At 37.6% G+C, this 114856-nt stretch carries 123 protein-coding genes and 4 pseudogenes; 65 read left to right on the forward strand and 62 right to left on the reverse strand.

Annotated elements, in window-relative coordinates; all coding sequences use genetic code 11:
• Nucleotides 1-282: 282 nt before the first annotated feature.
• The 4 genes from WIW89_RS10365 to WIW89_RS10380 are packed head-to-tail and all read right to left on the reverse strand — an operon-like array spanning nt 283 to nt 3188.
• Nucleotides 283-1197: a 3-methyl-2-oxobutanoate dehydrogenase subunit beta gene (locus WIW89_RS10365; RefSeq protein ID WP_337720706.1), complete on the reverse strand. Its 915-nt coding sequence runs from the start codon at nt 1195-1197 to the stop codon at nt 283-285.
• Nucleotides 1190-2350, reverse strand: coding sequence for a pyruvate ferredoxin oxidoreductase (locus WIW89_RS10370; RefSeq protein WP_337720707.1), 1161 nt, complete (start codon nt 2348-2350; stop codon nt 1190-1192). The genes WIW89_RS10365 and WIW89_RS10370 overlap by 8 nt, the downstream gene beginning before the upstream one ends.
• Before the next feature lie 2 nt (nt 2351-2352).
• Nucleotides 2353-2613 carry a 4Fe-4S binding protein gene (locus WIW89_RS10375; RefSeq protein ID WP_337702095.1) on the reverse strand — a complete coding sequence of 87 codons (261 nt, stop codon included), beginning with the start codon at nt 2611-2613 and terminating at the stop codon, nt 2353-2355.
• Nucleotides 2610-3188, reverse strand: a complete 579-nt coding sequence (locus tag WIW89_RS10380) for a 2-oxoacid:acceptor oxidoreductase family protein (protein WP_337720708.1) — start codon at nt 3186-3188, stop codon at nt 2610-2612. Before WIW89_RS10380 ends, WIW89_RS10375 begins: the two co-directional genes overlap by 4 nt.
• Nucleotides 3189-4085: 897 nt before the next feature.
• Here WIW89_RS10380 and WIW89_RS10385 point away from each other — a divergent pair.
• Complete coding sequence (locus WIW89_RS10385; RefSeq protein ID WP_337720709.1) at nt 4086-5855, forward strand: chloride channel protein; 1770 nt, start codon at nt 4086-4088, stop codon at nt 5853-5855.
• A 458-nt stretch (nt 5856-6313) separates the two neighbouring features.
• Here the strand turns inward: WIW89_RS10385 and WIW89_RS10390 are convergent, their stop codons facing one another.
• The gene (locus WIW89_RS10390) at nt 6314-6739 is read right to left on the reverse strand and encodes a hypothetical protein (protein WP_337720710.1); all 426 of its coding nucleotides are present in this window, start codon (nt 6737-6739) and stop codon (nt 6314-6316) included.
• A gap of 327 nt (nt 6740-7066) precedes the next feature.
• Between WIW89_RS10390 and WIW89_RS10395 the strand changes: the two genes are divergently transcribed.
• The 5 genes from WIW89_RS10395 to WIW89_RS10415 all read left to right on the forward strand — a co-directional run bounded on the left by WIW89_RS10395 (nt 7067) and on the right by WIW89_RS10415 (nt 8923).
• Nucleotides 7067-7630: an isochorismatase family cysteine hydrolase gene (locus tag WIW89_RS10395; protein ID WP_337707862.1), complete on the forward strand. Its 564-nt coding sequence runs from the start codon at nt 7067-7069 to the stop codon at nt 7628-7630.
• 156 nt (nt 7631-7786) lie between these two features.
• Nucleotides 7787-8212, forward strand: a complete 426-nt coding sequence (locus WIW89_RS10400) for a GNAT family N-acetyltransferase (RefSeq protein WP_337720711.1) — start codon at nt 7787-7789, stop codon at nt 8210-8212.
• Nucleotides 8213-8214: 2 nt separating this feature from the next.
• Nucleotides 8215-8373 carry a hypothetical protein gene (locus WIW89_RS10405; RefSeq protein ID WP_337720712.1) on the forward strand — a complete coding sequence of 53 codons (159 nt, stop codon included), beginning with the start codon at nt 8215-8217 and terminating at the stop codon, nt 8371-8373.
• 154 nt (nt 8374-8527) lie between these two features.
• Entirely contained in the window at nt 8528-8686 is a 159-nt protein-coding gene (locus WIW89_RS10410) for a hypothetical protein (protein ID WP_337720713.1), read from the forward strand.
• An 84-nt stretch (nt 8687-8770) separates the two neighbouring features.
• Nucleotides 8771-8923, forward strand: a complete 153-nt coding sequence (locus WIW89_RS10415) for a hypothetical protein (protein WP_337720714.1) — start codon at nt 8771-8773, stop codon at nt 8921-8923.
• 31 nt (nt 8924-8954) lie between these two features.
• On the opposite strand, the gene WIW89_RS10420 is transcribed toward WIW89_RS10415, so the two are convergent.
• Entirely contained in the window at nt 8955-9611 is a 657-nt protein-coding gene (locus WIW89_RS10420; RefSeq protein WP_337720715.1) for a hypothetical protein, read from the reverse strand.
• A 210-nt stretch (nt 9612-9821) separates the two neighbouring features.
• Here WIW89_RS10420 and WIW89_RS10425 point away from each other — a divergent pair, with 210 nt between their 5' ends.
• The gene (locus tag WIW89_RS10425) at nt 9822-10280 is read left to right on the forward strand and encodes a hypothetical protein (protein WP_337702112.1); all 459 of its coding nucleotides are present in this window, start codon (nt 9822-9824) and stop codon (nt 10278-10280) included.
• A 112-nt stretch (nt 10281-10392) separates the two neighbouring features.
• The gene (locus WIW89_RS10430; RefSeq protein ID WP_337720716.1) at nt 10393-10737 is read left to right on the forward strand and encodes a PaREP1 family protein; all 345 of its coding nucleotides are present in this window, start codon (nt 10393-10395) and stop codon (nt 10735-10737) included.
• A 51-nt stretch (nt 10738-10788) separates the two neighbouring features.
• On the opposite strand, the gene WIW89_RS10435 is transcribed toward WIW89_RS10430, so the two are convergent.
• From WIW89_RS10435 to WIW89_RS10445, 3 genes are all read right to left on the reverse strand, one after another.
• A complete protein-coding gene (locus WIW89_RS10435) occupies nt 10789-11142 on the reverse strand; it encodes a hypothetical protein (RefSeq protein WP_337720717.1) in 354 nt (117 codons plus the stop codon).
• 131 nt (nt 11143-11273) lie between these two features.
• A complete protein-coding gene (hypF, locus tag WIW89_RS10440) occupies nt 11274-13508 on the reverse strand; it encodes a carbamoyltransferase HypF (protein ID WP_337720718.1) in 2235 nt (744 codons plus the stop codon).
• A 19-nt stretch (nt 13509-13527) separates the two neighbouring features.
• Nucleotides 13528-13674, reverse strand: coding sequence for a HypC/HybG/HupF family hydrogenase formation chaperone (locus tag WIW89_RS10445; RefSeq protein ID WP_337720803.1), 147 nt, complete (start codon nt 13672-13674; stop codon nt 13528-13530).
• A 320-nt stretch (nt 13675-13994) separates the two neighbouring features.
• Here WIW89_RS10445 and WIW89_RS10450 point away from each other — a divergent pair, with 320 nt between their 5' ends.
• Complete coding sequence (locus WIW89_RS10450) at nt 13995-14153, forward strand: hypothetical protein (protein ID WP_337720719.1); 159 nt, start codon at nt 13995-13997, stop codon at nt 14151-14153.
• A 102-nt stretch (nt 14154-14255) separates the two neighbouring features.
• Here WIW89_RS10450 and WIW89_RS10455 read toward each other — a convergent pair whose 3' ends face one another.
• From WIW89_RS10455 to WIW89_RS10480, 6 genes and pseudogenes are all read right to left on the reverse strand, one after another.
• Nucleotides 14256-15785, reverse strand: coding sequence for a nickel-dependent hydrogenase large subunit (locus tag WIW89_RS10455; protein WP_337720720.1), 1530 nt, complete (start codon nt 15783-15785; stop codon nt 14256-14258).
• The gene (locus WIW89_RS10460) at nt 15775-16275 is read right to left on the reverse strand and encodes a Ni,Fe-hydrogenase I small subunit (protein ID WP_337720721.1); all 501 of its coding nucleotides are present in this window, start codon (nt 16273-16275) and stop codon (nt 15775-15777) included. The genes WIW89_RS10455 and WIW89_RS10460 overlap by 11 nt, the downstream gene beginning before the upstream one ends.
• 341 nt (nt 16276-16616) lie before the next feature.
• Nucleotides 16617-17306 carry a P-loop NTPase gene (locus WIW89_RS10465; RefSeq protein ID WP_337720722.1) on the reverse strand — a complete coding sequence of 230 codons (690 nt, stop codon included), beginning with the start codon at nt 17304-17306 and terminating at the stop codon, nt 16617-16619.
• Nucleotides 17275-17721 (reverse strand): hydrogenase maturation nickel metallochaperone HypA/HybF, encoded by a 447-nt coding sequence (locus tag WIW89_RS10470; RefSeq protein WP_337720723.1) that lies wholly within the window; start codon nt 17719-17721, stop codon nt 17275-17277. The genes WIW89_RS10465 and WIW89_RS10470 overlap by 32 nt, the downstream gene beginning before the upstream one ends.
• A 138-nt stretch (nt 17722-17859) precedes the next feature.
• Nucleotides 17860-18009: pseudogene (locus WIW89_RS10475) on the reverse strand (succinate dehydrogenase/fumarate reductase iron-sulfur subunit); the annotation flags it as partial.
• 60 nt (nt 18010-18069) lie between these two features.
• Nucleotides 18070-18609, reverse strand: a complete 540-nt coding sequence (locus WIW89_RS10480) for a tetratricopeptide repeat protein (protein ID WP_337720724.1) — start codon at nt 18607-18609, stop codon at nt 18070-18072.
• Nucleotides 18610-18814: 205 nt separating this feature from the next.
• On the opposite strand from WIW89_RS10480, the gene WIW89_RS10485 reads away from it, so the two are divergent.
• From WIW89_RS10485 to WIW89_RS10540, 12 genes are read left to right on the forward strand one after another with little or no spacing between them, the layout of a single operon-like run.
• On the forward strand, nt 18815-20077 hold the full coding sequence (locus WIW89_RS10485) for a hyaluronate lyase (RefSeq protein ID WP_337720725.1): 1263 nt from the start codon (nt 18815-18817) through the stop codon (nt 20075-20077).
• A complete protein-coding gene (locus tag WIW89_RS10490; RefSeq protein WP_337720726.1) occupies nt 20077-20886 on the forward strand; it encodes a hypothetical protein in 810 nt (269 codons plus the stop codon). Before WIW89_RS10485 ends, WIW89_RS10490 begins: the two co-directional genes overlap by 1 nt.
• Nucleotides 20887-22251, forward strand: coding sequence for a (Fe-S)-binding protein (locus WIW89_RS10495; protein WP_337720727.1), 1365 nt, complete (start codon nt 20887-20889; stop codon nt 22249-22251). It abuts the gene before it with no gap.
• 53 nt (nt 22252-22304) lie between these two features.
• Complete coding sequence (locus WIW89_RS10500; protein WP_337720728.1) at nt 22305-24194, forward strand: nickel-dependent hydrogenase large subunit; 1890 nt, start codon at nt 22305-22307, stop codon at nt 24192-24194.
• A gap of 8 nt (nt 24195-24202) precedes the next feature.
• The gene (locus WIW89_RS10505) at nt 24203-24535 is read left to right on the forward strand and encodes a Rieske (2Fe-2S) protein (RefSeq protein ID WP_337720729.1); all 333 of its coding nucleotides are present in this window, start codon (nt 24203-24205) and stop codon (nt 24533-24535) included.
• Nucleotides 24528-25133, forward strand: coding sequence for a hypothetical protein (locus WIW89_RS10510; RefSeq protein WP_337720730.1), 606 nt, complete (start codon nt 24528-24530; stop codon nt 25131-25133). Before WIW89_RS10505 ends, WIW89_RS10510 begins: the two co-directional genes overlap by 8 nt.
• Nucleotides 25134-25135: 2 nt before the next feature.
• Nucleotides 25136-26323 carry a hydrogenase formation protein HypD gene (hypD, locus tag WIW89_RS10515; protein WP_337720731.1) on the forward strand — a complete coding sequence of 396 codons (1188 nt, stop codon included), beginning with the start codon at nt 25136-25138 and terminating at the stop codon, nt 26321-26323.
• Nucleotide 26324: 1 nt separating this feature from the next.
• A complete protein-coding gene (locus WIW89_RS10520; protein ID WP_337702149.1) occupies nt 26325-26630 on the forward strand; it encodes a HypC/HybG/HupF family hydrogenase formation chaperone in 306 nt (101 codons plus the stop codon).
• 6 nt (nt 26631-26636) lie between these two features.
• Nucleotides 26637-27656, forward strand: a complete 1020-nt coding sequence (gene hypE, locus WIW89_RS10525) for a hydrogenase expression/formation protein HypE (protein ID WP_337702152.1) — start codon at nt 26637-26639, stop codon at nt 27654-27656.
• Nucleotides 27657-27665: 9 nt separating this feature from the next.
• Nucleotides 27666-27878 carry a hypothetical protein gene (locus tag WIW89_RS10530; RefSeq protein WP_337702155.1) on the forward strand — a complete coding sequence of 71 codons (213 nt, stop codon included), beginning with the start codon at nt 27666-27668 and terminating at the stop codon, nt 27876-27878.
• Nucleotides 27875-28306, forward strand: a complete 432-nt coding sequence (locus tag WIW89_RS10535; RefSeq protein ID WP_337702157.1) for a hypothetical protein — start codon at nt 27875-27877, stop codon at nt 28304-28306. Before WIW89_RS10530 ends, WIW89_RS10535 begins: the two co-directional genes overlap by 4 nt.
• On the forward strand, nt 28288-28779 hold the full coding sequence (locus WIW89_RS10540) for a hydrogenase maturation protease (protein WP_337702159.1): 492 nt from the start codon (nt 28288-28290) through the stop codon (nt 28777-28779). Before WIW89_RS10535 ends, WIW89_RS10540 begins: the two co-directional genes overlap by 19 nt.
• A 145-nt stretch (nt 28780-28924) precedes the next feature.
• On the opposite strand, the pseudogene WIW89_RS10545 reads toward WIW89_RS10540, so the two are convergent.
• Nucleotides 28925-29059, reverse strand: a pseudogene (locus WIW89_RS10545) (IS6 family transposase); the annotation flags it as partial.
• 386 nt (nt 29060-29445) lie between these two features.
• On the opposite strand from WIW89_RS10545, the gene WIW89_RS10550 reads away from it, so the two are divergent.
• Nucleotides 29446-29613, forward strand: a complete 168-nt coding sequence (locus WIW89_RS10550; protein ID WP_337720732.1) for a hypothetical protein — start codon at nt 29446-29448, stop codon at nt 29611-29613.
• A 79-nt stretch (nt 29614-29692) separates the two neighbouring features.
• The gene (locus WIW89_RS10555) at nt 29693-30118 is read left to right on the forward strand and encodes a conjugal transfer protein (protein ID WP_337702161.1); all 426 of its coding nucleotides are present in this window, start codon (nt 29693-29695) and stop codon (nt 30116-30118) included.
• Here WIW89_RS10555 and WIW89_RS10560 read toward each other — a convergent pair.
• Complete coding sequence (locus WIW89_RS10560; protein WP_337702163.1) at nt 30107-30388, reverse strand: transcriptional regulator, SarA/Rot family; 282 nt, start codon at nt 30386-30388, stop codon at nt 30107-30109. The genes WIW89_RS10555 and WIW89_RS10560 overlap by 12 nt on opposite strands.
• 368 nt (nt 30389-30756) lie before the next feature.
• On the opposite strand from WIW89_RS10560, the pseudogene WIW89_RS10565 reads away from it, so the two are divergent.
• Both WIW89_RS10565 and WIW89_RS10570 read left to right on the forward strand, forming a co-directional pair.
• Nucleotides 30757-31838, forward strand: a pseudogene (locus tag WIW89_RS10565) (IS701 family transposase).
• A 714-nt stretch (nt 31839-32552) separates the two neighbouring features.
• Nucleotides 32553-33023 (forward strand): hypothetical protein, encoded by a 471-nt coding sequence (locus WIW89_RS10570; RefSeq protein WP_337702165.1) that lies wholly within the window; start codon nt 32553-32555, stop codon nt 33021-33023.
• Here WIW89_RS10570 and WIW89_RS10575 read toward each other — a convergent pair.
• The 6 genes from WIW89_RS10575 to WIW89_RS10600 form a co-directional block, all read right to left on the reverse strand.
• The gene (locus WIW89_RS10575) at nt 32967-33368 is read right to left on the reverse strand and encodes a hypothetical protein (protein ID WP_337702167.1); all 402 of its coding nucleotides are present in this window, start codon (nt 33366-33368) and stop codon (nt 32967-32969) included. The genes WIW89_RS10570 and WIW89_RS10575 overlap by 57 nt on opposite strands.
• A gap of 2 nt (nt 33369-33370) precedes the next feature.
• Nucleotides 33371-34624, reverse strand: coding sequence for an AAA family ATPase (locus WIW89_RS10580; protein ID WP_337720733.1), 1254 nt, complete (start codon nt 34622-34624; stop codon nt 33371-33373).
• Between the two features lie 456 nt (nt 34625-35080).
• On the reverse strand, nt 35081-35299 hold the full coding sequence (locus WIW89_RS10585; protein WP_337702250.1) for a hypothetical protein: 219 nt from the start codon (nt 35297-35299) through the stop codon (nt 35081-35083).
• Nucleotides 35300-35427: 128 nt separating this feature from the next.
• On the reverse strand, nt 35428-35817 hold the full coding sequence (locus WIW89_RS10590) for a type II toxin-antitoxin system VapC family toxin (RefSeq protein WP_337720734.1): 390 nt from the start codon (nt 35815-35817) through the stop codon (nt 35428-35430).
• Nucleotides 35814-36074 carry an AbrB/MazE/SpoVT family DNA-binding domain-containing protein gene (locus WIW89_RS10595; protein ID WP_337720804.1) on the reverse strand — a complete coding sequence of 87 codons (261 nt, stop codon included), beginning with the start codon at nt 36072-36074 and terminating at the stop codon, nt 35814-35816. Before WIW89_RS10595 ends, WIW89_RS10590 begins: the two co-directional genes overlap by 4 nt.
• A gap of 172 nt (nt 36075-36246) precedes the next feature.
• On the reverse strand, nt 36247-36900 hold the full coding sequence (locus WIW89_RS10600) for an IS6 family transposase (RefSeq protein WP_337720735.1): 654 nt from the start codon (nt 36898-36900) through the stop codon (nt 36247-36249).
• Nucleotides 36901-37158: 258 nt separating this feature from the next.
• On the opposite strand from WIW89_RS10600, the gene WIW89_RS10605 reads away from it, so the two are divergent.
• Together WIW89_RS10605 and WIW89_RS10610 are read left to right on the forward strand one after the other, a co-directional pair.
• Entirely contained in the window at nt 37159-37398 is a 240-nt protein-coding gene (locus tag WIW89_RS10605; protein ID WP_337720737.1) for a VapB-type antitoxin, read from the forward strand.
• A complete protein-coding gene (locus WIW89_RS10610) occupies nt 37377-37754 on the forward strand; it encodes a type II toxin-antitoxin system VapC family toxin (RefSeq protein WP_012952631.1) in 378 nt (125 codons plus the stop codon). The genes WIW89_RS10605 and WIW89_RS10610 overlap by 22 nt, the downstream gene beginning before the upstream one ends.
• Before the next feature lie 177 nt (nt 37755-37931).
• Here the strand turns inward: WIW89_RS10610 and WIW89_RS10615 are convergent.
• Nucleotides 37932-38662, reverse strand: a protein-coding gene (locus WIW89_RS10615; protein WP_443294849.1) for an IS1/IS1595 family N-terminal zinc-binding domain-containing protein whose coding sequence is annotated in 2 segments — nt 37932-38410 and nt 38410-38662 — 732 coding nt in all. The coding sequence is not laid out codon by codon here.
• Between the two features lie 236 nt (nt 38663-38898).
• Between WIW89_RS10615 and WIW89_RS10620 the strand changes: the two genes are divergently transcribed.
• From WIW89_RS10620 to WIW89_RS10645, 6 genes are all read left to right on the forward strand, one after another.
• A complete protein-coding gene (locus WIW89_RS10620) occupies nt 38899-39360 on the forward strand; it encodes a hypothetical protein (RefSeq protein WP_013776555.1) in 462 nt (153 codons plus the stop codon).
• The gene (locus tag WIW89_RS10625; protein ID WP_337720738.1) at nt 39350-40561 is read left to right on the forward strand and encodes a DNA methyltransferase; all 1212 of its coding nucleotides are present in this window, start codon (nt 39350-39352) and stop codon (nt 40559-40561) included. Before WIW89_RS10620 ends, WIW89_RS10625 begins: the two co-directional genes overlap by 11 nt.
• A gap of 45 nt (nt 40562-40606) precedes the next feature.
• Nucleotides 40607-40762 carry a hypothetical protein gene (locus tag WIW89_RS10630; RefSeq protein ID WP_337720739.1) on the forward strand — a complete coding sequence of 52 codons (156 nt, stop codon included), beginning with the start codon at nt 40607-40609 and terminating at the stop codon, nt 40760-40762.
• Nucleotides 40763-40815: 53 nt separating this feature from the next.
• Nucleotides 40816-42018 carry a hypothetical protein gene (locus WIW89_RS10635; protein ID WP_337720740.1) on the forward strand — a complete coding sequence of 401 codons (1203 nt, stop codon included), beginning with the start codon at nt 40816-40818 and terminating at the stop codon, nt 42016-42018.
• Nucleotides 42019-43191: 1173 nt separating this feature from the next.
• A complete protein-coding gene (locus tag WIW89_RS10640) occupies nt 43192-43650 on the forward strand; it encodes a PaREP1 family protein (protein WP_337720741.1) in 459 nt (152 codons plus the stop codon).
• Between the two features lie 230 nt (nt 43651-43880).
• Nucleotides 43881-45008 (forward strand): MFS transporter, encoded by a 1128-nt coding sequence (locus WIW89_RS10645; RefSeq protein ID WP_337720742.1) that lies wholly within the window; start codon nt 43881-43883, stop codon nt 45006-45008.
• On the opposite strand, the gene WIW89_RS10650 is transcribed toward WIW89_RS10645, so the two are convergent.
• Nucleotides 44987-46306 carry a PQQ-binding-like beta-propeller repeat protein gene (locus WIW89_RS10650; RefSeq protein ID WP_337720743.1) on the reverse strand — a complete coding sequence of 440 codons (1320 nt, stop codon included), beginning with the start codon at nt 46304-46306 and terminating at the stop codon, nt 44987-44989. The genes WIW89_RS10645 and WIW89_RS10650 overlap by 22 nt on opposite strands.
• Nucleotides 46307-46832: 526 nt before the next feature.
• Between WIW89_RS10650 and WIW89_RS10655 the strand changes: the two genes are divergently transcribed.
• A complete protein-coding gene (locus tag WIW89_RS10655) occupies nt 46833-48011 on the forward strand; it encodes an AAA family ATPase (protein WP_337720744.1) in 1179 nt (392 codons plus the stop codon).
• Nucleotides 48012-48670: 659 nt separating this feature from the next.
• Entirely contained in the window at nt 48671-50281 is a 1611-nt protein-coding gene (locus tag WIW89_RS10660) for a serine protease (protein WP_337720745.1), read from the forward strand.
• Between the two features lie 31 nt (nt 50282-50312).
• Here WIW89_RS10660 and WIW89_RS10665 read toward each other — a convergent pair whose 3' ends face one another.
• Both WIW89_RS10665 and crn1 read right to left on the reverse strand, forming a co-directional pair.
• A complete protein-coding gene (locus WIW89_RS10665; RefSeq protein ID WP_337720746.1) occupies nt 50313-50450 on the reverse strand; it encodes a ribbon-helix-helix protein, CopG family in 138 nt (45 codons plus the stop codon).
• Between the two features lie 67 nt (nt 50451-50517).
• The gene (gene crn1, locus WIW89_RS10670) at nt 50518-51066 is read right to left on the reverse strand and encodes a CRISPR-associated ring nuclease Crn1 (RefSeq protein WP_337720747.1); all 549 of its coding nucleotides are present in this window, start codon (nt 51064-51066) and stop codon (nt 50518-50520) included.
• A 121-nt stretch (nt 51067-51187) separates the two neighbouring features.
• Between crn1 and WIW89_RS10675 the strand changes: the two genes are divergently transcribed.
• The 5 genes from WIW89_RS10675 (at nt 51188) to porB (ending at nt 55332) form a co-directional block, all read left to right on the forward strand.
• Nucleotides 51188-52405: a DmsC/YnfH family molybdoenzyme membrane anchor subunit gene (locus WIW89_RS10675; RefSeq protein WP_337720748.1), complete on the forward strand. Its 1218-nt coding sequence runs from the start codon at nt 51188-51190 to the stop codon at nt 52403-52405.
• A 67-nt stretch (nt 52406-52472) separates the two neighbouring features.
• Nucleotides 52473-53024, forward strand: coding sequence for a 2-oxoacid:acceptor oxidoreductase family protein (locus tag WIW89_RS10680; RefSeq protein WP_337702244.1), 552 nt, complete (start codon nt 52473-52475; stop codon nt 53022-53024).
• On the forward strand, nt 53014-53274 hold the full coding sequence (locus WIW89_RS10685; protein WP_337702190.1) for a 4Fe-4S dicluster-binding protein: 261 nt from the start codon (nt 53014-53016) through the stop codon (nt 53272-53274). Before WIW89_RS10680 ends, WIW89_RS10685 begins: the two co-directional genes overlap by 11 nt.
• Nucleotides 53271-54458 (forward strand): pyruvate ferredoxin oxidoreductase, encoded by a 1188-nt coding sequence (locus WIW89_RS10690; protein WP_337720749.1) that lies wholly within the window; start codon nt 53271-53273, stop codon nt 54456-54458. Before WIW89_RS10685 ends, WIW89_RS10690 begins: the two co-directional genes overlap by 4 nt.
• Nucleotides 54427-55332 (forward strand): pyruvate synthase subunit PorB, encoded by a 906-nt coding sequence (gene porB, locus WIW89_RS10695; protein WP_337720750.1) that lies wholly within the window; start codon nt 54427-54429, stop codon nt 55330-55332. Before WIW89_RS10690 ends, porB begins: the two co-directional genes overlap by 32 nt.
• A 258-nt stretch (nt 55333-55590) precedes the next feature.
• On the opposite strand, the gene WIW89_RS10700 is transcribed toward porB, so the two are convergent.
• Together WIW89_RS10700 and WIW89_RS10705 are read right to left on the reverse strand one after the other, a co-directional pair.
• Entirely contained in the window at nt 55591-55866 is a 276-nt protein-coding gene (locus WIW89_RS10700; RefSeq protein WP_337720752.1) for a hypothetical protein, read from the reverse strand.
• A gap of 906 nt (nt 55867-56772) precedes the next feature.
• Nucleotides 56773-58890, reverse strand: coding sequence for a molybdopterin-containing oxidoreductase family protein (locus WIW89_RS10705; RefSeq protein WP_337720754.1), 2118 nt, complete (start codon nt 58888-58890; stop codon nt 56773-56775).
• Between the two features lie 280 nt (nt 58891-59170).
• On the opposite strand from WIW89_RS10705, the gene WIW89_RS10710 reads away from it, so the two are divergent.
• From WIW89_RS10710 to WIW89_RS10730, 5 genes are all read left to right on the forward strand, one after another.
• Nucleotides 59171-59332 (forward strand): hypothetical protein, encoded by a 162-nt coding sequence (locus WIW89_RS10710; protein ID WP_443296536.1) that lies wholly within the window; start codon nt 59171-59173, stop codon nt 59330-59332.
• Nucleotides 59333-59510: 178 nt separating this feature from the next.
• On the forward strand, nt 59511-59801 hold the full coding sequence (locus WIW89_RS10715) for a glycosyl hydrolase-related protein (protein ID WP_337720755.1): 291 nt from the start codon (nt 59511-59513) through the stop codon (nt 59799-59801).
• Between the two features lie 625 nt (nt 59802-60426).
• Nucleotides 60427-60840 carry a nuclear transport factor 2 family protein gene (locus tag WIW89_RS10720; RefSeq protein ID WP_337720756.1) on the forward strand — a complete coding sequence of 138 codons (414 nt, stop codon included), beginning with the start codon at nt 60427-60429 and terminating at the stop codon, nt 60838-60840.
• 5 nt (nt 60841-60845) lie between these two features.
• Nucleotides 60846-62027, forward strand: a complete 1182-nt coding sequence (locus WIW89_RS10725) for an MFS transporter (protein WP_337720757.1) — start codon at nt 60846-60848, stop codon at nt 62025-62027.
• A gap of 273 nt (nt 62028-62300) precedes the next feature.
• Nucleotides 62301-63362, forward strand: coding sequence for an ISH3 family transposase (locus WIW89_RS10730; protein ID WP_337720758.1), 1062 nt, complete (start codon nt 62301-62303; stop codon nt 63360-63362).
• Nucleotides 63363-63579: 217 nt separating this feature from the next.
• Here the strand turns inward: WIW89_RS10730 and WIW89_RS10735 are convergent, their stop codons facing one another.
• From WIW89_RS10735 to vapB, 3 genes are read right to left on the reverse strand one after another with little or no spacing between them, the layout of a single operon-like run.
• Nucleotides 63580-63858, reverse strand: coding sequence for a type II toxin-antitoxin system VapC family toxin (locus WIW89_RS10735; RefSeq protein WP_337720760.1), 279 nt, complete (start codon nt 63856-63858; stop codon nt 63580-63582).
• Nucleotides 63821-63976 carry a hypothetical protein gene (locus WIW89_RS10740; RefSeq protein ID WP_337720761.1) on the reverse strand — a complete coding sequence of 52 codons (156 nt, stop codon included), beginning with the start codon at nt 63974-63976 and terminating at the stop codon, nt 63821-63823. The genes WIW89_RS10735 and WIW89_RS10740 overlap by 38 nt, the downstream gene beginning before the upstream one ends.
• The gene (gene vapB / locus WIW89_RS10745; protein ID WP_337720762.1) at nt 63963-64187 is read right to left on the reverse strand and encodes a type II toxin-antitoxin system VapB family antitoxin; all 225 of its coding nucleotides are present in this window, start codon (nt 64185-64187) and stop codon (nt 63963-63965) included. Before vapB ends, WIW89_RS10740 begins: the two co-directional genes overlap by 14 nt.
• 646 nt (nt 64188-64833) lie before the next feature.
• Here vapB and WIW89_RS10750 point away from each other — a divergent pair.
• Entirely contained in the window at nt 64834-66663 is a 1830-nt protein-coding gene (locus WIW89_RS10750) for a S53 family peptidase (RefSeq protein WP_337720763.1), read from the forward strand.
• 78 nt (nt 66664-66741) lie between these two features.
• Here the strand turns inward: WIW89_RS10750 and WIW89_RS10755 are convergent.
• Nucleotides 66742-67675: pseudogene (locus WIW89_RS10755) on the reverse strand (membrane dipeptidase).
• Between the two features lie 647 nt (nt 67676-68322).
• Between WIW89_RS10755 and WIW89_RS10760 the strand changes: the two are divergent.
• Nucleotides 68323-69030 carry an IS6 family transposase gene (locus WIW89_RS10760; RefSeq protein WP_337720764.1) on the forward strand — a complete coding sequence of 236 codons (708 nt, stop codon included), beginning with the start codon at nt 68323-68325 and terminating at the stop codon, nt 69028-69030.
• Between the two features lie 95 nt (nt 69031-69125).
• Nucleotides 69126-70142: a hypothetical protein gene (locus WIW89_RS10765; RefSeq protein ID WP_337720765.1), complete on the forward strand. Its 1017-nt coding sequence runs from the start codon at nt 69126-69128 to the stop codon at nt 70140-70142.
• A gap of 116 nt (nt 70143-70258) precedes the next feature.
• Here the strand turns inward: WIW89_RS10765 and WIW89_RS10770 are convergent, their stop codons facing one another.
• The 8 genes from WIW89_RS10770 to WIW89_RS10805 all read right to left on the reverse strand — a co-directional run bounded on the left by WIW89_RS10770 (nt 70259) and on the right by WIW89_RS10805 (nt 79863).
• Nucleotides 70259-71218, reverse strand: coding sequence for an MFS transporter (locus tag WIW89_RS10770; RefSeq protein ID WP_337720805.1), 960 nt, complete (start codon nt 71216-71218; stop codon nt 70259-70261).
• 311 nt (nt 71219-71529) lie between these two features.
• The gene (locus WIW89_RS10775) at nt 71530-72081 is read right to left on the reverse strand and encodes a hypothetical protein (protein ID WP_337720766.1); all 552 of its coding nucleotides are present in this window, start codon (nt 72079-72081) and stop codon (nt 71530-71532) included.
• Between the two features lie 729 nt (nt 72082-72810).
• Complete coding sequence (locus WIW89_RS10780; RefSeq protein WP_337709920.1) at nt 72811-73101, reverse strand: antibiotic biosynthesis monooxygenase family protein; 291 nt, start codon at nt 73099-73101, stop codon at nt 72811-72813.
• A 5-nt stretch (nt 73102-73106) separates the two neighbouring features.
• A complete protein-coding gene (soxC, locus tag WIW89_RS10785; RefSeq protein ID WP_337720767.1) occupies nt 73107-74735 on the reverse strand; it encodes a proton pump complex cytochrome B SoxC in 1629 nt (542 codons plus the stop codon).
• 11 nt (nt 74736-74746) lie between these two features.
• Nucleotides 74747-75712, reverse strand: a complete 966-nt coding sequence (locus WIW89_RS10790) for a Rieske iron-sulfur protein SoxL2 (RefSeq protein ID WP_443296554.1) — start codon at nt 75710-75712, stop codon at nt 74747-74749.
• Nucleotides 75713-75718: 6 nt separating this feature from the next.
• Nucleotides 75719-76642, reverse strand: coding sequence for a hypothetical protein (locus WIW89_RS10795; RefSeq protein WP_337720769.1), 924 nt, complete (start codon nt 76640-76642; stop codon nt 75719-75721).
• Nucleotides 76639-78027, reverse strand: a complete 1389-nt coding sequence (gene cbsA, locus WIW89_RS10800) for a cytochrome b558/566 subunit A (protein ID WP_337720770.1) — start codon at nt 78025-78027, stop codon at nt 76639-76641. Before cbsA ends, WIW89_RS10795 begins: the two co-directional genes overlap by 4 nt.
• Nucleotides 78028-78225: 198 nt before the next feature.
• Entirely contained in the window at nt 78226-79863 is a 1638-nt protein-coding gene (locus tag WIW89_RS10805) for an oxidoreductase (protein ID WP_337720771.1), read from the reverse strand.
• A 345-nt stretch (nt 79864-80208) separates the two neighbouring features.
• Here WIW89_RS10805 and WIW89_RS10810 point away from each other — a divergent pair, with 345 nt between their 5' ends.
• Together WIW89_RS10810 and WIW89_RS10815 are read left to right on the forward strand one after the other, a co-directional pair.
• Nucleotides 80209-80622, forward strand: a complete 414-nt coding sequence (locus WIW89_RS10810) for a hypothetical protein (protein WP_337720772.1) — start codon at nt 80209-80211, stop codon at nt 80620-80622.
• Nucleotides 80623-80661: 39 nt separating this feature from the next.
• On the forward strand, nt 80662-81204 hold the full coding sequence (locus WIW89_RS10815; protein ID WP_337702221.1) for a DUF5591 domain-containing protein: 543 nt from the start codon (nt 80662-80664) through the stop codon (nt 81202-81204).
• A 52-nt stretch (nt 81205-81256) separates the two neighbouring features.
• Here WIW89_RS10815 and WIW89_RS10820 read toward each other — a convergent pair whose 3' ends face one another.
• Nucleotides 81257-81445 (reverse strand): hypothetical protein, encoded by a 189-nt coding sequence (locus WIW89_RS10820; RefSeq protein ID WP_337720773.1) that lies wholly within the window; start codon nt 81443-81445, stop codon nt 81257-81259.
• A gap of 245 nt (nt 81446-81690) precedes the next feature.
• On the opposite strand from WIW89_RS10820, the gene WIW89_RS10825 reads away from it, so the two are divergent.
• From WIW89_RS10825 to WIW89_RS10835, 3 genes are read left to right on the forward strand one after another with little or no spacing between them, the layout of a single operon-like run.
• The gene (locus WIW89_RS10825; RefSeq protein ID WP_337720774.1) at nt 81691-82593 is read left to right on the forward strand and encodes a hypothetical protein; all 903 of its coding nucleotides are present in this window, start codon (nt 81691-81693) and stop codon (nt 82591-82593) included.
• Between the two features lie 35 nt (nt 82594-82628).
• Nucleotides 82629-83897 (forward strand): DNA double-strand break repair nuclease NurA, encoded by a 1269-nt coding sequence (locus WIW89_RS10830; RefSeq protein ID WP_337720775.1) that lies wholly within the window; start codon nt 82629-82631, stop codon nt 83895-83897.
• Entirely contained in the window at nt 83894-84133 is a 240-nt protein-coding gene (locus WIW89_RS10835) for a DUF504 domain-containing protein (RefSeq protein ID WP_337720776.1), read from the forward strand. Before WIW89_RS10830 ends, WIW89_RS10835 begins: the two co-directional genes overlap by 4 nt.
• On the opposite strand, the gene WIW89_RS10840 is transcribed toward WIW89_RS10835, so the two are convergent.
• Nucleotides 84121-84924: a M48 family metallopeptidase gene (locus WIW89_RS10840; RefSeq protein WP_337720777.1), complete on the reverse strand. Its 804-nt coding sequence runs from the start codon at nt 84922-84924 to the stop codon at nt 84121-84123. The genes WIW89_RS10835 and WIW89_RS10840 overlap by 13 nt on opposite strands.
• Before the next feature lie 94 nt (nt 84925-85018).
• Between WIW89_RS10840 and WIW89_RS10845 the strand changes: the two genes are divergently transcribed.
• Both WIW89_RS10845 and WIW89_RS10850 read left to right on the forward strand, forming a co-directional pair.
• Nucleotides 85019-86116, forward strand: a complete 1098-nt coding sequence (locus tag WIW89_RS10845) for a hypothetical protein (RefSeq protein WP_337720778.1) — start codon at nt 85019-85021, stop codon at nt 86114-86116.
• Nucleotides 86117-86262: 146 nt separating this feature from the next.
• Complete coding sequence (locus WIW89_RS10850) at nt 86263-87108, forward strand: hypothetical protein (protein WP_337720779.1); 846 nt, start codon at nt 86263-86265, stop codon at nt 87106-87108.
• A 152-nt stretch (nt 87109-87260) separates the two neighbouring features.
• Here the strand turns inward: WIW89_RS10850 and WIW89_RS10855 are convergent, their stop codons facing one another.
• Nucleotides 87261-88418: an acyl-CoA dehydrogenase family protein gene (locus WIW89_RS10855; protein ID WP_337720780.1), complete on the reverse strand. Its 1158-nt coding sequence runs from the start codon at nt 88416-88418 to the stop codon at nt 87261-87263.
• Between the two features lie 147 nt (nt 88419-88565).
• Between WIW89_RS10855 and WIW89_RS10860 the strand changes: the two genes are divergently transcribed.
• Nucleotides 88566-88820, forward strand: a complete 255-nt coding sequence (locus WIW89_RS10860; protein ID WP_337720781.1) for a hypothetical protein — start codon at nt 88566-88568, stop codon at nt 88818-88820.
• On the opposite strand, the gene WIW89_RS10865 is transcribed toward WIW89_RS10860, so the two are convergent.
• Nucleotides 88813-89103 (reverse strand): DUF4898 domain-containing protein, encoded by a 291-nt coding sequence (locus tag WIW89_RS10865; RefSeq protein WP_337720782.1) that lies wholly within the window; start codon nt 89101-89103, stop codon nt 88813-88815. The genes WIW89_RS10860 and WIW89_RS10865 overlap by 8 nt on opposite strands.
• Before the next feature lie 569 nt (nt 89104-89672).
• Here WIW89_RS10865 and WIW89_RS10870 point away from each other — a divergent pair.
• Entirely contained in the window at nt 89673-89981 is a 309-nt protein-coding gene (locus WIW89_RS10870; RefSeq protein ID WP_337720783.1) for a winged helix-turn-helix domain-containing protein, read from the forward strand.
• Between the two features lie 328 nt (nt 89982-90309).
• Here the strand turns inward: WIW89_RS10870 and WIW89_RS10875 are convergent, their stop codons facing one another.
• Nucleotides 90310-92037 carry a DNA polymerase domain-containing protein gene (locus WIW89_RS10875; protein WP_337720784.1) on the reverse strand — a complete coding sequence of 576 codons (1728 nt, stop codon included), beginning with the start codon at nt 92035-92037 and terminating at the stop codon, nt 90310-90312.
• A complete protein-coding gene (locus WIW89_RS10880; protein ID WP_337701687.1) occupies nt 92015-92251 on the reverse strand; it encodes a DNA polymerase II in 237 nt (78 codons plus the stop codon). The genes WIW89_RS10875 and WIW89_RS10880 overlap by 23 nt, the downstream gene beginning before the upstream one ends.
• A gap of 126 nt (nt 92252-92377) precedes the next feature.
• On the opposite strand from WIW89_RS10880, the gene WIW89_RS10885 reads away from it, so the two are divergent.
• Nucleotides 92378-92932 (forward strand): hypothetical protein, encoded by a 555-nt coding sequence (locus WIW89_RS10885; protein WP_337720785.1) that lies wholly within the window; start codon nt 92378-92380, stop codon nt 92930-92932.
• Here WIW89_RS10885 and WIW89_RS10890 read toward each other — a convergent pair.
• The 4 genes from WIW89_RS10890 to WIW89_RS10905 are packed head-to-tail and all read right to left on the reverse strand — an operon-like array spanning nt 92918 to nt 95988.
• Nucleotides 92918-93601, reverse strand: coding sequence for a zinc ribbon domain-containing protein (locus tag WIW89_RS10890; protein ID WP_337720786.1), 684 nt, complete (start codon nt 93599-93601; stop codon nt 92918-92920). The genes WIW89_RS10885 and WIW89_RS10890 overlap by 15 nt on opposite strands.
• Before the next feature lie 2 nt (nt 93602-93603).
• A complete protein-coding gene (locus WIW89_RS10895; RefSeq protein WP_337720787.1) occupies nt 93604-94008 on the reverse strand; it encodes a hypothetical protein in 405 nt (134 codons plus the stop codon).
• Nucleotides 93983-95134, reverse strand: a complete 1152-nt coding sequence (locus tag WIW89_RS10900) for a lactate utilization protein B (RefSeq protein WP_337720788.1) — start codon at nt 95132-95134, stop codon at nt 93983-93985. The genes WIW89_RS10895 and WIW89_RS10900 overlap by 26 nt, the downstream gene beginning before the upstream one ends.
• Nucleotides 95131-95988, reverse strand: a complete 858-nt coding sequence (locus WIW89_RS10905) for a heterodisulfide reductase-related iron-sulfur binding cluster (RefSeq protein WP_443294748.1) — start codon at nt 95986-95988, stop codon at nt 95131-95133. The genes WIW89_RS10900 and WIW89_RS10905 overlap by 4 nt, the downstream gene beginning before the upstream one ends.
• 210 nt (nt 95989-96198) lie before the next feature.
• Between WIW89_RS10905 and WIW89_RS10910 the strand changes: the two genes are divergently transcribed.
• Nucleotides 96199-97974, forward strand: coding sequence for a hypothetical protein (locus tag WIW89_RS10910; protein ID WP_337720789.1), 1776 nt, complete (start codon nt 96199-96201; stop codon nt 97972-97974).
• A 1-nt stretch (nt 97975) separates the two neighbouring features.
• Here the strand turns inward: WIW89_RS10910 and WIW89_RS10915 are convergent, their stop codons facing one another.
• The gene (locus WIW89_RS10915) at nt 97976-98620 is read right to left on the reverse strand and encodes a hypothetical protein (protein ID WP_337720790.1); all 645 of its coding nucleotides are present in this window, start codon (nt 98618-98620) and stop codon (nt 97976-97978) included.
• 227 nt (nt 98621-98847) lie between these two features.
• Here WIW89_RS10915 and hsp14 point away from each other — a divergent pair, with 227 nt between their 5' ends.
• Complete coding sequence (gene hsp14 / locus WIW89_RS10920) at nt 98848-99228, forward strand: archaeal heat shock protein Hsp14 (protein ID WP_337709003.1); 381 nt, start codon at nt 98848-98850, stop codon at nt 99226-99228.
• 64 nt (nt 99229-99292) lie between these two features.
• On the opposite strand, the gene WIW89_RS10925 is transcribed toward hsp14, so the two are convergent.
• Nucleotides 99293-100774, reverse strand: coding sequence for an ABC1 kinase family protein (locus WIW89_RS10925; protein ID WP_337720806.1), 1482 nt, complete (start codon nt 100772-100774; stop codon nt 99293-99295).
• A 97-nt stretch (nt 100775-100871) separates the two neighbouring features.
• Between WIW89_RS10925 and WIW89_RS10930 the strand changes: the two genes are divergently transcribed.
• Complete coding sequence (locus WIW89_RS10930; RefSeq protein WP_337720791.1) at nt 100872-101480, forward strand: class I SAM-dependent methyltransferase; 609 nt, start codon at nt 100872-100874, stop codon at nt 101478-101480.
• On the opposite strand, the gene WIW89_RS10935 is transcribed toward WIW89_RS10930, so the two are convergent.
• The gene (locus WIW89_RS10935) at nt 101470-104892 is read right to left on the reverse strand and encodes an MMPL family transporter (protein ID WP_337720792.1); all 3423 of its coding nucleotides are present in this window, start codon (nt 104890-104892) and stop codon (nt 101470-101472) included. The two genes, WIW89_RS10930 and WIW89_RS10935, sit on opposite strands and share 11 nt — an antisense overlap.
• Before the next feature lie 72 nt (nt 104893-104964).
• Here WIW89_RS10935 and WIW89_RS10940 point away from each other — a divergent pair, with 72 nt between their 5' ends.
• From WIW89_RS10940 to WIW89_RS10950, 3 genes are all read left to right on the forward strand, one after another.
• Entirely contained in the window at nt 104965-106443 is a 1479-nt protein-coding gene (locus WIW89_RS10940; RefSeq protein WP_337720807.1) for a carboxypeptidase M32, read from the forward strand.
• A gap of 117 nt (nt 106444-106560) precedes the next feature.
• Nucleotides 106561-106836, forward strand: coding sequence for an Lrp/AsnC family transcriptional regulator (locus WIW89_RS10945; RefSeq protein ID WP_337720793.1), 276 nt, complete (start codon nt 106561-106563; stop codon nt 106834-106836).
• Nucleotides 106837-106884: 48 nt separating this feature from the next.
• Entirely contained in the window at nt 106885-107349 is a 465-nt protein-coding gene (locus tag WIW89_RS10950) for a winged helix-turn-helix domain-containing protein (protein WP_337720794.1), read from the forward strand.
• Here WIW89_RS10950 and WIW89_RS10955 read toward each other — a convergent pair.
• Both WIW89_RS10955 and WIW89_RS10960 read right to left on the reverse strand, forming a co-directional pair.
• Nucleotides 107344-107880: a hypothetical protein gene (locus WIW89_RS10955; protein ID WP_337720795.1), complete on the reverse strand. Its 537-nt coding sequence runs from the start codon at nt 107878-107880 to the stop codon at nt 107344-107346. The genes WIW89_RS10950 and WIW89_RS10955 overlap by 6 nt on opposite strands.
• Nucleotides 107877-108272, reverse strand: a complete 396-nt coding sequence (locus tag WIW89_RS10960; RefSeq protein WP_337720796.1) for a hypothetical protein — start codon at nt 108270-108272, stop codon at nt 107877-107879. Before WIW89_RS10960 ends, WIW89_RS10955 begins: the two co-directional genes overlap by 4 nt.
• Nucleotides 108273-108308: 36 nt before the next feature.
• Here WIW89_RS10960 and WIW89_RS10965 point away from each other — a divergent pair, with 36 nt between their 5' ends.
• Entirely contained in the window at nt 108309-109124 is an 816-nt protein-coding gene (locus WIW89_RS10965; RefSeq protein ID WP_337701657.1) for a DMT family transporter, read from the forward strand.
• On the opposite strand, the gene WIW89_RS10970 is transcribed toward WIW89_RS10965, so the two are convergent.
• The 6 genes from WIW89_RS10970 to WIW89_RS10995 all read right to left on the reverse strand — a co-directional run.
• Nucleotides 109116-110279 (reverse strand): MFS transporter, encoded by a 1164-nt coding sequence (locus tag WIW89_RS10970; protein ID WP_337720797.1) that lies wholly within the window; start codon nt 110277-110279, stop codon nt 109116-109118. The two genes, WIW89_RS10965 and WIW89_RS10970, sit on opposite strands and share 9 nt — an antisense overlap.
• A 103-nt stretch (nt 110280-110382) precedes the next feature.
• Nucleotides 110383-111231, reverse strand: a complete 849-nt coding sequence (locus WIW89_RS10975) for a hypothetical protein (RefSeq protein WP_337720798.1) — start codon at nt 111229-111231, stop codon at nt 110383-110385.
• A complete protein-coding gene (locus WIW89_RS10980; protein WP_337720799.1) occupies nt 111207-112037 on the reverse strand; it encodes an ABC transporter ATP-binding protein in 831 nt (276 codons plus the stop codon). Before WIW89_RS10980 ends, WIW89_RS10975 begins: the two co-directional genes overlap by 25 nt.
• A 27-nt stretch (nt 112038-112064) precedes the next feature.
• Entirely contained in the window at nt 112065-112832 is a 768-nt protein-coding gene (locus tag WIW89_RS10985) for a peptide ABC transporter permease (RefSeq protein WP_337720800.1), read from the reverse strand.
• Nucleotides 112829-114034 (reverse strand): ABC transporter permease, encoded by a 1206-nt coding sequence (locus WIW89_RS10990; RefSeq protein WP_337720801.1) that lies wholly within the window; start codon nt 114032-114034, stop codon nt 112829-112831. The genes WIW89_RS10985 and WIW89_RS10990 overlap by 4 nt, the downstream gene beginning before the upstream one ends.
• 119 nt (nt 114035-114153) lie before the next feature.
• A partial coding sequence (locus WIW89_RS10995) for a winged helix-turn-helix domain-containing protein (protein ID WP_337720802.1) occupies nt 114154-114856 on the reverse strand: 703 nt, incomplete at its 5' end.

The raw sequence follows: 114856 nt of genomic DNA on the forward strand, positions 1-114856 counted from the left end.
TATTTTCAAATTCAATTATTATTGTAACACTGAGAAAGGTTAAGAAGATGATGTGAAAACTGTAGGACTTATAGCATTTATTGCAAGTTCTAGCAATTGAACTAATTTTTATGAACGCCTTTTAATCATTATGAATTCATCGACATTACTCGGAAGGATGTCAGAGATATTATCTTTTGCTCAAAAAGTGCCATAAAACTATAACTATTCCTTTTATGTTCAGGTTAAGAAAATCTTTCTATAATTAAATTAGTAAAAAGAAATAAACTTCATTAAACTATGTTACCTTTTTACTAATTCCTTTATGTATTCCCACATTAAATCAACGGCTTCTTGGAACACTTTAATCTCCTCTTCACTCATCTTTGCAAATCTTCCCTGCAATTTCAAGTATTCCTCTACCGGTTTCCTCTTAGACTTATCAAGAAAGGTCTTACTTACTCCCGTTAACGAAAACTCGCCATTAACAACCTCAAATAACGGCCACACTCCAGTTTCCACAGCAAGTTTAGCAACTTCGATAGTCAAACTACTGTCGAACCTCCACCCTGGGGGACACGGAGAGAGTAAATGTATGTACCTGAACCCCTGCATGTTCTTTGCTTTTCTCAACTTAGCTTGATAATCAAACGGGTAGGCAATTGAAGCTGTAGCCACGTAAGGTATCTTGTGCTCCATCATAATAAAGGGCACTGGTTTCTTAAACTCCCTCTTACCGGCTGGAGTAGTTGTAGTCCAGGCTCCGAAGGGTGTTAATGATGACCTTTGTATGCCGGTATTCATGAAAGCCTCGTTATCATAACATACGTAAAGTATGTCCTCGTTTCTCTCCGCCGCTCCGCTGACAGCAGCAAAGCCTATATCTCCCGTAGCACCGTCTCCAGCCCAAACCACTACTTTGGCATCTTCTCCCCTTATCCTCAACTGCCTTGATAAACCACTAGCTATGGCTGCAGCTGATGCAAAGGCACTGTGGACTACCGGTACCGGTGAAGGAGAGCCGTGGATATCTCCCATGATCACTGTTGAACATGAGGCAGGAACTACTAATACTGTTTTCTTACCCATTACTTCTAATAGTAGGTCGAGTTCCTTCGGTATAGGACATCCTGGACAAGCGGCGTTTCCCCTGAAGAAGTTTTGTTGTCTGATCACTTTCTTTTGTTTAATATAATCGGGAATTAACTCCTCACTCATTTAACCACCTCTCATCAAATTTGTAACCGTTCAACACGTCTTCCATTACCTTTTGGAAGTGAAGTGGTCTTACATCTTTCCCTCCTATACCTGCTATTACACTATAAACATCGATTCCGCTATTGTAGAGGGTAGCTTTGACCTCCGTAGCTAAAATTCCTCCGATACCGTAGGAATACTCCCTGTCAAATACTACCACACCATGAACTCCTTTCAACACATTCTTGATCCTCTCCCGGGGGAAGGGTCTTACCACTCTTATCTTTAGTAAGCCCACTTTCTTTCCTTGGCTCCTCATCCTCCTCACGGCTTCTCTAGCATCCCCAGTCCATGCACCAACCGTTGTGAACACATATTCCGCATCATCGCACATATAGCACTCAACTAAGCCAAACTGTTTCCTACCGCTTATCTCCTCGTACTCCTTACTTATCTCCTCGATGACTTCCTTACTCCCTTCCATTGCCTTCATAGTCTCGAACTTAATTCTCATGTAATCGTCCGGGGCTGCGATGGGGCCTACGTTGACTGGATCGTTAAAATCTATCAGATTGAATTCCCTAGGAGGTAGGAACTTATTAACAGTCTCATCTTCGAGGATTTCCAATCTCTCCATCGTATGGGTTAAGATAAATCCGTCGAAGCCCATCATCACTGGGAGTAATACCCTCTTGTCTTCGCTTATCCTGAAGGCTTGTAACGTCATATCGTAGGCTTCCTGAACGTTTTCCGCCATCATCATGATCCAAGACGCATCTCTCTTGCTGAAGAAATCCTGGTGATCATCCCATATTGACCAAGGTTCAGCTAAAGCCCTAGTAGCTACAGCATTAACGATAGGAACCCTTTCACCTCCAGCCCAGTAAATCATCTCGGTCATGTATAACAGACCTTGAGAGGACGTTGCCGTAAAAACCCTAGCTCCAGCTACAGCTGCACCGTAAACAGCTGATAGTGCAGAGTGTTCGCCTTCAACCTTTATTAACTCTGCCTTGAGCTCTCCTTTTTCTATATACTCTGCTAATTTCTCGAGCATCGTAGTCTGAGGGGTTATTGGGAAAACTGCTAAGACTTGCGGTTTAGCTTGTTTTACTGCATAAGCTACTGCGTGGTTACCTACCATTGCAGTTACGTGTTTTGTCACGGTCATCATCTTCATTTCACCTCCGGAACCATCTCGATGGCTTTTTGAGGACATATTTGTGCACATACTCCGCATCCCTTACAATAATCATAGTCTATCCTCACGTCAAATCCCTCCAAAAGGTCTATTGTGTTTTCAGGGCAGTAAATTACACAGAGCCTGCATTTAGTGCATTTGTCGTAGTGGATTACGGGTTTTATTACCCTCCAATGCCCGGTAAGTCCCGCTGCACCTACTTTCGGTCTTCCTAAGGGAATTGGATAGCTGATCATACCTCCCTCACCATCTCATAACCTAGTTTAGCCGCCTCTGCGTTCGTTTCACCTAACTTACCTTCGAACTCTTCTTTTACAGCCTCTTCAATTGCATCCAATGATATCATTCCAGTTATTCTCGCTATTGCCCCTACCATAGGAATGTTAACTAACCTCCATCCCGCAATGATAAGGTTCAGCTTTTCAGCGATTTCCACTGCATCTAGATAGAAGGTCTTTTTCCACAACTTCTGTGGAGTCTTGGTGTTTATGGCCAAGATCCCGTCTTCCTTCAAACCCTCGAGAGGATTCATAACCTTAAAGAGTGAGGGGTCTAATACCCCGATAAGATCAGCGTTGTAAACCTCTCTGTGTATGTATATCGGCTCATCTGAGAGGCGAACGTAAGAAGTTACCGGAGCTCCTCTTCTTTCTCCGCCATAGGAGGGGATGGACTGGCCATACTTACCTTCAAGGACAGCAGCCTTAACGAGTATTTCACCAGCAGTTACTACCCCCATGCCACCTCTTCCTCTAAGAACTATTTCAAGCCTCATAACATACTTTTCTCTTCCGAGGATAATATTTGTCATTATAGATAAGATGAGAGGGAATAAATTAACCCAGTTTAAGATTTAATTATGGTATTTTAATTCAATTATTCCTACACATTATGTCCTAGATGCGGAAAAAAGATGGTGGAAGTCGGTTATGGGTACTTTCTTTGCACGTATTGTGATTACGAGATAGGGACGTTATTGCAATTATGAACTTAAACTGGAGAGGTCAGAGATGCTCTCGACTGTTCCTCAAATGAGGAATGTAGTCTAAAATCGATAAGGGGACCCATGCCTTCTCAAGGCTAGGAGACGTAATTATCTTAGCGAGAGAAACATAAACGTTTTTCCTACCTACTGAAAATTCTTCGGTTTTAAACCAGTTGTAATATCCATTTTACCCTCGCGTAATCCAGTTATAAATTATATTAAGCTCTCATATTTACCCATAAGGGTTAGAAGCCATGTATATTCTAATTGTTTTCTTCTCCACTCATTTACTAATTCGATACTTCCAATTTCACTAACTATACTATTGACATCTAATAATGTTTCACATACATCGTCTGCTAGAGTGTAAGAAGCAGTAAATTCTATCAATATAGCTTCAGGAGGGATTAGAGCTATATAAACTCCCTTTCTATATACCAGTTTCTGGAATATATACCCATTAACTCCCTCTTCCTTACCTCTTAAGAGTGATGATGAACAGAAGAAATTTGCTAAAACTCCTTACCAAAGTCCTTGTCTAGCCACTTCCATTTAAAGGTTTACGCAATCACCATGTATTACAAGTGGGACGTGAAGGGTCTTATCTAATAAGTGTTTTCCTAATCCGTAACTATTTATGCAAAATAACAGCTTAACGACGATAATATGAAAGATTCTGATAATCAAGTGTAATTTTTTAAACCTAAATTGTTAAAGATTGTTATGAGCTATTTCGAACGACTAAATTACTTTGAAAAGTGGTTTATTCTAGGTGTTATAGCAGGTGTCGTAGCAGGTATAGCTGCTACAATATTTTATTCTTTATTACATATATTTGAATTCATCTTCATACATAGATTTATAGGTGTTTCTTATCCAGAACCTTTAGGGGAAGGAGGGAATCTTTCTTTTACTTTTCACCCTGGAAATTATTATCTAATTCCAGTCTCAGTGGCTATAGGTGGTCTACTTTCGGGACTTATAGTTTATACATTTGCACCTGAGGCTGAAGGTCATGGGACAGATGCAGCAATAAGAGCTTATCATTATTACCAAGGTAAGATAAGGTGGGTAGTAGTACCAGTGAAGATCATAGCATCAGCAATAACTATAGGCTCTGGAGGGAGTGCTGGAAGAGAAGGACCTACAGCTCAATTCTCAGCAGGAATAGGTTCTATTCTGGCTGATTTATTAAAACTCCCTCCCGAGGATAGAAGAAAAATGGTAGCTGTAGGTATTGGAGCAGGGATAGGAACTATTTTTAAGACTCCTATAGGCGGAGCATTATTATCTGCAGAAATATTATATAGGAGAGACCTTGAACCTGAAATACTATATCCTTCTTTAATAGCTTCAGCAGTAGGCTATGTAATATTTGGATCAATTTACGGTTTTACACCAGTTTTCGGTTATTACTCAGAATCATTTAGTCCACTTAGATTACCCTTATATGCTGTATTGGGAATAGTTAATGGACTCGTAGCAATACTTTATGTTAAACTGTTTTACGGTGTACACTCATTTTTCAAAAAGTTAAAGATAAGTAATTACTTTAAACCAGTACTAGGGGCACTAATAACGGGAAGTATAGCGTTAGTAGCGCCTGAAGTAATAAGCACGGGTTATGGTTGGATAAATTTAATTGAGTACGAAAAGACTAACGCTTTTTACTCTCCCTTTTTACCTACTATATTACTTCTTGCTTTACTTCCCTTATTAAAGATATTAGCTACCTCCTTTTCAATAGGTTCAGGAGGTAGTGGAGGAGTATTTGCACCAGGGCTTTTCATAGGAGCTTTCGTAGGGGCTGATTTAGGTCTTATTTTTAATCATATCTTCCCGAACATAGTTCCTACAATAGCACCTTTTGTTATAATAGGAATGGCGTCATTTTTCGGTGCTGCAGGAAAAGTACCTCTATCAGTAATAGTAATGGTCACTGAGATGACAGGGAGTTTACAGCTCTTGCCCGGAACTATGATAGCCGTAGCTCTTTCCTACTTAGTTTCAGGAAATTACACAATTTATCAAGCTCAAGTTCCTACTAGAAGAGATTCACCAGCACATAAACTTGAATATGAAATACCATTATTACAAATATTGAAGGTAAGCGATGCTCAACTTTCTGACATTAGAGTAAAGATAAACGATAAAGTAAGCTTAGCTTTATCTAAGATGATGGAAAACAATTTCTTGAGTTTACCCGTTACAGATGATAATGATAGATTCGTAGGGGCAGTATATTTGAAGGACTTAGAGAAAGCTAACAGTAATGATATTGTAGGGAAATATGTAGTTAGAGGAGTACCATATGTTAGACCAGAATCTACCTTTGAAGACTGCTGGGATATAATGGCTAGACTTAGAAGTAGATGGGTCTGTGTAGTAAAGGACGGTAAATATTTAGGAGTATTAACTATAGATAATCTACTTAAATCTTATGAAGAAAAAGTGAATAAATTTAAACAGAACGACTCCGCAAAAATAGCTTAGGTAGTTTTTATTTTTTATTACCTTAAAATTCTTTTTCTTAATACAATGGATCATAAGAAAATATTCAACATAAAGAAGAGATCTGTAAGCTATCATAGATATTCACTCATTTAAAAGGAGATCTAACTCAATAATAATGCGTTTATCTATTTTGTCCATGATAATTATTTAATCATTTGGCTTAAATAAGTGTTTAGAGAGACAATATTTTGATCCTCTCTTCTGAGATAATTTACTTACGGAATATGACCCCTACCACATGGCTTTTGTGGGAAAAGTGGTGAAAAAGCAGGGAGAAGAAGGAATTGTGGACTTCGGAGGCGTTAAGAGGAACATTTCGCTCTCTTTAGTAGGCGCTAAAGAAGGTGACTAGGTGTTAGTACATGCTGGCTACGCTATAAAAGTCCTCAGAGAGGATGAGGTCGAGGATGACTTAAAGAGGAAAATAAGTGCAGTTGTTAACGACGGAGATGAAGAGTCTTGAGTTTATTCATAACGTGGTCTACAAATTTCTCCAGTTCCTCCCTCTTAACACCTCTCTCTTCACTTACCTTAAACACTATTTCCTCTACTCTAGCGTAATTCTTGTACTCCTCGTTGAGCCTCTTCCATGGTATACCCTTTAACGCATTTGCATACTTATCGTCAAAAGGGAGGGCACCGTTTAACATAAGGCAGGATATAATAGGGTAACCTATGTATCCCCTAAACCTTGTCCCGTTATCGTCACTGTAGACCACTTGTCCCTTGATCTTCACCTCGTACTGTTTATCCCTCTCGGAAGAGACTACCTTACAACCCTCCTCTGTCTTTTCAACTCTACCATCAGCAATAGCTCCAAGTGCCTCAAGCACTTTAATTCTGGGAGGAAGTTTCAGTTCCATAACCATTATTCGTACATTAAGCATTAAATGTTAACGAGTATCACACAACTCTTAAAAATAGGCAGTAATTCTATGAGGACTGTAGGGAGAAGGATATCGAGACCGACGAGACAAGAGCGGAAGCTATATACACAAGTTTGTCCGATAGGATGAAGAAATCGGTAACAGTCCTTGCGATGAATAGTGACAAAGCGGGAAACGAGGAAATCCATGAGTATTAACCTCCTTCAATTTCTAATCTTAATTACATTCGTGTACGAGCTTTGTTTAACAGTTCGTCATTTTGTTTGGTGATAAACTTTTTACCTATAATCAATATATGGGTTTATGGCTTGGTATAACAAAGACGAAGTAAAAAAGTTCATAACTAGGAAGAACTCCGTTCTAGTAGTATGGGATGTTCAAGAAGCCCTGGTTAACTCGATATTTAACAGAGATGAGTTTCTTGCCAAACTTAAAGAGTTAATCGACTCTGCTAGGCAATATAACGTACCAATAGTTTACACTAAGATAACACCCTTACCTGAGAGGTTTCAGCCCCCGTACTTGAGGAGGAGATTTGATCCGGGCGACATAGTTAAAGAGGTATATCCTAAGGAGAATGACATAGTACTGAACAAGAACACTGCTTCCATATTCGTAGGGACTAACTTCGAACTCATGATGAGAAATGCCGGAATCAACGTCATTGTTTTCACGGGAATCGCTACGGATATCGGCGTAGAAACATCAGCGAGGCACGCCCAAGCCTTAGGATTCTTACCAGTAATAGCTAGAGAAGCAGTATCCTCGGCAGACAAACAAGCCCATGAGAGGTCTTTGGCTAACATGAGTAAGTTAATGTTAGTCCTAGACAACAAAGAAATAATAGAAAGGTGGAGTTCTGAATAACTAAAAGTCTTTTTTAAAATCTACTCCACACTTTCCAGAGCACGGTAAGCATCCTTAAGTCAACTCCTTATGGACCGTTTAAATGGAGAATAAAGCAGGGATAGCGAGGTATAGCTACAAAGTTTAAAATATGTTGCCATAGTTGTTAGTAGAGACATGAAAATAGAAATAGATGGTAAGTTACTACACATAACAGAAGGGTCAAATGAAAGAGTTAACGACTACCTGGATTTCATAAATAGACTCTCCCGAGACCCTGACAATTATACATTAACAAGATATAGTAAGATCGATGAACAACGGATCATTGAATGGTCTAAATCTTGGGGAAAAAGTACCATTATGATCTTAGCATATAATGGCTCTACAGTTGTGGGCTTTTTCCAAGCATCACGTGGTAGATATTTCGGTCCTGATAGACAATTTCATGTTGCGGAAATAGCCTATGCAGTGGACAAAGAGTTCAGGGGTAAGGGGTTAATATATGTTCTCTTTAACGAGGCAATAAAAAGGCTCGAAGGTGTGAAAATACTTACTGCGTGGGTAGATGAAAGGAATTTGAGGTCTGGGAACTTCTTATAAAATTGGGATTTGAGGAAGCTTGTAAAATTAATGACTTCATGTATTCTCAGATAGAGAAAATCTTCTGTAATTTAATAATGTATGTAGGAGATGTAGAGATAGTCAAGACTAAACTGAAAGAAGAGCTGGCTAGGAGAAATTATAACGTATATGAAGAATAATCTTAAATGTATAATAACGTAGTAGTAGCATTTATGTTTGAGGCTATAGATTTTTCTTCGAACGTAGTATTCCGCCATAACCCTTCCTTGTTCAATAAGGCGAGGGAAAACTATTGTAAAGGATAGACACGGTTACGTTAGGGTCTCAGACTTGATGCAACAGCTCTACTTCAGCGGGGAAGTGTACAAGATAGCCCTGAAAGTCCGGACTAAGATCAGAGAGATGGCTACCTTGATGTGGTTGAGATATCCGCAACATGTTTCACTACGGGCAGGAGATCTTGAGATCAGAGACCATAACGCCGGTCAATAAAATAAGGAAGGCATAAAAGGTATAAAAGGGGATATTGAGAAACTACTTTATGTAGCAAAAGAGCTGAGAGAGTTTTTCGCCGGTATGTACAAGGACATAGGTGAGGACTTCGTAACTTACGGTTTATTAGAACCCTACGAATATGACGCTACTTATGAAAACATGAGTTACCGGACTTCAAAGAGGTATTTCCCGCCCGCGGATGACATAGTTAATTATGATATCTTAAATTTATAAGTTATGATAAATACTACGTCACTCTCTCTGACTACTCACAATCTTTAATGTTTACCTCCTTTATTTTGAAATTTTTGATTACAACATTAAAATATTCTTCCACTTTTTGTCTATATTCTTCTTTAAGTTCATCCTTCATTACATGCTCTCTTACTATACCTGAGATATAATCTGCCGAATGAATTAATTTGCATTTATCATGTCCGGTGAAATCGACTCCAAGGACTTTAGCTAGAGTCCATTTAGGAAAATTAATGACAACGTATTGTTTATCGCTTTCTCTTAATATCGGAGTTCTATCATAATGAACAAAGACGCTCTTGCTTGCTACGTATTTCCTTAAATGTAAGCCCAATATCTCTCCGTAAATTTTCGCCGAGCAGTTACTTAATTTTGTTTCATTTACTTTCCTTATAATTAAGGAGATTCCCGTCAGGTTCTTTAATACCTTGTTTACAAAAATTCCTTTAACGTCCTTTCCTAACTTGAATTGTTTAGGTGAATCTTCCGACCATTTAAAATATTTTATATTCTTGCCCGTGAGCCTTTGTACATCCTTTAATGCTTCCCCGTATAAATTTAGGTAACAGTTTATATCGTTAATTAAAACTGCTGAAATTATAAACGGTTTTTCATCATTTGGATTTCCCGCCTCATCAATTGCTATGTAAATCTCATTTTTAATCATTATTTAAAGAATTCAACTACGAGTAAAAAAGAAATCAAACACGTGTAAGCTTAAATATTTCTCCACACAAGTTATTAATCGGGAGTGCACGGGGATACGTGCACGATGATCGAAATTCACGAGTGCACGGGGAAACGTGCACAATGAGTTAACCTCAAAAATCCTTCTTCAAAAATTATCAAATGCTTGAGTCAATTAAACCTATAAGTAATGGCTATGAGGAATTACTTAACGCACTTACTAGCTCCAGATGCTGATATAATAACTGTCGTTGAATTCTCAGAAGAAAAGAAAAAGCTTAATATAACCTCAGAGCACGTCCCAGACGCATTGATAGTAGTAAAGGAAGGCAACGAGGATAGACTAATAGGTAAAAGCGGAGAAAGGATTAACGGAATAGAGAGCGATACTAAGATGAAGGTTAGGGTAGTGGAGTTAAAACTAGACTTTAAGGATATAATAAGTGCGGTGCATCCTTTACCTTGGGTAGTTAAGCACGTTGATAGTGTAGATTTTCAAGGTAACGAGCTCGTAGTGAGATTAAAGGAAGAGTCCGGAGGCTTCATAGGCCAGAAAGGTGTAAATATCAGGCTAGTTGAATACGTAATTAAACAAATGTTTAATGTAGGGGTTAGAGTAATCCAGCGTACCGAAGAAAATCAATCATAAAGGCTTTGCGATATCATGAATTGTCCATCTTAACCGTAACTCTTATTTTTGCAATCCTAGGTTGCCGATCTCCATTATTTATTTTAAGGTAAGTAGGCAAATATACTACTTGATGTTAATTAGAACCTCAGCAGAAATATATTTGGAGGAGGCTGATGAGTTTTTGAATAAGGGAGATTTAGTTGATGCTTGTGAAAAATATTACAAAGCCACAGAGGATTTTCTAAAGTATATAGCTATTGTAGATAATATGAGTGAAATACTAAATCAGGTAAACGCAAAAAATTATTGGGAATCTGAACTTTTGTTTAAAGTCGTTAAAAAGAAAGTTGAGCTAAAAGATATCTGGAAAGCCGCATGGAAATTGCATACTGATTGCTTTCATGAGGAAAGAATGAACCTACGTGAAGTAAAGACTTTGGCTAGTATAATCAAAGTAATTTCAAATAGAATATAAATGTTATTCGTTTTCTCTAAGTTTATTACCTCAATATTGGCTTGTGATTTCTCATATAATAGTAAGAAACCGTTTCTTAGCCTCGTCAACGTTAAAGTCTATAAATTCTTCCATTTTTTCTATTACTTTTATTCCGTTTTTAATCATTTCTTCGCTTAAACCATATCCTACATCGATTTCCTTTGACTTGCAGCCTATTACAATTATTTTTCTATTTTTACCATCAGAATTTAAGATTGTGAGTATATCTCTCATAGACATGGAGTGAGGGCCGCCTAACGACATTGAAATCACTGCTCGAGGAATTTCATCTTCTAATTCAGTTTTTATTTCAAAAACTTCTACGTCACTATCTATATCCGCTGCATCAATAATGATTATTTCATCATAATCCCTTAATATCATCTATGATAGATAAACTTCCCATTCCCAAGTCTTTAACATCTATTGGAATTAACCCGTCTAACGCTTAGGTTATAAAGCTTCCGCAATCATCGTCTTTCATAAAAACATTTTCTCTACTCCTATTACGACTTTCATTTTTCCTCACTGATGTAATAAACTTGTCCCAATGCTATTCCTCCATCTCCAGGTGATACTTTAGATTGTGTAAGTATTTCGACTCCTTCTGAATTTTCCATCATACCTTTCAGTATATATTCATTAACTGACGCTCCACCAGATACTACTATTTTTTCTGGATTAAGTTTCAAAGCAGCTTGAACTAACGCTTTTCCTAATTTGTATTGTAAAGTATACGCGATACTTGGCTTATCTTGAATTCCGTTTTCAATAATCCACTTAAATGCCGCCGTTGTGTCTATTTCGTTATTAGTTATTGGAAATTCGAAATCTAGTAACTTACCATTTCTTGCAAAGGCTTCAAGCTTTATTGCCGGTTCTCCCTCGTAAGTTCTATAATGACAAATATCTAGTAACGCCGAGACTGAGTCTAAAAATCTCCCAGTACTTGAGGTAAATAATCTGTTTTTCCTCGTTTGATACTCTAATACTTTTAGTTCTATATCATTTAATTTGACATAATTTTGAATTTCGTTCCAATCCATAAATGTTGAGAGAAATAGTGCTAGCATTCTATCAGGTTTTAACGAATTTATGTCTCCGCCAGTATAAGGTACGTATTTTAAATGATATTCTCTTGAATATTTTTCTCCGTGATCTTTTATGTTGATTACCTCTCCGCCCCATCCGTTACCGTCGTCTCCGTAACCTATGCCATCAATTATTATTCCTATAGCGTCGTGAAGACCATACTCAGCCATGGCGCTTAGTCCGTGAGCTAAGTGATGTTGCACTTGTACCAGTTCTGCTGAGTATTCTTCTGAAAGTTTTGATGCGAGTCTAGTGCTTTGATATGCTGGATTCTTATCTGCTACTATAACTTCAGGAGTTAGATGGTAGGTATTTAAGAAGAACTTTATATATTTTTCCAGGTCTTCAAGAGTATTTAGCTCGTCGGTGTCACCTATGTATTGAGTAAGAGTAACCTTATCGTCAAAAGCTACAGCACCAACGTTTTGGAGTTCGGCGCCAACTGCTACTGCAACTTTTCTCAATTTTTTCTTAATTCTTATCCATGTAGGGGCATATCCTCTGCTCCTCCTGAGGAACATAATTCTCCCAGCAGATATTCTTATCACGCTGTCGTCAACTCTATTTACAATTTTTCTATTATGATATAAAACATAATCCACAACTCCCTTTAACTTAGTTTTCACGCATTCCTCATCAGTACACATTGGTAAGCCGTGCTTATTTCCGCTCGTCATTATTGATATTTTTTCCTTAAGATTATCGAGTAGTAAATAATGTAATCCAGTATAATATAAGAAGAATCCTTCTCTATCTAGGTAAGGAGAAACGTACTTGGAAATTTCTGAATCCTCCTTTTTCTTGAGCAATACTATAGGTCTCTCTAAGGATTTTAGTAATTCCTCTTCCAATTGGCTTACTTCAGCGTATTTTTTAATAACATTTACGGATAAGGCCATTAGTGCAAAAGGTTGTTGAGGTCTGTTTTTCCTTTCTCTTAGTTTTATTACAACGTCATCGTCAAATGGGTTAGCCGCAATGTGAAAACCTCCTATTCCTTTTATTGCCAAAATATACCCTTCCTCAATAAGCTTCGCGGCTGTAGCTATGGGATCTTTGTCTTTTATTATTTCTCCATCAGTTGTAGAAAGGAAAACTTTGGGACCACAAATTGGACAACTTATTCCTTGTGCGTCGAATCGTCTCTCGTTTTCAGGATCTTCGTATTCTGCCTTACATTTATCGCACAAGGGAAAATCTCTCATAGCAGTGCTCTCTCTATCATAAGGAATTTTATAAAGCATTGAATATCTTGGTCCGCAATAGGCACAACTATTGAAGGGATATTTATATCGTCTATCCTTAGGATCTAAAATCTCTCTTAAACAATCGTCACATATTGATAGGTCTGGAGGTATTTGACTAGGTTCATTTACTACGTTGCCACTAGGCAAGATTTTAAACTCGTGAATGTCTTGGATATTATCTTCCTCTATCAATATTTTTTCAATTTTAGCCGGTGGTGGAATTTTAGAGAAAAGCAAGGAAAAGAAGTTGCCTATGTTTTCTTCTCTGCCTATTATCTTAACTTCTACTTCGCTTCCACCCAAATTTTTTACATAACCATAAACATTAGATTTTACCGCTATTCTATATATGAATGGTCTAAAACCTACACCTTGCACGATGCCGGAGATAAGTATTCTATAAGCTTTCATAATAGTAGTCTTTCATTGCCTATTTTAATGATTTTATGAAGTTTTTAAGCTCATTCTTAACGTCTTCTTCATTTATAACCTTTATAGCATAACCTACATGCACTGAGACATAGTCTCCTATTTCGGCGTTTACTAGGCTAATGCTATGGGAATAGATAAAACGCAGTGGGAAAAATAATGCAAAATCTGCTGGATTAAGCGTTGATCAAAAAGACGCTGAAATACTATATGTACCAAGTGCATTAGAAGCTCAAGATATCAATATTTTATCTCAAATAGGAATCGTAGCACAAGGCTTAAGGAGTAAGTTAACTGTAAGCAGTGAAATAAGCGACAAAGGAGTAAACGTATTCATAGATAGGGACGAAAGAAATGAGAACTTCATAAATCTAAAACTTTTTCTTCTCTTAATACTGATAAGTCTCAAATCTTGCACGATAATTATTTGAGATGGCTTTCTCTTAAGGTAAGGCTGGACGAGGTTATATGGCTTATCAAATAAAAGCTGAAATTAGTACTAAAACCAAGGAATTAATAAAGGTACCGTCAACGATTCTATCAATAGGTAACGTTATGCTTACTGGTGTAATAATAGCTAACACTAAGAATTTCAACATGAACCAAAGAAAGTTTTGCATAGTATAAATTGATACTACAATCAAAATAATAAAAAGAGACGAGAAATATCTTAGTATATCAAGTATTATAAATAATTTAAAAGAATTATTTACATTCTAGAAGAGAGTTTCAAACTATAAGTTTTAGTATGTTATTCTTATATTCTAGATGAACTGCACAAGCAGAGCACGGATCAAAACTCCTTATAATTCTTAAAGCATCGAGGCCTGAAATTTCTATTTCAGTAACTTTTTGGCCTATTATTGACCTTTCTACCGGACCGCCATTTGGACTGAAATTTCTGTCGGTAGGAGTTATTATTTGATATCTAAGAATTTTATTTCCATCAGTAACCAACCAATGGGCATTAGCACCTCTTGGAGCATCGTGGGCACCTACCGCTAACTTATACTCTCTTTTGCCCTTTCTTGGATTAAGGTCAGATTTATCTATTTCCACTTGTTGTAAGTACTCCTTCAAATAAGCAACTGTGAACATTCGTGCGAAAGTTCTTTCAATTACGTTATTACCTCGAGGTTCCCACTCATAACCTAAGGCTCTTATTTTGCCTCTCATTAGTCTATAGGCATAAAGTCTTGCTATATCTCCAGTGGTAGGCATGTAATCCCTGCCATTATAATACTGCCTTACTGTAGGAACGAAATTTTTTATTATTATTTTGTCCTTGAGTTTAGTTTCCTTATTCCATGGATGCCTTCTATCAATGTCGTTTCCAAGTTCATCTTTTTCGTATTCTCTATCCCACTCATCATATGGAGTATTGTCTACGTAAACTCTTACTCCTAATAAAATCTTGGAAAGTCTGTTCTCAACTATTTCGCCATTTATTATTAATGCCGGTGGAAACTCTCTTTTTGATGCCCATTCGTCCATTTTCTCATAATCGGCATCATATTCTTCACTCTCTAGAAGTCCGTATGTAACATAAGTGTCTTCTATTTTCTTATATTCAGTAAAGAATTCTCTTAGATCCGCCATTATGTAAAAAAGTTTCTCTATACTTTTATCTTCCTTCATAAATTTCTTAACTTTCTCTACTACGGATGGATCTTTAATAGTTATAGATCCAGGCTTGAGGCTAAGGGGTTGGGGATATCTTAACCATATAACTGTTGCAAGATCCCTAAGTGTAGTCTGAAGGCGAAAAGCTGTTCTGTATATTTCCTTGCCAAAATATAAGTTATCTAGAATTGACGAAATCTTAGGATATCCGTGAATATCTTTAAACTCACAACTTGTATCTTTAGCTTTATCATAAACGCTCGGTGTATATTTACTAACTATTTCGGTCGAATAATCGATAGCTTGGAACAGAAAGGTTACTGTTATATTATTATACATCAGATCAGCTAAGGAATAAGCTATATTTCTGTATTTTATAGCTTGAACAGAAGGATAAATTCCTGAGGTCATTTCTAGCGCTTCGGTAGAAACTAGAGTGTGTGTTGCACCACAAACTCCGCAAATTTTTCCTGCAATATTAGGTGCTAAATGGAGATCTTTACCTTTGAGTAAATTCTCGAACCCTCTGTACATTGACACTCCAACTTTGGCATCAATGTATTCTCCATTTTCAACTTTAACGTGAACTCCTAAATGGCCTTCTATCCTACTGATAGGATCTAGATCAAGATCCATACCTTTCACCTAAGGCGGAATAAACCATTGCGACTATCATTTGAGGTGATGCGGGACAGCCCGGAACTTCTAAAACTTTCTTATCTGTAAGTATTTCTTTAACTCCTTTGCTTCCAGTTTCTCTAAGTATTCCTCCATTTACTGCACAAGAGCCGACTGCAACTACGCTATTTGCCTTCTCAGCTAAAAGTTTTATGACTTGAGTGCAAGGATATCCTCCGAATGTGCAAAGGGAATCGTTAGTAGGTATTGCTCCTTCAATCACTAAGACGAAATCGTTCATATTCAGTATACTTTCCAACATTTCTTTCCCTGATTTTTCCTCGCTAACTAGTGAGACAAACTTTACTGGAGAAGAATGAAAGAAAAGCTCCTCTAAGCCTTCACAACCAGATCTTAATATCATCACTGTCTCTCCTGAACAAGATTGAGCTTCTATCCAAATTATGTTATGTTTTAATACTTCTTTAAGCGCCGTACAATAGTCCATATATTATATTTCCTTAAACAATTAATAAGGATTACTAAGAGGGGTGGAAAGCCTCGCTAGGGTAGCCCGTGTTTAAATACCTCTTTTTTCTAAATTTCTTTTAGTGACGCTTCTCTCCAGCTCGACTGTGAGAGGAGGAACCAGTGATGTCCCAAAAGGACTTGAGCTATGCAATGATCCTCCTTGAGGGCTCCCTGGTTACCTTGACTGACAAATCGATGGTGGGAAAGATGAGAAGGAAACCTTCGCTGGCGGGAGGAGTTAGTAATATTCACAAATAAGATCTTAACATTAAATTATAACAATATACTAATATCTAATGAAATTAATTATCTTTTAAGTTATAAACTTAAAATGAATTCTTTTAGTTTTTCCTTTACTATTCCTTCATAATCTTGTATTCTTCCAATGTAGTCCTCAATGCTAGGATCTATAGGAAGTCCAAAACCATCATATTCACCAAAAGGCTTTACAACCTTTCCGCCGCAGTCTATGTACGCCAAGTTTACCAAGACTTTAGGTTCCTTCCCTCTTTCTCTCAAATACCGTATCAAGTAATCTACAACCTTTTTCGAAACTTTTGAAGGTGTGGTTACAACTATAGGAGTGAAATTCGAGATTCTTTCTAGTACTAAAATCTCGTCTCCTAATCCGGGGGGAAGGTCAAAAATCACAGTTTGGGTGTCAATATGTGAATAAGCTACTAGAGATTCCATGATAGATGATTGATTTCCCCCCGGTAATACCACGTAATTATCTTTTACTATTCCACTTAAACTTACTATTTTTACAGTTTTAACTTCGAACGGTTCAATACCATTCTTAGTGACCTCATGCAACATACCTTCTAGTCCGAAAAGCTTAGATATTGCCATTGTATGAATATCTAAGTCTATTAAAGTAGTCCGTCCCATTGTTAGGGCTAGTAGTGAAGATATTATGCTCTTACCTACTCCTCCCTTAGCGCTCATAACTGCGTATACTTTCTTCCCTGAAAGTTTATCCTTGGCTAACTGTCTTAACGGTTCCATTCTCCTCCACCTGGATTTCGTCAATTGTCATATCTTGTGACTCAAGAGCAATATCGTGAGATCCGCAATAAGGACATTTTATGAAAGAAGGAGCCAATGCGGGCATGAAATGCATTGGATATTCTTCTCCGAATTCAGACCTAACGCTGTCTATTTGATCCTTAACTTCGTTAAGAGAAAATTCCTTACCGCAGTTTTTACATTTAAATTTAGGTTCCTTAAACTTCACTTCTAACTCCGCCTCATCTAGAACTGAGTCTTTTTTCATCATATTGAAAGCCTCTTTTAGAATTTCTACGTCGAGAAAAGAGAATGAAGGGACGCCCAAAACTACTTTCCTAACCTTTATCTTTTTGCCGTCTGCCCAATCTATTACTGTTCTAATGACAGCATCTGCGACAGACCACTCATGCATAAGCTATTTTACGTATTATAGTATAAATTATTATTCCTATTTTTCTTCTCTAGAAGATCTTATGCTACCTTTTTATAGCTAAAGAGCGTATAGCGTCTTATCATTAACGACCATAAATAAGTCTAATAGAAAATATTCATAGTAAAACATAGGATCTTGTTCGGTTTTTATTCTCCTTAATGCCTCTACAACGGTAGTGAATTTATCCACGTTTAATTTATATTCTTGGCACCAACTTCCTTTTTATTTAGAATACCTCCTTACCTTCAGTATTACTTCAAAAGACATGAAGATAGATAATGAAAAGAACTATTAAAAATTTAACAGAAAAAGTAGAAAATTAATAAATTAAACTTTAATGTCGTTGTTATTCTTTAGCTTAACCAAGATCTCATTTTTCAATTCTAGATTAACGGCTGAACTGTCTATCTTAATCAACTCCTCTACCTCTTTGAGGGCGTCTTCCAGTTTATTCATTTTCTCCAAAAGGTATATCTTCGCTTGTCTATACCAAGAGTTATTAGGAGACCATTCTATTGCCCTATTATATTCTTTTAATGCCTCTTCATATTTACCTAATTTTTCATAAATCTCTCCTTTAAAGTAATGGTAAAGGTGTGCGTTCTTAGGATCTTTTCTTATAGCGTTATCGTATACTTGTAGCGCCTCCTGGAACTTAGATAGTTTTAGTAGAACTTCTGCCTTCTTAAAATGAAAATCTGGAAAAGTCGGATCTAGTTCTACGGCTTTTGAGTATTCCTCTATAGCCTCATTTAGTTCGCCCTTCTCTTCTAATGCCTCTCCTAAATGAAAGTGATGCCATGCGTTAGTCGGTTCAATTTTAATTAGCCTTTTGTACTCATTAATCTTAATATCTATGTCGCTCATATGACTAAGTATGAGATAAAAATTAAAAAAAAAAGTTATTAGTGTATCAGAGATATTCTCTATCATAATTAATCACCAAAACAAAAATTATAACAATAATAAAATCAATGTCTTATTATTTCTAGTCTTTAACTTAGTTAATTTTATGTTACAAGGACTTTCGTAGGAAAAAGTAATTAAGTAGAGTCGGTTAATAGAATACTATATGTCATTCAAAATATCCAGAAGAGATTTTCTTAAGCTAGCAGTAACTGCAACAATGCTTACTGCTCCGGAATGGGATAAGGCTGTTGCTAAAGCAGTCAATATGATAAAAAATGGCGATGTGAACATAGTATGGTTCGAAGCTCAAGCTTGTGAAGGAAATACAACTGCAATCATACAAGCTACCGATCCTTCAGTAGCGGAAGTATTATTTGGAGCGAGCCCGTTAGTAGGTCCTGGAAGTGTTAAAATATCTTTCTGGCCATCTATTATGCCACAACAAGGTGAGCAAGCAGTACAAATTTTAAAAGACGTAATAGCTGGGAATTACAATCCATACGTTCTTGTAATAGAGGGTAGTTTTCCAGACGAACATACTGCACAACAATACAACCCAAATAACCCTGGATATTTCGGAATGCTGGGACCAAAGACGTTAAACCAATGGGTAGCAGAATTATTACCTAACGCTGTTGCAGTATTAACAGTAGGTAATTGTGCATCTTATGGGGGATTAATAGCCGATAAGGTTTACCAACCCCCGCCAAAGTTTATAACTCCTTCTTGGTCTCCGTCTCCCACTGGAGCTATTGGCTTTTTCGACGATCCTTTAAGAGGATATAAAGGATTATTAAGTAGATTTTATGAAGATAACTACTTAAACGCACAAGCCGGAGCTGCACCATTCTATACATTTGTAAAGAATCCTAATGCTTATTTGGACATAACTCCTTCACCCTCAGCTTCGGTTAAGCCAGCAATAGCTGTTCCAGGCTGTCCTGCAAACGGTAACGGAATAATGAGAACTTTAGCAAACCTAGTACTATGGGCAGGTGGATTAGCTCCTCTTCCTGAATTAGACCAGTACTGGAGGCCGTTATACTTCTTTAAATATACTGTACATGAGCAGTGTCCTAGAGCCGCTTGGTATGCTGCAGGAGACTTTAGAACACAGCCAGGCCAACCTACTTCAGCCTGCCTATTTGAAGTAGGATGTAAAGGGCCAGTATCGAATTGCCCATGGAATAAATACGGTTGGGTAGGAGGAATAGGTGGGCCTACAAGGACTGGTGCAGTCTGTATAGGCTGTACAATGCCAGGGTTCACTGATTTATATGAACCTTTCTATAAGCCGTTACAAGTCCCAGTACCATCTTCAACGCTTACAACTGCTGGATTAATAGCAGGAGGTATTGTAATAGGTGCAGCTGCAGGCATAGCAGAGAAAAAGATGGTTCAAAAAGGAAAATTAAGGGGAACATAATGCAGATCCCTTACGCCACATACCCAGTAGGTAATTCGTTATATCCATTAGCTTTAGATCTCTTCGTTCCAACAGTGTTCTTTTTCTTCTTAGGGGCTTCGTATAGGGTATTCAGATATTTAGCGACTTATCAAAAACCTTTCATTCCTTATCCAAGTTCTGAACTAAGGCAAGTGAGTAGTGGGCATAAAATAGCAGCTCTGGTAAACACTTTTGCAAATTCCAGCAGGGTTGGAATAAAAAGGAAGCCCGTTACTACTGGTGTAGGTTTATTGTTCCATATCGCCTTAGTCTTGATAATATTCTTACTAGCCCAGCACATGGTATTTTGGGCTTATTATATTCCTCCATACAGTGCGTTATTTCCCTTGGCAATTCCGGAAAGCTCTGAGGATGGACTATTAGCATTAACCACACCAAATCACGCCTCAACTACGCTGTTCGTTAATGATATATGGGGTCCATTAACGGTTATACTAAATGGACAATTCTTAACATTCTTCCTAATAATTTTCTTAGGAGTTCATCTAGGCCATAAGCTACTAGTGGCCGCGGAAAGATTATCTCTAAGGGCAGGTGACTGGTGGTTCTTCGTTTTGCTGTACATCGACGTATTGCTAGGATTTTTCGCCACTGCACACACGCCTAATAACGTCTATTGGTACGATAACTTACTTGGAGCGCATATACTAGTCGCTGAGATAATAATAGCAACATTACCTTTCACAAGAGGATTCCATATGTTCGAATTTTACTTGGGTAAGGTAAGAGAATGGTACTTCATGGTATATAGGAGGGGTGAGAAATAAATGGTAGTAATGGAACAAGAAACAATTAACTTAGAAGCATTAAAGAGAGCTATTGATGACGTATTCTACTCTCAGATGAATTCTACAATTCTATACTATTTACAATCATGCGTGAACTGTAAGGCATGTGAGGCAGCATGCCCATTTACGCCGACCTCTCTAGAATACTCTCCAGTAAACAAGGCAGAAATAGCAAGGCAGTTATATAGGCCTAGATTTACAGTCTGGGGAAAAACTATTGGAAGGATAATTGGAGGAAGCAAGAAGTACCTTAGCTTAGAAGAAGCTGAAACTATGGCAGATTATGTATGGCACTGCACTAATTGCGGAGCTTGTATGTTCGTATGTCCTATGGGTATTGATAGCGGCGCGCTTATAGACCTACTGAGGCAGGTTTCGTTTAAAGCCGGGTTAACTCCGGAGATATACGCTAACCTAGTACAATTGGAGGTTTCAGGCAAATATTGGGACATTCCAGTGTTTAGGGACGCGTGGAGCAATCTGATATCGAAAATGAAGGAGGCAATAGGGAAAGACGTTCCGCTGGACAAGAAGAACTCAGAGGTGCTGTTTTACGCGAGCATCTATGAAGCGATGGTATACCCTAGCGTGTTGATCAAGACCGCGAAGATATTGGACATGTTGGGCAAGGATTGGACCTTCATGTCCAAACCTTTGGGCATAAGACCTCCAGTAGGGTTAGTAATAGGAGATAAGGAAGGAGCGTTGACTGTAATGAAGAGGGTTTATGCTTATTTCATTGAGATGTCTCCAAAGTATGTTGTGCTTACTGCGGGAGGATTCGAGTACCCATCGCTAAGGTATACGATGCATGAGGTCCTTAAAGTGAGACCGAAGTACGAAGTGGTTCACGTTACGGAATTGCTTGCGAAGTGGTATGAGGAGAAGGAGTTCGAGATAGAGCCTGTAGACGAGGTGATAACTTGGCATGACCCATGTCAATTGGGAAGGAGAGGAGGAGTATTTGAACCTCCCAGAGTTTTAATGAGAGCTTTATCGAAGAAGTTCAGGGAGTTACCGAGCCACGGTGTCAATAGCTTCTGTTGTAGCAGAGGCGGAGGAGGTTGCGGATTAGCTCCGATGATTGAGAATATGGCTAAGACTATAGGTATACCAATAAGCGAGAAGGACAAGAAGTTCTTGGACTCGACTCTAGAGCCGTTAATTAAGGCGGGTAAGATCAAGGTTGATGAAATAAATAAGGTAAAAGCTTCGGAGGTGCTAACCGGTTGTCCTGTTTGCATAGAGAGTATAGGATTTTCCATAGACTATTACCACGCTAACGCTAAGATTAATCATATTATAGAGCTATTAGCAGATAGAATAAAGGTGATTAAAAAGTGATTTTACGTTTTTTCTTTCTTATTTCCCGTATCTTATAAATAAGGTGAATACACATGTCTAATCCCTTAAATATGAAAATAGATCCAATTTCAAGGGTTGCTGGTCATTTAGGTTTGACTGCAACTGTAGATCCAAACACACGTCAAGTCATAAATAATCAAGCATACACATACGTTACAATGTTCAGAGGATTCGAGGTATTCCTAAGAGGAAGACAACCACCAGATGCAGTTCATATAACTTCGAGAAGTTGCGGAGTCTGTGGTGCAGCACACGCTAACGCGTCAGTTAGAGCAAACGATATGGCTTTAGGTGCAGTACCGTATCCATTAGGTCAAGCTCTAAGGAACTTAGCTTATGCGATGACAGATATGATTTATGACCATTCTATCATATTGAACGTGCTAGAAGGACCAGACTTTTCTGCTGAGGTAATGCAACAATACTATCCATCTTGCTGGCAGGCGGCACAACAGACACAAGCAGAATACTCAGATATTCACGGATTTTCTACAATAGCGGATATAATGACTGCGCTGAATCCATTCACCGGTTGGTTATGGCAAAAGTCTGTAAAATACCAGATAATAGCTAGAGAAGCGGGAGTTCTAATATACGGAAGACATTCCCATCCGCCAATGTTAATTCCAGGTGGAATTGGAACAGATTTATCAGTGGGAGAATCGTTATTCACACAGTACATGTATAGGCTAACTAAATTAACAGCGTGGACTAAAGTAGTTATAGCAGCGTGGATGGATCTAGCAAACTTCTTAATAAATAATTGTGACTACGAGACGCAAGGATTAACTTATGCAAAGCCCACATATATAAGCAGTTACGGTTACGAAAGTCCAGTACTCTACAGTAATCTAGGAGATAATTACCAAGACATATACAAGAATTATGATAGTTTAGCAAATACCGCCGATGAAGGACCTCAAACTGTATTCAGAGCTACAATAGTTAGGAACGGAGAATTAATGAGCAAGAGCTTTATAGATCTTAATGTAGCCCAGTTGGAGTTCGTTAACTCTTCATTCTATCACGATTGGGCTAAGATAACTTCGCCGTTCACAGAAACAGACCCTATAGGAAATACGTTAGCTTGGGGACTTCAAGACTCTGATGGAGTTAATTTATACATGTATCATCCATGGAATAAGACTACAATACCTAATCCCATGGCTCCGAACTTTATGGATAAGTACAGCTGGGATGCGGAACCAAGACTTGTGTGGAAAGATGGTACTATGTGGGCTTATGAGACAGGGCCTTGGGCAAGATTACACGCTGTAGCACATCACCATCCAAATAGTCCTATTGTAAAGAACGGTCAAATAACCATAGAGTTACCTACAATATCTGAATTACCTTCAGATTTACCAAGTGGTGCAGGACCGGCCTGGACTGTAGAATGGCTACCGCCAGACGAGTCCACTACGTTGTCCAGAATTCTTGGTAGAGCTGTAGATATGGCTGCTGCAATATTTACTGCATGGGACAATCTAGAGTATGCTCTAGAAGTTTATATGAAGAGTCAATCTAACCCTCAAACTTCTAGGCCGTGGAAACAGCCGTCATTCTCTTTAGGCGTTGGTCAATACGAAGTGCCCAGAGGTACGGTGAGGCATTGGATGGTGGTTAAGGATTACACCATAGCCAACTATCAGTATCACGCTCCAACTACGGCTAACGTGAGTCCAAGAGATAATAATTGCAATGGCCCATGGTGCATTAACGGGCAGGCAATAGGAGCTTTCGAAATGTCAGTGATAAACACAAAAATAATGGAAGAAGTTCCACCAGATCAGTGGGTAGGATATGATTTCCTTAGAGCAATAAGAAGTTTCGACCCATGTCTAGTATGTGCTGCTCACTTCGAAATTAAAGGGAAGAATAAGAAGCTAGAACATATAATAACTCCGGTGTGTAATAGTTGATGATTAAAATGCTTACACAACAAAAAATAGTTATAAAAAAAGACGAAATTCCGCCAATGTCTATGGTAGAATTCTACTTTCCTGCTCAAAAACCTTGGGAGAGAAAACCCGTATTAGTCATAAATTATAAGGGATCTTTTTTTGCAATTGAAGCTTTTTGTTCTCATGCGGGCTTGTCCTTAGAAGATGGATTCCTTACCGATGACGGTAAGGTAGTGTGTCCGTGGCACGGTAGTGTTTTCGATATAAAAACTGGGAAAGTAGTGGACGGGCCTGCAAAGAGAGATTTGAAAACTTGTCATGTAGAAGTAAAAGGTGATGAGGTGATAATATATGAGTGAAATAAGCGCTTCAGGATTTACAGGATATTTTACAGTTAGGCTGAATAATGAACCGGATTTATACGCTATGGCAGGAAGGTTAGCCGGACTTGGATATTCAGTCTGCCAGATAAGATTAAGCGGTGCTACTGGATACGTTATAATACCGCTGGAAGACGGCAGTTTTGCTAAGAAGAACTTTGCTGACATATATTATCAACCAAGGACTTTTACTGTCGTATCTCATGAGTTCGGAAACTTTCAGTTGTCTGCAGGAGAGTTAGTTAGAGCCTTAAGAGAGAGTGGAAATATTGGAGTCGATTATGCGGAATTAAACGTAAATTATGAAAAGAATTTAGACTTGAATTTGCCAAAGATCGAAGATTGGGATGTTAGAGGTTTCAATATATCTAGAGGTAGGGTTGAAGATAGGAACTATACTCTGGTCAGCTTTACAAGAATTAATGACGCAAATCCAAGATTTCTAATATCTATTTACTATAGGGGCAGTTATGAGGAGATCTCAAAAACAGTACAGTCATTAAGGGCTGAAATGGAGAGTATAAATGCATTTATAATTAAGATTTTTAAAGATGGAAAATCAATAATTCGGTGGTAAAAATGGAGTTACCTAAACAGATTGATGCTCTATTTAGAGAAAATGGTGAACTTGCAAAATCTATTACAGAACTAATTCATAAATTAGCTCCGATAGTTTCCAAAGAAATTGGCAGAGAAAAAATTAAGATAATGAATTTTTGTGGGTCACACGAATGGGTTACAACTCATTATGGGTTAAGAGCTCTCATGCCGGAAACAGTAGAGTTAATACCAGGACCGGGGTGCCCAGTTTGTGTTACTCCGTCCAGTGACATTGAGAACGTAATAAAATTGGCCATGGAGGGTTACACAGTTTATACTTTTGGGGATGTTTTCAAGTTACCTACAGTGAAACATTATAAGAAAGATGAGGTAGGGAGTTTAGCAGCTGCCAGAGCTTTAGGGGCTGATGTAAGAATAGTTTACAGCTTTGTTGACGCAATAGAAGATGCTAAAAAGTCAGGAAAGCCATCAATATTTTTCGGTATAGGATTCGAAACTACTACTCCTAGCTATGCAGTATTGTTTGAGAAAGAAAAGGTTCCTAAAAACTTGCTCTTTTATTCTTCGTTAAAACTTACAGCACCGGCAGCTGAATTTGCTGTTAGGTCACACAAGAGCAAAGGTCTAGTACCTGTTTCTGGAGTTATTGGTCCAGGTCATGTTTCTAGCATAATTGGTGCCATTAGCTGGGACTTTTTCCCTAGGGAATATAAAATACCAGCAGTAGTCACTGGTTTCGAACCAATAGATGTCTTAGCTGGAGTTCTAAAAATACTCCAAGACTTGCATTCAGGAGATATAACTTACACTAACCTAGAATACAAAAGAGTAGTAAAATATCAAGGAAACGTGTTTGCGCAAGTTGAAATAAATAAGGTCTTCAAACCAGTCGATGCCATATGGAGAGGTATAGGTACCGTACCGAAGAGCGGTTTGGATTTAAGAGAGGAGTATTCCATGTATAACGCAAGGGAACAATTAGGAATAAAAGAAAAGCCGTGGGATTACGATTTGCCTCCTGGATGCAGATGTAATGAGGTAACCTTAGGTATTGCCTACCCTACAGACTGTCCTATGTTTATGAAAGCTTGTACTCCTGCAATGCCTTGGGGGCCGTGTATGGTGTCCATGGAAGGAGCGTGTGCAGTTTGGGCCAGATTCGGCTCTACGGAAAGAATTACTAAAATTGTTTCGGAGGTGAAATAAGATGTGTTGGGCAGTTCCTGCAAAGGTAGTAGCTATTGATTCAGACGTGATAGCTGAAGTAGATTTAGGCGGAGGGACTATAAAGAAGGTTGCAATAGGTGTGGATAACGTTAAACCTGGAGATTACGTAATGGTACATGCTGGAGTTATAATAGAAAAATTATCTAAGGAAGGAGTTATAGAGAATTTAAAATTCATAGCGGAAGAAATTCAGAGAACTGAGGAAATCATGGGCAAATCTGAAGAGGAAGCGAAAAAAGCCGCTGATGAGTTCTTCAAAGAAGCTATGAAAATTTTAGAGAGTTGATGAATTATGTCATATAATAAGATACAGATTTCTCATGGTAATGGAGGTAAAGAAACTCAGCAACTATTGCAGAGGCTCTTCTTTTCTAGACTTCCACTAGAGCTAAAGAGGGTAAAAGGAGGGGTGGGAATTGATTATCCAGACGACGGAGCAGTTCTCCAAAATAACCTAGTAGTTGCCACAGATTCCCATACTGTAAATCCCTATTTCTTTCCAGGTGGAGATATAGGATATCTTGCAGTCTCTGGTACCTTAAATGACGTAATAATGATGGGAGCCAAGCCAATAGCCATGTTGGACTCAATTGTAGTTTCTGAAGGATTTCCGATTGACGACCTTGAAAAGATTACTGGATCTATGATAGAATTATTAAAAAAATATAATATTCCTCTGGTGGGTGGAGACTTTAAGGTAATTGAAGAAACGACTATGAAGAATTCTATCATAATAAATACAGTCGGCTTAGGAGTTGTCGAAACTGGAAGTCCTATAGTAGATGCTATAAAACCTGGAGATAAAATAATAGTTACCGGGCCTGTAGGAGTTCACGGTGCAGTAATTGCCGCAATGCAATACAACATATCTACAAACCTTAAAAGCGACGTAAGACCATTGTTCGAATTACTTGAGGTATTCAGTAAGTTTAAAGGCTATGTTCACGCTGCTAGAGACCCTACAAGAGGTGGATTAGCTGCTACATTAAACGAGTGGGCACAGTTAACCGGTAACGTAATAGTAATTGAAGAAGCAAAAGTCCCAGTATTAGAGGACGTTAAAGCCATAACTGAAGTTACCGGACTGGATCCGTTGAATCTAGCCAGTGAAGGCGTTGGCGTACTGGCAGTAGATAGTAACGTTGAGGACGACGTTCTGGAAACCCTAAAAAGCTTAGGATTTGAGCCTGCAAGCATTGGATATGTAGTTGAACCTAAAAGCGAGAAAGGAATAGTTGTTGCAAAGACTGCTGTAGGGGGAGCAAAAATATTAGAAATGCCCACAGGAGATATCGTACCTAGAATATGCTAGTGATGTAAAATGAGCGAAATAATAAAACTTGTCCTAGAATTGTTAGCTTTTAAGGACGCAATTAAAGAAGAAATGACAAGGCCCATAAAACAAGAATTACTCTCAATAATTTACGACATAAAGACAACCCCTGAGGAGGTTAATTTGGATAAAATGCTTAAGGAATATGAGGCAAAAGACCTCTTAGATTTGATAAGAAAAATACGGGCTGGTAATAAATGAAGTTAGTTGTGGGTTTTATACCTTTTTCTGCGACACCCGATGGGTTAGTTGTAGAGAAAGTTTACGAGATGTGGAAAGGCAAGGATTTTGTCCTAGACCTCGGTACGGATCCTATAGCCGCAGCAGAGGAGGTAAGAAAGTTATCTCCAGAAAAAGTATTATTGGTAGGAAGTAGTAGATATGCCCCAGAAGGTATAAGTGAGAAGGAAATAATTCTTGAGACTACAGATAGGTGGGAAATGTTAGAATTATTAAGACCTGGATTAGATGGCAGGTATTATTTAGAAGACGTAGCTTACGGCCTTCTAATCTTCTCAGTAGTGAACAAAGTATACGCCTTATATTTTAGGGGGGATTATAATGACGAAAGTATTGCAAAGCTTAATGCTAAGGTAGAGGAGAAGGTAAATTGTCTATTAAAATCATAGGTCTAGGAAATAGACTTTACGGAGACGATGCGGTTGGTTCACTAACTGCGGCTTGTATGGAAGAACTTGGCTTGCCTGCATTTGATGCCGGTGCTAACGGCTTTCAAGCTCTCTCGGCAATAGAAAACGGAGACATAGTATTTTTTATAGACATTGTGCAAATGGATGAGGAGGAAGGAATATTTAAAGTCGATTTAGACAAAGCTGATTTCGTAGAGATAACAGATCCGCATAGATTAACTCCGTTGCAAGTATTATCTTTATCTGCAAGATCTAGTAACAGACCTAAAGAGGCGTATATTGTGGGAATAAAACCGGAATACATAGACTGGCCCGGAATAAGCGACGCCGCTATAAAAAGACTAGAAAAAGTGCTACAGAAGTTTAAGAAATTTATTTCTACTTACGGAATTGATGTAGATGTAGATAAAGTTATACAATGCGTAAAAAGCAAAAGCAAAGAACCTTGGTGATAAATGAAAACTTCTCATTGTGATGCTGAAAGCAATTAGCGAACCTATTACCTATAGCTTGGAAAATATTAAGACAATTTCTTTTAGTAGAGTGTTTACCCCGTGGCACAACTTTTCCTTACTTTTAATTCCGCCACGAGGCACCCCTCCAAGAGGACAAACCACACAAGTATTCTGCCAACGCTTGGGCTACTTGCTCTCTGGTGTAAAACCTTGGCTTAACATTAATATACTCAAATACAATTTGGGTGAGCACGGGAACTCTCCACTTGATTCCCATGTGCTCACCAAGATAAAAACCCCGTGCTCACCCTTAAATAGTATTACGCGAAAATTAGTTCTTACAGAACGAGAAAAGATTGTTGAATAAAATTATATTAAATTAACAAAATTATTGTCCACACTCGAACTAACCTTGTATAATGCGTTTAATCCTCCTTGGACTTACTTTGTATGTCCGCTGAAACGATTGTGCCTTCAGATAATACGTAAAAACATCTAACCTTTTTACGTAACTTTTGGGGATTTGTATGAAAATCATGTTTGCTCTATGTTAATTATAGAGCATAGTTAGTGTATAAGCTTTATGCTTTACGTAAACAATAGAGCATAATACAAGCAAGTAAAGTTATAAGCTTCAGAAGTTCATATTTAATCTTGAGAATTATGCCCGAAACCATAAGGATAGTAAGGAAATATTATGCAATAGACGAAAATAGGGATATAGTAGCTGAGGGTAATTCTTGGGAAGAAGTGGAAGAGATTATGAAGAAGAAGGGATACAAAAGAAGTCAATACGACATTTTAACGGTAGTGGAAGCAGAGAAGAGTTAGTATGAGTAACCACATAGAAATCCAACGTTAAAATAGAAAGTCCATCTTTAAATTTGTCTTATTGAAAACTATTACATGTATGAGTAACTACATAGAAATCCCTTTCATCAGTTTAAGAGGCTATGCGGTACCTTTACTAAAAGCAGAGATGGAGTGCCCCAGGATAGGAGGGAACATATTAATTTACGCTTTACCGGACAGCGGTAGTAGGTTCTCTATAATAAATAGGAAAACTTTAAACGAGTGCTTTAACAACCCAGAAGAACGTTATTTGGACACTGTAGTATTAACCAACCTGAACCTGCATACAATGAGGTACAAACTAAAATTTCATTTCGTGGAACTTAATGAGGATTTCGAAATCCCAGTTGCAGAAGCCGATTTCGGAGAAATCGGAGGGATTTATCCCAGCCTAATCTTAGGTAGGGACGACTTCTTTTCTAGAGTAACAATATGCTTTGATAAGAACGTTAAGTTACTCGTTAAGATTAATTCATTGATTTGACTTTATAATTTCCTGTATCTGAAGAAGTAACTGAGCTATTTTTCTCCCTTTCTCACTCAGATAAATTAATTTCCTTCTAGAAAATACCTCTTCTCTCTTCTCTACTAAGAATCCTTCATTTAATAACTTATTGAGAGCTTGGGTAACAGAGTTAGGACTCAGTTTCATCTCCTCATAAATTTCCTTTACCGCCACCCCTTCCTTTATGCTAATTAAATATAGTAAGATATACTGCTCGGTCTCACCGAGAACGCGATATCTCTCTTTCATATGGTTGATGTTATACATATAATGAAAAGAGTAATCTATGGTTTATGCGATATGTAAAGAGAAGATTTAAATATTATTATGCTCTATGATTAACATAGAGCAAACATGGAAAAATATCCACAGATAAATACATCTTCCTAACTCCCGGGGTATATATCGTTATTTACCTCCTAAAGGTAGGTAAGGCAAAAGCAAGCGAAATATCCGAAAGTGCACAAATCCCATACCAGACCGTAATACAGAATATTAGGTTGTTATTAGCAGAGGGATATGTAATAAACAGCAGTTATGGGAATCTTAGGGAGGTAATACTAAGAAGTCGGTATTAGCGAGAAGTTTATAATTTTAGACATCTTCCTGCTGAAAAGATGACAAACGGAAAAGGACAAATCGAGTTAGCTAAGGAGAGGCTGGTCAAGGCGGTCAACCAAGTTCTGGGCGTGATCAGGAGGAACGGGAGGAGCAGGAAGGTCGAGTTAGCACTCGTTTTGATGGTCCTGCTAGGTGGTAGGGCCAGCGTGAAGAATGCTGCTGAGACGTTCGGGTTGGACTACGCAAACCTGCTGGAGGCGTTGGGAGAGCTCCACGACGCGTGGAGGGACTACTTGAAGGTCCTGTCGGGGCTAGTGAAGGGTGAGGTAGCTGTAATCATAGACGACACCGTGGACCACAAGGAGTACTCCAGAGGAAAGGACGTGAGCCCCCACGGAAACTACTGGATCTACTGCCACACCCACGGGAGGTTCGAGAGGGTCAAGCTCCTCACGGTCGCCATAGTGGACCTCTCCACGGGCAGGGCGTTCATGGTTTCCCCTACGCCGTGAGGAAGATGTTGGACTTGGGGATGGTCACCGAGTTCAAGACCAAGATCGACTTGGCCAGGGAGATGTTGGACGTGCTCAAGGGGTACTTCCGCGTGTCCAGAGTAGTCTTCGACTCGTGGTACTGGTCGGAGAAGCTCGTGAAGGACAACGTGGTGTCTGAGCTCAAGTCCAACCAAACTCAGGGTCGAGTCGGCCCGGGGGACCCTCGAGGAGGTGAAGGGATACCTCCGAGTGGGATACCCCCGGAGTCTACTACGCCGACCTGACCCTTGGAGGTCAAGCGATTACGGTAAAATTGTTAGTCCGGGAACGTGACTCCGGGACACACGTTAGGTACCTCTACACGACCGATCTCTCGCTCGGCGAGGAGGAGATGGAGGAGGCATGGAGGATGAGGTGGGAGATTGAGGAGCTCCACAGGGACGTGAAGGCCTTGGGACTGGAGGACTCCTCGTTCTGGAGGAGAGAGGCTTCAGGGGTACCTCACGATCTTCACCATCATGACCAACGTTGTCAGGGAGCTGGTGGGGGCTCTTAACCTGAGGAGCGTGGAGGCGTTCCTCAGGTTTGTTGAACGTTATTTAGGTGGATCGTCGGGGCTAATGAAAATCTTTAAGTTACGTTAAAGTCCCATAACTGCTGTAATTTAGTTATAGCGAGAGAATTTAAAGACGTTAAGGAGAAGAATTTAGTTAACTCAGTAAATTTATTCTTCCACTATATAATATTTATAATAGTACCTTTAATAATAGGCTTATTTATAAATATAAGTATATTTTACGGTATACTAACCTTTATCATATTATCAGTAAGTTCTTCATTACTTTTACTATTTATAAAATTAAATTAATTCTTTAAAAGGTTTAGTTAGCTATCTTCTTTAACTTCCATGGAGAACGAAGATTCTAAAGTTCACTATTTTCATGATAGGCTGTAACTCTTTTACGTAACTACTAGTTATTTTTAATTACTTCTAAATTAGTTTTGATTAAACTACGTTTATATACTATTACTTATACTTTTTTCCTTTGACGATCTTCTGCTTGATGACGGATCTAATCATGAGGATAGGAGTGAAATGTTACATGAGAAGGTAGGGTGTTTCTCTCGACTAGTCTCAATGATCTGAAGGTGACTATGGACGATCCCTTAAGAGGGGTGCCCCGTGGTGGAATTAGAAGTAATTAAAAGTAAGGAAAAGTTATAACAATACTAGACGTGGACGACCCTATAAATAATATTGAATTATGTCAAGGTGAAATTTAATTTAAAATTCTAGAATAGGTGGGGAAGAGAAGGAAAGTAGAAAAACGTATATACTTAGTTTTCTAGTCTTTCATGTGATAAGGTTAATAACGAAGTTCGGCAGTAAAGAACGCGATGAGGACATTTTAGTTGTTGTAGACGATATTAAGGAGGCATTTAAAGCTTTAAGTGAAATTGTTATAATTAATGAAAATCTAGATTTACACGTCATAGATTACCTTACTTTCCTAAGGCTTTTAAAAGAAGACCCCTTTTATGTTAACGTCCTGATTAACGGAGAGCATGTTATCAACGCAATGAAAATTGATAATATGAACAAGATAATTGAAGAGGCTATAAGTAAGGCGAGACAACTTGTAGATAAGCAATGCAGAGAAGGAAAGAACGGGATATCGCTAGCTTATTATTATTTAATCTCTAGGGGGATTTTCCCAAGAAATAGGCACGACGTAAAGAACATTTTAGGTAAGGATAAAGGGGATGACTTTTCATTTATCTGTACAGCTGAAGATTTCAACACTGTCAAACTTCTTACTCCAGCGTAGAACGTGGATTAATGCGCTTTTAACCTCTTTAGGAACAACAATGTAAAAGTGATACGTCATCTGGCCATTGCAATAAATGTCCTTAATTTTCTTATAAATATCTTCTATATGATTTTTTGAGACTGGACTTTGATTTATTTTCTCCTTTATCGTATTTTCTATTTTCTTAGGGTCATTAAAGCTCTTAATGTCCTTTAGTTCGATTAATATTATCTTATTATCCTTAAAGCATAGGAAATCTGCATGCTTATTACTGCTTTTGAATTTTTCACTTTCCATATCTATTAATAGCGAACATTCCGTAGAAAAACAACAGTCGTTTTCACATACTTTAATAGCTCTCAAGGTTACTCACTTAGTTTTGCAATTATTTTTAGAATAGAGTAATAAATATCCGTTATCCCAGGGATGTTTTCCAGAACTTTTTCCGGATCCATTAACTCTATTTTTCCATCTCTCACATGATAAATTTTAACATTAACGTTCATTTCCTGGCCCTCAACTTTCCCTAAGTTAAAAAGTTCAACAACCTCTTTTTCCTTCTTAAAATGGGAGAGAATCGCTAATATAATGAGGATAATTTCACTGTGTGTAGTAATGACAACCTTATGCTTTTTAGATAACTCGTATAAAAATAACCCCATCTTAAGTTGATAATCAGTACTTAATTGGGATTCAGGCTCTTCAATAAGTAATAAGCTTTTCCTCCCATCCGCAATAGCTAAGGAAAAAGCCGTAAGTTCCTGCAGGCTTGAAGAAAGGAAAGGAATTTCGAGGCCGTTAACAGAAAGAGTTTTCTCTACATTCACTTTTAGGTCCCAGAAATTATTAATACTACCTTTACCGCTTCTGATTCTTTCACTACCTTTATTTATCCAGAATATTAGGCTCTTAGTATAAGGCAGAGGTTTTATATTCTCTCTATAAAGTAAAATTAAAGACCTCCCATAGGATAAGAACCTTACAGAAGGAATTTCTACTGCTATGCTAACCTTATTCATTATTGCTGGAACTAAATATGAAGCCATGTAAGAGCTTATATTTGAAATTAAATTACTTGAAAGAACTGTCTTACACAGCTCTTTATCTCCAATTGATGAAACTTCAACCCTTAAAATTAGTTCACCTCTAGAGAATCCAATGTCTATTTTATTCACGCAGTATGACGAGTAAGGTGTGTAAGTAACTGCTGGTATAGATAAAGACGTTAAAGCTTCTTTCGTGATTTCCATTATTCTATTTAATAAATTAGAATCATCACGGGTAATTGCGGTCTCGTTAACTGAAAGGAGAGATCTCGAAATTCTCTCTCTTAGTATCGTAAGAGATTCCAAAAATTTTTCCGAAATATTTAAGGAAGTTGTGTATTTTCTTCCCTTTATCGCATTTTCTGAAATTGAAACAATTGTAGAGTAGAGACTTTCCGCAACTATGGTAGCTAAGTCAACATTATTAGCTTGGTCAAAGAAGGCCAGATTAGAATAAATACTTTTCAGTATGTAAGATTTACCAGAATTAGGTTTACCAAATATAACCGTAAGGTCTCCTAATTCTATTGACGTATCCTTGAGCACGCCAAGGTTCTTTATTATAAGCTTCATTAAAAATAAGTAGAAAAGGCTTGTTTTATATTTTTCAAACTACTCTGTGAGAACGAACTTTACAGTTGAGAATGATATCTAAAAACTACAAGGAAAAACGTTTTTCGTCTAACTGCAAGGGATTTACTCGGGTAAGAGATACAGAACTTCCTTATTTACCCTCATTCCCAAACTCATGATTTGTAGGAATTCAGCAACTCAGAGTTTTACCTTTTTTATAAAATTAAATAACCTACACAAAAAGGTTTATCTCCATTCTTTTCATGAAAGCTTTATCATCACCTCAATTATTTACTCTATGGTAGATTTCAATTATCTACTTATGCGTACAGCCATAAGGCCTAAATTTCTCTCCGCATTAATAAATGTGCCATACGTTATTCACAATTATCTAAAATCTTTAATACCGCATTCCATTCTTATCGCTTTCTTGACTATCTCTTCAAGGTTTTCACTCTACGCGTTTAATTTTTCTCTCGCAATCTTAACTTTAGACAACTCACCGTTAAACGCTTCTTCCATTTCTTTTAAGTCCGGCCTATCCATTTCCCTGGTCAGCAATACGTGAAGAGTCGTGCCTAGGGAGAAAATGTTGAAAGAAGGGCTGGCTTTCTCTATTAATGCCATTGTCAACAGTTTCGGATAAACCGTGAATTTTACGCCATTTGATATCATTCAACATTCCTAATCCTTTTAGTGCTATTAAGTAAGCTGAGGCTGTATGCCTATCAAATCCCTTCTCCTTTTTTATCCCTATCTCATAACTCGATTATGCAGGGACAAATTGAGAAGGTTAGTGAATTTCATTTAATCCATATTCTCCTTAATTCTGCAACTTTATCTAACTCTTTATCTTCACTTAAGATCACGTTTATTGAATTGTTTAACATTACGGCAATATGAAAGGCATCAGATGGCTTAACTGAGTATTTTCTCATAATCTCTTTAGCCCTCTCATATTCCTTTATCGTAATTGGTAAAACTGTTAAGTACTTGAGCACTATTTCATCCAAGAATTCTATGGTATCGCAATACTTAACTCCATACTTCTTCTTAGACACGTATATTACCTCATCTATAACTAAAGGATCTGAAAACAAGCTTTCATATGTGAGGAGTTTTATATAATACTCTTTTACCTCACTTACTCCCGAGTTTAAGTAGATTAAGAAATTAGCATCAAGAAAAATCAATCTTCAAATTCCTCTTCAAGACTTATGTTCTCCAGTTCCCCAAGGCTTGCCCTTTTAGCATAAGATATCTTCCTCTCATGTTCTTCTAATTTTTTGACAACTTCTCGTATGTTAACCCTCCTCTCAGGTTCTAAGATTATCTTATCTCCAACGACTGTCAAAATTAAGATATCCCCCTCTTTTATTCCCACCAAATCCCTTACACTTTTAGGAATTATTACATAACCCTTCTTTCCTACTTCCACTCTTAGAGTCAAACTCACTCTACTACAGTTTAACTGGCTAAACTAATATTTAAAATTTTACGCTAATGAGTAACAACAAGTTTCACGACTTGGGGAGCTTCTGATATAAAAACTTTTTTGTGAAAATTGCGAGTGTGGACAATAATTTTATTTATTTGAAATATTTACATTTATTATCACCCCCTTATCTAACAAGTACGTTGGGGTGTAAAGGATATATCAGGAAGAATGTTGATAACCACCTAGTTATTGTGATTGTCAGTATTCCAAGGGAAGTGGAAGTCCATTGATGCAAGTGTTTTAAGCTTCTGAACCCTTGTTTTGCATAATCCCTCTCGTTGAACTTCTCGTGTTCCACGTTTAACCATGAGAAGGCGTTGTATGCTGTTGCCCCATCGTGCAAGTAAATTACCTTATCAATCCTTCTCCTAAACACCCTCATTGCTATTTCCTCAACCCTACTCATGTTCGCAAGAACTACCAAGACGTGTACCCCACTCCTAACACTAGTAACCATGAAGAAGGGTATTCCCTTGGTTTTTACATCCCTAACGATCCACACGTAATAGTACTGACCATTAATTAGCCTCACCTTAGTCTCGTCAATAGCGTAAACACCACTCAATGGCACAGCGTACTTAACATAACTCAACCTCCTATGATAGTAAAGCAGAGTGGAATGGGGTAACACGACCCTCCATGAGGATAACCCGGAAACGTAGTTAGCCAATGCAGAGGCTACGGTCTCCCTAGAGTAAAACCTAGGGCTAAGGTTAATATACTCAATTAAAATTAGTATAATTTGGGTGAGCACGGGAACCTTCCATCTAGTTTCCATGTGCTCACCTCCAGGTAATACCTCCCGTGCTCACCCTAAAAAAGTATTATCATCAACGTTCTATTAATAAAGCACAAACAATTCAAATAATTCATTTTATATTAACAAAATTGTTGTCCACACTCAAGAAGTATAAAATTAAGCTTATAACGTTAGAAAATCTAATAAGTGTAATGATTTTCTATATGAAGTGGTAATTGTCGTGGATTAAGTTAAGGGTGGGAAAAATTTTTATTTTTTATATTCCCACTTACATCTATGGATGTTAAAATTGCCGACTCAAAAGGGAGGGTTTATTTAGGTAAATGGTATGCTAATAAGAAAATTTATGTTGTGGATTTGGGTGGAGTTATAATTTTAACTCCTTATACTGCTTTTGCTGAGGAGTTAGAAAAGGTGAAGAATGTAGAGGAGTTAATGGAATTCCTTAAGTCGATATCGCCTAAGGAGTTAAAGGAAGCCTTTAGGGAAGCCTTATGGGAAAGGACGAAGTCCTAATAGATACAAGTGCGTTTATATCGAATAAGAGAAGAAAGGGGAAAGTTAGTGTAGTAACGCTAATAGAAATTATGGAATGGGCTTTAAGGAAGTATAACGAACATAGTAAAAAAGGTGATAAATTGAGGGCTTTAGGTTACCTAAATCTTATAACTTCACTTCCGCTAACTGTGAACGAAGTAATCGAGATAAAGGGTGACGAAATAAGAGATCTAGTGTATTATGTAACTGAGAAAAGTTTAGACCCTACCGATGCTTATCTTGCAGTTTTAAGCAAGAGGTTTAAGATGCCTATAATTACGACGGATAAGGATTTCGAAAGGGTTAAGGATGAAATAGAAGTTATAGACCCATGAAATCACAATTAAGCTCAGCTAAAGAATTCCTTAATTGTTAATGAAACTCTCAGCCTTTCTCCATTTAATTTTTCCTCATTCACGTGTTGTGAATAGTTTCAATTTTTATCAGAACCAACGTTAAACTTATTTTTAAATCTACGTTTTATTTTGAAGAGTGTGGTGATAGTGTCGTCGTTAAGCTACAAATTCTGGGATTAACCTTCTTTTCGTTAAGACTAGGGCTATGGAGTACATCATGCTACGAATGCTCCTATTTACTGCCTTTGTTGCTCTCTTGAATCTAATTAGCCTATCCCTTAATGAGGAATGAAAGGATTCGTTCGGGTTAACTGGCGAGACAACCGTGTGGTCTTTCAACCAGTAGTACAAGTTATAATCATCGCTCACCCATCTACCCTCTTCAGACAAATACTTTTTGACCTCAAGGAAAGTACTCTCACCCCTATCCCCCACAGAGTAAATGAGGTAAACTCCCAGCTCCGTGTACACGTAACAAGTGAAAACCCACTTGTAAAAAGCCCTAGTATTCTTGTACAAGTAAGTCCACATCTCATCAACAACCTTAGCAACAACCTTACCCTTGACCAGCTCCTCAGCCCTACCCCACAACTCAACCAACTTCTCATGCTCTTTCCTACCATAACGCTTAATCAAGTGAAAACAGTACCAAGAGGTACGTTAAGCCTAAAAATAGCCCTCATACTCATACCATTAGCATACATTCTCAAAGCCTCCTCCCTCAACTTCCTAGAATGATGATGATAACTAGCATCACCCAAGAAGTACTTACCACAATCCCTACACAAATACTTCTGCCTACCCAAAGGCCTACCACACTTAACAACATGATGACTACCACAAGAGGGACAAGAAACGTCTTGCCTAAATACAAGCTTCCTACCCATAAGTAATACTCGTTATACAAATATAAATAACTTAACGACGACACTATCTCCACACTCTATTTTAGCAGAAAAAAATTTCTACACTAAAAATTGAGTGAGTGGTTTTGGAATAAAGCATCCAGGGTAAATCTTACAGTATGATTAGCTTAAACTAATATTCTTCTAATATTTATGGCTCTAGGTATTACGTTCCAATGCGGCAAAAGGTTTTAAGTCATCAGTAAAAAGACTATCTTATGTATGTGTTATTTAAGGGAACACTTACAAACTTCCTCTTCTCACTTGATGATTACAAAACGAGAAAATCTAAACTTATACAAAAATATCCTCAAGGCTCTTTCATTTGGGGATTTAACCGATCTAGTAAACTTTTAGAAAATCAAGTAAGAGCATTTTTATACCTTAATAAATCTGAGTCACGCTTAAAAGGTGGTATAGTCTTGGAGGGTGAGATAATAGATATTGCGGAATTAAGCGAAAAATACTGGCCAGAAGGAGAATGGAAATATTATGTGACATTGAAGATTATATATATACCTAAATCGGTACTTTCTACGACAGATACAACTAGATGGAAAATAATAGATTTAGACAAACTTAAGGAAATAGGAGTTAAAATTTTACCTGGAATACAAAAAATAGATAATGAACTTGGTAGGAGAATAGAGAAACTTTTAGGTGAGATTGATGCAAACTAGCATTGATGATTTTCTAAATATTAAGTATCGTTCCGTGCTGTTTAGAGATATAGTGAAATTGAGGACAAATTATGTAACACACGATCTCTATCCATATCCTGCAAAATTTATTCCTAACGTGGTAAGGTATTTCATAGAAGCTTACACCAAGCCTAGAGAAACGTTATTTGACCCGTTTGCTGGATCTGGTACCGTGGCAATTGAGGCTGAGATGACAGGCAGGAATTATATTCTATGGGATTTAAATCCAATAATAGAAATCTTGGTTAAAGCAGAAACGTGGAAGGATGAAATTTCGGAAAAGACTTTTGAGATAGACTTTAATTATAACAAAAGTTTTATACCTAAATGGAAAAACTTAGGCTATTGGTATCCTAAAGAATTTATAGCTCAGTTATCAAGGCTTTGGGCATATTATCACGACCATCCGAACCCTTTAGTCGCAATACCGTTGTTCAAAATTACGAAATATTTCTCTTATGCTGAACTGGAGTTCCCAAAATTATATAAATCAAAATTTGCAATAGAAAGGGTCAACGGACTGTTAAATTCTAATTGGAAAGAAATAATGAGAGATATGTATTGGAAAGAAGTTGAAAGAATTATAAGGAAGGTTAAGGAATTTCAATCTTTATGTAAATGTGTTTCCAGCGGGAAAGTTTACGGAGGAGTAGACGTTTTAAGCGAAAGTCCTCCAAATGTAGACGCTGTAATAACTTCACCCCCCTATCTACAAGCCCAAGAATATATAAGGACGTTTAAAATTGAACTATATTGGCTGGGCTATGACGATAATAAAATAAGACAGCTAAGTAAAAAGGAAATTCCCTATAATAAACCCCCTAATGTAGAAATAAGGAGTAAAACCTTCAAGGAATACCTAGAAAAAATAAAGGAATTCGGAAATAAGAAACTGGTCGACATTTATATTACCTACTTTAGGTCACTGGCATACTTCTTTGGTAAGGTTAATGCAAGAACCTTAGGAATATTTGTGGGACCAGTAAAAGTAAGAACGCTTAGAGTACCCATAGACGAAATATTAAAGGAGCATTTAGAATCATTAGGCTGGAAGCATGAAGTAACTTTCATAGACAAAATAGTATCTAGACGAATAAAGGAAGTGAATAAGAACCCTGCTACAAAGTTAGAAGATGAACGCACACCAACAGAGCACTTACTTATTATGAAGAAAAATTAATTTCTTCCTTCTCCCACTTAATTTTAAACGGAATTACAACATCATATGATAGCAATAATATACTCATGTATAGGCCCATTACATATCAAAATTGCAGAAGAAACATGTGAAAATATAGAGGAAATAAAATCTAAATGGAAATACGCATGCTTAATTGAAGTGTTTGATGATAAGAAAGAAAAGATGCTTTATACCTCATGATAAGATTATATCACGTAAATAACGCTTAAGTATTAGTAGACTCATAATGATGTATGAACTTATTAACAGTTAAGAAGTATTTGTTTAAGCAATCACTTACAAAATTCCAAGAGATCCAGCTAAAGTACATTAACTCAATACTACAAGATATATTGGTTCCAATTCTTTGTGATTATAAAAATATTGATATCATTAAGTCTCAGATAACAGATATAGAAAGTTTCTATTTTGGCTTTAAGCTAATCCCTTCATCAATATCAGAAAAACTAGCTCTCCAATTATACATCTCAAATAGATTTTTTATTGCTTCATCTGGCCCTAGATTCGGCTCAATATATGAGGATCTTATTAAATCTTTTCTAGAAAATTTCGGCTACCAAGTAGATGAAAGGGTAAATATATTTAAATATACACTATTTAGTGAATATTACCAAAAAAAGTATTCCAAACAACAAAAAGTAATAGATTTTATTGCGAGAAAAGATAATAAACTTTACTTAATAGAGCAAAGAACAAGTGAGCATTCTGGTGGAAGAACAGGTCAAGAATCACTATTAGATAAGTTTAAAGTCTTTCTGAATTGGATTATAGAAAAGTCTGCTGATCCATTAATAAAGGAAGGTTTAAGAGAAATATATTTAATTATATTTATTTCGTATTCAGAAAAACATGAGATACTGACTGAACAAAACGTGAACAGAGGTAGAATGAATAGTTTAATTGAATATATAGTAGAAAATCTCGGTGATTATTTTACCCGTCTGACAAATAAGGAGTTTAAAACAGAATGCATAGATCTAGCATCGTGTTTAAAAGAATATAGGAGATTAGTATTTTATACAAATGAAATTAAAATTGAGTTTAGAATTATGATAGGAGAAGAATTCTATAAAGAAATATTAGGAGAGAAATATTCTTCGCTGAAGAATAAGATACTTAATGAAGAATTAGGAGACGATTTATGGGTAATATATTCCATTTTACCCTATGAATTAAGATTGTATTACGAGGAAGGATTTATGTGGTCTAATCGCATATATGAAATGTTAATTTCACGATATAATAATATTATTACCAGTGCATCTAACGAAGATGATATTATAAATAAGATAGCTAGTAAAATTATGGAAGATCAAAAAGATCTAAGATTACTGGAAACAAACAACTTATCAAAACAATATGAATACCTAAAAACTCTGTGCGCAGCTTCACTGATCCTTTATGCGTTAAAATGCCCAAGTAGATTAGGTATATAATTTAATATTATATAACTAAAAAAGATTAAAAATTATTTTATCATTTTAGTAATTACAAACAACCATTTTATTCAATAGATACTATTCAAGAAATATATTTAGTACTACATTCCTCCGCTATTTGTCTAGCATTATCTATTAGATATATGATATTAAACAAATCATTATTTTTATTAAGAATATATTCATTTTTCATTATAAATTCCTTGACATAATCTAGGTTAATTTTCTTAGGAGACGCTACCGAAGATCTAATATAGCCAATCTAATTCATATCTATAGTAGCATTTTAGGGAAAATCTAGAGTTAAATAATTTTCAAAATTATGTGGAGATAAATTTCGAAGTTCCATTATATACACATTAGATCTTTATGGTATATCATAAAAAATTAAATATAAATATTATTGGAGTCCTTTATAAGAATATTATAATGCAAGGATTTTCCAATAAATGCTAGACGAACTTGATTAATAGGACTTTGAGGAGTAATATAACGTCCCACTTGGGTTTCTTGGAGTAAAGTGACTCAAGTTCACCCCTAAACGTTTCCTAAGGAAATAATTTATTGACCTTGAGCAAAAGGTCTTTCTTAGTTGAAAGTGACTTCATAATATTACCTCATCCCAATTTCCCATTTTTATCACCCTGGATAACGTCTTGTGTACAACTCCTTGTGAACCTTTCCTAATACTCCCTTCTCTTCTTAGTTCGGAACGTTTTCTTTCAACCAAAAGAGGACGAAGCGGAGTACCTTTACGTAGTTGTTTACGAGGGCTAGGAGGGGTTCAGAGACTGCGATCTTCATTAAAACAGTAGCTCTAATCGTTTTTTACCCCTCCTAGCCATTAAAAAACTAGAAAAAGAAGTATAAGGGGCTGTCCATTGCCTTGGCGAGCCCCCAACTCCCTTTCTTGTAAGGTCCTATCTTCTCTATCTTATTTACATAATAAAAGAACTTAACAAGACCTGAAGATATTAAAGAAAGTTTTTAATCTCTACATGTTAACTAATTCTATTTATTACCTCCATCACAGCCTTGTTTTGTTTTTTGTAGTTTTAATATAGTTTTAATCTTTTTCAATAAATCTTAATCATAATAGGATTAAACGTGGTTAAATACTCTCTTACTTTATTATTATATATGCAAGAGTTACCTAAGCCATGGTTTAACTTGGAGGCTTATAAAAAGATAAGGCTTGAGGAGGCAAGATTCGAGGTCGAAATTGCAGAAAAATTTCTTCAGGAAGGACTTGTAAGAAACGCAGCAGGTAAGGTATTCCAAGCGTGGAAATCTCTATTGGCTGCATTACTTACGGATAAGAGAGATGTTCTAGTTAAGAAATATCCTAAAAAAAAGTCATTAGGGAGGAGAAAGATAGAATTAGCAGATTGGATAATAGCTGTAGTTCCCACTTCCTACATGGAAGAACTTTCATTAATCTTAGGGAAAGAGATAAATTTATTAACAGAAAAAGCTCTCTCCATTCATGAATACCAATATAATGGCCCGGATAAAGAAGCTATATTAAGCCCTTTTAGGAGTGATGAAATTGCTGCGGAAAACATAAAGATACTTATTGATGAAATAAAATCCATACTTCAAAGAGTTCAAAAACAAGATTTAAAATGATGAAATTCCATATTCTCTCATTCTCATTTTTATTCTACGGAGATCTTTCTATATCATTTTATAAAGGAAAATCTCTTAAAATCATGAAATTTGGAAAAAAGTAGTATTTAAACACGGGGCTATGCATCTGGCGAGGATTTCCGCCCCCTTAACCCCTTTCTTTGTAAAACGCTTTAATTGTCCTTCCACTCGTTAGAAAACTTTAAAGTTATATCGATTTAGTTTCGTATGTGAAACCTTTAAGGACTTATATCCTGCTCAGAAACTTTGCACTAAGCTTATCGCAACCTTTTATAGCCTTTCTCTCAGCTCTCTCTGGATTAAACGGAGAAGCGTTAGCTATAATATCCTCAGCAGGGACGGTTTTACCTTCAATAGTACAATTCGTTTTAGGCTTCGTAAGGGCTAGGGGGAAACAGCTTGTGGTAATAGGTTCTGCAATCGTAGGGATACTTTGGGTTATACTTTCACTTATCCCTTTCAGTAGTATAATATTTGTGCCTCTATACGTATTTTTAGAAGCTAGCTTAGGCGTTTCACTTTTCGGATGGTATTTGATAATGGACACAGTAAGCGCATCTTCTAGAGGTAAGGTACTTGCTCAGTACTCATTTTATTCCACCTTGGGTGGACTTATAGCTACTCTGATCACGGGTTTTCTCGTAGGTGATGATACAGCTCTGGTAAGACCTTTCTTCCTGACGACCGGAGTTTTGATTTTGAGTGATTCCTACATAGCTTATAAGTTTGACGTAGACTATGAAAAACCACCAATAAAGGAGTTAAAAGTGACTAAGGAATTTCGAGATTTTCTCTTGATCACCTTTACGTTTAACGTAATATGGTCATCAGCTTGGCCTTTATTCCCCTTGGCCCAGGTTTACGTCTTCAACATGAACTTCGAGAACGTGGCTATTATCAACACAATATCAGGAGTGTCTACACTCTTGATGCAGAACTGGGTAGGTAAACTAGTGGACAAAAACAGAAAACTGGTGATGTTTACCGGTAGACTAGCCTTAGCTACCTTTCCTCTAGCTTATGCCTTATCTACATCCTTATATGAGATTTATCTTGCTAACGTAGTGGCCGGGTTCACTAACTCTGTTAATTCCACAGCCTATCTTTCCTATCTTTACGACAGTTCAAAGGACACGAGGAAAAGCGTGGGTCTTTATAACGCGGTAACCGCCCTTGGAGACCTTACGGGATCAAGTATCGGTGGTATTACGGCACAACTAGTTACGAGTTATTTCGGCGTAGTTCAGGGGATAAGGGATATGATGTTAGCAATTGCTGTATTAAGGATATTAGCTTCATTATTTTACTTAAGGCTTCACGAACCTGTTAAGGCGTAGATTGGTATTACGTCTACAACACCATTTATTCCTACCATTATTACTGAGTTTTGTGTTACTAGTAAGTTACCTGGCCCAGGCATAACCGGAGTTAATACCGACTTTACCATTTGGCCATTTAGCTTTAGCACATATAAAGTACCCTCTCTGGATTGTATAAGTATATAAGAATTGTAGGCTATGTCCACGTTGCTAACTGTTGGACCCGTCAAGAATTCCCAGATAACTTTTCCGTTAGTAACATTTACTGCGTATAGTATTCCTACCGGAGAATCATGATAAACTACCCCGTGATAAATTACTGGTGCTGGAGATTCGAGGTATTTGGGTATTGGAGCATTTCCTTCGTTTAAGTACCATAACATTCTACCGTTAGACGCGTTAAACGCTACAAGGAACTCACTCATGGTTATGTTAGATATATGAACGGTATAAGAAGTTACAACTATCCCGTCATAATAGGCTGGCGATGAGTCGTCAAGTCCACCAAAAGTCAATCCAGTAGTCGAGAAGTTATAATCCCAAATTACCTGGCCGTCATCCGCATCTATAGCCCAGAACACGTAAGGGTTTGCCGTTCCGAAATATATTGTGTTCCCTACTAAAAGAAGTGAAGACATACTGTCGTAAGACCCTAGATACCTTTGCCATATCAGTTTACCATTATCTACGTTTAGTGCAAAGACTTCACCATTCCCGTTTGCTTCAATTACCATCCCTTTGTAAATTACCGGAGTCGGCATATCCTCCCCGAGAGTCGTGTAGTTCCATATTACTTTACCATTTGTTACGTTAAGGGCTATTACTGCGTTTTCTCCAGTCCCCCTAACGGTGGTGTTGAGGAAACACGCGTTTCCCAGACCTATGATAACCTCGTCCTTATAGACCAACGGCACAGTCATGATCTGATTTGGGAACTTGTCTAGCCACACTACTCGCCCGTCGGATATGTTAATCGCGAAGAGACAACCTAACAGTTCCTTCAATTCACCCGTTGTCATGTTCATTACTCCTGAAGTCACTACGTACATTAAGTCCCCGTATATAGTAGGAGGAACTACAATAGCTCCAGTCAAATTCAACATAAAGTAACCGGTCTTTATAGGCACATAGTATATGTGCTGAGGATCACCCTCAAACATGTAATTTGCAGGCGTATAACCTTTAGGCTTGTTCGGAATTGATTGTATAAGGGAGTATGTAGGGGTGGGAGATTTTGTTAGTGAAGGTAAACTTGTTATGTTTACTTTTTGATTTTCTTGAACTGAATAAGTTTTAGCGAAGTAAAACTCAGTCAAAAACAGATATTCTGATGATAATAATAAAAAATAATTGTAATTATCAGAATAATTGATTTTAACTTTTCCACGTAACACTAAGTATCTAATGGACTATAAAAATCTATTGGTAGGAAAACAAGCAAGGTGTAATTTTAACATCGAGAGAATTTGAATAGTGTTTAACAGTTCCGTAAATCTAAAACTTAATTAAAATACGTCTAGCTGACATTGTTTAAAACTCATTTAACAGCGAGAGACTCAAGTTATCTAAGTGGGATTCTGATGTACCGGATATAGTGAAGCCTTGTAATGGCTTTAGATGGCGATATAAGTTTCTTACACCATTCTCCTCGTTTAATTTTTAAACTGATTCCTCTCAATTGTGAAAGGACGAGGTTCTAATTCCCTTAACACATCGCTTAGAGAGATCCAGCTCACGCACCATGAGTTTGCTTGTACTTTAATACAGTTCGTCCTACCTCCGTTTTCTTATTCACTGTCTTAAGTGCTAATCTTTAAGTACTAGTCCTATAAGACTAGTCCTATGGGACTATATATTAAAAGGCGAGAAGAGGAGGAGATAAAAAGAATAAAAAACTGGACTTTAATTTACGGCAGGAGGAAGACAGGGAAAAGTACCTTAGTAAAGAGAAACCTTAAGATGGATTATTACGTTTTAATAGCTGATTCAAATAATGCAATCACCTTAGATGATACAGTGGTAAAGATTGATGAGGCTATGAAAGAGGTCAAAGGGATTCTGCGCAGAGGGGGCGTGGCGGTAATAGACGAGTTCCAAAGATTACCTGAGATCTATTGGGCTATGATAAGCAATTGGGATAAGGAAGGTATTCTAGTAATAATAGGCTCTAGCTATGGTATAGTTAATAAAGTATTTGATAGGAATAGTCAATTACTCGGTTTATTCACCCCCCTTGAAATAGACATAATATCTTATGAAGATGTGCTAACTCAAATTAGAGACCCCGTACTTTCAACCTTATACAGAGACCCTTGGATAATTCCTTTCATAAATAGTTATGAGGAATTCGTTAGTAGAATAAGGGAATTCTCGTTAATTTCTAAGGGGCTGTTAGGGGAGGTGTTCAAAGAAGAGGAAAGGCAACTTACAGACACCTATTATAAAATCCTTTTACTTCTAGGGGAAGGAATATGGAAGACGTCTGAAATTGCCGGAATAATACAACCTAAAGGAGGGGAAGGAACGATATCCTCAATGGTCAACAAGTTAGCTAAGATGGGATTAGTACAAAAAATTCCCACGCTGTCTAGGGAAAATTATTACAGAATCAGGTCTCCTGCCCTTTCTCTCACGCTTTACGCTGAATCCAAATATGCTATAAGTGAAACGGATTTGGAAGTCAAGGACTTACCTATTGGTAGGGAGGTTCAGTTCAGTATAGGAGAAATGCTTTCGAAATATTTCGGAGGGGTACAGTATTATTCTCCGAAGGAAGACATAGACGTAATTATTGTAAAAAAGAAGAAACCTATTTGGGCTTTTGAGATCAAAATGGGTGAATTTTCGAGTTCTGAAGCCAGAGAAGTTGTTAAAAGGATGGATAAAATAGCTGAGAAGGTAGGATTAGTGAGTTTGAGGGAAAAACCACCGGATTACGGTGATTTAAGTATAGGACCTGAGGAGTTGATAGAAATAGCAAACCAGCTAGTGAAATCACGAGATCAAGAAAGCGAGACCTAGATAAAAGTGGTATTTTAAGAATAGGTGTTATAACATACTTAACTCTTCATAACATACTTAATAACATACTTATTAACCTCAAACGAGATTTACAACTACTTAGTCCGTGCTTGCTTCCTTTATCCCTTACAAATATTTAAACATTAGTGAGAATTTTTGTGTGTATATTTCTACTCACCGACAAAAACATACTGCTCATTAAAAAGTTTGTATTTACCCGTGACGTAACTTATCCTTACTTTTAATTACTTTTTATTTCGCCACGACACCCCTACTGAGGGATACTAATCGCTCCTCTCACAGTACCATTAAGCCATGGAGGAGTGTCATTAGCGTCACTAAGAGAAATTAGAAAGAGAAGAATTTAAACACGGGACTATCCATCTCCTCAGCGAGGCTTTTCGCCCCCTTAACCCCCTTATTTTTAAGCTTTTCCTCCTCCAATTATTAACTTTTTATCTAAACAAACTATTAACTCTTCCGCTCTGCGAACCTTAGCATAGATTGATAAGGCTATTTATCTCTTTAGAAACCTGAGACTTCTAGACGTAAACTATCTTTCAGTGTGGTTAGATAGAACTAATAACGTTTTTTAATTCGTATAAAGATTTGGGATAATTCTTATATAACCGAAATATTTATAGTTTCGTTGAAAAAAAATGAAAAAAGAATTTTTAGTTGGGATACTACTAGTGATTTTAATTATACTGGCTGGTATAGTAGGTTATCTACTGGGGCAAAAATCAAGTTATACTGAGCCTATGTCAACACAAACGATGAAACAAGAGATAGTAAACGAAACTACAGTGATAAAGACAGTATATTCTCCTTCTGGAGACCCTGCTAGCATAGGAAACGGTGAGGACTACTTAATAAACCCCGTGTTCCCCTATAAAACAATAGCCTCTCAATACGCCTATGTAACCCCTGGAGACGGATTGGTATTTATAGGAAACCCCTTCTCCAGTGGTAACGGGTACTTAGCCGGGGCAAAAGGTGCCGCTGTTGTAGCATCGATGCTTGGTTATCAACCTTTGACCGCCTATAATTACTATTTATACATAAACGCCCCTAACTACATAAACGTTCCTGGTGCAGTGAAGACGGACTCAGCTACAGTAATGTATTTGGCATCTATGTTAGGGCAACAAGCTATGCTAAATAAGTCACTGTATTTCTTAGGTGATGTAGGACTGGAAGGATATATGTACTCAACCGGTGTTGTCTATCAAAGGATAGTCCAGCTATATCAAGGCGGTATTTATTACTTAGTAGTCCCTCAAATGATGGCCCTAGCTGAGGGGCAAAACTACCAGATGGCTGAGCAATTTGCCAAAGAACACGGCGAGGTTTTGTACACTGTATCATCAATTCCTCAAATGTATCAAATCGTTACTTCATCTTCATTACCTCAACCTAAGGGATATATGGACTTTCCAGTTAACCTCTCTGTAGGATATTACTACTTGTCTACACTTTACAATGAATTATACAACTCAACTACCAATTCTTCGGCGAAACAGACGGCAGCTATGTATTGGTCTATGGCACAGAAGCTTGCAAGCGAGGGTAACTATACAGCCTTTTATGTCCTACCTAACCCTGCTGTTGAGGCAATAGAAGTCCTCTACCAGACTAATCACTCGGTGAACTTAGGTTCTGAAGTTATGAAAGCAGTTAATAACGCTGAGACCTTAACTAACTTATGGACCATAGAGACAGCAGCTGAGGCTGATTATTTATATAATCAAGGGAACATATCTGATGAGATTCTAGCTAATTCATGGGCTGCTTTGAGCTTATCGATAAACGCAGGGCCTATAATAACTCCTCAAGGGTTTTATCAAGGATTGTATAATGAATTCCTAACGGATCTTTATGCAACTGAATATTTAGATTCAGTTACTAACGGGAATTACGGGAACATAACCCTGATACTTCAAGTATATAGAAATCCAAATGTTATATATGATTACGGTTTCTACGCTAACTATTATGCACAGATGGCAATGACATTCAGAGACTACTTCCTAAAACAACTTAACGCAACAGATCAATCTTTAGTGCTCAACTCGATTTATCAATACATGGCTAACGAGACTCAGATACTCGAAAGCGCTGCAGCCTATAACGACGGACCATCCCTAGTGGGTTACATAATGATGGAATATGGCCTAAGTTCACACAACTTAACTTATCTATACTATTCAATGCCGTTCATCCGGTTCACTATGAACGTAGAACAACTAACGTGGTATATTCAGCCATAAAAAAGTCAAAAACTTTTTCTTCTTTTATTTCTCAGTTTCTTTCTTCTTCTATCAACTTTAATATCGCTTTCCTTATGACTTGACTCCTATTTAACCCGTGTTTTCTAGCGTAAGTATCGAGATTTTTTACCAGTTCGTCCTCGACCTTAAAGGTGATAACTTTTTTCATAGGTAATACTGACAGAGAAAGCTTAAAAGGTATTACGCAATAATAGTCTGTTGTAGAATTTTATACATTACGATAGCAGAATAGTTAGGGCTGATTTACTCACTAGTTGACAAATATCTATCGTTTGGCACTTTCCCTCCCCTGCCATCTGTATTTCTTTCTCTCTCGGTTCAAGTTCTTTTATGAGCTTTTGAACCTTGTTATACTCAGCTTGAGGGACTATGGTAGTAACAGTTCTAGCCTTTCTCTTGATTGCTGAGATTGCAGCAGCTACAGACATAGATTTTCTACCGCCAGTTATGTCCACAAAGTCCCCTTCGTTTATTTTACTCTCGACTTCCCTCTTAAACATCAAAAAGTCTTGCCTACTGTTAATGTCCGATATGCTTAAGGGAATATCATAAACATGGACACCCTTAGCACCACAACAGGCAAATATAGCCTTAACTAACTTCCACGCGAATTCCACAGCCTTATCGGATGTCCTTATGATATAAACCTCATCTATATTAACCTTCTCTACGTTATCTCCTTGATAATTGCCTTCAATTAAGTTCTTATAACTCTCAAATATTCCTCCCGGCGAAGTACCCAACGTAGCTATTAGCCTTGCCATATGGAGAGTATATTGAGCACAGTTATATCTTTTACATTTCTTTTTCGTTGAGTCCTCAGAATTACTACATTAGAAACGGTTTATATTCAGCTTTATTTAGTTTAAATTCGTTATTTAATGTATGGAAGAGATTTTGAAAACTACTGAAGATGATAAACTCCAATTGGCGTTCATTTTCGATCCTAATAAGTGTATTATCTGTAATGCTTGCGTCAACGCTTGTAACTCAGCTTACGGAGGTCTAAATTGGAGAACTTTACTCGTCTTTGATGAGGGAGACACGAAGATCGGTGTTTCCATAGCTTGTAACCACTGTGAGAACCCCTTATGTATGAAGGTCTGTCCTTCAAACGCGATAAAGAAAGATAACATGAGCGTTGTTTATATAGACCCTAAAGAGTGTATAGGGTGCGGTTATTGCACTTGGGCTTGTCCTTATGAAGAGCCGAAATTTAATAAAGACGGCGTAATGAGCAAGTGTGACTTCTGTAGGCAAAGGCTTATGAACAAGCAGGGGTTACCGTTGTGCGTAGAAGCGTGTCCTACCGGTGCCCTATCCTTCGGATGGGTTGATAAGAAAGAGTACAGCGCTCCGTTCTTAGCACCGTACGAACTTACTAGACCTAACCTCGTGGTGAGACAGAGCAAGGTTAAAGTCGAGGCTTCACCACTGAAGACAAGGAAAGAAGAAAATTATTGGCAATTATTGATCTTCACTTTATTCTCCGAATTTGCTTTAGGTTCCCTTCTTATTCCAGTTAAAGGCATAGTACCTTTGCTCTTGATGCTTATAGGACTTATTCCTTCAATTTTGCATATAAACAGAAAGGAAAGGTTTTACAAGGTAATCAAGAACTTAAGGACTTCTTGGCTAAGTAGAGAAGTATTCTTTTCGTCACTTTCCGTTCTTTCACTAGTATTTTATTCGCTCTACCCATCTGTGTTCACTTTTGCATCGTCACTTGTCCTTCTTTTGTTAGCGATCATATCTTCAATAATGCTTTATATACTAAAGACTATACCGTCTTGGTATTCCCCCAATACCGCTATATCGTTCTTAGGAACAGCCTTTACCTCAGTATTTCCACTAGGCTATTTCCTCACTCATAACTACTTGTATTTGCTTGTAGCAGTAGCTTTTAGTATCGCTGAGATATCTGTAGCTCGTAAGGATAACAAGCTTAGGTTAACCTTAAATTCATTCTATCTTATTATGGTGCTATTATCTATTCTATTTCCATTAACTAGTCTTATAGCAATTCCAGGAGCAATATTATCGGAGTTTATTGAAAGAAGGAGGTTTTATGAAAATATTTCATATTATGGACTCCCAAAATAATAAACTTTTTTAATACGAAACTTTTTTAATGTTCAAGAGGAATTGTATATTCGGAAGTGATGCCTTATTGCTCGAGATCAGATTTCACGGGAGAGGAGGGCAGGGAGTAGTTACAGCTGCTAACTTACTTGCAATTGCGGCAGACCTAGACGGGAACTGGTCCTCCGCATTCCCCTTCTACGGTGCCGAAAGAAGGGGGGCTGAGATAGAGTCTTATTGTAGAATTGACTCCCATCCGATTAGGGTTACTTCCCCCATAGAAAACCCGGATATTGTTGTTATCCTAGATCCTTCTTTGTTAAAGATCTCTAACCCACTCCGAGGGTTGAAAGACGAAGGATATGTCGTCATTAATTCCCCCTCCCCCGTAACCCTCCCCTACCGCACTTTCGTAGTTAACGCTACGAAAATCGCTTTAAATCTTAACTTAGTGAAGTCTGGATGGCCCTTAGTCAACATTGTTATGCTTGGAAGTCTAGCAAGACTGAAGGTAGTTACTCTAGACTCTTTGAAGAAGGCAATAGAGGAGGTGTTTGAGGGAAGGATCGCTGAGGTTAACAAGAAAGCCGTAGAGATAGCTTACGAGGAGTTAATGGAGGTGTCACAAGTTGTCACTTAATTACCAATTATTCCCAATAAGCAAACCTGCTAAAGGGGCAGGAGGAAAGACAGGTAACTGGAGAATAGTGAGACCCTTAGTACATGAGGATAAGTGTGTAGGATGTAAGGCATGTTACATATGGTGTCCCGAAGGAACCATAATCATCAAGGATGGTAAAGTTGCTGTTGATTACGAATACTGTAAAGGATGTGGTATTTGCTCCAACGTATGTCCGGCCAAAGCAATTGAGATGGTGAGTGAGTCATGATGGAAAAGGTCATTTCAGGAAACGATGCTGTGGCTTTGGCTGTAAAACTGTCGAGAGTCAAAGTCACGGGTATTTACCCTATTACTCCGCAGACTTATATTATAGAGTCGCTCAGTGAAATGAAGGATAGAGGAGAACTCGAGACTGAAATAATCAGGGTAGAAAGCGAACATTCAGCAATGGCCGCGACTTTCGGTGCAGCAGCTGCCGGTGTGAGGGCTTACACTGCTACTGCATCGCAGGGACTACTATACATGCATGAGATGGTATGGTGGGTCGCCGGGAGCAGGATCCCAGTTGTAATGACTGTTGGGACCAGAGCTGTAGGTCCGCCATGGAACATATGGAATGAACATACTGACTTTATGAGTGAGAGGGACAGCGGATGGATAATGGCTTTCGCCTCTACGCCTCAAGAGGCCATGGACTTGACTATAATGGCTTTCAGAATAACTGAGGACGAGAGAGTGTTCTTACCAATGATGATCGGAATGGACGGTTTCATTCTATCTCACACTAAGACCAGAGTTTACGTACCTTCGCAAGAAGAAGTTGACTCATATCTTCCTCCAAGAAGACAGCCTTACGTGTTAGACCCAGAAGACTCAATAGCTATGGGTAACATGTTCTCGCCAGAGGATTACATGAAACTTCGAGAGTCGATACATAGAGCTCAGATTGCCTCTAAGGAAGTCATTGTAGAAGCTGGGAAGGAATACATGAAGAGGGTAGTACCTATAGGGTCTTACTCGACGCTAAACGAGAGTTACAAATTAGAAGACGCTGACTACGCTGTAGTAATTATGGGAGCTTGGTCTTTGGACGCGATGCAAGCTGTAGACGAGTTGAGAAAGGAAGGGCTTAAGGTAGGGGTTTACAGAGTAAGGTTTGTAAGACCTTGGGCTGGAGAAGAGGTGGTTGAGGCACTTAGTGATAAGAGCGTGTTAGTCCTTGACAGATCCGTTAGCTTTGGTAGGGGAGGGCAGCTGTACACTGAAGTAAAAGCTTCGTTACCGGATACTGATATAAAGGGTGTAATAACCGGGTTAGGAGGGGTTTCAATAGGAAAGAACGAGATGAAGGTGATAATCCGTAAGTTCGTAGAGAGACCGCAAGGTATAGAGTGGTTCTATCCTGAGGAGGCGAGAAAAATTGAGCTTAGGAGTCCGAGATATATTAAATAGGCACAAACTTATGCCTGGGACATCGGCGTGTCCAGGCTGTCCTGAGAACATAGCGATGAGGATCATAAGCACAGCATTAGGAGAAAACGCCGTGATTGTAGTGGTTGCAGGTTGTTCCTCTGTGATTCAGGGCATGGGACCCAACTCAGCCTATAATTATCCCGTTCTAAACGTTGCCTTTGCTGCAGGTCCCGCAGCAGCTTCAGGTATTGCAGCAGCAATGAGGACTAGGGGAAAGAATGTCAAGGCAGTTGTATGGGCTGGGGATGGCGGTACTGCAGATATAGGGATGGCGTCTCTAAGCGGGGCTGCAGAGAGGAATGAGGACATTCTATATGTATGTGTAGACAATGAGGCTTACATGAATACCGGTGGGCAGAGGAGCGGTTCGACGCCAATAGGAGCTTCGACAACTACCACACCTATGGGTAAACGGCACAATAAAAAGAACATACCGTTTATTATGATGGCACATGGAGTACCTTACGTAGCGACTGCGAGTGTAGGATATCCCCACGACTTAATGGAGAAGATAAGGAAGGCTAAGGAGATCCGCGGTTTCTCCTACGTGCAAGTTTTATGCCCTGATCCTTACGGATGGATGTTTGAACCTTCAAAGACCGCTGAAGTAGCAAAGCTCGCCGTACAAACCTGCTATTGGCCGCTATTCGAATGTGAGAACGGTATATTGAAGATCTCCGACGAATGCTTACATTGCCTAGATAAGAGGACTAGAAAACCTATAGAGGAGTTCTTGAAAATACAAGGTAGATTTAAACATGTAGACCAACAGAAGATAAGAGAGCTCGAAGAATATGTAAACGAGATGTGGGAAAAGCTCAAGCTGATGTATAAAGGGAACCTGAAGTTATAGCAGCATTATTCCTTACTCTTTTTTAATATGATTATTCCTTACAGCACTCCTGAATTTTTTCCTAAGTTGTTGCCTATTCATTAACCGATTGAAAGCCTCGACCTTTATGGCAAGAGGAATTCAGTTGTTAAAGTTAAGCACTATGAATAAAGTCTGCCTTGGATAAGAGTTTTTCACCAAACTCATAAATCACCGTCAACTTTCATTAAAAACTGATTATCCTTAACAATGGGTCTACTTTTTTCCAACACCTCATCTCTATGCATTATAATCTCTACTTCTCGACCTTTCGAAGAGATAATAGATCTTGTCCCTCACTAATATCCAGAACTTTACTAGGGAAACCATCACAAGTAATAAGAATGCTATGGGTATGAGACCTATGTTAAGGAGAAATGATGTCGAATCGTTAATAAGAATAAATGGTAAGAATAGTATTGCTAGTTTCTCAAGGCTAAGCAATCTTAGAGATGCGAAAATTAGGAATAGTAAAGCACGTGCAGTAACTTTATTTAATGTTACTTTCAGATCCATAACCTTAAATACTCGTTACAGATAAAAACTTTTCCCTAAATTATTTCGTATTTTTAAGTTTAAATTGATATATTTGAGAATTCGCTTAAGTAAACGTTCGGTTTTGATCAAATAGCTGTTAAGAGCTATCAGTTTTAAATTCCTTATTTGAATATACCGATTTAGATATCTCAATACTAGATAGAATAAGTTCACGGGGTTAAGCCAACTAACATTTAAAAAAGGCTAATTCTCAACTGACCTTCTAATTTTCGACCTAACCGCTGGAGGCAAGAATAATAACTAAAAACTTTGAATTGAACACGTAAAGACATTTCAATAATGACGAGTATCGTAAACTGTTTACATAATGTTTAACCACGCTTAAACTTTTTATCCAAAAGTTATACACATAGAAAATACACAAAATTTTAATGAAAAATTTAATTAAGAGTTTAATTTTACCTTGTGTCTTAAAAAGATCGATTTATCATTTTACGCTATTGAATTAAAAAGTGATAAAGATAGTTCATATTGATTCACATCGATTATTTACTGTAATCATAAGGTACTATCCAATTATGTTTAATTAATTCTTGTAATAAAAAATTATTAATAAAATGTATAATATACAAGATCTTGTTATATCCCCTTCCGAGATGAACAGTCTTCACGTCGTATTTCTTAGCGTAAAACTTTCCGAATCTTTTTATGTCTCTTTTTATTACGATCAGAGCGTAGTCAAGGATTCCGTCCTTATATTCACTACCGGGGTTTACGACTTTCGTGTTCCCTACTTTATCAACACCAAAAGAACACAGAAATTGTTTATTTCACGTACACGGGAAAAACGAGAAACAGATGTTAAAACTATTCGAAGAAGTAATAAGCAAGTTAAAGGAGGAGAAAATTTCTCGTAATAACGAATTACCTTAAAGGCCTTATTTTCACGATATTCAACGACTGGGCAACACTCCCTGAAACAGGGTCTGTGATCTGCTCACTTATCAAACTGTTAACATCGAAGCCGTGACCGTAAGCAATTCTTTCCCCTTTTGAGTGCCTGCCGAAACCAAAATAAGTAAACACAGTATCGTCCCTTATGCCATCACTTACTTTCACCTTACACCTAACCCTTTGCCCTGTAGTTAAGGATATCACCTCTACTTCATCTCCATCTCTAATTCCTAGCTGTAGGGCTTTGTTCTTACTTATCATTACTGGATTATCGGGAGCTAGTTTAATAAGCGTTGGAATGTCAAAAGTTATACTATCCTGCGTGTGGTATAATGTATGACCAGTAGTTAAGAAGAACTCATCAGTAGCTCTAGGCATAATATTCTTTTCAATATAGGTGGGTATAGGATAATAACCATATTTCCTGAGAGTCCTAGAGAAGATCTCGATTTTACCTGAAGGCGTTCTCAACGGTTTTTTGTAAGGATAAACCTCGTATATCTCTTCTGGAATCCTCACACATCCTTTTTCACTCAACTCCTTCCGATCCACGTTTAACTGTTTTAGAATCATCTCCTCTAGATCCTCAAAAGTTGCATTTGACAAGCCTAATCTGTGTTCTAATTCGAGTAGAATCCACCATAGTGGTTTAGTGTCATATAAAGGATCTACTGTCTTTTGATGGATATCGATCCAATTATCTAAAGTCCAACCTACCGGTAAAGGCAATTCATCCCGCTCAAAATACGTTGACTCCGCCAATACTACATCCGCGTATTCAGTAACGTCAGATGGCATTACATCGACAACGACTAAAAAGTCCACAGCTTTTAACGCTCTCCTTACGAACTCCGAGTTGGGATCTCTACCGTCTAGGTTGGTTCCGACTACCATTAGTGCTTTAATAGGATAAGGACTACCAGTAAGAATTGCCCTATACACTTCCTGAAACGCCGCATAAGTTAGTGGGTACCTGATCCTATCTATTCTAGGAGCTTTAACGTTACTCTTCTCGTAAACCTTGACCTCGGCTTTCTTAGCTATAATTAATCCCCCCTTCTTATCAATATTACCAATCATAGCATTAATTGTAAAAGCCGCCATCCACGTATAAGTCGAGTCATTAGAGAATGAGGTGTGCCAACCGTCGTCTATAGCTGCAGCAGGTCTATTTAACCATAGATTTTCTGCCACATACTTAACGTCGTCATAACTCACTCCAGTAATCTGCTGAAGCCTCGGATACACTTTCTCACCTTCCCTTTCAAGTAAGGAGAATACTGTAACTGCTTTTTTCCCATTTATCACTTTTTCGTCGAGAAGTCTCTCGGAGTAAACGCCGGTAGAAGTCAGATCGTCTTCATATACTAACAAAGACGCGTTAGTGTACTTTAACAAAAAGTCCTTATCATACATATCGTTTTTAATCATGTAATATATTACACTTAGTAAAAAAGCTGTATCAGTTCCGGGTCTGATGGGTATCCACCTCTCAGCATACCTTTCTACTATAGCGGACTTTCTGGGATCTAATACAGCTATTCTTAACCCTTTCTTCCTACCTTCGTCTATTCTTCTAACAATGTCCGGTACTATACCCTCCAACGGATTTCTTCCGATAAAGACTATGAATTTGGCGTTAGGGTAATCGGGGTCTACACTCCTAGGTCCTTCGGTGCCGAGTACTAATTCTGAAGCTACAGTTCTTGGGCCATGGCATACGGACTCATGTCCAATTAAATTAGGAGTCCCATAAAGAGCTGCAAATCTTTCTAAGAGTTCTTTCCCATAATCATGAAAAGTTATAGCAAGATATTCAGGATGATCTTCATCTAATAATTCCTTCAAATACTTAACCACGATATCCAGTGCCTTATCCCATGTTGTTGGAACTAAGGTGTCACCTTGTCTTATCAAAGGTGATTTAAGCCTATCAGGATGCGTTAGAAGGAAGGGACCAGCAGCACCCCTACCACAAATTCCAGGCTGTGGATGGTTTTTGTTTGGAGCAACTCTCACTGTCTTTCCTTCAATTGATGTTATAATTCCGCAAGCGTTCTTACACATGTAGCATCTTGCAAACGGCATGCAATTATGATTCAATTCTATATTTTTAAGATTACCGAACTTAAAGAGTTGATCAGGGAAACGAAGGAAATATCCTTTAGCTCTATGAAGAGACTTATCGATGAGGGAGAAAAATAAACTATCTTCAATTCCCTATCGTGTGGTAGAGAAGATTATGTGTTTTTAAACACTTACAAAGAAAGGGATTAAGGGGACGGAAAGCCTCACCTCTATGAGGCGGGGATGGATAGCCCCCTTATAGAAGGTTTAAAAAATCTCTTTTTTCAAAAATCTCTTAGTGATGCTAATGACGCTCCTCCCCAGTTTAATGGGACTGTGGGATGAGCAACCGTTATCTTCCTTTTCCTTCAAGGGACTAGAGCTTAGCGATGAAAGTCCCCCTTTCAAATGGGAGTGGTTCTCTGAGCCACTCGACTGCCCACCAGATGTAAACCCGAAGTAATGGTGGAAACTATGAACCCCTTGGAAGGGAACCCTCGACCCTTCCAAGGCAGGGAGGAAGTCAGCCTGACTACGCTACCGACACTGAAATCAACACTTTTATTTACTCTGTCTATCCTCATAAGGGAGATTGGAAAGAAGCTAAGGTATATCAGAGAGCTTACGAACTTAATTATCCATTGAGGGCTGTAAAAGGTAAAGGTGGTGAAAAGAGCTTTATTAAGGTTAGTCCAGATAACCTGATATTAGAGGCAATGAAGAAATCTGAGGACGGTAAAGGTTTAGTGTTGAGGCTTCATAACGTACTAAATAAAAGAGGAAAAGGAGAGGTGAGTTTGTGGTTTAAACCCAGAGAAGCTCAGCTTGTCAATATACTCGAAAATAATATCCTGGAAGACATCAGAGTTGAAGGGGAGAAGCTGGAATTTAATTACCGTAACTATCAAATAATAAGCGTTAAAGTGACGTGAATTCTAAACAGTATTAAATTTCCATTTACAGTTCTTCTACCTTTTTATCGACGTTTACCCACCTTGAAAGGACGAGAGTTTCCTTCCAGATATCGTTCCCACCAGCAATTTGAGACTACATTTGATAGCTGTCGAGAGGTTCAGAGAACCCTCCTATTTTAAGAGAACTTTCACGCATTACGTTCTAGCCCCTTAAGAGGAAAGACATATTGTTTAGCCCGTCCTACAGTCCCATTAAGCCCTAGTTTAGTTGGAGGAGAGTGTCGCTAATATCACTGTTAATTTTTAGGAAAAGAAATATCTAAATATAAGGTGCTAGCTATTTCCGATGGCAAGGCTTTATATCTCCTTTTTCATAATAACGCCTATGTTCATGCCTAGATAATGATATTGATGAATGATTTCTCGATAAAATAACTTAGTTTGCTTACTAGTTATAAAGATTTCTCTTCATTTTACAATATAAATTTTTATTAAAAAATTAATTTTCACTTATATGAAATCTTATCTATTTAATAGGTCTTAATAAGGTATATAATATGATTGTTATAAGTTTAAGTTAAGCTATAGTATTTATATAAAAGAGTATTTATATAAAATAGTTTTTAAAAAAGCAGTGTATCTTATGAACTCTGAAAGAACTGAGAACTTTGATTGTGAAAAATTTATTGAGAAATATACGAAAGTGTGGAATGATTACAGTATTGATAATACATTAGCACTTTATTCAGATGATACTATTTATATTCATCCCGGAGAAGAACAGAAGATAATTGAGGGAAAAGATAATTTCAGAAAATATTTACAGAAATTATTCGCTACATATCCTTATCATAAGCTGTTTCTGGTATCATTTGCATTCAACAATAAGACTATAATGATAGAGTGGAAAGTTACTTCAGTCTTTTCCGGCCAAAGATACAATATAACGAACGATGGTACTAAAGTCGATTCCGAAGGAGTCGATGTGTTAGAACTTGGAGAAGATAATTTAATAAGAATGATACGATATCTGTTCAATAAAAGAACAGCTTATTAAAAGAGGTGGATAACACGAAGAAAGAAGTAATGATAACATCAGTTATAGGTTCAGCTGCGTCCTTAGAAGGTGCTATGATAACAGCATCTATCCCGTACATTTCCTCTCAACTGAGCGTAAGTTATCTTGACTCTTCGCTATTCCTTACGCTTTTCGCCGTCATTTCTTCCCTCCTTTTCGTCCCGTTCTACCTTGTTGGGGAAAAGAGGGGAATTAAGAAATTACTTTTTTTGGGTGCATTCATCTTTTCCCTATCCGGTATAGCAATCCTCATAACGAACTCCTTCACCATGGCCCTTGTTCTAAGGTCTTTACAAGGTCTCGGTGCGTCCATGATGTACCCAGCACAACTTGCATATGCTTCCTCTTACAAAGGAAGTGAAGGTAGGAACATAGGTTTCAATTACTCCATGTTAGCCTTAGCTTACATTATCGGAGTCCCATTAGGCTATGCTCTCGGCAAGATCGACTGGAAGTATTTGTTCCTCCTACCGTCTTTAATGGTATTTACATCACTCTTTTTAACGTCACATCTGTCAGACCTCAAAGGGAATTTCGGAAACCCAAGGTCAGCAGTAGGGCCTATGCTACTATTCAATGGAGTCTTAATATCAATCTATTCTTTTTACATAGGAATAGTAACAGCTTTAGCCGGCTTGTATTCCCTAAGTAAATGGAGCTTAGAAAAGAGGTTTCTCAAACCATTAGTTGCAGGTTTCTTACACTCCCTCTCTAGATATGCTGTTGTGGAATTTCTAGTCTTGAGCTACACTCAGCTTTTCCACGTAGAACCTCTTCTCGCTATAATACTAGTATTACTCTTCCCATTACCAATGGCGCTTATATCAGCACCGCTGGGAAAAGTAATTGGAGAAAGAAGTAGGACTATTGCAATATTAGGTTTCTCGATAATGTTACTAAGTTGGTTATTGCTCTTTAACAAAGTGATTGGAACGGTAATATTAGGTATAGGGACTGGAATAGCTACAGTGTCTAACACTGTCTACACTATGCAAAACTTAGGTCTAAAAGATAGGGTGGTAGGGTCTGCGATTAAGTCTCTTGAAGGTGTTGTGGGGATTTCAGTGGGACCTACAATTGCGATAGCGCTATTTAATTTTAAAATAGGTGTTGAGCTGGCTGTATCCATTCTTAACGCAGTTGCCATACTGTTATTGCTAGTGTAAGATCCTTAGATCTGAGTGTTTGATATCAAGTCGACAATTACCTTTAAGAACCATTATGAGCCTTCGCTTAAGTACGTTTTTATATCCACGTTAACTATCTAGTTTGGGACAATACTGACGTCTCCCCGCCTTAGACGGTAGACCCAAAATCATATTAGAAAAAATATTTCTGGTAGGATAATATCTAATCCATAAAAAATTTATAAGAGTGTAAAGAATTGAAGAAAGGGTTTAAGGTGAGGGAGACAGAGTATTACTGCGTGACATAGGAAGATGGTAACACCGGGTCTCCCTCACCAAAATAACATTCAACAAATAGGATATAAATTACTTTCCATGCTAAACTTCAAGGGAAAGAAAGGAGAAGAAGTAGCAAAAACCCTCATCTCTGCTTGTTTGTGGAACGATTCAGTAGAGAACAAGTCCAGAGCGTATGACGTATCCCCACAGACCGTGAGGAACTACGTAGAGAAACAAGGGATAGAAGTAATTGAAAAACTATTGGAAAATGCTAGGAAAATATCCTTGGAGATATTAAAGGGGGTAAAAGAGGTAGACCTTTCAATAGACTGGACAACCAAGACGTGGTACGGGAAACCAGTGAAAGGACTCGGAAGTTCAGAGAAGGGAAGCTCGTGGAACTACGCAACTGCAACAACAAAGTATAAGGGGAGAATACTTTTACTTGCCTTTATTCCGCAAGTGAACGGTATGACTAAGGACGAGATAGTGAAAAACCTCGTGGAGCAAGTTGTCGCAATGGGATTCAAGATAAGGTTGATAACTCTTGACGCCGGTTTCTACACTGTCGACGTGCTCAACTTCATTTCACACTTTAATTACATAATTGCCGTCCCAGTTGGGGATGTTAAGGTTTATGAGGAGCTTGATGGTGATTACATGACTAATAGTAAGAGGCATAGGAGGAATGAGCAAGTTAAGTTCAGGCTCCTTGTATACAGTAGGGAGAAGGTTAGGAGAAAGAGGAAGAAGAGGCTTGTTTATTTTGCTAGGGCTACTAACCTCGAGATACCAAAGAGGGAAGTGTTGGATTTGTACAATAAGGTGAGGGGTCCCATAGAATCCTCTTATAGGAACATTAAGGCTTTTCTTCCGTTTACTAGTTCTACTAAGTTTGTTTTCCGCATATTGATCTTCGTTCTTGCCCTTGTACTCTACTCCTTATATACGGTATTCAAGGGGGAGGTGGGGAGAGAGGAGTTTAGATTATTATTAATTCTTTTATTTTTTCCAGATTTATTCAATCCGGAGAATTTTACAATTAATGTAATTGAAACACTTATTTATACTATAGATTTATTTTTAAGGAGGTGATTTTGGGTCTACCGTAGAAGGGGCGAGCCTTTATGCCCCTTTACTTCCCTTTTCTGTAAATCTCGATGAAAGAGGTTCTCTGAATCCTTAACAGTACTCTAATGGGAGGTGTGCAAACATAAATCGATGAGGTGCAACTGTTGCCATTTAAAACGAGAAGAAATTGGTTCTGAGATGAATGAAATAAGTGAGGAAAGAAACGTTATTTCTTTTCAATTTATATTAATTGTGCATTAACTCCTTCTTTCATAGCTATTTCATATTGCTTTCTATCAGACGTTACTAACTCAAAGTTGTTTAACTTAGCTAATGCGATGAATAAGGAGTCATAAATGGTTATTTTATTCCTAATAGATATCTTAAATGCTTCAATCAAGTACTTATCTTGGTTTACAACCAACATAGCCTCATGTTTTACTAAGTCGGAAAGTACTTTAATCGCAACGTCCTCCTTTGTTTCACTTGTAAGGGTCTTTTTTCCACATAGTGTTGGCAACTTCTTTAATCGATAAGTCAAGCGTCATTATTCCTTCAGTTATTATTTCCGCAACCTTTTCCCAACCCTTCTCCTTTGAGAAAAATTTTACCAATGAAGATGAGTCAATGACTCTCACGGTCTTCCCTCACAGATTCTACAGAGAAGCCTTCTTCACTAAGTTTAACGTCCTTTAGGTCTTCAACCCATTTATTTACGTACTCTTTAGCCTTAACCTTTATATAAAGTTCCTCCAAAAATTTTCTTACTTCTTGGTCAATATCTATACCTTGCTTTTCTAATTCCTCCTTTATCTCCTTCCTTATCCTTATACTAATAACCGTTGACATATATGTCTACTTCCCTAGACATTAATAAAAATTATCATAAAAGTTTTACGCGTCCTTGTTATACTTAAATTAAGATTTCAGCTCCTTCCTTGTTTCAGCCTAACACGTAAGGTGTCTAGAGTATATCCATAGTATCGTCATTATGCTATTTATATTCGTTTAACGAGTTATAATCCCGTATAACTAGCTATGTAACCATTGCAACGCTTTTTTGAAAAATGTTTAAGGTCAAAAGGCTCAGTGTGTAGATACCTCAATTTCTTCGCCGATAGATACTCCACTAGGTCTTGTAAAGGCTGTCGTTAGCTGATATTTTTATTAGAATAAATCAAAAAAACTAAAGCTTGTTTTTATTTTAACCACTTGAAGCTAAATTTAATGCCTTTAATATTCCTAATTCCTTTTGCCAAACCTTATTTATGTAATTAATGTGTTAAAACCTTAAACAATTTTCTCAATTGCTCAGCTCTTCCTTAATTAAGTTTTGAATGACAATTGTGAATTTTTATTTATGGTGGAAATTTTATCGATACTATTTTACATGAACGATTTTTAATTTTCTTAAGTCCTTCATAAATATTTCATATTCTAAGATTATTAATTAATACGTAAAGTATTAAAAAAGAGAATTCCAATATGGCTAGTGATGAAAGTAAATATTACTACTCTAAGGAGGAAATATTTTCTATCTTTTTTAGCTGTAATTTTACTTGTAACGCCACTGTTATCAACTGCAGACAATGGTGGTTCTGTCTATTATATCTATAACAATTCTCCACAATATTCGATACTACCAGCTTCGATATATGTTCAACCGTTACCACAGAATTACACACTCCCTATCGCAATCTTGTTAAACTTCACTAATTATCAGACATTAACTTCTATTACTAACGAAATCTCTAACCATGAAGCAGGTTACCTATCACCTTCACAGTTTAGAAATGAATTTTATCCTCCTCAGTCGTATAAAGAAGAACTAATAAATTATTTAGAGTCCTACGGAATTAATTTTACCGGCGATTACGGGCTAATTCTCACCTTCCAAGGAACTGTAGGGGAAATAGAGAAAGCGTTTAACACTTACATAAACATATATTACTATCCTCTAAAGAATATCTACTGGTTCGGATTACCGGGAATTGTAAATGTGGGACCCTTCTATTATTTCTCTAATAATGTGACCCCGTCTCTACCTTATAATGTAGGTAAATACATAGTAGGTATTGTAGGCATTGACAGTATAGACCCCAAGGTTTATCCAGTAATTAAAGAGGCTTGGAACTTAGAAATTAATAGTGCAAATTTACAAAACTTATCTCTAGTCTCCAGCGTTTTGGTGACGCCCCAAGCAATAGCCAATTACTTTAAATTCACTGAGCTATATTATAAAGGATACCTTGGACAAGGTACAAAGATAGCAATAGAAGGAGTCCCTGAATCATTTGTCAATGCGGACGACATTTATACCTTCTGGAAAGAATTTTATATAGTACCGAGAACTGGAGGGTTAAACGTAATATACTTAGGGAATGTAGTCACCTCAGGTCCATCCGGAGAAAACGAACTAGATGCAGAGTGGTCTGGTGTGTTTGCCCCGGCATCTAACGTATACGTTGTGTTCAGTAACGGATACGTGGGAGGATCAGCCCTAGTCGGTAATTTACTTAACTACTACTATGAATATTACTATATGGTTAACTATATTGACCCTAACGTGATCTCAATCTCTGTATCAGTACCAGAGTCATTTTTAGCCGCTTATTATCCTGCTATGTTATGGATGATACATAATATTATGATTCAAGCAATTGATGAAGGGATTTCTGTAGTAGCTGCATCAGGAGACTGGGGATTTGAAAGCGATAATCCCCCGCCTAATTACTTTATAGGAGTCTATAATACTATTTGGTATCCTGAGAGCGATCCGTATGTCACGTCTGTGGGTGGAATTTTCGTTAATGTTACACCTACCGGTCAAGTGCTATCCATTTCTGGCTGGGATTATAGTACTGGAGGAAGTAGTGTAGTATTCCCTGTCCAGAACTTCGAACTAACATCCTTCATACCTTTCACTCCGATTAATCAAAGGACTTATCCCGATATAGCTTTCGTATCAGCGGGCGGATACAATATAGTAGAGTATGGTTTCGGATTACCGTTAATATATCAAGGACAACTGTTTTTGTGGTACGGAACTAGTGGAGCAGCACCTATGACTGCTGCCATGATAGCATTGACCGGAGTTAAACTAGGAGATCTAAACACTATACTCTATCACATATCTTACTCAGGAATTATATTAACACCTAAAGGGGAAATTACGGGAATGAATGCATGGATACCTATAACCTCAGGTAATAATCCGTTGCCAGCTCATTACGGATGGAATTTTGTCACTGGTCCAGGAACTTATAATGCATATGGAATGGTATACGACCTTAGATTATTTTATACAGTAACTTATTTTCAATAAGTAATTAAGACAAGAAAGATAAATTTTTTCTTTATTATATTTCCTCTACCAATAATTTTTCTGATACAGCTATATACATTATGCGCCTAAATTATCCATTATGACTCTATAAGAGTTCTTCCACATAACTTCTTCCTCATGACCTTCAATAGCCCTAACTAAATCCTTAACTTTTAATATATTCTCAAAGCCTCTAGGAACTTCACGAATCCCCAGGGAGTCCGTTCCTATTGTCACGTGTTCCCAACCGTAAGATTCCCCAAGACATTTTATGTTATCTATGATGGAATTTAAATTGCCTTCCCTTAAAGTGGAAACTGTAGCAGTAATTCCTATAACTCCATTAGTTCTAACAATAGCCTCTATTTCCTCATCATCTAAGTTCCTCCTATGATCTTTTAATCTCTTCACATTAGCATGAGATGCTATAACTGGCTTTTTACTCAAATTACATACGTCGATAATTGCTTTCTTACCTGCGTGAGCTAAATCAATTATAATACCCAAAGAATTAGCCAGTTTAACTAATTCCTCACCCTCTGACGTTGAACCATAATCCTTCTTAGACATACAAGAGGAAGCAAATTTATTATCACAATTCAAGTTAAACCTAAATTATAAACATGAAGCTCCTTTAATAAGTAAATATCAGTGTAATCTCTTAAGGCATCAGCACCCTCGAGAGATAGTAAAAGTTGATATCCTTATAGATAAATCGTTCTCACCCCTAATAACTTTAGTGAAGCCTCTTCTGTCCAAATAATAATAAAACTTAACCTGATCAATAAATTAAGTCAAATGAGAAATATGTACTGCGCGTAGGAGTACCGTAAAGTGAAGTCAATAACTCACTTCTCTCATCTAAAGCTTCTACATAAGGAAAAATAGAAGTAAAAACTAAAGAGTCAAATTCCTTGAGCTTCTTAATGCTGAACTGATCATTACCATTGGCTACATCAACTTCCCTCTGATTTGAATAAGCTAAATCCTCATGAAGATCTACTAATTTCACCACTACCACCAAAGAATCTAAACTAAAAATAATATTTAAAAACACATAACCCCTGAAACGAAAACGGCAAATCAATTACAAAGTTGGGGGTTAAGGGGGCGGAAAGCCTCGCCAGATGGATAGCCCCGTGTTTAAATACCTCATTTCTCTAAAATTTCTCTTAGTGATGCTAACGGCGCTTCTCCCCAGTTTAATGGGACTGTAGGAGGAGTAACCGTTATCTCCTTTCCTTCAAGGACTAGACGTAATTTGGATGAAAGTCCCCCTTTTCAAATGGGAGTGGAGATCTCTGAGCCACCCGGCTGTCCACCATATGAGAAATGTAGTCCCGAATCGATGAGAGGAATGATGAGCCCTTCGGGAGGGAACCCTCGACCCTTTCAGGGCAGGGAGGAAGTTAGTTGCAAAGCCGATGTTTGCAGCAACTTTAACGTTCAAAATTTAACTAATAAGTAAAAGTTAATTTTATTTTATAATAAATTATTTACAAGAGGAAAATTTTAAGCCAAACATTTGGATTTCCAGTGTGGACAACAATTTTGTTAATTTAATATAATTTTATTCAACAATCTTTTCTCGTTCTGTAAGAACTTGTTTTTGCGTAATACTATTTAAGGGTGAGCACGGGGTTTTATCTTGGTGAGCACATGGGAATCAAGTGGAAAGTCCCCGTGCTCACCCAAATTGTATTATTGTTATTTGAGTATATTAATGTTAAGCCAAGGTTTTACACCAGAGAGCAAGTAGCCCAAGCGTTGGCAGAATACTTGTGTGGTTTGTCCTCTTGGAGGGCAGTTTTACCCCATTCCACTCTGCTTTATTATCATAGGAGGTTGAGTTACGTGAGGTATGCTGTACCATTGAGTGGTGTTTACGCTATTGATGAGACTAAGGTGAGGCTTGTGAGGGGGAGGTATTATTACGTGTGGATCGTTAGGGATGTGAAAACTAAGGGAATACCCTTCTTCATGGTTACTAGCGTTAGGAGTGGAGTACATGTCTTGGTAGTTCTTGCGAACATGAGTAGGGCTGAGGAAATAGCAATGAGGGTGTTTAGGAGAAGAATTGATAAGGTAATTTACTTGCACGATGGGGCAACAGCATACAACGCCTTCACATGGTTAAACGTAGAACACAAGAAGGTAACGTTCAACGAGAGGGATTACGCAGAACAAGGGTTCAGAAGTTTAAAACATAGGCTCGCATCAATGGACTTCCACTTCCCTTGGAATACTAACAAGTTCACAATAACTAGGTGGTTATCAACATTCTTCCTAATATATAACACCCTTTACACCCCTACGTACTTGTTAGATAAGGGGGTGATAATAAATGTAAATATTTCAAATGAATGAAATTGTTGTCCACACTCTGGATTTCAAACTATTAACTTTATTGCTTAATTTATAACTACGTAAAATCTAAATAATCTAATAATGACCACTATGCTATGCGTGTGAGCTTGGAATGGTTTCCGTTCGTGATAGGAATTTTCGCCTTATCTCTTATCTCATGGATGAACTCAATATTATTTAATAACGTGCTACTTTTCGAAATAGGGAAAGTAATATACTTTCTTGCTATTTTTGTCTTTTTATCGATCCTAATACTATGGGTTAAGGGTTATATCGAGAACAGACAATCTGTACAAGAAGACCTGAAAAACCTTACACGCATAGCACTTTCAGCATTTCTAGGAGTAATCCTTTTCATCTTTGGTGCCTTTTTTACGGTCTATATAGGAGTTAACGCGAACACGGCTTATGTCTTGCTAATCCTATATTTTATAGGTTACTCGGAAGTCTTCGCGGTGAACGTATTCACTGGGTATATATTATTTACTCGGACCTTAAGGCAAGAAGACTTGAACTACACCATTTTAGTTCCTTCTTTAGCTCTCTCTGCTAATGTTTTACTTAGTGCACGTCTTCTCCCACCTCATCTTCCTTACATATCCTTATTCTATACTAAGGTGGTTTATTTCATTATGTTAATAAGTTTTGGAATAGCATTCTTTCAATTTATGTTTTTAGGTTCAATTGCACTAGTTTCTCACTTAACATTTAAAGGACATCCTTCCGTGGTAATGATCCCAGTGGGTGCATCAAGTATCTTAGCAATGAATATTCTTACTTTCCCTTCTTATAATTTCCTAGACTTCTTATATTTCCCTGAAAAAGTATCTATTACACTTGGTATTATTCTGTTCGGATTTGAACTTTGGAATTTAACAGTAGGGTTAATAATAGCAATATCTAGAAGAAATTTGAAACCTAACTTGGCTGTATGGGCTTATATTTTTCCTTTAGCTATCTCCTCATTTTCTGATTTTCTTTTATATCAATTGACCTCTATTACCTTTTTTAAATACTTAGAATTAACACTCTCTATAGTTATAGTTCTATTCTATATATATTCTATGAGAATAACTTTTTTAATAATAAAAGGAAGAGAAAATACACGTTGATCTAATACCGTTATTTATAAACTCCATTTATATTAATACGATAACAGAGTCATAGAAGTTAAAAGCTTGATTTGCCAATTCGAAAGAGATTCTAAGTTTTCAAATTCTGCCTTCCACTATATTCTTAGTAGAATGTGATATGAGATAGCTGAGATAAGAATTATTATACCGCAAATTACCCATAGCAGATGAAATCCAAGAGCTGAAATTACTATTGAAGCTATTATAGGTGCTACTATCCCACTACTTTGCCAGAAAAAGTTAGCAAAACCTGATATGCTTCCCGCGTTCTTATTGTCTATTAACGATACTGCACTAGAATTGGCAGGAGTGATCACAAATCTGACAAACCCCATCAAAGTCACGATCACCATCACTTGAATCACCGATATGAAGTAGGCTAAGGATATAGTCAACATTCCGTAAATAGACTCTAATATAGTAAGTGTACTCTTAACTCCTATATTCCTTATTATGTAACCAGCTATCACTGTAGATGGAATTCCAGCAAAGGCTAACAATGAATAGGCGAAACCAGCGATATATGCATTCAACCCTATGTCAAGAAAATACTTATACGCATACAACGTTATTATCCAATACGACAAGAAGAAGAGAAAGCCGGAAAAACTTACTGTAATTACATCTCTGTTTCTGACAACTGTGAGTATACCACCATTATTCTTAAACTCAACTTTTACGTCTAACGGTAAATAGGATAGTGCTATTAAAAACGAGACCAAAGCGATCAAGTAGTAAGCAAACCTCCATCCGATATTTAGGCTAATGAAAGGTAGGATAAGCCCTGACAACACAATAGAAAGGGGCCACGCCAGGCTGTAATATCCTATAACAACGGGTAGTTCTCCTCTTGAAAAGGACGCTGACAGTACTTTAATCGTCGTAGGATATATCCAACCAGCACTTAATCCCATGAGAATACTAGCTACATACTCTTCAGATATATTAGTAGATACGCCCGACAATAGAGAGGCAGCACTCAGTCCCAATAGAGAAGCTAAGGCAACAGTCTTTGGATATCTGTTACTTGCAACCCCTGCAGGAACTTGTACTATTACGTAGCCAAGAAAAAAAGGGAGAAGATTAAACTATCCTCTACTGGTGTAGGCTTTAATGAAGAGTACACTGAGACGATGCTCCACGCAATTCTCGAGAAATAGCTGAGGAAAAAAGACGCTGAGGTAATAAAAATAACCAGTAATTTTTTCATATGATTGTGACCGTAACGAGGACTAAAATTAATTACTGAACTTTTTTATTAAATCCCAAAGGGGATCTTATCATAGTTTATCGGCTTTCTTAAGTCCTTAGCTTTTCGTTTTAGTCGATATGATAAACACCACAAATTCACATTTTCAGTTAGTAACTACTTACTTGATGGGACTCCATAACCACGTAAATCCAAGATCTTAATTTCTCTTTCAAACTCTTCAAGTATTTTACCAGGTGATGGCAAAATGCCCAATTTCTTAATTATTACACTAGGCAATAAAGTACCTAGCCTACCAATGTCTGCTTCAAAGGTTGAAATTAGGGAGACTCTAGTCTTACTCTCACCTATAGAATCGACTTTAAAACTTATTTTATAAATTAAGTTACCTGCATAAATTACGTAAGTAGGAAGACCTTTATCCGACTTTGGTCCTTCAACTCTCACAGCTAGAGATCTTTTTAAGGTGCTCCCTAAGACGTCCTTTTTAGTAGGTATTGGTAAGAGAAACTTATCATTATTATCTAGACTAGCAAGGTTTAACATTCGCATGAAGAAATCCCTATTTGAAATCATGGAGTAAACAATACTTCTTGGAAGGTTAATGTCTATAACATTCGACTTAGTTAAACTATGTGTCCTCCTGCTCTTAATGTGTTTCTTAAACTCATTTAAGGTTTCAAATGTCGTGTTACAGCATTCGTACATATATCTTTTCTATCTAATGTGTGTTTTTAAAAATTCTCATTAAAAATTATTTAACACATGTACAGTAACGTTAGACTAATAAAGATAGGTTCTAAATACTACTAATCAAAAAAATAAATATAGATTTTGCAAAATTGTTTCTTTATATAGAGAACAAGGTAGATGCTAGGGATGATTCGGTAACACCTACCTCGAATTTTAAGGGATATGAAAACATTTTACATTTATTGAACGGATATATTTCATCAAATGTTTAATTCTTAATGAATAGAATTTACATCAATATCTTATAATTTATGTTATTCTTTGCGTAAACATTTACCAAGTTTAACGGTAGATTAGCTTAATAACTGGTCTATTAAGAAATATAATAGACCCATATGGCTAAGAAAGAGAAGAAGACACAAGGTCAATCAGGCCAATCAGGTCAGTCAGGTAGCCAAAAGAAATAATGAGATCACAGATTTAATTATTATCTCAAGGTAAACTTTTTTTATAACTTCAACTTTCGTAAAATCTTTTAGTTAGAAGATTGAAAATCTTTCAACTAGATAGCAAGAGAACTCTAAAGAGTTTATCATTATTATTAAAAACAATTTCAAATTATTCACAAACTCACGATATTAAACTGAATTAAGTAAAAAGAAGTTTTAAACTAAAGGTATTAAAATGTTTTAGTGCATAACTTGAGTCATAAGATGAATAACTTTCGAAAAAATGTTTTAAAAATTAGCTATTTACTTCTTGGAAGACCTTGTGATGAGGCCTACCTTCAATTATACTCTTTCCGTAATTTACAGTCTCTCTATAAGCTTGACTATCTATGAATTTTCTAAAGGCCTCGAGACTATCCCATTCACTGTATATCAGGTATTCGGAAGGATTATCAACACTCTTGTAAAGCCTAGCACCTTTGAAACCTTGGAATGACTTCAAGTACTCATTAACATGCTTAAACGTCTCTTCGAACTCTTTCTCGTGACCGCTTTTAACTTTATAATAAAAACCTACGTTAATCATTTTTCTCACTCCTCCGGTTCTACGGGCTTTTTATAAACTACGTAATGGTACAGCGAGAACTCCTCACCCGCTATTAAGAATAGCAATCCTAGATCCACGCCAAATAAGTTAGAGTAATAGCCAGTAGTCGGTATACTCCACATATCCGCAGCTATAATTATTGCGATTACCAAGAGGATCAACATTATTACTTGGGCCAAGTTCTTCTTCACGGCTAATCTAGATTCATCAGCAGATAATGACGCCTTCTCTACCGACCCGCTCTCAGTCCTTGCTACGTAGGGGCTTAACATCTTTCCTAATGTCACGAACATGGAGCCAAATAGTCCCACCAGTATTACGTCCGCTACACTTGGTGAGGACATAACTTCAAAGATTGAACCCACGAAGAGTATAGTAACAGCCACGAACCCTAGCATTGTGAAAGGATTAGCCAGTGCCTTAGAGTTCAACCTCGAATTAGATGGAATTAGTAATATCCCAACAGCACTAATAACAGCTGGTGGTAGGTAAGCTTCGAATACCTCGTTCCACGTTACCGGCACTCCGGGAGCTAAGTCCCCCCATAGGCTAGTCTGTATCAGAAATACCATCATTACCACACCTATCCAAGTAAATAACTTTCTCTTGAGCGGATGTAATTCATCGCTTCTATCTATAAAGGGAACTATAAGCAAGTATATCAATGGAATAAACACTCCTATTACTATGTCTATTGTTAACGAAGCCGGGAAGTCTGCTATCTTGTACATAAATAGGAAGAACCATGGTGGATAAGTGGTCACTGAAGCAGCTGCTGGACTGTTAGGCGGTGGAGCAGGCTTAGGATTTAGGAAGGGATTTGCTATCTGTGGTAATCCGTTTACGTAAACCAGTAAGTCCGGTATAATTAGTATAAATCCCCAAGTCATAAATACTAACGACATCATATATATGAAGTTTCTGGGCCACCACGGGTTAAACTTTGACCATTGAGCCTTTGGGTACACAGCAGGAGCTTTGTCTTTTACTTTTCTTGACGGCATCATTCCGTATTGAATATCTGCTAGGAAGAAGTGAACTACAAAGAGTAGACCGATTAACGCAACTAGGATTATGTGGAGTGCTAAGACTCTGCTATAATCACCAGCGGAATAGTTCCCGAAGAATATAGGAACAAGTGAGCCTAAGCCGATTCCAGAGAGAATACCTGCTCCAACATCTACTGCACTGGTAGCTAGTACATCACCTATAAGGCTATAACCTAGGAAGGATGTCCCCAACGTTAAAGATAACATCAATACTCCTAAAATCCAAACCAACTCTCTAGGCTTCTTATAAGCTCCAACGAAGTAATTTCTGAACATGTGAACATAAGCTAGTATAATCATGGCATAAGCTCCGTACAAATGACTGTAAAGAACAACTGAACCATAAGGTACTTGGTTGATAACTGTTTGAGTTGCTTGATAACCGGCTTCAGGGTTGTAATAGAGTAAAAGTATTAATCCTGAGATTACAGTGTAGAAAAACGCTCCCGCTACGAGAGCTCCTAACCAGTCCCCTACGTGATACATATAGTCTGGAGTTCTAAAAAAAGGGAGATCATCCATATTTATTCTTTCTTTAAACCAATTTCTCACACGTTCGAACACAAACCCTCACCTCATGAGAACGGATTAGATTCACTTATACTAGTCTTATCACCTACTGAAGAACCGAATTGTGACTCATCAAGATCAGTTGAGGGATCATTAGACGGAACTCCATTACTTCCTGCAGGATATACAGGCACACCAACGTAACCTACGGCGTACAAATAGTCTGTTGAACTATCCCATTCCAAAATTACAGCTGGCAGGGGTCTCACAGTTGGGCCAGTTAGTACAGCAGCACCGTGGTATGGATCAAAAGTAGAGCCGTGACAATCGCAGTGAATAATTGCAGGTAAATTCTCCTTCTGTGCAGCTTGAACTGCCTCAACTGTTAAAGTATTAGGCTCCGGTGCAGTTACTTGAGATATGTTAACGTATTTAGGAGGATAGAAATGTATATATGGAGGCTCACAGCCTAAATGCTGGCAAATAGCACTATATGCTACAATCGACTTATTAGGACCTACCCCACCTGGGAACTGGTATTTATCCCCGGTTTGAGGTACTAAAACTGTAGTTGGTGGAACTTCAACTGGATTACCATTCTTATCCCCCAAGTTTAAAAGGAAGTTTATCTCGTTCTGGAGAGGATATGAGAAGAGCATTATTGTTGGACTATTAACGGGTATTGATGATGCCTTTATCGGATTTCCTGAAGAGTCCACTATTAGTGATTTGGGAAATCCTGAGACAGACTGAACGGGTGGAATCAGGACTCTTAGCCCTGGAATTATTCCGGCAACTACCGCAGCGGAAACCCCAATTAAAATCCCTTGTAAAAATCTCCTTCTTTTCTCGTCAACGGGCCCTACATTCTTGTTTATGAAGTTAAAGAGATAATCTTCTCCCTTTTTGGCGAATTCCTTCTCATCGAATTTGTGTATCCTGAAAGCTCGTGCTATTTTCTTGAGATACAAATAGTCAGTATAGGAAAGCCCGCCTTTAACTTCCTTTCCGAGCCTGAATTTAAGGGGAATGTCACTTCACCTCTTTAAATTATATCTTCTTATCGACACGATATAATCTTTAATCGTTGGACTGATTTCACCCTTAACATTCATAAAGTAGAAGCCGATCAACGGGAACACCATATACAATAATAGATGGAACCCAGTAATCCCTAGAAAGACCGTGGTAACTATCATGTAAAAACCTAAGCCAGTATACAGATCCACGTAATATCCTAGAGCTAAAGACAAGAACATCGCTAGGGCATAGAGCAATACCATTGCAGGAATGTTATCGGGGTTGTTTAGGCTTATTCCATAAACAGCTGGGAATACCATAGCGAAAATAATCTCCATAAACCTGTTTTTAAGGACTAAGAAGTAAAGAGGCAAATATAGCAACAACCCTGGTACTCCTACCGCCAGAGATATCAGTAGGCGTTTAGGTCTCCATTTATAAAAGAGCAATGAAAAACCAGAGATCACTAAGAGTGCTAGTAACGTTAAGAAGCTGGTATCAATAAAGGTGTGGAAAAAGTCTTCACTTATCCCTTCTATCTCACCGAACTCAACTACAGCTAGGACAGGGATTAATAGCCACCTCTTACTTCTGTAGAGGTACTCGATACCCAGTGCTGAACCACCGACGAAGACGAAGATTTCTAAGAAATCCCACCATAGGGATACGTTGTAGTTAGGGATTAATGACAAGAAAAGGGAGAGAACCAAGACCAGACCTATTGCTTGAGCTAGCTTTTCTTTCGATAATAAAGTGAGTATTCCTAACGAAATAGTGGAAAGATAAATGCCCAATAGACCCAGTTTAAACATAAACTCCTCGAATGGGATTGTGATGGGTAAGTAAGAAATCGGAGTAATGAATTGATACATTGAAAGAAAAATTATACCAAGTAAAAAAAGGTATAAATAAACGTTGGACTTGAGTTTATTATCTATCATTTCCTAAACACCACGTAAATGACTATAACCGCAAGTACTGCGATTATCGTACCTACTATCGTGACTATTGCTGATGGGGAAGATAGCAGACTCGGCGCTGCACTGGAAGTTGTTGAGGTAGGTGGTGAGTTCACTAACGTTAGTTGCAGGAAGCTGGGAGTTATCGACTTATCGAATAGTGTCTCTCCTAACTTACCCTGCCATACCGCAAACGCTACATAATAAGTTTTATCTGTTGTAATATTAACCATCCAAGGCATATATCCGCTGGGTACGGCCATAGGTCTTGCGAACTCCACACACCAGTAGCCGCTTTGGTATTTAGCACCGGTCCAGATGAAGAATAGGGAACCGTTTACCTCTGCACTATTGCTTGTGACCGGAGTATACCAGATTCCGCCAGTATCTACTTCATATAAGTTTGTATTGTTAGTATATAATGGTACAGCAAATCCGTGATCCCCTTGATCAGTGTAAGGAATTCCAGTACCATTAAGAAACGTTAAATTCTCCCATATGTTAGCCTTAAATGCCGGATCATAAGTAGAATTATTCCATGTGGCGCCAGATACCCACATCCATATATTTGCAGCTCCACCTTGTTGTACTAATGACCCGCCAGCATTCTTAAATGTGAACCCGTCGAAAACCTCCCCTGGTTGCTCTCCTCCTAAGTTCATACCATCCACAGTCGGAACGTTATTCCCCAAATACCACATCATGGCAACTCTATCAGGGTAATAACATGAAGAATTTGTATAATATCCATAAAACATGCCATAAGTATATAATAAATCCTCTATACCTCTAAGGGAGCCATAGTATAGTATAGTCCCATTTGATAATACTGAGATCTGTGTGCCATTAGGGGCTGGTAAAAGTACCCCAGAAAGGTTAAACACAATTCTTCCAGTCTCCTCTTTTCCGTTAATAATTGAAACATAATTCGTGTAATTGGACTCTAAGGCATATTTTGTTCCAGGTGTCAATTCTATTATATCATTAACGCCAGGGCCTGAAGCGTATGGATATACACCGGCCAAAGATGCAGACCACGCACCGAATGCAGGCTCTGGGGCATACCACTTAACGAGCACGAAAATCCACGTACCATTCCATGCGGACTTCACTAAAATATAATGTGTAAGGCCTGACGTAGGAGCATTAGGAATATTAGCCGTTAATGATATGTTTTCCCAAGGTATTTGGTTCCAGTAGCTCGCAGTTCCGGGGTTAGAGAGATCAGCAGTCCCAGTAACTCTATACACTGTTATTTGAGAAGACGTCTGTGCTATTGGGATAGTTACACTGAATATTGATAGATACAAAGAAGTAAGAAATACTACTGCGGGGACTAAATATAGTACGAATTTTCTTCCCTTCATAATTATATCTTGCAAGGCTGAAATCAAAAGTATTAAACGTTGGACTCATGATCTGATCAAGCGTTCTAATATGCAGTACGAATGTTCGACTTAGTGAGATGTGAATGTAAAGAAAAAGAAATTTTTACAAAAATGCGTGTCTGGGAACGATTAGCCTGATGGTGGAAAGGTACTCAGATAACTTACTATGTCTTCCCCCTATTTCTTAAACGACCTCGCACTCCAATACCCTTTTGATATAGCTTTACCTATTGAAGGCTGTTCTCTTCTTATATCCCTAATTATTACTTCTACTTTGTCAGGTTTCTCAAACCTAACTCCTAATTCCTTGTATTTCTCTCTAAGTAAGTAGGCTCTATTTCTGTCTAGACCCTTATATATATTATCAGTTACGTATACCTCGTTATACTTGACCCATTCGAATACATAGTCTTGATAAGCGTACACGTTGGAGTCAACAAGAATCCTGACTCCTTTATATTGCGTAAACTTCGGTTGCGACTCAGTGGGAATCATGACCAAATCTGCATCCTCTGTAGTAGAAGATAACCTAACCTTGACTCCTAGTCTTTTCAATTCCCTTTCGTAATATTGAAGAATTCTACCGAACTCCATCTTTTTATAAGGGTCTCTATACTCGTTCACCTCCCCACCCAGTTTATCGCTTATTTCATAAAGCTCGACCTCGAAACCTCTCAGGGACAAAACTCTTGAAGCCTCAAGTCCTGCTAACCCCCCGCCTACTACCCTCACAAGTCCTTCTCCTTTCTCCATAGGAGGTAAAATTTCCCAACCTAATTCTGGGTTTACATCACAACGAACCTCTCTTGTAGAAAGTAACCTGCACAGTTGATTACATCTTATACAATACCTAATGGGCTTCCCCTCTTTTACCTTTACCACCCAATCTGGGTCTGCGAGGATCTGTCTCCCTAAGACCACAGCGTCGGCTATTTCCAATACCTTGTCTGCTTCTTCAACAGTCGTAACAGATCCTACGAGGAATAAGGGTAAGTCCTTAACGTAATCTCTTATTATCCTAGCTTCGTCTAAGTAGCTCGGTCTCTTATAGTAAAAGCTTGAAGACCCGCCAAGTGGTCCATCCCTCCCAGCCGATATATGAACATAATCTAACTTGTCTTTGACCCTGCTTATAACCTTGCCTACAAGATCTGGAGTCAGTCCTAAAGGGTCGAATTCTGTAGCAGATATTCTTAACCCTACTGGAATGCTGACTACCCTTCTAATCTCGGTAAGAATTTCCTCTAGAAAGAGAACACCGTCCCTATACTCGTCGTCTCTCTTGTTTGTTGCTGGAGAGAGGAATTGTGCTATCAAATAACCGTGAGCACCATGCAGTTCAATACCGTCAAACCCACTTTTCTCGGCCCTCTCTGAAGCTTTAACGAAGTCATCTATAACCCTATTTATATCGTCCTTTGTCATTACCTTAACGGGCTCTATCAAAGGAATATCTGAAGGTGCTATAACTTCATTCCCCCATATTAAATTCCTCCTCGTTTTTCTTCCTACATGAACTAACTGGACGAATATCTTGGATCCTACATTATGCACTGCCTCTGTCAGCCTTGCGAACTTTGGGATAAGTTCGTCATGATATAAACCTAATTGATTAGGAGAACCTCTAGCGTCCATCTTGTTAACGTAAGTGTACTCTGTAATCATTAGACCTACGCTTCTCCTCCTCACAAAATAAGCGATCATTTCTTCACTGGGATAACCTTCTGGTGTAGCCAGATTTGTAATCATAGGAGCCATTACTACTCTGTTGTTTAAGGTGACATCACGCACTCTCAACGGTTCTAATATCTTCATAGAATGATTTTAGGCTCATTACAATTAAAGTTGATTCAACATAATTAAGTAAATCTAGTTGCAAATCAAACGATAAATGTGAGAATAAAAATTGAAGCGTTATAAAATGCAGTAACAAATTAAACAGAAATAATTTCTGACCCTTCATGAATGAATAGTATATGTGAAAATATGTCACTTCTAATCATACTTTTTGAATTTAAGCGATAATTATTACACATCTCATTATATATACTATATATAACTATATAGATATTATATAGTAAAATAGAATATATAGATAATCTATATTCACTATTTTTCATGAGTAATGCTTAAATTTCATATTTTTAATAATGTTATCCTATGGTCACAATACTGTTCATCACTCCAGATAAGAAATTCCTTTACGACGGTAAGACAATTAAGGAAGTTAAAAAGGACAAGGATATCCCTGAAAATGCAGAGTTACGTTTTGCAAAACCTATGATAGTTTACGACGTAGAAGGGTTCACCCTATCGGAATTAGTGGATAATTATGGAACGTTGTTACTAGGTACAATGAAGCTAAGGGAGTTAGTCAGCAAATTGGACTGGAGAGATTTCGTTCTCTTTGTGGATCACGTAAAGAAGACCATAAGGATTTTCGTTAGGGGAGGAGAGGAGTTTATAATACCTTACGACTCATTGGAGTTTATGAGGTATTTATTGGCGAAGTTCCACTCCGGGATACTGCTAGAGAGTGCTAGTTTTGACGAGATCCAGATGTTCTCTACCTAGACTATCATTTTTTAACCTTATTTGTACAATGACTAGAATGTGATCTGTCCGCCGATAACCTATCGCGGGAGAGTAGTTAAGGAGGACGGCATTGACCCTTTTAAACACCCTTCTGTCATAGAATGGCATAACTACTTGTTCACAAAGTGGAGGTCGAAAAAGAGAGTAGCTTTACTCCTACCATGTACTGAGAAAAAACCTTACCATAATTCCCCTACGCATATAATAGCTGAGAGTATAGTCAAGGACAAAGTACAGTTGTACAGTGTTTCGGAACCCATGCTTTTAGTACCCAGGGAATTTGAAGACTGTTACCCATTTAGTGATTATGATTACCCTCCTTCGAAGATGACTAGAGAGGAGAGGGAAGAATTCGTTCGACTGTTGACTACTGCATTAAAAGTATTAGAGTCATACCACCAACATATAATAGCAGTTTTGCCCAAACACCACTTTAGTGTTTTAAGCGAAGCGTCTAAATTATCTGGAGTTAAGATCGAACTACTGCCTTACGGAAGACTAGCTTTCAGGAGTATAAAGGAGGCGTCTCTAAAGGCTCTTAAACTATCTGAGGGATTATGACTAGAGGAATAGTTAGGGGTCGGACTTTCATTGAGGTTTCATGAATTTGTATTCAACCTCTCGTCCTCATTCCCCTTGTCCGGCTCCCCATGCCGTCTACGGGAGCGGTAGTTGAACCACTCCCTTCAAGGACATAGGGAGCCTCATCGAACCCATCCTCCCCCTCACATTGCTCATCGAGTTCACTGTAGGGCTCTCTTCTACATTTTAGTATGTGACTATAAAATTTATAAACTCTCATGAGAAGAGCTAGGAATGTTAAATAATATCAAATGACATAAAATTCACGGTTCATCTGAAACTGTTGTCAACGGCTACTCAGTTTAGTTTTATTATAATACCTTAGTGAATTTAACACTCAGTCGTATACTTCTATGGTTGAGACATCGTCGTACTATATAGAGGTTTTAAAATAATACTAAGCTATTTGGTTTTGTAATACCTTCAGTAGTACTTTATAACCTGGTATTACTATTATTTCTCTTAATGAAAGTAATACTGGGCATGCCTGACGATAGAATCCCTATCTGGAAATTAGGCTCACCAATTATGATTAACCAGTTACGGACGATTGAGAGGACTTGGGAGAATGAAACTTGGGTTGACAGCGGTGGATATCAAATAATGAAGAAGGGGATCAAAATTGACGTGAAAGAAGTAATCAACAAGTATAAACAAGTAAAAGGAGACTACTTTATATCTCTTGACATCCCTACACCAGTTTGTTCACCGCCTGCGAAGGAGACCTTCGACTATTACCTTAAACTTTACGAGGCTGAACTTGATGTGATCCCCGTTATTCACGCTTATCCTTTCGATCATATTGACAAAGCCTTAGACTTTTACAGTTCCCATCCCCCGAAGCTAATCGCCTATGGTGGTGTAGTTCCACCCCTCCTCCATAGGGGAATTGGTAGGACTACAGTAATAGCAATTTACCATTACCTTAGGAATAAGATAAAGAACTTACACGTTATGGGAGCCGGATCACCCTTTATGAGGAGAGTGTTCTACAACGCAGACAGTGTAGATACGTCGACTTATAGGGTAAAAGGGGCCATGGGAATGATACTGATTCCCGGAAAAGGGGAAAAGTACGTGGGAAGTAGGAAAATAAAGTGGCACGTAAGGAGTGCTAACAACGAGGAAATAGAAAGTTTGTTAGTATTTCTAGAGCAAACCCATTTCCCGTTTGATATAAACTTGGACAACTGGATAAACAGAACTCTGATAAACGCGTGGGTTATTCTCAAGTCCGAATATACGGGGAGTAGACCAGAAATAAGAAAGAGCGAAGAAATAGGAAAGCTCAGTGCAAACGACATAAGGGAGATGGACGTTTGCGGAAAGCTTAAATTATCCTCAGCTTCTCAGACCAACATGTCGTAATATTAATTAAAAACCTACTCGAGATAGTAGAAATAATGTCTAAAAGTGAGGCCGACATTCAATTAGAGTTACTGAGGTTGGGAATTGAAGTAAGTAAGTTCAAGGGAAAAATAAAGAACATTATGCCCAATTATACTCCTAAGGAATCACTGGGAGACAGTAAAGAGAGTTTACAGCTTATAGATGACAAGATAAAGAGGGTGGACGTATTCTCTCCTGGTGGTTCAGATTACTCGGTTGCTTCAATTGACACTTCTAGTAAAATTCTCAGGACTACTTTCCTAGATCTGGTCGTTGTAGGAGGTGCCCTTTACTCCACGGAAAGGGACAAGATAGTCTTTCCATTCGACACGGGCGGGAGATATTTGGGTATCGCATCTTATCTTGAGCTTATTAGGACACTGAAGAACTCCCTACATTCTCCTAGTTTAGCTTTTCATAATGTAGTAGGTTACGAGTTTGCACTAGATGAAGTTAACGTGGAGACAAAAGAAGGGGTTAAGAGGGAAAGCTTGTACCACTTGGACGACGTTGCAGATGAATTAAGGCTTGAGGCTGAAAACATACTCATACGGCAAGTCAGCAAAGAGAAATTACTAGTCATAGACGGTCCCCTTTTCCCGACTCCTATAGAGTTGAGCTATTCATTCCAGTTCGGAGTACCAGAAGAAAAGGACAAGATCAAGCACTGGGGGAGAATAACCCACAGATGGGCATATGCAACACTAATTAAAGAAAGACTGGACTTGATAAAGGGGAAAGACGTAGTAGGGGTAGTCAAGAGGTTGGAGAATTCTAGAAAGTTAAGGAGGATTCCTTGCATAACAAAATTAATAGGATCTACCGATATCCCTGACTTATCTGACGCAGAAATACTAGAACTCATCTCAGAAACGCACTGCAGTTCCGTAATAGGTCTCTGCCTTATAGGACCTTTAGAGATAAAGAGCGAAATTGACGTCAAGAGAGAAGATATCGACCAAGTAGTACTGGCATCAAAAGACCTACCTACCAGGTATGCGTATTATGCTATTCTCAAAATACCTGGTGGAGTGCAGAGCTTTTTCAGGGTTGAAAGCACGAGTCAAACGGTTTTAGATAATTCAATAGGAGTGATATTTAGTAGCATTACAAGCGATATATTACCAACATACATCTCGATAGTAGACAACTACTCAAAAAGAGTGACGAAAGGTCTATTCTACATATCATTTAACGTGTTAAAGGACTTTATAACTGTCCTACACGACTCTAAGCTTGAAGCTATAAGTATAAGTAAAGAACTCTCTAGTGGTCTAGCTTGAGAATAAAGGACGCTATAAACAGAGTACTATGGAGCGAGAAGGAAAAGTCGAAGTTCATCCTAGTAATAAGGGATAGGGCTAAAGGAAGTTCTGAAATACCTTTTGAAAGAATAGAGAGGGTTGACAACACATACATTTACCTAAGGGACACTGAGGACGTCATACCATTACACAGGGTTATAGAGATCAGAAAGGAGGGTAAGCTTTACTGGAGTAGATACGCTCACATAAAATAGTTTTTACCCCAACGTCGCGATATGTCCTCTAGATATCTTAACCTTTCATTCAGGCTGGGATGAGTGGAAAAGAATTTCTCCCTCTCCTTACTTCCGAGCAGGCTTTGTTTAATGAAGAGTAACTGAAATTCGGGAAAATATTTAAGCATCGACGTCGGTAGAGTAGTGGAGAGATACGCGATTTTAATTAGAGCATATGATAAGTACTCCGATATCCACTGGGTTGTACTCGCAGCGGTGATATCAGCTTTTTTCTCCAAATATCTATGAAAATAGAACATACTTATTATTCCTAAAGCGAGTGCAAATAGCCCTAAGGGAAGCATATAAAATGATAGTAAAGCGTACACAATGTTAACTGCTAGGATGTAAAACCACTGGATCTCCGTATCTTTGTTCTTTATATGTGCGAACTCATGAGCTAGAACGGCAACAAGTTCTTTATCATTTAAACCCTCAATTAAAGGTTTAGTCAATGCTACGGCGTTGAAGAACACGTTTCCAAAAGCCAGAGCGTTCAGATAACTTGACTGAATTTCATAAACCTTTACGCGTTTAACACCTAAGAGAGCGGCTGAATAGCTTGCTAACCTTAACAAGTTTTCATCCTTTACCTCTTTAATTCTGAGTGCCGATATCATTATATAGGGAGATAGCAGATACCATATTAAAAATGCTAAAACTAGTTCAGCGAGAGTATTAACAACTGTTGAAGGAACTATCAACGATATCAGCGTTTCAGTCAGTAGGATAACCATGAAAGACATAAAGTAATATTTCCACCACCACATACTTACTCAATTCTATTTGACAGTTTTATTCTTATTTCAAAGAGTTAGAAACTTCATAACACTTTTTTATTTTTAATGATTACAACTAGCTTTTATGACATGTTATATATTCTACGGATATAAGGACTTAAGTGATTTAATCGAGAAGTATAAAATACTTGATGATGAAGGCTTAGAGAATATCAAAAAGAAAGTATCGTGGGAGTTGAATTTCAGACTTGAAAGAGCGTATGAAGACTTAATAAGGAAGCTTTACTTTACGTTATTTGAGGTAGCATCAGTTTACAGAGAATTAGCGTTCAGAAATGCTAATCCTTCCTACATCTTACCGTCTGTAATACCTTCATTAAATACGACCTTAGAGTTAACTGTTGTAGATGGAGTAATCAGGCTAAAAGAGTCTTTACTGTTTGATATTAGAGTATCGGATGTGATCAGACGGTTCACTGGTTTCGAATTGGAAAATGTCTCAAGTAACTCGATTTCCATTGATTTATCACGGTATACAGGTGTAAAGAACTTCTTCCTCAACGCAAAAATGGAAGTGAGCAGTGGCAATTTACATACAGAAGTAAACATAAAACTGCCGTTGGAAAATAAAGGCTTCAACAGAGAGATAAGTGCGGACGAACTGAATAAAGTACTGGTAGTCACAGCTAGGGAGACAAATCAAAAAGCCATTGGTATTCATCAACAACTCACCGACATATCCCAATCCCTCATTGAAAGTATTCTAGAACCGATCCTATATGACGTCAGAGAGGAGTTCATAAAGAAAGAGGGAGTGAGTGAACTGATTTATGTGCCTTATGCTAGGCCTTTTATTCTTTCAGCCTCTTTTTCCGCTCTCAATAATGAGGAAGAAGCTCAACTGTTCTCAGAGAAATGTAGGATGACAATACATAAATTGAAGAAGCTAGGTGATAGAGACCTAGGTGATGGATTAAAGTTAACTAAGGAGGGCAGAGTACTGAAGAACAACACGGAGGTAAAAGAACCTTCTACGTTATCGTTCGCTGTCCTGAAGGCTTTGATTTCCAAGGCTAAGAATGCTATAATAATCATTGAATACCCGGAGGAGTATCAAACTGAGGAGAAAAAGGCGGAAATTCTTGATGAAATAAAGAAGATATCTGAAACAGGAAATAGAGTGTATATAATTACAGCTGATAAAATGTTCACTAATTGTTGATGTAGAATTAAAATATTTTTAATAACGCCAGTAAAATAAACAAAATTTAGTCTTAATAATCTACTAGAATTAGATATAATTTTCAACAATCTCTATTGACGAAACACTAGTTATCAAATATTATCTTTATGATTAATATTAATATTATGAGCTGGAGAAATGACGACACTAAGTACGTTAGAGAGATAAACGAAAAACTAACACAACTTTTTGTGAGCTATAATAAGACCTTATCCTCTACTGGAATTTTGCTAGGCAGGCTTTACAGTAGTATAGTTTTTATGCAGTATCCCGAGTTTTCGGGAAGCATCGAAACTCTGGTTAAACTTTATCACACAATAGAGAATGTAAAGGAGGAGATATTAAAGATAAAACAACAATACGAAATATTAGAGAATGAAATAGAAATGATCATAAATTCAGTAAAGAACACACTTAAAATAGAGGATGTAGGTAATGTTTTCCCTATATATTCCTCTCTAAAGAGTTTAATGAAAATAATCAAACACATGATTGACGAAGCTATTTCAGTAACCGAAACCGTAAATAACATAGATACCTTAAAGAGAAGAGTAATTATGGTGAACCAGCTTACTACATCTGATGAAATATCTGTCTATAGATTAGGATTAAAACTCTTAAGGGAGATCTCAGACTTCAGAAAGTTTCAGAAGTTAGTAGAAACACTTTATTACTCCCTCGTATCTTCTTCAGGTCTTGATGACGAGACTAAGAGACAGATAGCGAGTGATTACATTAAGACTTTAAGGTCAAGCCTTGAATATATTAATAGCACCGAAAAGGAAGTGGAAAAAACAACAAAAATAGTAGAGACTTTTATTCTTGATATAAAAGGAAGTAGATTCGAAGAATTATTATTAAGCCTTGTAAATGAGTACAAAGCGTCATTTAACTCACTTATAAAGACCGTAAGAGATACTTTAAATGAGGTTAACAGAATGGGATTTGATTTAGGAATAGTGAGAAATTAACGTCAAGTAATGAGAGTTAAAGTTGTTTAAAAACATCTATTAGCTCTACATAAACTCTTAAAACAAGATAAAAATTCTTTAACTTTGTTTACTTTAATTATTTTAAATAGGAAATTTGGATAGAGATAATAGAATTTTTATATTAAAAAAAATTATGCGAGGATCCCCCTAGAAATTATCAGCTTCATTATGTTCATTGCACCCTCTGCGCCAACTAGGTAACTTACAATACCCCTAAAGCCAGCTTCTATTAAAGCATCTTTACTATACCCATATCCTCCCATCCACATCATCACGGATTTAGCTATATCTAGGGCCACTTGTGGAGCCGACAACTTAGCCATGGCAACTATTACATGCGCATCTTTAACGCCCTTGTCTAACGCCCATGCAGCCTTGTAAGTCAAAAGTCTTGCCATTTCAAGACGCGTATATAACTCCGCAGCCTCAAATGCAATAGCCTGAAAATCCTTAAGTTTCTGGCCAAATACCTCTCTATTCTTAATGTATTCAATGCCCTGATCAAGAATGGCTTTAGCTGCTCCTAAACAAATTCCGGCGACTAAAACTCTAGCATGGTTAAATCCTTCCATTGCATGATAAAACCCTTTGTTCTCTTCTCCTACCAAGTTTTTCTGAGGAACACTTACGTCCTCATAGTTCACGATTGCCGTTGAGATTCCCATTCTGCCCATATTATTTATCTTTGTTACCCTGACTCTTTCGTCCGTAGTTGGAACATAAATTATCGAAATTCCTTTATGCTTTTCTTGAGGATTAGTCTTTGCCAGAACTAGATGACCTCCTCCCCATCCCTTTGCCTCTAATGCCCCACTTATGTATATCTTCTGACCCCTGATAACGTAATTCCCGTCCTTCTTTATAGCTTGAGTCCTAATGGAAGCTACATCACTTCCTCCAGCAGGCTCCGTAGATGCTACTCCTAAGAAATAATCTCCCTCAACAACTTTAGGGAGTACTTCTTGCCTTAACTCACTATTACCCAATCTGTCAAGAACATAACCCCATCCCTCCTCTAAAACATACATTACACCTGTGGCAAGAGAAAAATCTGCCCACCCAAGTTCTTCAGCAATTATTACTGCTGAAGTCATGGAAAGTTGCAAACCCCCTACGTCTTTCGAGAAAACTGCTCCCCATATACCCATCTTTCCAGCCTCTCTCACGAATTCCCTTGGAATTCTCTCCTCTTGATCTATGGTCCTCATTATAGGCCTTAATTTCTTCTGCAAAAATTCATGTATATTATCCTTTAGTAGTTTTTCTTCCTCGGATAAATTAAAGTCCATGTATACTATTATCTTATTCCTCCTTTTTATTTCAGAATATAATCAATTAAGTAAGTTACAAAGAAAGGGGTTAAGGGGGCGGAAAGTCTCGCCAGCAGGGATGGATAGCCCCGTGTTTAAATACTTTCTTTGCCAAAATTTCTCTTAGTGGCGCTAATGACGCTCCTCCCCAACTCGATTGAGGGCTTAATGGGACTGTGGGAGGAGCAAGCAGTGACGCCTCTTTCCTTCAAGGGACTAGAGCTTAACAATAAAAGTCCCCCTTTCAAATGGGAGTGGTTCTCTGAGCCACTCGACTGCCCACCAGATGAGAGATGTAAACCCGAATCGATAGTGGGAACGATGAACCCTCTGGAAGGGAACCCTCGACCCTTCCAAGGCGGAGAGGAAGTTACTATCTAGTTATTACTATTATCTCGTCTTCAGCCAATGAGTCTGATTGAATTAAAAAGATAGGAATCTCTTTGAAGGACTTGTTCAAACTCGTTATAATTTCCTCTCCATTAATTTTAGGTGATATTAACAAAATTATCTCTTCTATGTTTTCAGGAATAATATTTCTGAAAAACTTTTCGTAATCTCCTATAAGACGTACTGATATCCTCCTAACAATAAAATCGTCACTGTTAATACCCAAAACCCTAAGCATTCGTTTATTTTCTCTACTTAAAGGTTCCATAGACATCTTATTACATCACTATTGGTGCGCTTTTATTAAATTTTATTTCAACTACTAAATCATTTTTACCTTAAGAAAAACGTGGTTTACGTAAAGCACCGAAAAAGACTATATAAATCGAGCTGACGATAGATTACGTTAGAAATGCTTAAATAGACTTCTTGATGAAAAAGAGCTTGGACCACAAAACTCAATAACTATCCAAAATTTTACGTAGAGATAGAAGTTTCTCTTGATATCTGGATTTTAATTATAAACTTTCCTCTCAGAAATTGGAGTATATACTTAATAAGCAATTTTATAATAAAAGTACGGTTATAGCCAGTTTCGAGAGTCCAACTTTCAATATTCTAAAGAGAAAGATTTATTAATGCTGAATTTTGATACTAGTTCTTTTTTTAAATAATATGTTTTAATTTTACTTTTTAGTAGATTCTAAACTAGTTTAGTTCAAAAAATTCTATCACTTTAAGCTACTCACAGTATTATCAATCTAAAAAAGATATTTGATATGTTATTTACATGTACTGAATCTAGTAAAAATTTTTAAATATATGTTTGTTTTTATTTATTATATGCTAGAGTTTAACAAGAGAAAGAGAGATAAATATGACATAATTGCAGATATTCTTTCAGCCTGCAAAGAAGACGGAGTCAACAAGACTAGATTGATGTATGCTGCAGGGATAACATATGAAGTAGCCAAAAAATACTTACCTGAGTTAGAGAATAAAGGATATTTAATAAGGAAGGATAATTCATATTATCTAACTCAAAAAGGGAAACAAGCACTTGAAGTTTTACAACAGATAAAGGCTAAAAAGAACGAATTGAAAACATTGCTAGATCAATTCAAAAAAATAGAATATAAAAACGGTAGATGATAACATATCTTATTGTTAAATCATTGAATAATATAAATATTTAGCTACTTCCTTATAATATTAATAATAATAAAGTTTTTTAATTTTTTAAGATTTAAAGAAATACTGAATCTCTTATAAAATTTTATATCTTGCTTACGGATCTTATTTGATGCTTTTTATAATCGGATTATAAAAACATGAATAAATATAATTTAGACTGGCGTGTATTTTTCCTTAATTTAATAAAGTTATTGAATAAATATAAAACACTTTTTTCTAATTTAAAATTCGTAAACAAGGTCAGGATGCTGGCCTTATCTCACCTTTTCGAGCTCGGTCAAGCTCATCATCCGTTCATAATATAAAGTGGGGATAGTAAAATTTCTTCCCATCTGTTCACATAGTCTCGATAATACTCTAAATTAACACCACTATAACCCAGCTCTGCATTATAAAATCCATTGGATCCTCTTAGATACGCTCTGTCTTTAATTTTTATTACGAAATCCTGAGGCTCTAATTTACTTAACAATTCCTCTTTCATTAAGTCTACCTCAACGATTTTCTCCCTAGCTTGTTCACAAGTTTCAGCCTCAGCTAATATGTTAACAGATTCTTGTAGAAATCTCTTTACGACAAATGGTAAATTCTCCCTTATCAAACCCTTTACCTTTACCTTCCCGTCAGGATATCTAGCAACGTATCTTGTAGGGACACCATATCCCCTACTCTGGGTAAAGATCACCCAGTTATACTTCTCACTCTTTACCCTAAAACCTAAAGTTTTTTCTACTTCATATGAGATATCATTATCCCCTTGGTAAAATATTGAGTCTACTATAGCATGAAGTATCTTGCCACCATTGTTTTCAATTATCTTCATCGCCTCCCTCATGATCTTCCTAGAGAAGTAAGTGACGAGTTCATAAGCCTCTATCCTGCCGAAACGGGAGTGTCTATATCCTAAATAGCCAAAGGAAGCTACTAGTACCCACTTAATAGCCTCAACCCTCTCCTCGTCAATTCTTTTAAGTGCTTCTTTCCTATTCACTATTTCCTCAAGTGCTTCAGGTACTATTCCCCTTCTCTTGAAGCAAATGGAATGCCCTATATCTGTCTTTACGTCTTCACATTTGTCTATTGTTTCGGGTGATATATTATACTTAATAATTATAGACGGGTAAAAAGAGGAGAAGTCCATCTGGTATACGTCATTATAACAGCCAGGCTTAGGTATGAGTATCAAACCACCCTTGTCGGCTCTAGTTAATTGGTCTAAAGTCTTCGCTTTTTCTACGTTAACCTTAATGTCTGGGATTAAGTATTTCCTCCTCAAAGCCTTTATTGCGACATTGGTAGTAACTACTTTACCTATCTTAGCGTATCTTATCTCCCTAAGTAAAGTCTTAGAAAGCTTACTCCACTCCATCAATCCCTTAGCCCTAAGGAATGCTTTAGTCAGATCTATTCTAACCGTTACTTTTCTAAAACCCTTACAAGTAACTCCCATACACTCAGCTAAGTCTACAAACTCATTGAATTCAAAGTCCTTAGTATATCCACTATCAATCTCCTCCCCATTTAAGTATAACTTGTATTTTTCGCCCTTCTCGCTTAACCCATACCAGCTATATGTCTCTACCGTAGCTATTTTCAAATCCGGCATTGAAAGAGATCCCTCTTCTTCCAAGAGAGTTACTCTACCGTTCTCTACTGAGATTAGATGCATGGGATATGCCTTTAGCCTGAGGAGGGTTTGAGTTAGCACTGAAGGATAAGTATTTACATGGATAGCTCTAAGTCTCTCTTTAGCTCTCTTCACTATGTCGTCGTAATAAGATAAGTCATTGATCTCTATCCTATAAACCGTTCCTTTCTTTTTATAATCAGGCGGGAAGTACCAGCTCTCTTCTTCGAACCTTTCAACTGCAGGGTGTTCCAGTAATGGCTCAGGGTTGTCGAGAATTAAGTATAAAGGGAAAGTAGTACTTATCTCAGCCTCAACTCCCTTCTCGAATATCAGTTTCAGTTTCCTCTTTAATGGCTTAACGTCAATGATGTATCCTCTTGTCATCTTCACCACACATATAAAGGATTAGAGTAAGGAGGACTATCTCTTGAGGGTCTGCTATCTCGTCGTAAAACGCGTCTTGTAACTCCCTAGTGTGATCAAGGGCTTTGAGGAGTTTCTCCCTTAACCTCTCGTCCCTGACCCGTTCCGCTACTCTTCTTAACCTCTCGGTTTCCTCCTTTATTGCTTGCGTAAGTGAGGGAAGTGTCCTGCCCATAGTCCTACTCTCTCAAGGATTACTAAAAGTATGTATGTTCATTTATTATGAATACGGAGAGTTAGCTGAAAATATTACAATAATTTCAATTTACACCCTCACTATTTAATAAACATGTTTAAAAACATGAGGCTAGGAATTGAAAATATTGATAAGATCCTTGAAGGCAATGAAAGAGTTGAGTTTTACGGAAATTGGGAGGATGTTCTATTCCTAGCCCATAGGGCTGTAGCATCTTCAGCACCAATAAATGTAGTGATCGTACAAGAGTTCGGAAAGTTCGATCCTTTTCTTGTAAAGAAGTTCCAAAGGATAACCGGAAATTACGGTGAAATAGTTATAAGGAGGGCCTTCAAGGCAGAAGACGTAAAACCTACAATAGATAGTTTTCAAGGTGAGGTAATAGTTATTGACCCATATTTTCACAGAAAAGATTACACTGTAATTACTTCAGCTCTTAGGAGAAACGTATGGGTGTTCACAAGAGAAGTTAATGGTCTGCCTCAGGGAGGGACTTTTAACCACCACTCAATGCACGTTATAATAAGGGTATCTAGTAGCAAGTGGGGCTATAGGTTTTATATCAAGAAGCACCCTTTAATGCCGGAGCTCGAGATCCCGATCTCAATTGAAGGAATATATAGAGGAGAAGAAGACAAAGGACTTTTAGCCTGGGTTTGAATTCTTTTTAAATGTTTGCTGGACTGAATATATAGCTAAGAGTGCGTAGCCTGAAATAGTTACCATATAAAAGTTTAAAATGAACATACCGAATAGATAACCTAACAAAAGAAGTAATGAAGAGAATTGAACGATGTTGTCTTTAATGCTTAAATACAATTCCCTCAAAGCCGTAGAGACTATGACTCCACCAAAGGAGAATAAAAGTACTCCTACTAAGGAATTAGGAGACAAAAAGAATATTCCGATACTTCCTACCACTGCAGACCAATATAATTTATTTACCTTAATAAATGGAACTATAAGAAACACAGTCCCCATCACATTAAAGACCGTATAAAGAATCTTCATATCTGGATAGAACAAGAAGAAAAGAGCTATAGCGAAAGACGTGATCACACTCCCTATCAAGAGCATAGTATAGTCTGAACTTTTGAGGACTATCTTAGGTTTCTCCTCCTCTTTTGGCGGTTGTTGAACATCAGACACTGGAATCTGAAAGAGAGGATAATGACATTTTTCACAGAACATCACTCCTTCAGGGTTCTCATAACCGCATCTAGGGCATTTAGTAAGTTTTGGCGGAGTAAGTGGCAAGGGATAATGGCATTTTTCACAGAAGACTGCATTGTCTGAATTCTCATATCCACATCGAGGACACTTTTTCATAATCACTCATTTCCACTCTGCGTTTTTAGAATTACCTCTTTGAACCTATCAACACATTTTCTGATTTCGTCTTTTAACTCCTCGTCCACTTCTCCTTCAGAACTAAAGGTTATCATATCTTCCGAAACAAATGCTACCACTTCTTTACCGTTGAATAGAAACTTCACGTAAAACATGTCGGACATTATTATACTTATCACGTGAGGACAGATCTCCATCATTGTCCTAACTTCGGAAACCACTTTTCTGACAAACTCAGCCTTATCCTCGCTCACTCGTTTTTTCTTGAACTCAACACCATCATATTCCCCTAAACTGACCTCTCCGTTTACTAAGATCGCTTCAACGCCTCTTTTGTTGAGCTCTATCAGGAGACCGTTTTCATGTCTTATTACGCTCTTTGTCATTCGCTATCCACTTGATCTTTTCTAAAACACCCGGTATATTAATTTCCATAGGACAGGCTTCTTTACAGTTCCCAGAATGGGTACAAAGTGTCGCCGGTTTGGTATCACCGTAAACAATGTAAGACCACATTGCCCCCATAGGCCCAGTAAAAGGAGGAACTCCCCAATTAACTCCCAGAACTCTGTAGACCGGGCAGTGGAGATGACATCTGCCGCACCTTATACAAAGTAATGCCTCTTTTAACACTTTGTCTTGGCTTATCTTAACTCTGCCGTTATCTAAGAGGACTAAGTGAAATTCTTTAGGTCCGTGAGCTGGGCTAACCCTTTTCATCTCGATATCTCCCGTAGAACTTGGACCCGAGGTTAGGTTAATATATGTAGGTGGATAGAGACCAGCATAGGCAGCTTGAACCGTAGCTTCTAACAATGCATGGTAAAATGTAGGTACTATCTTTTCAACCCCAGCCACAGCGATATGCACTGAGGGTAGGACAGTGGACATCCTTATATTTCCCTCATTTTCGACAAGAATGATAGAGCCGGTGTCAGCGGCTATCGCATTAGCCCCGGTTATACCTACATCAGCATTGACAAATTTCTCCCTGAGGAACTTTCTTACAATTGCTACTAACTCCTCATGAGTCGCGTTTTCACTTACCTCTACTCCTAACTTCTCCCTGAGGAGTTTTGCAACCCTCTCTCTAGTCATATGGATGGCAGGAGCTATTATATGAGAGGGAGGCTCATTAGCTAATTGTATTAAAAACTCACCTAAGTCTGTCTCCCACACTTCATTACCTAGTTCCTTTAAATACTCCCTCAACCTCATCTCGTAAGCAACCATGGATTTCCCAAAAACCACTATCTTGTTCTTTCCTACGATCTTCGCTATAATCTCTCTAGCTTCATACACGTTAGTTGCATAATATGCATTACCCCCCATTCTCTTAACCGACTCCATGGTCTGTTCTACGTATTTTTGTAGGTTGTTCAAAACCTCTAACTTAGCCTTTCTGAGCTCCTTTGCAAGGTCTTGAATATAAGAGTATTGGGATAGTATCTTATGAACTCTAGGTACGTTATTGTTTATGGTTCTTTCAACTGCAATATCCCATTCGCTCATTCTACCACCTCAGCAAAGTCGAGGATTTTGTGATATTTAGATAAATTTGCATAACACATGGGACAGACTACTACTATGTTCTCGCTCAACCTTTTAAGTTGCTCCACTCTTAGCCTAGCAATTTTCTCGCTTAACTCTCTGTTTACCGGCTTTATTGGTCCTCCACAACAATAAGAAGTATCTTTCTCGGTCACTAACTCATCTTCAACAAGTTTCACTCCTGAGGAATTTAACAGAGATCTGTAGACTTCTCTCTTTCCTAAAAATCTGGAATACAAACAAGAATCGTGAACTACAATCTCGCCTTGCATCCTAGCTTTAACGTTACCTAAAAGCTCGAAATAACTGACGACATCTACGTCAAAATTCGTGAATTCTTTATACCTTAGCAACGCGTTATGTGTGTGAGGATCTACCGTGATTATCCTCTTAATACCTTTTTGCTTAAAGAAGTCCGTCACAATCTTAGCGTATTCAGCAAACTCATCTAAATAGCCAAGCTCTAATAATATTGCACCGCTATACGGCTCGCTTTCGTATAAGTATCCGAACTGAACTCCTCTTCTCTTCAGCATTAAGGATATATTTTGTAATATCCTATATGCCCTATCAATTTCTTCCTTTGAGGGTTTTACTAGTTTAGCTAATGCTGATAACGATGAAAGCTTTTCTGCATATGGAATGAATTTGGAGAAGATATCGCTTAATGAGGCAGTCTGATACATACACGAAGTGTAGATTATCGTTTCCCCTCCTTTCGGAATGTCCTTTGCCCAAGACGTACATACTGACTTGTCTATGGGATAGGGAAAACCAAACTTTTGAAGGTTTTGAAAAATTAACTTCCCTAACACCATTTACGATTATTCATAAAGATTATAAACTTTGAGGACGTAGATTAGAAAACTCTGTGTTTTTCTATTAATGAACTGGTGGAAAAGAAAGGCTTTGGGTGTTCCAAAATCTATGAAACAAGTTGAAAAGTTTATATTCAAGTCATAGAAAATACATTAACTTCATATTCTCATTAACCTTTTATAGTTGAAACAAATTGTGTAGTATTGATGATAACTGAATTTATAAAAAAAGGGGGAAACAAATTTTTCGCTTACGCCTTAATATTCGCTTTTTTAGCCTCTCTACTACTTGCTCCTAACGTAGTGCTCTCTCATGCTTCATCATCTAAAGCACAAGTAAACATGGTCTACGAGAGGTATTACAGTTCCTATAGTGCTCAAAACGGACTTGGAGGAAATATAATGCCTATGGCCTCTGGTTCAATAGTTGTATATAAAGTGGAGTCAGCAAGAGCTAATTACACAGGGTCTGTGGGAGGAACACTTGATGTGTATGCTAACATAACAACATATACAATGATCTTCTCAAACTCACTCTCCACTGTTAATGGATATGTTACAGTACAAGCTTTCCCTAACATGACCCTTACAGTGGTCACTAACATTCCTAACTTAATCGGGGTAGTAGTAAACGGGAGTGGAACTTCCACACTCGTATGGTCTGGGTTTAACTCTACTAAAGTCGACACTTTTGCATATATAAACGGTACGGGAACAGTGTACCTAGAATTCGCCAACGGTAGTGAGATAGCTAACATTCCCGTTACTATTAAAGTAGGACAACCAGAGACCGTAAATCTTACAATGAATTTATATACTATACAAAGTGTTACCTCTACTTTAACCACAGAGGTTAAGTTAACAGTACCAATAAACCTACCTAAAAGATACCAGCCGTTAAATTTCACAACGGAGATAAACGGACAATTATTTATGGCGAGTCAAGAGAATATAACACCTGAACTATCGTACTTTAATGGAACTACAGTAGCTTCTTTGATTTGGAAGGGTGAAGGTCTTGGATTTGCTCAATCAGGTTTAATAGGCCATGTAAAAGCCAACTTCGAAACTGTAGAATTTTACGGAGTTAACGGAACTGCTTTAGGGTATGTTCACATGGTAAGCTTTAATGGAACTCAGTTAAAACTTTCAGTAGGATCTACATCTAACGTGTATTTCGGGGAGGAGAAGATCGTAATATACCAAGGTGCGAGGGTACCACAAATCCATGTTGAGAGTCATGGAGACGTAGATATTAACGGAAAGGAGGTTATAGTATTAGTAGGTAATAACGGGGAAGTTATATCTACTGCTCTAGTTAGCTTGTCCCACAACGTTAACGTTAATGGAACTGAGGGAGGTACACTAGTTTACCTAAACCTAACTGGAAATATGAAAGTAGTGGTAGTTACTGAAAGCAACCAGACTGTCAATGTAAGTATAGTTAAGCCTATCCAAGTACAGCCCACGATAGTTACGATCAAAGGTGTTCAGCACCAAGCTCAGGAGGTTATGGTGAATTCAACTGGAAGTATTGTGTTTAACGTAACCTTAATGATGCAAGGGAACATAACCGTATATAAGGAAGTTTCAGGAGAAGTAATTGAGCTGAATTCATCTAATTACTTCGTGGTAAATAACACGGTAGTTGTATACGACGATCCGACCACAACCTATTTCATAGTTTATTCACAAACAACTTCAAGCACTTCTTCACAAACATCGACAACACAATCCTCAACTACCCAGAGTACAACAACTTCAACTCAGGCTCCACAAGCGTCAACAACACAGTCCTCAACTACTCAGACAAGCTCATCACAAACCAGTTCAGCACTTGGAAATAATAGCGTCAGTAACGTAATGATCGCACCACCATCAAGCTCTTCTACGAGCGGTATATCAACACCTGCAATAACTATCATAGGTATAATTATTGTGATTATTGTAGGAGCATTACTGATCTTCGTAAGGAAAAAGTAAATTAAGTTTCAGCCAATTGTTTAACAATAACGTTAACCGGATCTGTTGAGATATCTTCAAAGTTCCCGATTTTTTCTACTAGTTCTCCGTTCTTTACCTTAACTCTAACGTATTTATCGTCTTTAGAGGAGAACCAAAGGAGTATCATATTACCTAAACTCCTACTAATTGCTAATTCAATAATCTCTGGTATTTTGTCACGAGGCACAGACATTGTAAGGATTGGTTTAGACACCGCCAAGACCTCTGTTTGAAAAATGCTGAATTCTTCCATGAATTTCTTTTCGTCTATCTCGTATTCGAACTTCTCGGGATTTGTTGACACAGATACTGTACACCCTGAGTTCTTAGGTAGTACTGAAAATCTAAACACTAAAGTATTCTTTCCGAGAATAGAGGGTCTTGTAAGTGTATAAATTACGTCTAACAGCGTTACTTCCTTTTTAATTAAATGATATTCCCTACCTTTTATTAAAATTCTTTCATCCTTAGTAATTGTGATATTTCTAAATGACCTTAATACCCTCTTGTGTTCTTGTAAGAAATGGAGTACTGTAAATTTATCCGAACTTAGAGTAATTGATATCAAGGCGATTAATTTACTTATATCGTAACATTTATAAATGAAAATAGGAAGTATTAACAAGTCTTAGATTTTATATGATAATACCATTAATAACACAAACTGAAGTCATTTATATAATGACCTTAAATTTTTCATGTACTCAACTAGGACAAGGTTTAAGTAATTACAAAACAAAAGAATAAATAACACCAAAATGATAATGATTGTATGGGACGTCTACTCAGATGGTATATAATATTCAAATTACTTTCTCTATTAATGAAGAGAAGAGGTAAGAGGTGAAGAAGATGAGTTTCGCCTATTTCATAGGAAAAGAGTTGGGGAAGAGAGCAGAAGAGCTAAGTAGAAGCGTATTCGAAATAGTCTACCCACCAGTCGACGTGTATGAGGAAGGAGGATATTTAGTAGTCGTAGCCGACCTGGCTGGATTTAGCAAGGAGAAAATTAAGGCAAGAATTACGGGACAAAACGAACTAATAATAGAAGCAGAGAGGGACATAAGCGAGCCTGGAGTAAAATACGTTACTCAAAGACCGAAGTATGTGAGAAAAGAGATTAAGCTACCCGTTACTCCGGCTAAAGACGCTCAAATAACTGGAAAATATGAAAACGGTGTACTTACAATAAGGATACCGATAGCTGGATCAGCCAGTATTAAGATAGAATGATAGATAAGGATTTAACTTTACGTATTCTTTCCGCGTAAGTAAGAGTATATACCAGACATAATTTTTAGTCTCTGGTCGTTGCTAAAACTAGGGCAAGTAATCCAAGGAGTAGGGGTATCGTAGAGTCCCTGGTGATCAAATAGTAAACTAACCCTGCAAATACTAAGGATATTGAAATCGCCTTCACATAAGTTCTATTTCTCTTATTTTGAACTATGATAGGTTTTTCCAGTATGGACAATCTGAATTTACGTATTGCGGCATTGACTGTATTCCTGAAGTCGCTCAGTATCGCCTCAAAGACTAAACCTTCCTCTTCTATCAGTCTTTGTAGGTTAAGAAAGAAGTTAAAGTCTGGATCTATCTGAAGGCACGTGCTTCCTAAAATCGAAGTCATTCTTATATAAAGTGTAAGTTTTTCGGGTAACTTTAAGGGAAATCTATAAAAAACCTCATTTGCAGCCTCAAGAAACTGCTCTACTTCAAGGGTCTCAGCCGTAATTCCCTGAAACTGTTGCAGAAATAATTCTATACCTTTTGCCAAGACCTCTCTATCAGCCTCAGGTTGAATTGCCCCCAGTTCTTCTAAAACTTTTACAAGTCCTATACCGTCGAGACGTATTAAGGCTACGTAAGCCCTCAAAAGCCTTAGCCTAGTTTCGTGATCCATTTTCCCTACCATTCCGAAGTCGTAAATGATCAAATTTCCATTATCATCTACAGCTAAATTGCCCGGATGGGGATCCGCGTGGAAGTACTCTTTTTCAAGAAGCATTACCATGAAGACCTTAAATATTCTGTAAGCCAGTTCCGACGGTTTTACAATTTTCTTAGCTTCTTCAGAGGTTACTTTATATCCCTTAATGTATTCCATCACAAGTACTCTCTTTGTGGAAAAATAAGGGATGGGGATAATTACGTCTGGGAAATCGGCTAATTCCTCCCTTATTTTCCTCATGTAGTACTCTTCTTTCGTGAAGTCCATCTCCTCAAAAATTCGCCTACTGAAGTCGTTAACTATAGCCCTCAAGCTCTCGTAAAAAGACTCGTCCATTAAAAACTTAGTGTAGGGTAGTAGTGATCTCATGATCTTTATATCCTCTTCAGCAATCTCCCTAATTCTAGGTCTGTTAACCTTGATAACTACAGTCTTACCGTCACTTTTTCTCTTGGCCAAATAAACCTGCCCAATACTAGCAGTAGATATTGGTTCAGGATTGATCTCGAACTCTTTTAATTTCTCACCTAAGTCCTCCTTAATAATCTTAAACACCTCTTCCCAAGGTGCTGGAGGTACATCATCTTGCAGACGTGAAAGGACTTTAAGGTAGGGCTCTGGTAATATATCGGAGTGTACTGACAGAACTTGGCCGAATTTTATAAACACTGGTCCTAGAGACACGATAACATTGAGAAACTTCTCTGCATCTCTATACATCTTCTCCTCGTCTATTTTCTCTCCCTTCAAAGTCCTCAAACGGTAATCCCTTAATCGTAAGACGTGAGGTAAAAGTTTAAGTCCCACCTTAATAGTATTCAGCACAATATAAATTCCGAGAAAGGACTAAATTAGATTTTTACCTGAGAAGTTTTTCCATATATCTAAATAGCAATTTATTACCCTTGAAACAAGAATCGTAATAATGGAAATATTCAATGACCCTGAAGGTTATACAAAGTGGTATAAAATCCATGAAAAAAGTTACGAGAGTGAAAAGAGAGTTGTATCCTCCTTCAACTTAAGAGACTGCCTAGACGTAGGCTCTGGGCCGGGTATATTTCATGAGGTGATTAAAGGGAACGTGATTTCACTTGATATTTCAATATTTATGCTGATTAACACACCGGAAAAAGAAGATAGAGTTCAGGGAGATGCTCTTCAATTACCCTTTAGAGATAACGCTTTTCCTTGTGTTTTCTCCTCTGTTACGGTGTGTTTCGTTGAAGACCCTAGGAAGCTAGTGAAAGAAATGAAAAGAGTTAGTAAGAACAAGGTTGTCATATGTTACGTACCTAGAGATTCCCCTTTCGGAATGTACTACGAATCATTAGGAAAGAAGGGACATAAATATTACTCTCACGCTAACTTCGTGAGCAAAAGAGAGCTTTACGAAGCGTTTACCTCGGAAGGGATGAAAATAAAGGCGATAAGATCTACCCTTTTCTTCTCACCTAATGAAGATGAAAAAATAGACGAAATAAGGGAAGGAGATTCCGGTTCTTTTGTGTGCGTTGAGGCTGTTAAACAATGAGTTTAGGCCTAATTTTGAAACGTTTGTACAAAATCAGCAGCAACGACGGAGCTAAATAAGCCCACAATAACGTCGTCTCCATGATCGCCGCTACAGCAAATGCAAAGCCCAATTCCTGAAGTATAGATGCGTTAACCAACATAAGTGAGCCTAAAGTCCCTGCAAAGATCAAACCTAAGAAAGCAATAGTGACCCTTAAAGCCCCGACAGACGTTGATATTGCGTCGGCCATGTCCTTTCCCTTTTCTAACTCCTCGTGGATTCTGGCTACGAGAAATATGTTATAGTCCATTCCGATACCTATGATGATCGCTACGAGAAATAGAGGCACAATAGCGAAGATAGAAAAGCCCAAAAGGGTACTGAAGACAAGTCTCTCGAGCCCCAATGTTATCGCAACAGCAGACATTATTACGTAAATTATTACAGAGGACACAGACAAGCTCCTCGTCATTACTAGAAGTATCACGAACATCGTGAACGTGATCTCTCCCAGCACTATGAAGAAATTGGACTGAACAAAGTTATATATGTTGTAGGAGTCCACCGGGCCCCCGCCAACATAGCCTCTGCCTCCTATAACGCTAAGCACTTGCTTTACAACGTTAAATGCTTGAAGAGAGAAGGGCTGATATTTCTGGTTTACTACAAAGAGAACGTATCCATGAGATATATATTGCGTGTAATTATAGGAGGATAAGCTGCTGTAGTTTACCAGATAGCCGTAAGGAGATACCGGTGAGTCTACTGCTGTTACTCCTTGTATACTCGAAAGGCCTTTGTATATACTCACAAAATAATTATATTCAGACAAAGAGAAGTTAGTAGAGCCGTTATAGGGTATCACTACATAGATCGGGAACACGTTAGCTGAAGTGAAGTGGGAGCTTAGGAATGTCACACCCTCCGTAGCTTGTGAAGGGGGTAGGAGCGCTAATACGTTAAGGGTTAAAGGTGTGAATAACGCGAAAAGAGAAGCCACTATCACTACAGCCGAGATAAGTCCTACAATTTTACCTGGGTTCTTCAAACTTCTAGGTTTAATCTCCTCCTTCTTATTAAACCTTCTCGGGAAGAACAGCCTATCACCGGCGACTCTTAGGATAGCGGGAAACAAAGTTATTGCAGCAAGCCATATGATTATGACGCTGAGCATGTCGGATATAGCAGTGTCAGAGAAGAACGGGATGCGATAAACGTAGATGAAGAAGAACGATAGCATCACTATGAGAGCTGTTATTGTGACAGCCCTACCTCCCCACCTCACGGCTTCGTATACAGCATCTTTACTGGAAACTCCCTTCTCTCTTTCCTCTACATACCTACTGGCTATAAAGACCACATAATCTGTGCCGAGTCCCAGTGACAGCAATAAAACTTCGCTCGGAGTAAGGAAATTGACCGTTATATGTAAAACTTTAATCACCAGCACGTAAATAAATACAGAGGATACGAAGAACGCTGAGAAGTAAATTGTAAGCGGCATAAAGGCTGCAATAAAAGACCTGAAGTATATACCAGCTAAAAGTATTGCAAGGGCTATACCTACCGGTATAGCCGTTGAATAAGCAACTGAAGCGACGTTTTTGAGCTGTTGTGATATAGGTTCCGAACCTGTTAATGTTAAGTTTAGGTGGGTCTGACTTTCTATCATTTTCTCTAGATTGCTGGCTTCGTCGTACGTGAAGTTCCCTTTCAAGAAAAGTAATAGAATACCGTTAGAGTAAAGCTCATTACTGATGTTCAGATATATGGGGTACTTCCCCGATAACAAGGCTTGATAGCACGTAAAATTGTTTAATAAGTCTTGTATTAACAACGTCTTATTTAGGACTATTATGGGGGAGGTCGAATTAATGTAATCCACAATCAAAGTTACAGCAAGAGGTCTTGACTCAGTATCGTTGAGTAGCCTTAATGCAAGTTGTTTCGCGGTTAAGTTGCTGGCCTTAAGAAGGCTTTCCAGTTTGTCAAGGTGAAGTGAAACTAAATAAGCTGAGAGGTTACTCACATTACCTTGATAATATAGAGAAGAAAACACCCAACTAGGAAGATCCGTCTTGTTAGATATCTGCTCAGCTAGGAATGCGACAGCATCTGAAGTAGAATTTATGCTCAGTGAGGCTCTTACTATACCATAGCCAACGTTAGCGTGGAGACTTACGTATTTTACCGCAAAGGTACTCATGTTTTCGCTTAGGTTTTCGTAGACACATTGGATGAACTCTCTTTCACTGGTAGAGTTTACTTTGGAGAGTATCAGAGACAAGGAGACTTTACTAACATTTAAGGGAGTAGCATAAAACACTGATTGTATTACAGTTATAGGTATTCCGGTCTTTTCGGAGTAGACCGAGAAGAGGGCTGTTTGAGGGGTCTCATAAAGCAGTAATTTTGCTAAGTTTAAAGGTATATTATATGTGTAATTGAAGTAATAAATCGTGAAAATTTCATCATTAAGCGGATTATTGAAATTGGACAGATTTACATACTTAAACATGAAATTAACGAAGAGTAGCTGAGAAGAATTGAAAATTTCATCACTTATATTCTCCACATCTATTTGTGCCACGGCGTATGGATCAGGTAAAGGTTGTGATGAGTCCCACCTCTGATAAAACAAGTAGAAGTATTCTGCTTCTTTTCCGCTGAGTAGTGGATAAGTTTTTTCAAAGGCGTAAAAGTTAGCCTCACTAACGTTGTGAGTTAAATTATAGTTATACTCCCAGTAATTTAAGAAAATAGAAACTGGTACGTATAGGAATTTAGAAATGTTATAAGCGGTCTGATTATTTTGTATTTCTCCTTCATGAATTTTAACAAATGTCGAATAGTTTTGAATCATTGCGTCATGTAGCTCTGCAAGTTGTTCCGAAGTCGAATTAATTTTGTAGGAGAGGTTAACGAACTCTTGTTCCACTTTTAGCGTAGCATTATGAAGTTTTAAGAGGCTGTTTACTTCAGATGTCATATTTTCCCTCTCTTCGGAGAGAAAACTAGAGACATTAGATTCACTCTTCGAGATATTCTGTAATTCGTTTGTAAGGTTATTTATCTCCTTATTTAACGAATAGAACGTCTTATTGAGCAAAGATTTCTCTATCGAGAAATAGTTGGTAATGGATATGTTTCCGTAATTGGTCAGGTTTGCGAAATATCCAGCGTAAGGAGTAGCGTTTCCCCTCACAATTATTACGGCATTCGAGCCAGAAGCTCCGCTTAGGTTGAAATAGTTATTCACTATGTTTTCAGCTATCTCCGAAGTACTACCTGGTACGGAGAAAGTCACTTTGTAACTAACCGACTTAAAGAATAGACTAGATAGAGGGGCAGCAATGACAAGCGTAATGACCCATAATGCGACAACGACATACCACTTGTTCACAATGAACTTACCTAATGCCTCGAACATAGAATATAGATATATCTTTAATTTAAAAGCATTACACTAAATAACTCAAATTCATATAGTATTTTGATACATATGTTTGATAATGTTAAGGAGATATTAGAGGAATACAAGAAATTATGGGCATACGGATATGCAGAAGCATTAATGGCCTGGGACACAGAAACTTATATGCCAGAAGCTGACGCTTCTACGAGGGGCGAAGTATTCTCCGTATTTAATGAGCTGGAAAAACAAGTTTACTTGAAGATTTCTGAGAAATTAGATAAAATAGACGAGGAAAAGCTTAGTGATGAAGAAAAGGGAATGGTTAGAGTGTTGAAGAGGAGCATCAAATACTATACTAAAGTCCCCATAGAGGTAATAAAGGAATTCACTAAGACCACAAATGAGAGTGTAGTAATATGGAGAAATGCTAAGGCTAAGTCCGATTTTAACCTCTTTTCTCCCTACCTAGAGAAGATAGTAGACCTATCGAGGAAGATAGCTGACTACTTAGGTTATGAAAAACAACCTTATGATGCTCTACTAGACCTTTACGAGGAGGGCTTTACCACTGAAGATGGAGATAGAATCTTTAACACTCTCCTTCCCAAGGTATCCGATATACTTAAAAAAGTTCAAGAGGCGCAATATTTCCCTTCAAGTCACGAACTAGAGAGCGTTCAATATGAAACGGAAAGGATGAAGAAAGTTAACGAGTTCATAATCAAATTACTGAATATGCCAACAGACAAGTTCAGACTGGACGTCTCGGCTCATCCCTTTACAATTAGAATATCTGGTAGCGACGTGAGGATTACGACAAGATATGAAGGAAAGGACTTTAAGGCGACTATGTTTTCTGTAATACACGAGAGCGGACACGCTATTTACGAGCTCCTCATAGACCCTAGATTTGAAGGTACACCTATAGCTACTGGTGCATCAACAGGTATTCATGAGTCCCAGTCCAGATTTTGGGAGAATATTATTGGTAGGAGTATACAATTTATAAAACTTGTATATCCGACGTTAAAGGAGAACTTACCATTCTTAAGCAAATATAGCGAGGAGGATATTTACAAGTATTTCAATACTGTAAAGCCGAGCCTGATAAGGGTTGACGCGGATGAAGTTACTTATAACTTCCATATTGCAATTAGGTACGAGATCGAGAAGAGACTAATAAACGAGAAGATGAAGGTGAAGGAAGTACCTTCCCTTTGGAACGATATGATGGAGAAATATCTGGGCATTACTCCTAAAAACGATACTGAAGGAGTATTGCAGGATATACATTGGTCTCAGGGCTCTATAGGCTATTTTCCTACATACACTCTAGGTAATATTGTCGCTGGGATGCTTTACCTTAAGATTCCTAACCTTTACGATTTAGTGTCTCAAGGGAAGTTCGACGAGATAAAGGGGATTTTGAAAGAGTTAATTTGTAAATACGGTGCTACTTATCCACCGAAGACCTTATTGAGGAGGGCTTTTGGAAAAGAATATGATCCTGAAGGGTTACTCTCGTACTTAAGGGATAAATACATTAGTCTGAAGGGAATCGGCTAATTTTTTATCAGTATTACAAAGTAAGTTTATATATATCTAGATTTCATATTTAGCCAGTAATTGTATATTTATTTGAAGGAAAAACTATTAAACGGTTTAATACAAATAGTGACTACGATGGATGAACTTGAAAAGAAGATTTTAATTTATCTTTTTAGGGATCCTTCCCTGTCTCAACGAAATATAGCTAAAGAATTAGGCCTTACGCCTCCTTCCCTAACTTATCGTATTAAAAAACTCCAAGATGAAGGAGTATTCCAAGGCTACACGGTTTTAGTCAATCCTAACTTTTACGGTAAGAACTACGGCTTTGTAGCTTTTAAGAACTATTATGACTATATAGGAGAAGGAATATTCTTCAAATTCAAGTGCTTAGAGTGGTTAAACGTCTAAAGAGTTGAGGGAAGTTCCATCCCAGAGATAGAGGATAAAATAGAAGGAATGAAAAAAATCTTGGCTGATTATTCTCTTAAGTACTTTCCTAAACAGGAAATCATAGAGTCTAAGCCTTACGATTTACAGATAGTTAAATACCTTGTCAGAAACCCTAGGGCACAAGCTGCAGAAATAGCTCAAGAGACAGGTTTAACTCAGAAACTTGTAGAAAAAAGAACTAAGATCCTCTTAGAAAAAGGTATAGTAAAGTTGATACCGATAATAGACTTAAAGAAAACTGATGTAGTTATGTTCTATATATTCACTAGAAGAGTAGCGGAGACTAGAAAAATCCTCGACTCATGTAAGATCTTAGAGATCAACGACGGTCAAGCAGGTATAATAGGTTGTATAACGGATAGGATAGAAAACGTCAGGAAGTACGTAGAAGCTGTGAGAAACGTAGCAGATAGAGAAGCCGACGTCATGGTTATCTATGACTATCTAATAAACTCCGGTTTTTCCTTATGACTTTGAGGACTTACGTCCTGTTATTAATGCTGTTATGTAAAGTATTGTGGGAATAAAGGTAAACCAGTAAAGTAGAGTAGGGTATGAAAAGATCAGCATATCTATGTTCACATTATTATATGAGGTTACAAAATCCTCGACACCTATAATAAGTAAGGGGTATCTAAAATTGTCTCCCGTTACTGAAGATATCACGTAATTAAATACTACGTAAATTAGCAAAGGATCTAGGATATAGAATAATGGTAACCACGCCATTGTAGAATACTTAGCCACTTGTTTACCTTTCACCAACATCAACGAATTGTACACTAAGTTTATGCCTACGTATATTCTAAATGCATTTAAAAATAAGTTTAGTAGTTTAGCTAGGATTAAATTACTACCCAAAAGGCTCACAGAGATCTGAAAAGGTGAGTCATAAACTACGAAAATTCCTCCAACGCTATAGTACCACCAAGGTAAGGGAATAAATGTTATCAGTATAGAACTCACGTAGTATGATAACAGAACTCTATCTGTTGTCCTCATACTAAGTTCACCGAAGTTAAGGTTGTGTTTTCGATCTTAAGCTTAATTAAAATATACTCATCGTTATTGTCTATCTGATTTACTAAGGATTGGTAATTAGTTATCTGGATTGTTACATTTTTAGTGGTTTGAGGAGGAATTACGATAGGTTTTCCAAATACTATGTACTTACCACTAATATTACACACAGTCACAGATACATTCAACGGATTATTCATTCTAACTATAATCGCTGAAGAATTTGCTCCTACTATACTGACGTTGAGGTTCTTTAATAGTCTCAAATTTTCTACTTGTAAAATACCATAATGAAAAGTGAGTGTTATGTAATTTAGATAGATTAAGATAAACGCCAACGCCCCAACTATACCAAGTATTTTACCCCAGTTCATATTGGCTTATTATCTTTTCACCTTATTACTTTACTTGTGAAGCTGAAAAAAGGGATAACAGACCTATTCATATCTTCTTTTCTGTGGGGAACAATAGGTGTAGCTGTTCAAATAGGTTATGGAGAAGATGCAAACCCTTTTCAAATGGTTATGATTAGATCATTAGTATCCTCCATTTTGATCTTACCGCTTGTAAAGATAAGGAGGATCATTGACTTCCCCTCAATTCTTCTTGGAATAATTGCCGTGACGTTTTACGAAACGTATATCTACACCATAAACTATCTTGGCGCATCCCTCTCGGCAGTGTTCTTATATACGGCTCCCTTATGGGTATTATTATATTCCTTGATTTCTAAGAGTGAGGAAATTAACATTAGGAAAATAGCAGCTAGTTTTTCCGTATTTCTTGGAGTCTACCTGATGTACCTCTCAAATATAACGCTTAAAGACTTATATCTGGGACTTGCATCAGGTATAACCTACGCACTCCTAATAATTCAATCAAGAAGACTTCAACTCAGAAGAATGACTAATACAGAGATAATAGCCTCACAATCCTTATGGAGTTTTCCCTTCTCGCTTATTTTCCTCTTTTTTAACTCATTCAATCTTACAATAGCCTCTATATACACTGGGGTTTACTTAGCTTTATTTGCTACTCTTCTACCCTACTATTTCTTCTACAAAGGAATGGGGAAAAGTGATTCTATAACTGCAACAGTAATTTCTACCTTAGAACCTGTGTTTACAATCCTCCTCGCCTTTGTTATTCTACATCAAGTATTGACGTTTTTGCAAGTGCTCGGATCACTCGTAATAATATTCTCTGCAATTTTAATCTCATTCTAAACCCCTCAAAATCTCGTCTCTCCAAAACATCTTAAAGAACGTTATCGCCGTAACTAACACCGGGAACACTAGAAGTGTCATAGTTAGGGACAAACCCAAAAAGGTCGATACAAACCCTACTATAGCTGGAACTGCTAGGAATAACACATTATTATAAGCCAAGAAATATGAATTTACAGCGTTTCTTTCCGCGATTGTAGTCGCTCTGCTTATCATTATGGTAGACATTGGAAAGATAGAGCCGTGAGGTATACCGAGCAAAGCTATTACCAGGAGAAAAGTTATGTATGAAGGAGCATAAAGTGTTCCAAGTAATCCAGCGATTGTAATACCTATCGATATTGCTAAAGGCATTCTAAGATCACTGAAGGGTCTAATAGTCATTGAAAGTCTAGTTAGAAATGATATTGTAAAGAAAGGCAGAAAAACAGAATACGCTTCAAAGTCTGGAACATTAAATCTCTCTTTGGCTAAGATAGCTAAGAACGTTGTAAATGCCGCAAAGGGTATGTTGTAAGTCGTTATTGACAGTATCGAGGAGACGAAGCCTTTGTTCCTTAAAGCTGATATTCCTTTACTTTCCCTATTCACTTCTGGGAATTTCAGCTTAGTGGATAAAATAAACGCGACCATAGCCAGCGGAATGAACCACAAGAAGATCTCTCTGTAACCAACTCTCGTCAGGAAGTATGTTTCAAGTGCAGGACCTATGATCAGGCTCAGACTCAGACTTGTAGAATATAATGCCAACAACCTTTCAGCTGATTTTTGATCGTTTGCTAAACTCGCTGCGGTTATTAGATTCGGCATAATTAAGCCAAATGTCAGACCTGCTAAAGCTGATATGAACCAGACTGTAAATACGTTAGAATAATAATAAAGTAGAAGGGACAAAACGATAAAACCATTAGAGAGTATGAAGGCTCTCTTTCTAGTAATTGCATTTAACGAAGGATTAATATACGACGTAGCCACGAAAGTAAAGGCAAAGATTACCGAAGAGAGAAGTCCTACTACTGTATTAGAGAAGTGCAGAACATATTTTCCGAGTAAGGGGACTGTTGTAGTTACCATGTTATTAGTCGCTCTATCTGATACTGTTATTAAAACAAGAAATATAGCTGCATATATTAGACTAGACTTGTGCTCAGCCATGGCTTGAGAAAATAGTTCGATACCGAATTTAAGCTTAACTACTAATGTTTAAGTCACTATATAGATATTATATTCATTTTATTTAAAAATATCTTAAAATACCTTATTTAATATTTTCATAATACCAACATCTTACCTTATTGTCTCTAACGTTAAATAATTTGGGATTTTCAGTATAACATCGTTTCCTCAACTCCTTATTAATTAGATCACAATAAGGGTGATACGGACAGCCGTGGTCTGATGGGTCTCCTATCTCCTTTATAGGAATTTTCTCTCTAGGCTTGCCTAATGTGAGCTTCGTGTTTTGAAGAAGCAGAGAGTAAGGGTGGTAGAACTCCTTCTTAGTAGACTCCTCTACTATTTCGTTACCAAATAAAATCACTATTTTGTCAAAGACATAGGGATAAATTACAGAGGGATTAAATAGGACTAAACTTGCTGACTTTATTTTCGTTACCTTAACTAACATTTTGAGAGCGTATTCCCTTAACTGTGTATCCATAGTGGATAGAAAATCTTCTGCTACTATCAAGCTTACTTTTCCAAAAAATATTGATAGAATTTCCAATTTGAACTTATTAATTTCACTTAAGTCGTTAATTTTTGTATTTTCAGTCATCTGATCTCCCAATATTGTTTTAATCCATATTTCATCTCCTTTTCCGAATTTTTTCTCGTAAAGTTTCAAAATATCCTTTATCTTTAATTCGCTCGATATAAATTCTCTGGGGATAAGCCTAATCTGTTTCTTATCTATGACACGGATAATTCTACCCTTCTTCGGCTTTATCTCACACGTCAATAGCATTGATAATTCTTCAGTGCCCTTACCCCAATCACTCACAATGAGCGTAAGTTCTCTACTGCGAATACTCAAACTAATATCTCTAACTAAGTTTCCATATACAGATTCCAACTGCAGAATCATATGTTCGGATAGAGATGACATCTTACCACCCTTTTACCGACTCTAATTAGCTCGGGTTTTTTAGTTTGACATTTAAGGGAGGAGTATAGACATGAATTACTATATACACATCCTGAGGAAGTCTTTCCGTCAGGTGGTACATATCCTCTTAACACGTCGATAGTATAAGGATGAAGAGGATCTGATAACACGTTATATCCTTCTTCAACTACTTCACCCTTGTAAATGACTATAACCTCGTCAGTAAGATGGGAGAGAACCGCTGGGTCATTATCAGAGATTAAAAACTTACTAGACGTTACCGACATAAGGTCTATAAGGGAGTTGACTATTTGTATCTGATCAACCTCACTGATTCCGTATTCTACATCGTCTATGAACACGTAATCGGGTTCAATAAAAGTTGCGAGCGCGATAGCAGTTTTCTTTAACTTTAACGGCGATAGCTGAAAGACATAACTCTTGAGTATTTCCTCGGGGTTTAGACCAAGAATTTTTAATTTTTCCTTAGCTAAGTCTAATGCATATTCTGAACATCCTAAATTGTGGCTAACAACGATCTCAACGAAGTGTGAAGCAACATCGTATATAGGGTTAAAAAGTTGAGAAACATCATAAGGCATCCAGCTTATTCTAGTCCAAAGGATTTTTCTAAGGTCTTCTTCTCCTAATTTTAAAATATTTACCCCATCTAAACTTATCTTTCCTTTAGCCTTTACTACCCTAAATGTTGCCTTAAATATTTCCTCCTTTCCACTATCCCTTTGACCTAATATTCCAGTGTGAGCACTAATTACGGCTGTAAAACAGTTTAACTTGTTATCCACGGTTAGACACTCGTACTCCAGCATCTATCACAACCTCCTTATTTCGTCTGCAAGAACAAGTAACAGAACAAGAACTATTCCCCTAAATACTGCAGGAACTAAGAACATCCACCAATCATAAAGTAAATGAGAAGCTGTATTCAGTAAAGTAGTCAACGTAGGGTAATTAGGATCGCCAACCCCACCTATTACGCCCATTCCAGTATACGTAGCAATTCCATCAATGGAACTCGGCACTAGGAGATTTAACCCTTGTCTCATGACGCTTCTAAACACTAACTTAATGTCTACTTTACCTAAAATTCTTCTAGTGGATTTACCTACTGAGGAAGTGTAAACTAGCTCTGTTATCTGCCTTGCATATATGTTCCAACCTGTGAACATTACGATCAATATTGTTAAGAAGAAGTTGGCCTTCAACGAGTTACCAGTAGGCACACCGTAAAATAGAGCTATGGAAAGGAGTAAGGGTAACCTAGGTAACGAGTTCAAAGCATCTATAAATCTCACCATCACGCTCCTCACTATTCCTCCGTAAGCTCCAGCGATAATACCGTAAGTCAGTGCTAGAGTTACCTCTCCAACCCCTACTAGCCCTCCGAACATTAGCGTGTTAACTATTGCTATAGCATTTATATTGATCATGTTACTGCCGTCTATGTAAGTCCCTAAGGGATACTGATAGGAGGGAGGCTGTAAAGGTTTTCCCTTAGGAAGCCTATAAACGTCGAAAAATACACTTATACTCACAATTATAAGAAATATTATAAAAACAACGACGAATCTCCTCCTCATCTAGTCACCCTCGGATCTAACACACCGTAAACTAAATCGGTAACAAAATTGGAAAGGACTGTTAAGGTTGAATATGTTAGCATCGAGCCCTCAACTACCTTATAGTCTCCATTAAAAACAGCATATTTTAACAATAGTCCGAAACCAGGCCATTGGAAAATGCCTTCTACCAGCATCTCCGCAAGTAACATCTCAACAAATGCTGATGAAATAGAAGAAAGCATAACTACAGTGGCATTTCCCAATACGTGTCTGTATATCACGATCTTTCTGTCAAGTCCCTTTATGGAGAAGGACGTCTTAGGAATTGCAGTTAGCATTCTATTAACGAAAATGCCTATAAAAGGGAAGAACAGTGAAATTACTGGCATTACTAAGTAAGACAATATATCACTTTTAGGCGTTCCGTAGGGAAGAAGGCCAGTGAAAAAGTGAAGGAGGTAAATAATAATCATCGCAAATACCCAAGAGGCTAAGGCTGAACCTATATATTTCCACTTGTCCATAATCTTACTTATTAATGGGCTTTGTAACCCGTAAATCACCAAGAAAGCGCTGAGGTATACCGTTAGAGAGAAGGATATACCTAGCAATAGCGTAGTATACGACAACGTAGTCAATATGAGGCTTGTGATACTTACCTTAAAATAAGATGAAACTCCCGCATTGAACTCAAGGAACTCTAATAAGGCGTAATAGGGATTTCTACCGTGTAAGTACTCAAGGATTATTATTACTACGAATACCAGTACTAACGAGACTAATGAGCTACTTAAGCGTTTCAGGGCATATCTAGTTAGTGAACCGCCTACAGCATAACCCTTTACAAGATCTTTGCCCAAAATTCTTTCTTGAAAAAAGAGAGTAGTGCCCTTAAAACCTATTAGTGTACCAGTAAGGATTAAGAACATGCTTATCGGCGAAAGATAAGCGTAAGGTTCCTCATATCCCTTCACAACGTATGTATAATATGAAGTTACGGGTAAAGTGTAATTACACACATTTTGTAAATTTACGAACTTACCGTTGTAAAATACAGTAGCATTAGGATAACCTTTCACTAGAATAGCCCAATAATACTCTTGCCAATCATTTGGAGGAATTGCAACATTTCCGTAACCGAAGTTATATACTTCCACATATTTTTGCTGCATAGCAATTACGGAAATTAGTATACCGAGCAATAGTAGTGAAATTGACAAGAGGAGTAATAGTAAGCTTAATTTCAACTGTGTTCAGGAGATGAGAAATGATCTCTCCTTATAAGGTTATTTTAAATAATGTTATAAAAACACAATAAACTGTTAATTGTCGAAAATGATCATTTAACCGATGTTATAGCCCTATTCTCTATATCCTCAAGTTCCTTTAGTGCTACGTCATTATTTATATCATACTCTGTAGCGATCATTACTTCAGCTTCATTATCTATTTCCCTAACTTTCTTCACATAACCTTCTGCAACCTTTATGTTCTCTACAGCACAAACGGTCAGTCCTCTTTCTCCTTCCACAAATGATAAGAACTTACAGTTATCCAACATAGACAGTTTCGTGATTATCCTAGAGAACAAAGCAAATACTACAATATCAGCCTTTGACAAATCGACTATAGGTATCACCTTTATAGCGTTTTTAGCTATTAACGCACTTATTCTCCTCTGAATTGTCTTTGTAGGTATATTTATTACCTTCGCCAGATCACTAGGTTCAGCCCTTGGGTTCTTTAACAACTCCTTAACTATCTCTATATCTACTCCAGAGGGCTTAACAGGCGTTTGTCCAGGGATATAAGTCATCTTTGGATCTCCTAATTCCTTAGCCATTGTAGATATCTTATCTGTTAAGTCATTGTATGAATCTCCTTGTATTCTGTAAACGTTAAGTTCCTCTAAGCACTTTACTTTCACGTTTATAAATGGTGCGTTAAAGTCCTTTTCGTTCTTGAAAGAGACGAACGCGTAATACTTATTATAAAAATTGGGATTGACGGTAAGCTTAAATGACCTTATAACGCCATCTTCA

It is taken from the genome of Stygiolobus sp. CP850M (assembly GCF_037389425.1).
Classification (GTDB): domain Archaea; phylum Thermoproteota; class Thermoprotei_A; order Sulfolobales; family Sulfolobaceae; genus Stygiolobus.

Excerpts from the sequence above, each read along its gene's own strand:
- WIW89_RS10365 (WP_337720706.1), bottom strand. The coding sequence starts at position 1,197 with ATGAGTGAGGAGTTAATTCCCGATTATATTAAACAAAAGAAAGTGATC.
- WIW89_RS10370 (WP_337720707.1), bottom strand. The coding sequence starts at position 2,350 with ATGATGACCGTGACAAAACACGTAACTGCAATGGTAGGTAACCACGCA.
- WIW89_RS10375 (WP_337702095.1), bottom strand. The coding sequence starts at position 2,613 with ATGATCAGCTATCCAATTCCCTTAGGAAGACCGAAAGTAGGTGCAGCG.
- WIW89_RS10380 (WP_337720708.1), bottom strand. The coding sequence starts at position 3,188 with ATGACAAATATTATCCTCGGAAGAGAAAAGTATGTTATGAGGCTTGAA.
- WIW89_RS10385 (WP_337720709.1), top strand. The coding sequence starts at position 4,086 with ATGAGCTATTTCGAACGACTAAATTACTTTGAAAAGTGGTTTATTCTA.
- WIW89_RS10390 (WP_337720710.1), bottom strand. The coding sequence starts at position 6,739 with ATGGAACTGAAACTTCCTCCCAGAATTAAAGTGCTTGAGGCACTTGGA.
- WIW89_RS10395 (WP_337707862.1), top strand. The coding sequence starts at position 7,067 with ATGGCTTGGTATAACAAAGACGAAGTAAAAAAGTTCATAACTAGGAAG.
- WIW89_RS10400 (WP_337720711.1), top strand. The coding sequence starts at position 7,787 with ATGAAAATAGAAATAGATGGTAAGTTACTACACATAACAGAAGGGTCA.
- WIW89_RS10410 (WP_337720713.1), top strand. The coding sequence starts at position 8,528 with ATGCAACAGCTCTACTTCAGCGGGGAAGTGTACAAGATAGCCCTGAAA.
- WIW89_RS10415 (WP_337720714.1), top strand. The coding sequence starts at position 8,771 with ATGTACAAGGACATAGGTGAGGACTTCGTAACTTACGGTTTATTAGAA.
- WIW89_RS10420 (WP_337720715.1), bottom strand. The coding sequence starts at position 9,611 with ATGATTAAAAATGAGATTTACATAGCAATTGATGAGGCGGGAAATCCA.
- WIW89_RS10425 (WP_337702112.1), top strand. The coding sequence starts at position 9,822 with ATGGCTATGAGGAATTACTTAACGCACTTACTAGCTCCAGATGCTGAT.
- WIW89_RS10430 (WP_337720716.1), top strand. The coding sequence starts at position 10,393 with ATGTTAATTAGAACCTCAGCAGAAATATATTTGGAGGAGGCTGATGAG.
- WIW89_RS10435 (WP_337720717.1), bottom strand. The coding sequence starts at position 11,142 with ATGATATTAAGGGATTATGATGAAATAATCATTATTGATGCAGCGGAT.
- hypF (WP_337720718.1), bottom strand. The coding sequence starts at position 13,508 with ATGAAAGCTTATAGAATACTTATCTCCGGCATCGTGCAAGGTGTAGGT.
- WIW89_RS10450 (WP_337720719.1), top strand. The coding sequence starts at position 13,995 with ATGGCTTATCAAATAAAAGCTGAAATTAGTACTAAAACCAAGGAATTA.
- WIW89_RS10455 (WP_337720720.1), bottom strand. The coding sequence starts at position 15,785 with ATGGATCTTGATCTAGATCCTATCAGTAGGATAGAAGGCCATTTAGGA.
- WIW89_RS10460 (WP_337720721.1), bottom strand. The coding sequence starts at position 16,275 with ATGGACTATTGTACGGCGCTTAAAGAAGTATTAAAACATAACATAATT.
- WIW89_RS10465 (WP_337720722.1), bottom strand. The coding sequence starts at position 17,306 with ATGGAACCGTTAAGACAGTTAGCCAAGGATAAACTTTCAGGGAAGAAA.
- WIW89_RS10470 (WP_337720723.1), bottom strand. The coding sequence starts at position 17,721 with ATGCATGAGTGGTCTGTCGCAGATGCTGTCATTAGAACAGTAATAGAT.
- WIW89_RS10480 (WP_337720724.1), bottom strand. The coding sequence starts at position 18,609 with ATGAGCGACATAGATATTAAGATTAATGAGTACAAAAGGCTAATTAAA.
- WIW89_RS10485 (WP_337720725.1), top strand. The coding sequence starts at position 18,815 with ATGTCATTCAAAATATCCAGAAGAGATTTTCTTAAGCTAGCAGTAACT.
- WIW89_RS10490 (WP_337720726.1), top strand. The coding sequence starts at position 20,077 with ATGCAGATCCCTTACGCCACATACCCAGTAGGTAATTCGTTATATCCA.
- WIW89_RS10495 (WP_337720727.1), top strand. The coding sequence starts at position 20,887 with ATGGTAGTAATGGAACAAGAAACAATTAACTTAGAAGCATTAAAGAGA.
- WIW89_RS10500 (WP_337720728.1), top strand. The coding sequence starts at position 22,305 with ATGTCTAATCCCTTAAATATGAAAATAGATCCAATTTCAAGGGTTGCT.
- WIW89_RS10505 (WP_337720729.1), top strand. The coding sequence starts at position 24,203 with ATGCTTACACAACAAAAAATAGTTATAAAAAAAGACGAAATTCCGCCA.
- WIW89_RS10510 (WP_337720730.1), top strand. The coding sequence starts at position 24,528 with ATGAGTGAAATAAGCGCTTCAGGATTTACAGGATATTTTACAGTTAGG.
- hypD (WP_337720731.1), top strand. The coding sequence starts at position 25,136 with ATGGAGTTACCTAAACAGATTGATGCTCTATTTAGAGAAAATGGTGAA.
- WIW89_RS10520 (WP_337702149.1), top strand. The coding sequence starts at position 26,325 with ATGTGTTGGGCAGTTCCTGCAAAGGTAGTAGCTATTGATTCAGACGTG.
- hypE (WP_337702152.1), top strand. The coding sequence starts at position 26,637 with ATGTCATATAATAAGATACAGATTTCTCATGGTAATGGAGGTAAAGAA.
- WIW89_RS10530 (WP_337702155.1), top strand. The coding sequence starts at position 27,666 with ATGAGCGAAATAATAAAACTTGTCCTAGAATTGTTAGCTTTTAAGGAC.
- WIW89_RS10535 (WP_337702157.1), top strand. The coding sequence starts at position 27,875 with ATGAAGTTAGTTGTGGGTTTTATACCTTTTTCTGCGACACCCGATGGG.
- WIW89_RS10550 (WP_337720732.1), top strand. The coding sequence starts at position 29,446 with ATGCCCGAAACCATAAGGATAGTAAGGAAATATTATGCAATAGACGAA.
- WIW89_RS10555 (WP_337702161.1), top strand. The coding sequence starts at position 29,693 with ATGAGTAACTACATAGAAATCCCTTTCATCAGTTTAAGAGGCTATGCG.
- WIW89_RS10560 (WP_337702163.1), bottom strand. The coding sequence starts at position 30,388 with ATGAAAGAGAGATATCGCGTTCTCGGTGAGACCGAGCAGTATATCTTA.
- WIW89_RS10580 (WP_337720733.1), bottom strand. The coding sequence starts at position 34,624 with ATGAAGCTTATAATAAAGAACCTTGGCGTGCTCAAGGATACGTCAATA.
- WIW89_RS10585 (WP_337702250.1), bottom strand. The coding sequence starts at position 35,299 with ATGATATCAAATGGCGTAAAATTCACGGTTTATCCGAAACTGTTGACA.
- WIW89_RS10600 (WP_337720735.1), bottom strand. The coding sequence starts at position 36,900 with ATGGAAACTAGATGGAAGGTTCCCGTGCTCACCCAAATTATACTAATT.
- WIW89_RS10605 (WP_337720737.1), top strand. The coding sequence starts at position 37,159 with ATGGATGTTAAAATTGCCGACTCAAAAGGGAGGGTTTATTTAGGTAAA.
- WIW89_RS10610 (WP_012952631.1), top strand. The coding sequence starts at position 37,377 with ATGGGAAAGGACGAAGTCCTAATAGATACAAGTGCGTTTATATCGAAT.
- WIW89_RS10620 (WP_013776555.1), top strand. The coding sequence starts at position 38,899 with ATGTATGTGTTATTTAAGGGAACACTTACAAACTTCCTCTTCTCACTT.
- WIW89_RS10625 (WP_337720738.1), top strand. The coding sequence starts at position 39,350 with ATGCAAACTAGCATTGATGATTTTCTAAATATTAAGTATCGTTCCGTG.
- WIW89_RS10630 (WP_337720739.1), top strand. The coding sequence starts at position 40,607 with ATGATAGCAATAATATACTCATGTATAGGCCCATTACATATCAAAATT.
- WIW89_RS10635 (WP_337720740.1), top strand. The coding sequence starts at position 40,816 with ATGAACTTATTAACAGTTAAGAAGTATTTGTTTAAGCAATCACTTACA.
- WIW89_RS10655 (WP_337720744.1), top strand. The coding sequence starts at position 46,833 with ATGGGACTATATATTAAAAGGCGAGAAGAGGAGGAGATAAAAAGAATA.
- WIW89_RS10660 (WP_337720745.1), top strand. The coding sequence starts at position 48,671 with ATGAAAAAAGAATTTTTAGTTGGGATACTACTAGTGATTTTAATTATA.
- WIW89_RS10665 (WP_337720746.1), bottom strand. The coding sequence starts at position 50,450 with ATGAAAAAAGTTATCACCTTTAAGGTCGAGGACGAACTGGTAAAAAAT.
- crn1 (WP_337720747.1), bottom strand. The coding sequence starts at position 51,066 with ATGGCAAGGCTAATAGCTACGTTGGGTACTTCGCCGGGAGGAATATTT.
- WIW89_RS10675 (WP_337720748.1), top strand. The coding sequence starts at position 51,188 with ATGGAAGAGATTTTGAAAACTACTGAAGATGATAAACTCCAATTGGCG.
- WIW89_RS10690 (WP_337720749.1), top strand. The coding sequence starts at position 53,271 with ATGATGGAAAAGGTCATTTCAGGAAACGATGCTGTGGCTTTGGCTGTA.
- WIW89_RS10700 (WP_337720752.1), bottom strand. The coding sequence starts at position 55,866 with ATGGATCTGAAAGTAACATTAAATAAAGTTACTGCACGTGCTTTACTA.
- WIW89_RS10705 (WP_337720754.1), bottom strand. The coding sequence starts at position 58,890 with ATGCCGTTTGCAAGATGCTACATGTGTAAGAACGCTTGCGGAATTATA.
- WIW89_RS10710 (WP_443296536.1), top strand. The coding sequence starts at position 59,171 with ATGCTAATGACGCTCCTCCCCAGTTTAATGGGACTGTGGGATGAGCAA.
- WIW89_RS10720 (WP_337720756.1), top strand. The coding sequence starts at position 60,427 with ATGAACTCTGAAAGAACTGAGAACTTTGATTGTGAAAAATTTATTGAG.
- WIW89_RS10730 (WP_337720758.1), top strand. The coding sequence starts at position 62,301 with ATGGTAACACCGGGTCTCCCTCACCAAAATAACATTCAACAAATAGGA.
- vapB (WP_337720762.1), bottom strand. The coding sequence starts at position 64,187 with ATGTCAACGGTTATTAGTATAAGGATAAGGAAGGAGATAAAGGAGGAA.
- WIW89_RS10750 (WP_337720763.1), top strand. The coding sequence starts at position 64,834 with ATGAAAGTAAATATTACTACTCTAAGGAGGAAATATTTTCTATCTTTT.
- WIW89_RS10760 (WP_337720764.1), top strand. The coding sequence starts at position 68,323 with ATGGGAATCAAGTGGAAAGTCCCCGTGCTCACCCAAATTGTATTATTG.
- WIW89_RS10765 (WP_337720765.1), top strand. The coding sequence starts at position 69,126 with ATGCGTGTGAGCTTGGAATGGTTTCCGTTCGTGATAGGAATTTTCGCC.
- WIW89_RS10775 (WP_337720766.1), bottom strand. The coding sequence starts at position 72,081 with ATGTACGAATGCTGTAACACGACATTTGAAACCTTAAATGAGTTTAAG.
- WIW89_RS10780 (WP_337709920.1), bottom strand. The coding sequence starts at position 73,101 with ATGATTAACGTAGGTTTTTATTATAAAGTTAAAAGCGGTCACGAGAAA.
- WIW89_RS10795 (WP_337720769.1), bottom strand. The coding sequence starts at position 76,642 with ATGATAGATAATAAACTCAAGTCCAACGTTTATTTATACCTTTTTTTA.
- cbsA (WP_337720770.1), bottom strand. The coding sequence starts at position 78,027 with ATGAAGGGAAGAAAATTCGTACTATATTTAGTCCCCGCAGTAGTATTT.
- WIW89_RS10805 (WP_337720771.1), bottom strand. The coding sequence starts at position 79,863 with ATGAAGATATTAGAACCGTTGAGAGTGCGTGATGTCACCTTAAACAAC.
- WIW89_RS10810 (WP_337720772.1), top strand. The coding sequence starts at position 80,209 with ATGGTCACAATACTGTTCATCACTCCAGATAAGAAATTCCTTTACGAC.
- WIW89_RS10820 (WP_337720773.1), bottom strand. The coding sequence starts at position 81,445 with ATGAGAGTTTATAAATTTTATAGTCACATACTAAAATGTAGAAGAGAG.
- WIW89_RS10825 (WP_337720774.1), top strand. The coding sequence starts at position 81,691 with ATGAAAGTAATACTGGGCATGCCTGACGATAGAATCCCTATCTGGAAA.
- WIW89_RS10830 (WP_337720775.1), top strand. The coding sequence starts at position 82,629 with ATGTCTAAAAGTGAGGCCGACATTCAATTAGAGTTACTGAGGTTGGGA.
- WIW89_RS10840 (WP_337720777.1), bottom strand. The coding sequence starts at position 84,924 with ATGTGGTGGTGGAAATATTACTTTATGTCTTTCATGGTTATCCTACTG.
- WIW89_RS10845 (WP_337720778.1), top strand. The coding sequence starts at position 85,019 with ATGACATGTTATATATTCTACGGATATAAGGACTTAAGTGATTTAATC.
- WIW89_RS10850 (WP_337720779.1), top strand. The coding sequence starts at position 86,263 with ATGAGCTGGAGAAATGACGACACTAAGTACGTTAGAGAGATAAACGAA.
- WIW89_RS10855 (WP_337720780.1), bottom strand. The coding sequence starts at position 88,418 with ATGGACTTTAATTTATCCGAGGAAGAAAAACTACTAAAGGATAATATA.
- WIW89_RS10865 (WP_337720782.1), bottom strand. The coding sequence starts at position 89,103 with ATGTCTATGGAACCTTTAAGTAGAGAAAATAAACGAATGCTTAGGGTT.
- WIW89_RS10870 (WP_337720783.1), top strand. The coding sequence starts at position 89,673 with ATGCTAGAGTTTAACAAGAGAAAGAGAGATAAATATGACATAATTGCA.
- WIW89_RS10875 (WP_337720784.1), bottom strand. The coding sequence starts at position 92,037 with ATGACAAGAGGATACATCATTGACGTTAAGCCATTAAAGAGGAAACTG.
- WIW89_RS10880 (WP_337701687.1), bottom strand. The coding sequence starts at position 92,251 with ATGGGCAGGACACTTCCCTCACTTACGCAAGCAATAAAGGAGGAAACC.
- WIW89_RS10885 (WP_337720785.1), top strand. The coding sequence starts at position 92,378 with ATGAGGCTAGGAATTGAAAATATTGATAAGATCCTTGAAGGCAATGAA.
- WIW89_RS10890 (WP_337720786.1), bottom strand. The coding sequence starts at position 93,601 with ATGAAAAAGTGTCCTCGATGTGGATATGAGAATTCAGACAATGCAGTC.
- WIW89_RS10895 (WP_337720787.1), bottom strand. The coding sequence starts at position 94,008 with ATGACAAAGAGCGTAATAAGACATGAAAACGGTCTCCTGATAGAGCTC.
- WIW89_RS10900 (WP_337720788.1), bottom strand. The coding sequence starts at position 95,134 with ATGAGCGAATGGGATATTGCAGTTGAAAGAACCATAAACAATAACGTA.
- WIW89_RS10910 (WP_337720789.1), top strand. The coding sequence starts at position 96,199 with ATGATAACTGAATTTATAAAAAAAGGGGGAAACAAATTTTTCGCTTAC.
- hsp14 (WP_337709003.1), top strand. The coding sequence starts at position 98,848 with ATGAGTTTCGCCTATTTCATAGGAAAAGAGTTGGGGAAGAGAGCAGAA.
- WIW89_RS10930 (WP_337720791.1), top strand. The coding sequence starts at position 100,872 with ATGGAAATATTCAATGACCCTGAAGGTTATACAAAGTGGTATAAAATC.
- WIW89_RS10935 (WP_337720792.1), bottom strand. The coding sequence starts at position 104,892 with ATGTTCGAGGCATTAGGTAAGTTCATTGTGAACAAGTGGTATGTCGTT.
- WIW89_RS10940 (WP_337720807.1), top strand. The coding sequence starts at position 104,965 with ATGTTTGATAATGTTAAGGAGATATTAGAGGAATACAAGAAATTATGG.
- WIW89_RS10945 (WP_337720793.1), top strand. The coding sequence starts at position 106,561 with ATGGATGAACTTGAAAAGAAGATTTTAATTTATCTTTTTAGGGATCCT.
- WIW89_RS10950 (WP_337720794.1), top strand. The coding sequence starts at position 106,885 with ATGAAAAAAATCTTGGCTGATTATTCTCTTAAGTACTTTCCTAAACAG.
- WIW89_RS10955 (WP_337720795.1), bottom strand. The coding sequence starts at position 107,880 with ATGAGGACAACAGATAGAGTTCTGTTATCATACTACGTGAGTTCTATA.
- WIW89_RS10960 (WP_337720796.1), bottom strand. The coding sequence starts at position 108,272 with ATGAACTGGGGTAAAATACTTGGTATAGTTGGGGCGTTGGCGTTTATC.
- WIW89_RS10970 (WP_337720797.1), bottom strand. The coding sequence starts at position 110,279 with ATGGCTGAGCACAAGTCTAGTCTAATATATGCAGCTATATTTCTTGTT.
- WIW89_RS10975 (WP_337720798.1), bottom strand. The coding sequence starts at position 111,231 with ATGTCATCTCTATCCGAACATATGATTCTGCAGTTGGAATCTGTATAT.
- WIW89_RS10985 (WP_337720800.1), bottom strand. The coding sequence starts at position 112,832 with ATGAGGAGGAGATTCGTCGTTGTTTTTATAATATTTCTTATAATTGTG.